The 86,044-nt window shown below is 53.7% G+C and carries 74 protein-coding genes and 2 rRNA genes (1 of these 76 cut by a window edge); 29 read left to right on the top strand and 47 right to left on the bottom strand.

The window, feature by feature from the left end; translation table 11 throughout:
* Positions 1 to 370, bottom strand: partial view of a protease SohB gene (gene sohB / locus D467_RS0103885; protein ID WP_018916200.1) — the 5' portion only. 674 nt of this gene lie to the left of the window's left edge; only the first 370 of its 1,044 coding nucleotides appear in the window; its start codon is at positions 368 to 370; the stop codon falls past the left edge of the window.
* 148 nt (positions 371 to 518) lie between these two features.
* Here sohB and D467_RS0103890 point away from each other — a divergent pair, with 148 nt between their 5' ends.
* Complete coding sequence (locus D467_RS0103890) at positions 519 to 827, top strand: SCP2 sterol-binding domain-containing protein (RefSeq protein ID WP_018916201.1); 309 nt, start codon at positions 519 to 521, stop codon at positions 825 to 827.
* A gap of 18 nt (positions 828 to 845) precedes the next feature.
* Here D467_RS0103890 and nudC read toward each other — a convergent pair whose 3' ends face one another.
* Genes nudC through D467_RS0103910 form a run of 4 tightly spaced genes read right to left on the bottom strand, consistent with a single transcriptional unit; the run spans position 846 to position 3,630 of the window.
* On the bottom strand, positions 846 to 1,625 hold the full coding sequence (gene nudC, locus D467_RS0103895) for an NAD(+) diphosphatase (RefSeq protein ID WP_018916202.1): 780 nt from the start codon (positions 1,623 to 1,625) through the stop codon (positions 846 to 848).
* Positions 1,618 to 2,355, bottom strand: a complete 738-nt coding sequence (gene dnaQ, locus D467_RS0103900; RefSeq protein ID WP_018916203.1) for a DNA polymerase III subunit epsilon — start codon at positions 2,353 to 2,355, stop codon at positions 1,618 to 1,620. Before dnaQ ends, nudC begins: the two co-directional genes overlap by 8 nt.
* On the bottom strand, positions 2,355 to 2,825 hold the full coding sequence (gene rnhA / locus D467_RS0103905) for a ribonuclease HI (protein ID WP_018916204.1): 471 nt from the start codon (positions 2,823 to 2,825) through the stop codon (positions 2,355 to 2,357). The genes dnaQ and rnhA overlap by 1 nt, the downstream gene beginning before the upstream one ends.
* A gap of 1 nt (position 2,826) precedes the next feature.
* The gene (locus tag D467_RS0103910) at positions 2,827 to 3,630 is read right to left on the bottom strand and encodes a class I SAM-dependent methyltransferase (protein WP_018916205.1); all 804 of its coding nucleotides are present in this window, start codon (positions 3,628 to 3,630) and stop codon (positions 2,827 to 2,829) included.
* A gap of 99 nt (positions 3,631 to 3,729) precedes the next feature.
* On the opposite strand from D467_RS0103910, the gene gloB reads away from it, so the two are divergent.
* From gloB to D467_RS0103940, 6 genes are all read left to right on the top strand, one after another.
* Positions 3,730 to 4,497, top strand: coding sequence for a hydroxyacylglutathione hydrolase (gene gloB / locus D467_RS0103915; RefSeq protein WP_018916206.1), 768 nt, complete (start codon positions 3,730 to 3,732; stop codon positions 4,495 to 4,497).
* A 30-nt stretch (positions 4,498 to 4,527) separates the two neighbouring features.
* On the top strand, positions 4,528 to 5,739 hold the full coding sequence (locus tag D467_RS0103920; protein ID WP_018916207.1) for a transglycosylase SLT domain-containing protein: 1,212 nt from the start codon (positions 4,528 to 4,530) through the stop codon (positions 5,737 to 5,739).
* A gap of 142 nt (positions 5,740 to 5,881) precedes the next feature.
* Positions 5,882 to 7,693, top strand: a complete 1,812-nt coding sequence (locus D467_RS0103925) for an extracellular solute-binding protein (protein ID WP_371827758.1) — start codon at positions 5,882 to 5,884, stop codon at positions 7,691 to 7,693.
* A 64-nt stretch (positions 7,694 to 7,757) separates the two neighbouring features.
* Positions 7,758 to 8,831, top strand: a complete 1,074-nt coding sequence (locus D467_RS0103930) for a microcin C ABC transporter permease YejB (protein ID WP_018916209.1) — start codon at positions 7,758 to 7,760, stop codon at positions 8,829 to 8,831.
* 2 nt (positions 8,832 to 8,833) lie between these two features.
* On the top strand, positions 8,834 to 9,904 hold the full coding sequence (locus tag D467_RS0103935) for an ABC transporter permease (protein ID WP_018916210.1): 1,071 nt from the start codon (positions 8,834 to 8,836) through the stop codon (positions 9,902 to 9,904).
* Positions 9,897 to 11,489 (top strand): ABC transporter ATP-binding protein, encoded by a 1,593-nt coding sequence (locus D467_RS0103940; RefSeq protein ID WP_018916211.1) that lies wholly within the window; start codon positions 9,897 to 9,899, stop codon positions 11,487 to 11,489. Before D467_RS0103935 ends, D467_RS0103940 begins: the two co-directional genes overlap by 8 nt.
* A gap of 125 nt (positions 11,490 to 11,614) precedes the next feature.
* Here the strand turns inward: D467_RS0103940 and D467_RS0103945 are convergent, their stop codons facing one another.
* Both D467_RS0103945 and D467_RS0103950 read right to left on the bottom strand, forming a co-directional pair.
* Positions 11,615 to 12,319 (bottom strand): pseudouridine synthase, encoded by a 705-nt coding sequence (locus tag D467_RS0103945; protein WP_018916212.1) that lies wholly within the window; start codon positions 12,317 to 12,319, stop codon positions 11,615 to 11,617.
* Positions 12,319 to 13,134, bottom strand: a complete 816-nt coding sequence (locus D467_RS0103950; RefSeq protein ID WP_018916213.1) for an amidohydrolase — start codon at positions 13,132 to 13,134, stop codon at positions 12,319 to 12,321. Before D467_RS0103950 ends, D467_RS0103945 begins: the two co-directional genes overlap by 1 nt.
* Positions 13,135 to 13,207: 73 nt before the next feature.
* Between D467_RS0103950 and rarD the strand changes: the two genes are divergently transcribed.
* Positions 13,208 to 14,116 carry an EamA family transporter RarD gene (gene rarD / locus D467_RS0103955; protein ID WP_018916214.1) on the top strand — a complete coding sequence of 303 codons (909 nt, stop codon included), beginning with the start codon at positions 13,208 to 13,210 and terminating at the stop codon, positions 14,114 to 14,116.
* Here the strand turns inward: rarD and D467_RS0103960 are convergent.
* Positions 14,087 to 15,745, bottom strand: a complete 1,659-nt coding sequence (locus tag D467_RS0103960) for a methyl-accepting chemotaxis protein (RefSeq protein ID WP_018916215.1) — start codon at positions 15,743 to 15,745, stop codon at positions 14,087 to 14,089. The two genes, rarD and D467_RS0103960, sit on opposite strands and share 30 nt — an antisense overlap.
* Positions 15,746 to 15,979: 234 nt before the next feature.
* Between D467_RS0103960 and D467_RS0103965 the strand changes: the two genes are divergently transcribed.
* From D467_RS0103965 to D467_RS0103995, 7 genes are all read left to right on the top strand, one after another.
* Positions 15,980 to 17,680, top strand: coding sequence for a SulP family inorganic anion transporter (locus D467_RS0103965; RefSeq protein ID WP_018916216.1), 1,701 nt, complete (start codon positions 15,980 to 15,982; stop codon positions 17,678 to 17,680).
* 211 nt (positions 17,681 to 17,891) lie between these two features.
* Positions 17,892 to 19,052, top strand: coding sequence for a TAXI family TRAP transporter solute-binding subunit (locus D467_RS0103970; RefSeq protein ID WP_018916217.1), 1,161 nt, complete (start codon positions 17,892 to 17,894; stop codon positions 19,050 to 19,052).
* 102 nt (positions 19,053 to 19,154) lie between these two features.
* The gene (locus D467_RS0103975) at positions 19,155 to 21,170 is read left to right on the top strand and encodes a TRAP transporter permease (RefSeq protein WP_018916218.1); all 2,016 of its coding nucleotides are present in this window, start codon (positions 19,155 to 19,157) and stop codon (positions 21,168 to 21,170) included.
* 96 nt (positions 21,171 to 21,266) lie between these two features.
* Positions 21,267 to 22,682: an enoyl-CoA hydratase/isomerase family protein gene (locus D467_RS0103980; RefSeq protein ID WP_018916219.1), complete on the top strand. Its 1,416-nt coding sequence runs from the start codon at positions 21,267 to 21,269 to the stop codon at positions 22,680 to 22,682.
* Between the two features lie 2 nt (positions 22,683 to 22,684).
* Positions 22,685 to 23,878, top strand: coding sequence for an acyl-CoA dehydrogenase family protein (locus D467_RS0103985; protein ID WP_018916220.1), 1,194 nt, complete (start codon positions 22,685 to 22,687; stop codon positions 23,876 to 23,878).
* Between the two features lie 10 nt (positions 23,879 to 23,888).
* Positions 23,889 to 25,007 carry an acyl-CoA dehydrogenase family protein gene (locus D467_RS0103990; RefSeq protein ID WP_018916221.1) on the top strand — a complete coding sequence of 373 codons (1,119 nt, stop codon included), beginning with the start codon at positions 23,889 to 23,891 and terminating at the stop codon, positions 25,005 to 25,007.
* A gap of 10 nt (positions 25,008 to 25,017) precedes the next feature.
* On the top strand, positions 25,018 to 25,797 hold the full coding sequence (locus D467_RS0103995; RefSeq protein ID WP_018916222.1) for an enoyl-CoA hydratase/isomerase family protein: 780 nt from the start codon (positions 25,018 to 25,020) through the stop codon (positions 25,795 to 25,797).
* Here the strand turns inward: D467_RS0103995 and D467_RS0104000 are convergent.
* The 7 genes from D467_RS0104000 to D467_RS0104030 all read right to left on the bottom strand — a co-directional run bounded on the left by D467_RS0104000 (position 25,779) and on the right by D467_RS0104030 (position 33,317).
* Positions 25,779 to 26,738 carry an NAD(P)H-dependent flavin oxidoreductase gene (locus tag D467_RS0104000; protein WP_018916223.1) on the bottom strand — a complete coding sequence of 320 codons (960 nt, stop codon included), beginning with the start codon at positions 26,736 to 26,738 and terminating at the stop codon, positions 25,779 to 25,781. The genes D467_RS0103995 and D467_RS0104000 overlap by 19 nt on opposite strands.
* A gap of 74 nt (positions 26,739 to 26,812) precedes the next feature.
* A complete protein-coding gene (locus D467_RS0104005) occupies positions 26,813 to 27,739 on the bottom strand; it encodes an electron transfer flavoprotein subunit alpha/FixB family protein (protein WP_018916224.1) in 927 nt (308 codons plus the stop codon).
* A gap of 14 nt (positions 27,740 to 27,753) precedes the next feature.
* Positions 27,754 to 28,503, bottom strand: a complete 750-nt coding sequence (locus tag D467_RS0104010) for an electron transfer flavoprotein subunit beta/FixA family protein (RefSeq protein WP_018916225.1) — start codon at positions 28,501 to 28,503, stop codon at positions 27,754 to 27,756.
* 164 nt (positions 28,504 to 28,667) lie between these two features.
* Positions 28,668 to 30,056 carry a hypothetical protein gene (locus D467_RS0104015; protein WP_018916226.1) on the bottom strand — a complete coding sequence of 463 codons (1,389 nt, stop codon included), beginning with the start codon at positions 30,054 to 30,056 and terminating at the stop codon, positions 28,668 to 28,670.
* On the bottom strand, positions 30,053 to 30,532 hold the full coding sequence (locus D467_RS0104020) for a PaaI family thioesterase (RefSeq protein ID WP_018916227.1): 480 nt from the start codon (positions 30,530 to 30,532) through the stop codon (positions 30,053 to 30,055). The genes D467_RS0104015 and D467_RS0104020 overlap by 4 nt, the downstream gene beginning before the upstream one ends.
* Complete coding sequence (locus D467_RS0104025; RefSeq protein WP_018916228.1) at positions 30,529 to 32,166, bottom strand: class I adenylate-forming enzyme family protein; 1,638 nt, start codon at positions 32,164 to 32,166, stop codon at positions 30,529 to 30,531. The genes D467_RS0104020 and D467_RS0104025 overlap by 4 nt, the downstream gene beginning before the upstream one ends.
* Positions 32,166 to 33,317, bottom strand: coding sequence for an acyl-CoA dehydrogenase family protein (locus tag D467_RS0104030; RefSeq protein ID WP_018916229.1), 1,152 nt, complete (start codon positions 33,315 to 33,317; stop codon positions 32,166 to 32,168). Before D467_RS0104030 ends, D467_RS0104025 begins: the two co-directional genes overlap by 1 nt.
* A 197-nt stretch (positions 33,318 to 33,514) precedes the next feature.
* Between D467_RS0104030 and D467_RS0104035 the strand changes: the two genes are divergently transcribed.
* The 7 genes from D467_RS0104035 (at position 33,515) to D467_RS0104065 (ending at position 40,916) form a co-directional block, all read left to right on the top strand.
* Positions 33,515 to 35,038, top strand: a complete 1,524-nt coding sequence (locus D467_RS0104035; RefSeq protein ID WP_018916230.1) for a 3-hydroxyacyl-CoA dehydrogenase — start codon at positions 33,515 to 33,517, stop codon at positions 35,036 to 35,038.
* Between the two features lie 76 nt (positions 35,039 to 35,114).
* The gene (locus D467_RS0104040; protein ID WP_018916231.1) at positions 35,115 to 36,323 is read left to right on the top strand and encodes a 3-oxoadipyl-CoA thiolase; all 1,209 of its coding nucleotides are present in this window, start codon (positions 35,115 to 35,117) and stop codon (positions 36,321 to 36,323) included.
* Positions 36,324 to 36,443: 120 nt separating this feature from the next.
* Positions 36,444 to 37,265 carry an IclR family transcriptional regulator gene (locus tag D467_RS0104045; protein ID WP_018916232.1) on the top strand — a complete coding sequence of 274 codons (822 nt, stop codon included), beginning with the start codon at positions 36,444 to 36,446 and terminating at the stop codon, positions 37,263 to 37,265.
* An 82-nt stretch (positions 37,266 to 37,347) separates the two neighbouring features.
* Positions 37,348 to 38,463 (top strand): ABC transporter permease, encoded by a 1,116-nt coding sequence (locus D467_RS0104050; RefSeq protein WP_018916233.1) that lies wholly within the window; start codon positions 37,348 to 37,350, stop codon positions 38,461 to 38,463.
* Positions 38,464 to 38,558: 95 nt separating this feature from the next.
* Positions 38,559 to 39,335 (top strand): ABC transporter ATP-binding protein, encoded by a 777-nt coding sequence (locus D467_RS0104055; protein WP_040460104.1) that lies wholly within the window; start codon positions 38,559 to 38,561, stop codon positions 39,333 to 39,335.
* A gap of 7 nt (positions 39,336 to 39,342) precedes the next feature.
* Complete coding sequence (locus D467_RS0104060; RefSeq protein WP_018916235.1) at positions 39,343 to 40,284, top strand: MlaD family protein; 942 nt, start codon at positions 39,343 to 39,345, stop codon at positions 40,282 to 40,284.
* Positions 40,281 to 40,916 (top strand): ABC-type transport auxiliary lipoprotein family protein, encoded by a 636-nt coding sequence (locus D467_RS0104065; RefSeq protein WP_018916236.1) that lies wholly within the window; start codon positions 40,281 to 40,283, stop codon positions 40,914 to 40,916. Before D467_RS0104060 ends, D467_RS0104065 begins: the two co-directional genes overlap by 4 nt.
* Before the next feature lie 20 nt (positions 40,917 to 40,936).
* On the opposite strand, the gene D467_RS0104070 is transcribed toward D467_RS0104065, so the two are convergent.
* The 10 genes from D467_RS0104070 to D467_RS0104115 form a co-directional block, all read right to left on the bottom strand.
* Positions 40,937 to 42,781 carry a protein kinase domain-containing protein gene (locus D467_RS0104070; protein WP_018916237.1) on the bottom strand — a complete coding sequence of 615 codons (1,845 nt, stop codon included), beginning with the start codon at positions 42,779 to 42,781 and terminating at the stop codon, positions 40,937 to 40,939.
* Between the two features lie 23 nt (positions 42,782 to 42,804).
* Positions 42,805 to 44,112 carry a 2-oxo acid dehydrogenase subunit E2 gene (locus tag D467_RS0104075; protein ID WP_018916238.1) on the bottom strand — a complete coding sequence of 436 codons (1,308 nt, stop codon included), beginning with the start codon at positions 44,110 to 44,112 and terminating at the stop codon, positions 42,805 to 42,807.
* A gap of 38 nt (positions 44,113 to 44,150) precedes the next feature.
* Positions 44,151 to 45,128 (bottom strand): alpha-ketoacid dehydrogenase subunit beta, encoded by a 978-nt coding sequence (locus D467_RS0104080; RefSeq protein ID WP_018916239.1) that lies wholly within the window; start codon positions 45,126 to 45,128, stop codon positions 44,151 to 44,153.
* Position 45,129: 1 nt separating this feature from the next.
* Positions 45,130 to 46,332, bottom strand: coding sequence for a thiamine pyrophosphate-dependent dehydrogenase E1 component subunit alpha (locus tag D467_RS0104085; protein WP_018916240.1), 1,203 nt, complete (start codon positions 46,330 to 46,332; stop codon positions 45,130 to 45,132).
* Positions 46,333 to 46,527: 195 nt separating this feature from the next.
* On the bottom strand, positions 46,528 to 47,343 hold the full coding sequence (locus D467_RS0104090; RefSeq protein ID WP_018916241.1) for an ABC transporter permease: 816 nt from the start codon (positions 47,341 to 47,343) through the stop codon (positions 46,528 to 46,530).
* Complete coding sequence (locus tag D467_RS0104095; RefSeq protein WP_018916242.1) at positions 47,333 to 48,298, bottom strand: ABC transporter ATP-binding protein; 966 nt, start codon at positions 48,296 to 48,298, stop codon at positions 47,333 to 47,335. The genes D467_RS0104090 and D467_RS0104095 overlap by 11 nt, the downstream gene beginning before the upstream one ends.
* Positions 48,295 to 49,491: an ABC transporter permease gene (locus D467_RS0104100; protein WP_018916243.1), complete on the bottom strand. Its 1,197-nt coding sequence runs from the start codon at positions 49,489 to 49,491 to the stop codon at positions 48,295 to 48,297. The genes D467_RS0104095 and D467_RS0104100 overlap by 4 nt, the downstream gene beginning before the upstream one ends.
* Before the next feature lie 3 nt (positions 49,492 to 49,494).
* Complete coding sequence (osmF, locus tag D467_RS0104105) at positions 49,495 to 50,406, bottom strand: glycine betaine ABC transporter substrate-binding protein OsmF (RefSeq protein WP_018916244.1); 912 nt, start codon at positions 50,404 to 50,406, stop codon at positions 49,495 to 49,497.
* A 261-nt stretch (positions 50,407 to 50,667) separates the two neighbouring features.
* The gene (gene cysS / locus D467_RS0104110) at positions 50,668 to 52,071 is read right to left on the bottom strand and encodes a cysteine--tRNA ligase (protein WP_018916245.1); all 1,404 of its coding nucleotides are present in this window, start codon (positions 52,069 to 52,071) and stop codon (positions 50,668 to 50,670) included.
* A gap of 11 nt (positions 52,072 to 52,082) precedes the next feature.
* Positions 52,083 to 53,762, bottom strand: a complete 1,680-nt coding sequence (locus D467_RS0104115; RefSeq protein WP_018916246.1) for a glutamine--tRNA ligase/YqeY domain fusion protein — start codon at positions 53,760 to 53,762, stop codon at positions 52,083 to 52,085.
* Positions 53,763 to 53,918: 156 nt separating this feature from the next.
* Between D467_RS0104115 and D467_RS0104120 the strand changes: the two genes are divergently transcribed.
* Together D467_RS0104120 and D467_RS0104125 are read left to right on the top strand one after the other, a co-directional pair.
* Entirely contained in the window at positions 53,919 to 54,419 is a 501-nt protein-coding gene (locus D467_RS0104120; protein WP_018916247.1) for a peptidylprolyl isomerase, read from the top strand.
* A 15-nt stretch (positions 54,420 to 54,434) separates the two neighbouring features.
* Entirely contained in the window at positions 54,435 to 55,208 is a 774-nt protein-coding gene (locus D467_RS0104125) for a UDP-2,3-diacylglucosamine diphosphatase (RefSeq protein WP_018916248.1), read from the top strand.
* 80 nt (positions 55,209 to 55,288) lie between these two features.
* Here D467_RS0104125 and D467_RS0104130 read toward each other — a convergent pair whose 3' ends face one another.
* From D467_RS0104130 to D467_RS0104215, 18 genes are all read right to left on the bottom strand, one after another.
* A complete protein-coding gene (locus D467_RS0104130; RefSeq protein WP_018916249.1) occupies positions 55,289 to 57,106 on the bottom strand; it encodes a SurA N-terminal domain-containing protein in 1,818 nt (605 codons plus the stop codon).
* 148 nt (positions 57,107 to 57,254) lie between these two features.
* Positions 57,255 to 57,527, bottom strand: coding sequence for a non-specific DNA-binding protein Hbs (gene hbs, locus D467_RS0104135; protein ID WP_018916250.1), 273 nt, complete (start codon positions 57,525 to 57,527; stop codon positions 57,255 to 57,257).
* A gap of 191 nt (positions 57,528 to 57,718) precedes the next feature.
* Positions 57,719 to 60,118, bottom strand: coding sequence for an endopeptidase La (lon, locus tag D467_RS0104140; RefSeq protein ID WP_018916251.1), 2,400 nt, complete (start codon positions 60,116 to 60,118; stop codon positions 57,719 to 57,721).
* Positions 60,119 to 60,306: 188 nt separating this feature from the next.
* Positions 60,307 to 61,587, bottom strand: a complete 1,281-nt coding sequence (clpX, locus tag D467_RS0104145; protein ID WP_018916252.1) for an ATP-dependent Clp protease ATP-binding subunit ClpX — start codon at positions 61,585 to 61,587, stop codon at positions 60,307 to 60,309.
* A 74-nt stretch (positions 61,588 to 61,661) separates the two neighbouring features.
* Complete coding sequence (clpP, locus tag D467_RS0104150) at positions 61,662 to 62,279, bottom strand: ATP-dependent Clp endopeptidase proteolytic subunit ClpP (RefSeq protein WP_018916253.1); 618 nt, start codon at positions 62,277 to 62,279, stop codon at positions 61,662 to 61,664.
* Between the two features lie 71 nt (positions 62,280 to 62,350).
* Entirely contained in the window at positions 62,351 to 63,703 is a 1,353-nt protein-coding gene (tig, locus tag D467_RS0104155) for a trigger factor (protein WP_018916254.1), read from the bottom strand.
* A gap of 313 nt (positions 63,704 to 64,016) precedes the next feature.
* Positions 64,017 to 64,391 carry a hypothetical protein gene (locus tag D467_RS0104160; protein WP_018916255.1) on the bottom strand — a complete coding sequence of 125 codons (375 nt, stop codon included), beginning with the start codon at positions 64,389 to 64,391 and terminating at the stop codon, positions 64,017 to 64,019.
* A gap of 2 nt (positions 64,392 to 64,393) precedes the next feature.
* Positions 64,394 to 64,855, bottom strand: a complete 462-nt coding sequence (locus D467_RS0104165; RefSeq protein WP_018916256.1) for a flavodoxin domain-containing protein — start codon at positions 64,853 to 64,855, stop codon at positions 64,394 to 64,396.
* Between the two features lie 311 nt (positions 64,856 to 65,166).
* Positions 65,167 to 65,466, bottom strand: coding sequence for an integration host factor subunit alpha (locus D467_RS0104170; RefSeq protein ID WP_018916258.1), 300 nt, complete (start codon positions 65,464 to 65,466; stop codon positions 65,167 to 65,169).
* A gap of 60 nt (positions 65,467 to 65,526) precedes the next feature.
* The gene (pheT, locus tag D467_RS0104175) at positions 65,527 to 67,908 is read right to left on the bottom strand and encodes a phenylalanine--tRNA ligase subunit beta (RefSeq protein ID WP_018916259.1); all 2,382 of its coding nucleotides are present in this window, start codon (positions 67,906 to 67,908) and stop codon (positions 65,527 to 65,529) included.
* Between the two features lie 26 nt (positions 67,909 to 67,934).
* Complete coding sequence (gene pheS / locus D467_RS0104180; protein ID WP_018916260.1) at positions 67,935 to 68,954, bottom strand: phenylalanine--tRNA ligase subunit alpha; 1,020 nt, start codon at positions 68,952 to 68,954, stop codon at positions 67,935 to 67,937.
* 153 nt (positions 68,955 to 69,107) lie between these two features.
* Complete coding sequence (gene rplT, locus D467_RS0104185; protein WP_018916261.1) at positions 69,108 to 69,461, bottom strand: 50S ribosomal protein L20; 354 nt, start codon at positions 69,459 to 69,461, stop codon at positions 69,108 to 69,110.
* 56 nt (positions 69,462 to 69,517) lie between these two features.
* Positions 69,518 to 69,712, bottom strand: coding sequence for a 50S ribosomal protein L35 (rpmI, locus tag D467_RS19650; protein WP_009724291.1), 195 nt, complete (start codon positions 69,710 to 69,712; stop codon positions 69,518 to 69,520).
* 81 nt (positions 69,713 to 69,793) lie between these two features.
* Positions 69,794 to 70,285 (bottom strand): translation initiation factor IF-3, encoded by a 492-nt coding sequence (gene infC, locus D467_RS0104195; RefSeq protein WP_018916263.1) that lies wholly within the window; start codon positions 70,283 to 70,285, stop codon positions 69,794 to 69,796.
* Between the two features lie 60 nt (positions 70,286 to 70,345).
* Positions 70,346 to 72,268, bottom strand: coding sequence for a threonine--tRNA ligase (gene thrS / locus D467_RS0104200; protein WP_018916264.1), 1,923 nt, complete (start codon positions 72,266 to 72,268; stop codon positions 70,346 to 70,348).
* 244 nt (positions 72,269 to 72,512) lie between these two features.
* Complete coding sequence (locus D467_RS0104205) at positions 72,513 to 73,391, bottom strand: OmpA family protein (protein WP_018916265.1); 879 nt, start codon at positions 73,389 to 73,391, stop codon at positions 72,513 to 72,515.
* A 294-nt stretch (positions 73,392 to 73,685) separates the two neighbouring features.
* Positions 73,686 to 74,153 carry a DUF2489 domain-containing protein gene (locus D467_RS0104210; protein WP_018916266.1) on the bottom strand — a complete coding sequence of 156 codons (468 nt, stop codon included), beginning with the start codon at positions 74,151 to 74,153 and terminating at the stop codon, positions 73,686 to 73,688.
* A gap of 134 nt (positions 74,154 to 74,287) precedes the next feature.
* Positions 74,288 to 75,340 (bottom strand): COX15/CtaA family protein, encoded by a 1,053-nt coding sequence (locus D467_RS0104215; RefSeq protein ID WP_018916267.1) that lies wholly within the window; start codon positions 75,338 to 75,340, stop codon positions 74,288 to 74,290.
* 440 nt (positions 75,341 to 75,780) lie between these two features.
* On the opposite strand from D467_RS0104215, the gene D467_RS0104220 reads away from it, so the two are divergent.
* Positions 75,781 to 75,996 carry a hypothetical protein gene (locus D467_RS0104220; RefSeq protein WP_018916268.1) on the top strand — a complete coding sequence of 72 codons (216 nt, stop codon included), beginning with the start codon at positions 75,781 to 75,783 and terminating at the stop codon, positions 75,994 to 75,996.
* Between the two features lie 43 nt (positions 75,997 to 76,039).
* Here the strand turns inward: D467_RS0104220 and hrpB are convergent, their stop codons facing one another.
* Positions 76,040 to 78,475 (bottom strand): ATP-dependent helicase HrpB, encoded by a 2,436-nt coding sequence (gene hrpB / locus D467_RS0104225; protein ID WP_018916269.1) that lies wholly within the window; start codon positions 78,473 to 78,475, stop codon positions 76,040 to 76,042.
* Between the two features lie 4 nt (positions 78,476 to 78,479).
* Positions 78,480 to 79,145, bottom strand: a complete 666-nt coding sequence (locus D467_RS0104230) for a TetR family transcriptional regulator C-terminal domain-containing protein (RefSeq protein WP_018916270.1) — start codon at positions 79,143 to 79,145, stop codon at positions 78,480 to 78,482.
* Positions 79,146 to 79,341: 196 nt separating this feature from the next.
* On the opposite strand from D467_RS0104230, the gene xdhA reads away from it, so the two are divergent.
* The 4 genes from xdhA to guaD are packed head-to-tail and all read left to right on the top strand — an operon-like array spanning position 79,342 to position 85,384.
* Positions 79,342 to 80,796 (top strand): xanthine dehydrogenase small subunit, encoded by a 1,455-nt coding sequence (gene xdhA, locus D467_RS0104235; protein ID WP_018916271.1) that lies wholly within the window; start codon positions 79,342 to 79,344, stop codon positions 80,794 to 80,796.
* Positions 80,780 to 83,203 (top strand): xanthine dehydrogenase molybdopterin binding subunit, encoded by a 2,424-nt coding sequence (gene xdhB, locus D467_RS0104240; RefSeq protein ID WP_018916272.1) that lies wholly within the window; start codon positions 80,780 to 80,782, stop codon positions 83,201 to 83,203. Before xdhA ends, xdhB begins: the two co-directional genes overlap by 17 nt.
* Positions 83,200 to 84,063: a xanthine dehydrogenase accessory protein XdhC gene (gene xdhC, locus D467_RS0104245; RefSeq protein ID WP_018916273.1), complete on the top strand. Its 864-nt coding sequence runs from the start codon at positions 83,200 to 83,202 to the stop codon at positions 84,061 to 84,063. The genes xdhB and xdhC overlap by 4 nt, the downstream gene beginning before the upstream one ends.
* Position 84,064: 1 nt before the next feature.
* A complete protein-coding gene (gene guaD / locus D467_RS0104250) occupies positions 84,065 to 85,384 on the top strand; it encodes a guanine deaminase (RefSeq protein ID WP_018916274.1) in 1,320 nt (439 codons plus the stop codon).
* A gap of 207 nt (positions 85,385 to 85,591) precedes the next feature.
* Here the strand turns inward: guaD and rrf are convergent.
* A 5S ribosomal RNA gene (gene rrf / locus D467_RS0104255) occupies positions 85,592 to 85,707 on the bottom strand.
* A gap of 125 nt (positions 85,708 to 85,832) precedes the next feature.
* A 23S ribosomal RNA gene (locus tag D467_RS0104260) occupies positions 85,833 to 86,044 on the bottom strand; the annotation flags it as partial.

Consider the following 86,044-nt stretch of genomic DNA (forward strand, 5'->3'; position numbering starts at 1 on the left):
CAATGATTGCCGACACTTCCTGGGCAAACTGCTCAGTTTGAGAGGCCTTGATATCGCCATGGAAATCCAGCACCCACACTCTGGACCTTGGCTGAGCGGCGTCTTTGCCCTTCGCTACTTTGTGACGGTTTTTATCTTCCTGACGAAACGCCTTGATCAGCTTTTTACGGGCACCCTGCTCCGTTGCCGCAACGCGAAGGCGCCGCTTACGCGACCGGCGCTGGTCATTTAGCAGCTCAATATGTAGCTTGAGGTCACTTTCATGAGAACCTTTGCTGCGCAGGATAAGTAGGGCTCCAAGACCTAGCAGCATCACCACAATCGTGGTTTGCACGACGAAAGTGCCCATTTCTGCCATCCATTCACTCACGTACACTCTCCTATGACGAGGTTAAACTGGCGATTGATATCAACTCACGCAGCTTGATCAACACAGTTGTTTAAAATACTCTCATTCACATTCTTTGGGTCATTACGCATCCGTTTACACGTATTTTTGAAATAATGGAGATATTGTTATGTCAGTTAACACGCTAGAAAAGTTACAAGCCCGCTTTAATCCTGAAGCTGCCGAAGGCATGGATGAAGTATTCCAGTTCCACTTTTCGGATGCTGGCGACCACTATTTAGTCATCAAGGATCGTACTCTGGATGTTCAAGAAGGCGAACACGATGATCCGTCGGTCAGCCTGAGCATGAGCACCGACACCCTTAAAGGCATTATGAGCGGTGACATCAACGGTATGACGGCATTTATGACTGGCAAGCTTAAAGCCACCGGTAACGTTATGTTGGCCACCAAGCTAACCAGCCTATTTCCTAACTAATTCCTCATAGCGTGGCGATTAGCGCCAGCGCGCTAAATGCGTTTCAATTAATTCACGCGAAATTGAATACGGCGGCGGCAGTGACGGTAGCTGCCGCGGTGAAAACCAGGCCGCATCGCTAATCTCAACGCCATCGATCTGAATACGCCGGGTAGTCGCCTCCGCAAAAAAACCAAACATCAGTGAGTGCGGAAACGGCCATGCCTGGCTTTGATAGTAGCGCAGCTGATCAACGTGCACGCCCACCTCTTCAAACACTTCACGATGAACGGCCTCCTCGGCTGATTCACCCGGTTCAATAAACCCCGCCAGTGTCGAATAGCGCCCGGGAGCAAAGCGCGGGCTGCGGGCCAACAGCATCGCTTCACCGCTGGTTACCAGGGTAATAATGCACGGCGAGATGCGCGGATAGTTGCGATGCCCGCAAGCATGGCAGTGCATGGCAAACTCAGCGGCAAGCTTGGTAGCCTGTGCGCCGCAGCGCCCACAGAAGCGATGGTTTTCAAACCAGGCGCCCACCTGCAAAGCCGTAGAAAGCAGACTAAACCAGGAAGCAGGTAGCTCTGCCATCCATTGCCGCCCATCAATCCAGTCAGCGCCGGGCTCTTTTTCAATCAACAGCGCCACCGGCTCATCATCCCAGTAGCACAGTGGTTGCATCTGCTCCGTCCACGGCTGTAAGGGCTGTAGCGGGGTCAGCATCTGATCACCCGCTAATGGAGCGGGCGCCAAATGGCTTCGCGAAACGTAAACGACCCGCCCTTCGCGTGCATCATGTGGAATTTCACGCCTAAGCATTGTGACCACTTTCCTCAAACCAATTGAGATTATGAGCCTGACATTTAGCCTGGTGGGCCGCGTGCTCTTCAGCGGTAGGCCGCACCACGCGCAGCTGCCCTGGGCTAAGGCTCAAGCGTTGAACCGAAAGACCCTCGCTTGACGGGTTAGCCTGCTGTTCATTCGAAGAAGCTTCCGAGTCCAGTGTTAATGCCGTTTGACCACCGGTCATGGCCAGATAAACGTCGGCTAGAATCTCGGAGTCAAGCAAAGCCCCGTGAAGTACGCGGTGGCCGTTATCGATATCGTAGCGCTTACATAGCGCATCCAGGCTATTACGCTGGCCGGGGTGAAGCTCCCGCGCCATGGTGAGCGTATCCAGCACGCGGCAATACTGACGAACGGGCCCTAACGGCGTGCCGCCGCGCTGCTGGTTAAGCCTGCCAAACTCGTGATCCATAAAGCCCACATCGAACGGCGCGTTATGAATTACCAGTTCCGCCCCTTCGATAAAGGCCCAGAACTCGTCGGCAATCTGGGCAAACACCGGCTCGTTGGCGACCTTTGCATCATCGATCCCGTGAATCGCGACGACTTCGGCGTCAATGTGGCGTTCAGGATTAATATATTGATGGTAGGTACGCCCGGTAAAACGCCGGTTGATCATTTCTACGGCGCCAATCTCGACAATGCGATGGCCATCTTTGGGATCGATACCAGTGGTCTCGGTATCCATGATTATTTGGCGCATCACGCTCTCCTCTGATGTTGCTCATCGATTGCTTCATTAGCGAGCTCATCGGCACGCTCATTACCTGGATGGCCACTGTGACCTTTTACCCAGTGCCACTCAATCGTGTGGCGATGGGTCTCTTCATGCAGTTCTTTCCACAGCTCGGCGTTTTTAACGGGCTGCTTGGCAGCCGTTTTCCAACCCCGCTTTACCCAGTTATGTATCCACTGGGTAATTCCCTGACGGACATATTGGGAATCCGTCCATAAGGCTACTTCACACGGTTGGTTAAGGGTACGTAACGCCATGATCGCGGCCATTAATTCCATGCGGTTATTAGTGGTGTCAGCTTCATAGCCCTTTAGGGTTTTCTCATGCTCGCCACTAAAAAGAATGACGCCCCATCCACCCGGACCTGGATTACCTCGGCACGCACCATCGGTATATACCGTGACCTGTGGTAGGCGCTCGGCCGCTTGATTACTCACTCTATCTATCCTTTATTGGCTGGCGTTGGCTCAATATGTCTTGATGAGACTGGCAGTGCGACGGTTTGCCGCTGCGTGTAGCACCCAGCGATGAGGAGGAAACCGGGCTTGGCAGGGTAAATTTTACCCGCTTAACGTGAGCCGATTGCTGACGTCGCTGCGCCTTAATCATATAGCTCTCCCCCCACGGCAGGTTGTGCCGACGCCCCATTGCCTCCCACCCTTCACGACAAGACGACTTCATCAAGCCTCTAAAACAGCAATAGTCTACGCGCTCGACCTCAAAATCGACAAACGCCAACCAGTCGCGTAGTCGGCCAGGCTTATGCCGCTCACCGTTCCAGGGGAATGACGGGCGACGCTTGCGCCATCGGCGCGTCAAGCCGTTGATCCCCATTGGGTTGAAGCCAAACAGCACCAGTATGCCGTTGTCGGCGGTTACCCGCGCCGCCTCCTGTAACGTGTGGTGGGCATCGTCCAGATGCTCTAGCCAATGATGAATGATCACTACATCCATGCAGCGATCAGGCAGCGCTAGATGGTCAGAGGGGCAAACTAGCGTCGACGGGCTGGTTGCCAGTTCATAGGTTGGCGCCCAACGAATGGCATGCGGGATCGCTGACATGGTCATTAGGTCAGGCCCCATACTCATCTCTAAACTATGCCGCCCAGCCCGGCTTTCAACCACCGGTCCCAGGCAGGCCCGCTGCATGTCCCAAAGCGAGCGGCCGGCATCGGTTTGCCAGTAAGGCTGGCTACTTATCAAGCGCTTGGCGATTGTAGTGGCCCTTGTCGAATTTGACATGAACAGCGCTTCCCTCCAAAGTAACGGCTTTTTAACCACATCTCTGCGTCTTTTCAACGTACTTAACAGCAGGTTTGCAACCCTAAAAGGATCTCGCCCATGATGAGCGTGACACCGATTCCCGCCCTTAGCGACAACTATATTTGGCTATTAAGACAAGATACCAGTCAAAGTGTTTGCGTGGTGGATCCAGGTGACGCTGATCCTGTCATTGAACTCTTAGAGCGCGAATCACTGACGCTGGATACCATCCTTATTACCCATCACCACCACGATCATACCGGTGGACTGGCCAAGTTAATCAAGCGTTACTCTCCTCACGTGATTGGTCCCGAGAACCCAACGATCAAGGGCATTAGCCAAACCGTGGGTGAGGGCGACCAAATACGCATTATGGGCCGCCTGTTTGAAGTCATGGCGACGCCAGGCCATACGCTTGACCACATAAGTTTCTATACGCCGGGCATACCGGCGCTGCTGTTTTGCGGCGATACCCTGTTTTGCGCGGGCTGCGGCCGCTTGTTTGAAGGCTCGCCTGAACAAATGCAGACCTCGTTGAACAAATTAGCGGAACTACCTGAAGATACGCTGGTCTTTGCTGCTCATGAATATACGCAGGCAAATCTTGTCTTTGCCCAAGCAGCTGACCCAGAGAATGACAACGTGACATACGCCTTAAAGGAATGCGAAAAGGCCAGGGCGTTAGACCGCCCCACCTTACCCAGCACGATAGGACGCGAGCTGAAAATTAATCCCTACCTGCGTGTAAGCACACCCAGCGTGCGCAATGCGGCAGGTGAACAGGGTGCTAATGATAACGACCTCGCGACGTTCACCACTCTGCGTGAGTGGAAGAACCGATTTTAAGAATGCTATCGAAACCAAACGAATGACACTATGACCTATCGAACGATTCGCCAGCGCTTAATGCTAAGCGCTGGCAGTACGCTAGTTATGGGCCTATTACTGGCCGCTGCAGCAAACTCACAAGCATCAACCCCCGCGTATAATACTTCCTATACGCCCACGGCATCTGACGACGTCGGCACCCCCGTAACAGTGCAGCCCACCTCGTTTCACAGCCATTTTTGGGAAGCCTTAACGCTGGAACCGCAGGATGCCTGGACAAAATTACGCGAAAGCTTTCAATGGCAGGACTTAACCCTGCCCACCGACGCCCAGGCACGGGTTGACGAATGGATCGAGTACTACCGTTCAAGCCCACAAAATATTGCCACCATTACCGAACGCGCCACCCCCTGGCTTGCCTGGATCACTCAGCAGGTAAGTGAACGCGGTCTGCCTGGTGAAATAGCGTTAATTCCTTTCGTGGAAAGCTCTTTTGATCCCAGCGCCAAAAGCCACCGCGGTGCCGCCGGGCTGTGGCAGTTTATGCCGGGTACGGGCGATGCGTTAGGACTAGTGCGTAACGGTAACTACGATGGACGATTAGACGTTATCACGTCCACCGCGGCCGCGCTGGACTACCTGGAAATGCAGGCCGATGAGTGGTATCACGGCGACATTATGCTTTCGTTAGCCGCTTATAACGCCGGTGCTGGCACTGTGAATCGCGCACAACGTAATGCACAAAGCCAGGGGTCGACAGGCGATTACTGGGATCTTTCACTGCCGCATGAAACCATGCAGTACATCCCCAAGCTCAAAGCCATCGCCACTATCATCAACAACCCCGAGCAATTCAACGTGGCCTTGCCAGACATTAATCTGGATCCCGCGTTCGCCAAAGTTCAGCTGGAACAACCGCTAAGCATTGCTCAGGCATCACAGCTTTTAGATGTCAGCCAGACGGCGCTAGCCGAGCTAAACCCTGGTCTGCTAAACGGCAGTATCGACCCACGCAACGTACAAACGCTGCTGGTTCCTGAAGAAGTCGATACTCAGGTATTAGCTCAGCTTTCGCCCACTACGTCTACAGAGCTTGCCTCTACCCAAACGCCGGATATTCACCGCGTTGAAAGTGGGGACAATCTGTCAGCCATTGCCAGCCGCTACAATGTAAATCAGAATGACTTAATACGCTGGAATGCCCTCGACCGCCCCGAGGCCATACGACCAGGCCAGCTCCTGACCCTTTCAGGACGTTGAGTTAAAAAAACGCTGATCACATGGGACGTAACCAATGCCGCGTGGTGTTCTGTTTGTAAAGACGTTTTTAATCGTCAACTGTTTGCTGTTGAGCCTGTCAGCCTCTGCTCTCGATACACAGGCTGACTCCCAATGGGAGGCCATGACAGCAGACGGAGTAACGGCCGCAGATGTATTGCCGTCAAACACCGCGCCCATTGAAACCATGCATGGCTTATCGCTTTATGATAGCCCTGAGCTTCCGGCAGATTTTGCCTACTTTCCCCACGTCAATCCACAGGCGCCTAAAGGCGGCACCATCACCCACACCGCCGTGGGCAGCAGCTTTGACTCTACCAATCCGTTCATTATTCGCGGTACGCCCGCCACCGGCATATCGCAGATCTACGATACCCTGATGGTGAGTAATCCGGGTGAGCCATTCAGCCTTTATGGCTTGCTAGCCGAAGGCGTGCGCCTGGACCCGAACCGTGAATGGATGGAATTTGATCTGCGACCAGAAGCACGCTTTCAGGATGGCGAGCCCGTCACAGCTTATGATGTCGTATTTAGCTTTAACCTGCTGCGTGAGAAAGGCAATCCGTTTTACGCCAGTTATTATGCCGACGTTGAGCAAGTCGTTGCGCTAAACGAGCATCAGGTTCGTTTTGAGTTTTCGAGCACAGAGTCTCGTGAATTACCGTTAATCGTTACCCAACTTCCCATCCTGCCCCGCCACTATTGGGAATCGCACGATTTCACCGCGCCCACGCTTACTGCACATCCAGGCTCCGGCCCCTATCGTATTAGCGAGGTCGACCCTGGGCGGCGCATCGTTTATCAGCGTGATGAAGACTATTGGGGCAAGGATCTGCCGGTTAACGTTGGCCGCTACAATATTGATCGGGTGATTTACGATTACTATCGTGACAGGGATATCGCCTGGGAAGCCTTCAAGGCGGGCCTGACAGATTTTAGAATTGATGCGCGAGCGGCCACCTGGGCGATTGGCTACGATTTTCCGGCGTATCGCGAAGGGCTGGTTAAACGCATTACGGTACCTGATGTAAACCCTTCATTGATGCAGGCGTTTGTTTTCAACCTACGCAAAGAAAAGTTTCAAGACCCGCGAGTTCGCGAAGCGCTTAGCCTGACCTTCGATTTTCCCTGGCTGAATACCAATATTTTTTACCATGCCTACCAGCGCACCGAGAGCTATTTTCAGAACTCAGAAATGGAAGCCGCTGGCCCTCCGTCAGAAGCGGAGCTTGCCCTGCTGGAACCTTTCCGCGAAGAGCTTTTAGCATCTCATCACTCAGACAGGCTATTTACCGACTCACTGCCTATTGATCAACCGGCCGAGATTCGTGAACGGCTGCGCCGGGCACTTGAACTACTTCATGAAGCGGGCTACCAAGTTGAAGACGGCGTATTGGTTAATGAGCAGACAGGAGAGCCTCTACGCCTAGAGGTCATGCTTTACGACGCAAGCCTTGAGCGTGTAGTGCAACCAATGCTTAGAAACATGGCGCGCCTTGGGGTACAAACCTCCATGCGAATTGTGGATATCAACCAATACCTCAATCGTCAGCGTAATTACGATTACGATATCGTGATCAGCCATTTCCCCCAATCCAACAACCCCGGTAACGAACAGCGTGACTTCTGGAGCAGTGCTGCTGCTGAGGCGCCGCAAAGCCGTAACCGAATGGCGCTTGCTCACCCGGCAGTGGATGCATTAGTTGAGGAGATTATTAGCGCGGAGAACCGGGAAGAACTGGATACTGCGACGCGTGCGCTTGACCGCGTGCTGCGCTGGGGATTTTACACGATTCCTCACTATCACTCCGGCGAAACGCGTATTGCGGTATGGGATAAGTTCGGCTACCAAGAGCCTTTCCCAGAGTACGCGATGGATTTAGATGCCTGGTGGGTCGACACCAACCGCGAAGCTGCCTTGCAGCGTCGTCGTTGAGTCTGGCCAGGCCACAAAAAATACTAATCACAATATCCAAGTCACACGACTCACGGAGTGCACTGTGGCACGCTATACACTACGCCGACTGCTGTTAATGATCCCCACGCTGGTGGGGATCATGCTGCTCAACTTTATGATTGTTCAGGCAGCCCCCGGTGGGCCGATTGATCAGATGTTGGCGCGCTTTGAAGGCGCCAATGCCATGGCCAGCACGCGCCTGGACATGGGCGGTGCCGATGTACAGGTAAGCGATGACTCGCGTGGCGCACGCGGTATTGACCCCCGGTTTATCGAACAGCTAGAACAGCAGTTTGGGTTCGACAAGCCTGCCCACGAGCGTTTTATTGGCATGATGGCGGATTATCTTACCTTCGACTTCGGAACGAGTTTTTTTCGTGATCGCCCGGTTATCGACCTGATGATTGAACGCCTGCCGGTATCGGTTTCATTAGGGCTATGGACCACCCTGCTGGTCTACTTGATTTCCATTCCCCTAGGCATCCGCAAGGCGTTACGACACGGCTCACGGTTTGATGTGTGGACCTCAGGGCTAGTGATCGTCGGCTACGCCATACCCGGGTTTCTTTTTGCGATCCTGCTGATTGTGCTTTTCGCAGGCGGCACCTATTTAGACTGGTTCCCGCTGCGCGGATTAACCTCACCGGATTTTGCCGACCTGTCCACCTGGGGCAAGATAAAAGACTACTTCTGGCATATCACGCTGCCGGTGACGGCGGCGGCCATTGGCAGCTTTGCAACGCTAACCATGCTGACTAAAAACAGCTTTTTAGACGAGATTCATAAACAGTACGTACTGACGGCGCGCTCCAAAGGAGCCACCGAGCAGCGCATTCTGTATGGCCATGTGTTTCGCAACGCCATGCTGATCATCATTGCGGGTTTACCGGCTGCCATGATCGGTATTTTCTTTACCGGCGCGCTGCTGATTGAAGTCATTTTCTCACTCGATGGTTTGGGACTGCTGGGGTTTGAGGCCGTTATGCAGCGGGATTATCCGGTAATTTTTGGCACGCTTTTTTTATACACGGTGATTGGATTGCTGCTTAAACTGATTTCCGACCTGACCTATATGTGGGTAGATCCGCGTATCGACTTCGCTTCAAGGGAGTCGTGAAGATGTCTATCAGTTCACGGCTTTCACCAATTACGCTGCGTCGGCTTGCGGCTTTCAAGGCCAATCGCCGGGCGCGCATTTCGCTTTGGTTATTTGGCGTACTGTTTATTTTAAGCTTATTTGCTGAACTCATCGCCAACGACAAGCCGCTCATTCTGCATTACGACGGCCAGTGGTACGCACCGCTGCTGGTTGACTATCCAGAAACCGAGTTCGGCGGTTTTTTACCCACTCGAACAGATTATCTGGACCCCTTTATTCAGCAGCAGATTAACGAGAATGGCTGGGCGCTATGGCCGCTTATCCCGTTCTCCTATCAAACGCTGGATATGCAGATGACAGAGCCTTCCCCCGCGCCGCCCGATACCCGCCACTGGCTGGGTACCGATGATCAAGGCCGTGATGTACTGGCCCGCGTCATTTATGGCTTTCGGCTCTCGGTTGCCTTTGCCCTGGTGTTAACGGCAGGTTCATTGGTAATGGGTGTACTGGCAGGCGGTGTGCAGGGTTATTTTGGTGGCAAGGTGGATCTTATTGGCCAGCGGATAACCGAAATATGGTCGGGTCTTCCCGTCCTGTTTCTGCTGATAATTCTGGCAAGCTTTGTGCAGCCGGGTTTTTGGTGGCTGCTGGGCATTATGCTGCTGTTTTCCTGGCTGGGCCTGGTCGATATTGTCCGCGCGGAATTTTTACGCGCCCGCAATCTGGAATATATCCGCGCTGCAAAAGCCATGGGGCTGCCTTCACGCCTGATAATGTGGCGCCATGTCCTGCCGAATGCCATGGTCGCCACGCTTACGTTTATTCCTTTTCTCTTTACCGGAGCGATCGGTACGCTGACTGCGCTGGATTTCCTAGGCTTTGGTTTGCCACCAGGCTCTCCCTCGCTGGGTGAGCTTGCCGCCCAAGGTAAAAACAACCTTCATGCGCCGTGGCTTGGGATTACGGCGTTCATGACGCTGGCCATTATGCTCTCGCTACTCGTGTTTATTGGCGAGGGCCTGCGCGATGCCTTTGATCCACGCCACGTAAAACCGCGTCTTAAACCCGCGCAGGAAGCTAACCATGCTTAAACCACTGCTTCGCCTCGACAACCTGACCATTGCTTTTGATGGCGCAGTGGTAGTGGATGCCCTAACGCTTACCGTCAATGCCGGTGAAACCCTGGCTATCGTGGGTGAATCCGGGTCTGGCAAGTCAGTCTCAGCATTAGGCGCCATCAATTTATTGCCCAGTAATGCCGAAGTAAGCGGTGGGCGCTGGCTTGAGGAGACAGACCTTAATAAGCTTACCCGCCGAGATTGGAATGCGGTACGCGGCAATCGTGTTGGATTTGTCTTTCAAGAGCCCATGACCTCGCTTAACCCGCTGCATCGTATAGGCAAGCAGATTGGCGAAGCGCTACGCCTGCATCAGGGGCTTCGCGGGCAGGCAGCACGTACCCGGTCGAAAGAACTTCTAGAGCAGGTCAAACTGCCCCGCGCTGATGAGTTGCTTGAGGCATGGCCACACCAGCTTTCCGGCGGCCAGCGCCAGCGGGTGATGATTGCCATGGCCATCGCCAACAACCCGGCGCTGCTGATCGCCGATGAGCCCACGACAGCGCTGGATGTTACCGTTCAGCAAGACATACTCGCCCTTTTAAAAGAGCTTCGTGATCAGCACGGCATGGGTATGCTGTTTATTAGCCACGATCTTAACCTGGTACGCCGTTATGCCGAACGGGTTTGCGTCATGTATCGCGGTAAAATTCAGGAAATAGGGCCGGTTGAAGAGGTGTTTAACAACCCGCAAAGCGACTACACCAAAGCGCTTTTAGCGGCAGAACCTGAAGGCAGGCCTGCGGCACTTGCCGCCACCAAGCCACTACTCACCGCGCGCCAGCTAAAAGTCAGTTTTGAGCGCCCCAAAACGGGATTATTCAAGCGTCAGCCGCCCCCTTTCGAAGCCGTCAAGGCAACGGATTTGACGATTGCCCCAGGTGAAACGCTGGGCATCGTCGGTGAATCAGGCTCGGGCAAAACCACGCTCGCCTCCGCGATCATGCGCCTTGTGCAGAGCCGGGGAGAAATCAACCTGGGCGATGTTCCGTTAAGCCAGTTGACGGGCAATGCATTACGCCGCCAGCGCCATCGTTTGCAGATGGTCTTCCAGGACCCTTATGGCGCGCTTTCGCCGCGTATGCCGGTATTTGATATCGTCAGCGAAGGGCTGCGCTTTCATTACCCTGATTTGCCCCTCAGCGAAGTAACCCAACGCGTGCATCAAACTCTGCATGAAGTGGGCTTACCGGAAAGCTGTGCGGCGCGTTACCCGCACGAATTTTCCGGCGGGCAGCGCCAGCGTATTGCCGTGGCCAGGGCGATTATTCTGGAGCCTGAGCTATTAGTACTGGATGAGCCGACCTCGGCGCTGGACCGCACCGTGCAAAAGCAGCTAGTTACCCTGCTGCGCCAGCTACAGGAACGCCGCCAGCTGAGCTATCTGTTTATTAGCCACGACCTGGCCGTCATACGCGCCATGGCGCACCGTATTATGGTGTTAAAAGATGGTGAAGTGGTTGAACAAGGGTCCTGCCTTGACGTTCTCGCCTCGCCCCAGCACCCGTACACCCAAGCATTAATTGCGGCCGCCCATTTGCGCCAACTACCTGCTTAACGATTTAAGCGTTTGAGGGAGAATGTGTTATTTCAAGGCAACAAACAAAGATAACGGTATAAATTATAGAGGTTTGTTCCGGCGCTATTGCTTGGTGCAATAGCGCCGAGAACGCATGACGTGCTTTAGAAGCTGGCTATTTCTTCTGCGGTTAGCTCACGCCATTCCCCTGGTGCCAAATCATTGGGTAACGTTATATCGCCTATCGATTGGCGGTGCAGCGCATTCACATGATTCCCCAGGGCGACAAACATGCGTTTCACTTGGTGATAGCGCCCTTCGGTAATGGTCAGCTCGGCTTGGGTCGGCGTTAGAAAGCGTAGCAATGCGGGCTGAGTTGGCGTCTCCTCACCTTCAAGCATAATGCCTTCGGCTACCTGGTTAATGGCCCATTTAGCGGCGCTACCTTCTACCGGTTCAGCAAGTTCGGCAATATACACCTTCGCGCAGCGATGGCGTGGCGAGGTAACCCGGTGTGACCACTGGCCGTCGTCGGTGAGCAACAAAAGCCCCGTGGTATCGGCGTCCAACCGCCCTACTGGTTGCAGGCGCTCCACTTTAGGCAGGTCAATCAAGTCGATAACGCGCGGATAAAGACCCCGCCTGGCGGTGCACTCCACATCCGTGGGTTTATGCATCATAAGGTAGCGAAGCCCGACCAGTTCGAGCTTTTCGCCATTAAACGTTACCTCATCTTGCTCGGTATCAATCTGGGTGGCCGCTTGCTTGATAGGTTTGCCATTTAAGGTAACGTCACCATCTTTAAGCGCCCGTTTGGCCAAGCTACGCGTTAGCGGGGTTGTTTCACTCAGAAAGCGGTCAAGGCGCATTATTGACCCACTCCTGGCAGTAGCGAAAAGCGGTCGGCATCTTGCCAGGCAGGAAATTTTTCACGAAAAGCATCTAATTCCATTTTATCTAGCGTTCCCGTTTCAATAAACGGTGTATTTGCAGGGTGGTCAATGAGCGGTTCGCCCTTAAAATCGACCAGCATGGAGTCACCACTGTAAGCCAGCCCTTTGGCATCTTCCCCTACCCGGTTGACCCCGACGACATAGGCAAGGTTTTCAACCGCTCGGGCTTGAAGCAGCGTTCGCCAGGGTTGGCGGCGCGGCGCTGGCCAGTTAGCAACACAAAGTAGCGCATCATACTCGAAGTGCTCATTGTCTGCTGGCTGTTGGCGCGACCAAACGGGGAAACGCAGGTCGTAGCACACACTTAAGAGTAATTTGAACCCTTTAAGCTCGACTATCTGGCGAGTTTTACCCATGCCATAACGTTCGTGCTCACCCGCCATGCGAAACAGATGCCGCTTATCGTAGTAGCTAGCCTCGCCTTCTGGGGTGGCCCATACCATTCGGTTGTAATACTGTCCGTCATCGACAATTGCGACACTGCCGGTCATCACGCAGTTACGTGCCTTCGCCTGGTCCAGCAACCAGTTAACGCTTTGGCTTTCCGCCATAGGCTGGGCCATTTCACGGGAATTCATGGTAAATCCCGTGGCAAACATTTCAGGCAAGACAATAAGGTCGGTGTCGCGGCTGTCCAAATCGCCTAGCAGCTGAGCTAGATGTGCATGGTTTGCCTGCGGATCTTCCCAGCGCAGGTCGCACTGAACAAGGCTCGTTTTAAGCTGACTCATGCCACTTCTCCTTTCGGCCAGTATGTTTTTCAAATTATGTGCTAGATTAGCATTTTTAGTTAATGAGGCTGCTATGCTTTCCACGTCAACTCGCGATCCCCAGGCAGTCAAAGGCGTCACGTTTGGCTTAACTGCCTACATTATGTGGGGATGTTTTCCGCTATTTTTCGCGCTGTTTGACGGCATTCCAGCCTTTGAAATTCTTATTCATCGAATTTTATGGTCGTGCCTTTTCCTGGTCGGCTTGATTACGTTTTTAAAGCGCTGGGCACCCGTGACCCAAGCATTAAGCCAGCCCAAGCGCCTGGGCCGCGTGCTGATCTGTGCATTGCTGATTGCCTTTAACTGGGGCCTTTACATTTATGCCGTCGAAAGCAAGCAGGTGCTCCAGGCAAGCTTAGGCTATTTCTTGACACCTTTGGTCAATGTCGCCCTAGGCATGCTGGTGCTGCGTGAAGTGATGGCCCGCCTACAACTAGTTGCTCTGGGGCTAGCAAGCCTTGCCATCGCCATTCAGTTTGCGATGTTGGGTGAGCTGCCCTGGATCAGCCTAATGCTCGCGCTCAGTTTTGGTAGCTATGGGCTGTTTCGCAAGCAGGTGCCGCTTGATGGCTTGTCGGGCCTATTTGTGGAAACTCTGCTGCTCTTCCCCCTCGCTCTTATAGCGATTAGCTGGCTTAGTTGGCAGGGCGATTCGCACTTTCTTTATGATATGCCCATGAGTGGGCTGCTCATTATCAGTGGCGTATTAACCGCACTGCCGTTAATGGCGTTCGCGGGTGCTGCCCGACGCTTGAGGCTCTCGACGTTGGGCTTTTTGATGTACATCAACCCCAGCATTCAGTTTTTGATCGCGCTAACCATTTTTGGCGAGCCGCTGGGTATGATTCAGCTCGCCACCTTTATCATGATCTGGCTGGGGCTTGCGCTTTACTCATGGTCATCCTGGCAATCACGCCCGCGCCAAGCCGTTGTGAGCTAGCTGATTCTGGCCTGAATGTGATACCGCCAGAGAAACCTCGTCTCTGTCAGAAACACGCTCCGGCTGGTAGCCCACGCGAAAACCGCCCCAATGCTTACCGTTAATAAAAATCGGTACGGAAAGGTCATGCATCACCTCACCCGTATCGCGTTTATAGGTTTGTAGTAGTAAGGGCTGGGTATGTGTGCCGCACCGACTGCCGGTAGGATCATCGAAGATGCGCTTACTCCGGCAGTATTTTAAGTCATGCGCACTATCCCCCGTTGGTGCGCGGCTTACCGCAGCATTATGGGTAGGCACGTAGCCGTTGCGATCACAGGCAATCGCGTAGCTAAGTTCATACCCTGTAAGCAGCGGCTCCTGAAGGTCAGGTAGCACTTGATCGGTAAAATCATCAAACGCCGTACGATACAACGGCGGCTGAGTGCCCGTTATTTTTTGGTAGTCCGGCTGAAATAGCGCTGACTCTGAAAGCGCACCGCTTTTGAGAGCTTTCTCAAATAGCCTGCCAATGTGATCAGCGGCTTGGCGTGCCACACTGAATACCTGCTGATGGCGCCCCTGCAGGCGCTGCTGGGCCAGCTCTCCGTCCACCCCTTCGGCTGCCTCCATCAAAGCCCGCGCCTGCGCCGCCAGGTCATGCATATTGCGATTACCTTCATCTACATCGCTTTCCAACTGACGTAGGCTGTCGGCCACGGTTTGACTATGGGCTTTGGTCGTTTCCATGGCGTCAGCGACGCTGGTGATTTCACGCTGAACATGATCGAACTCGTGGGTAATAGTACCCAGCCCCTCGCCTACTTGGCTCATACCCTGGGAGCGCTCGCGGATACGCATCATTAGTGCCCCCAGCGTAGTGGCAACATCCTGGCCGCTTTCGTGCATATCTTTAACCAGCGTCTCGACACTTTGGGTTGCGGTTGAGGTTTTTAATGCCAAGCTGCGTACTTCGCCTGCAACTACCGCAAAGCCCCGCCCATGCTCCCCGGCTCGGGCGGCTTCGATGGATGCGTTAAGTGACAGCAGATGCGTTTGCTCAGCGATACCCTCAATCATTGAGGTGACTTGACGTACTCGCTCAATTTTATCGTTGAGGAGCGTTAACATCTCAAGCGCCTGGTCCGAGCGTTCAGCTACGTCACTCATATCACTGACGATATCGGCAAGCTCAGCGTGATTATGGTGGCTGGATTGACGGGCTTTTTCGGCAAGTGCTGCCACTTGGCTGGCACTGGTACTCACCTGCAAGATAGCGGCATTGATCGCCGCCATGCTGGAGGACGCCTCCCGGGCCATTGTTTCCTGCTTGCCAAGGCGCTGATCCATCAGATCGGCATAGTGTGAAACCTCAGCCGATGCGATGGCCGTACTGCTAGCTCGCTGCATCAGCCGATACGCCATGGCCCGTAGCGAGCCATAATCCTTAAGCGGTTTGAATCCACGCATAGGCTGGGCCAGGCGCTTTTGACTGGCTAAATACACGCTTAGTTGAGTATTGGCGACCATTCCGGCGCCAGCTAACCCGGCACACACAAGCGCAAGATAGGTTAATAGACTGGCCTGCGCTACTAACCAGACCGATAGTCCCAGCAGCGCCAAAGGCGCCAGCAAACGAAGTAGCCGCATGTGGAGTACTCTTTTTTAATTAACGTTATTGAGTAGCGTTACAGATTTGGCGCTTGTAAGCATTTTTCATGAGCTTAACGGGTTACGCTTATGAAAGAAGTAGCACTTTGGGGGAAGAGATAAGTAATTTATCCAGCAACGCCGCAATGATGGCTTTAACGCGTTAATATAGTCATATAAAGAAAGAACTATCGGTTCTTAAAAAAACACAGCTTCCAAACGGTCCATAAGTTCATGCTGAAGCGTTACTTGCCTATTTTTACGTGGCTGCCTCACTATCATAAGCGCTTGCTGGGCGCTGATATGCTGGCGGGTGTCATTGTTACCGCCATGGTGATTCCACAGTCGCTGGCTTATGCATTGCTGGCGGGATTGCCTGCCGTTGTTGGTTTGTACGCCAGCATCCTGCCCCAACTGTTTTATACCCTGATGGGAACAAGCCGCACGCTTGCCGTAGGGCCAGTGGCCATTATTGCGCTAATGACCGGCGCGGCACTCTCATCTATTGCCCAGCCTGGCACAGAGGCGTATCTGCAGGCCGCGTTAGTCCTTTCGCTACTTTCAGGCCTGATATTGGTGACCATGGGCGCGCTTCGCATGGGCTTTTTTAGCAACTTTTTAAGCCACCCCGTTATTTCAGGCTTTTTAACCGCCTCGGGCATATTAATTGCGGCAAGCCAGCTAGGTAGCTTGCTGGGTGTGTCCAGCAGTGGTTTTACCCTGATTGAACGAGCCATCACGCTAATCCCCAATTTACCCGCGTTTAACCCCTACACACTTGGGATAGGCGCCGGTACGCTGACGTTTTTAATCGCCATGCGCCGTTATGGCAAGCAGACCCTCACCCGGTTTGGTATCCCCCCCGCCCTTGCTGATTTGCTCACCAAGGCAGGTCCGGTGTTTGCGGTAGTTGCTACCTCACTGATCACCTGGCATTGGCAGCTGGCAGCGTCAGGTGTCGCGGTGGTCGGCGCCATCCCCAGCGGCTTGCCCGCCCTCAGCTTTCCCTGGGCAGACGCTTCACTATGGCGAGCGTTATTAATCCCGGCGCTGCTGATCAGCTTGGTAGGTTTTGTTGAGTCGGTTTCCATGGGACAAATGCTCGCTGCCAAACGGCGCCAGCGTATTTCCCCCAATCAGGAGTTGATTGGTTTGGGAGCAGCCAATCTTGCCGCCGGTATCACTAGCGGTATGCCGGTCACTGGCGGCTTATCGCGCACCGTTATCAACTACGATGCTGGGGCACAAACGCCCGCTGCTGGCGCCTTTGCAGCCTTGGGTATTGCGCTGGTCACCATGTCGTTTACCGGTTGGCTTTACTACCTGCCCATTGCCACACTGGCTGCGACTATTTCGGTATCCATACTCACTCTGGTGGATATCCCCATGCTGCGCCAAACGTGGCGCTATTCGCGCAGTGATTTTGCCGCAATGGCAGTGACCATCCTGCTAACCTTGGTAGAAGGTATTGAAGCGGGCATTATCGGCGGCGTCACTCTGTCTATTGCGCTATTTCTTTACCGTACCAGCCGCCCGCATAGCGCTATTGTGGGCCGGGTGCCCGATACCGAACATTTTCGTAATACCGCCCGCCATGATGTGGAAACCGTCAGCAACGTGGCGTTACTGCGTATTGATGAAAGCCTCTATTTCGCTAACGCCCGCTATTTGGAAGATACCGTCTACAACCTGGTTGCAAGCCATCCTGAGCTTGAGCACGTTGTGCTGATTTGCTCCGCGGTTAACCTGATTGATGCTTCCGCCTTGGAAAGCCTGGATGCAATCAATGCCCGGCTGAAAGACTCCAACGTGAAGCTGCATCTATCTGAGGTGAAAGGCCCCGTCATGGACAAGCTGAAAAAGAGTGATTTTTTGGACGCTCTGACAGGCCGGGTTTTTTTGAGTACTTACGCGGCCTGGCGCGAATTCTCATAATTTACTTGCTCATTCAATTTTTTGAAAAGCCAGGTTTTTACCTGGCTTTTTGCATTTCAGATGAGGGTGTTTTTGGTCTGGATTGACAACAGCATTGACATTTCCCCATTGGCTTACCTACTATCACTCGACCACTAAGCAAAACCAAATACCGCATAGCAAAACACTAAGTAACTAAATGTAACGACAAACATAATAATGGAGCCTGCCAATGCGCCCTTTCGCCCATCGCCTTCTCATCGCCGCCTTACCACTTTCGTTGTTAAGTGCCGCTGTTACCTATGCCAACGAGGTTGAATTGCCCTCCACCATGGCATGGACTGCCTACGGCACTAACTCGAGCGGTTACGCTCAAGCCGTGGCCATCGGCAATATGCTGCAAAACAAATACGACTCATCGGTGCGCATTCTGCCGGGAGACAACGATGTCTCTCGCATGACACCGCTAAAGCAAGGGCGTGTTGACCTTTGTGCGTGCGGTATAGCCAGTTACTACGGCGCTGAAGGCGTGATGATGTTTGCCGATCGCGACTGGGGCCCTCAGCCGCTGCGCGTGATTACCACGTCGACTGCCTCTTTTGGCCTTTCTCTGGCGGTGGCGGGCGATCTGGATGTTGAAACACCCGCAGATCTAGCGGGCAAGCGCATTGCCTATATACGCGGCGATGATGCGCTAAATAAAGGCACCGAAGCGTACCTGGCGTTTGGCGGGCTTACCTGGGATGACGTTGAACGGGTCGATTACCCAGGCTACGGCCGTTCGTTTGATGGCATTATCGCCGGTGATGTAGACGCCTCATTTACGACCACTGTCACTCCTCCGGCCCAGCAGCTTGCCAGCAGCCCGCGCGGTATCAGCTGGCCGGTGCTCGACCCTAACGATGAAGCAGGCTGGGAGCGCATGGCCGCGGTGGCGCCTTATTTTCGCCCTCATGAAGCCACATCAGGCGCAGGCGGCATCAGCGCGGACAATCCGGTGCCCAGTGCCAGCTATCCGTATCCTATCGTGGTGGCCAATCAAGACCTGGAAGACAACGTCGCTTACGGCCTGATCAAAGCGATGCAGGAGAATTTTGACGACTACAAGGATAACGCTCCCGGTGCGCTTGGTTACGCCTTGGATCAGCAGGACCTTCAATGGGTAGTGCCGTTCCACGACGCCGTGGTCGAGTACTACAAAGAGATCGATGTATGGACCGATGAAATGCAGGCGCACCAGGATAAACTGGTTGAACGCCAGAACGTGCTGTTAAGCGCCTGGGAAAGCTTTATGCAGGACGCACCCAGTGATGACGAGGCCTTTACTACCGCATGGATGGAAGCCCGCGCCAGCGCATTGAGTGATGCCGGCTTCGAACCGATCTTCGAGTAATACTCAAGTCCTCGGGCAATACGTCAAAGGGCGGCATTCGCCGCCCTCTGCTGATTGACGATCTTTCCATATCATAGTCGCCATAACCAAAGATACCTCGCCATGACTACAGATACTGCTCCTGCCAATAATCAGCAGGTTAAAGAAAAGATCAGCCAGATCCGTGAGCTGCCCCCGGCGCTGCGCTGGGTCCCCGCCACAGTGACCGTCATTTTGATGCTGATGACGCTGGATTTTCTTTTCAACCTGGGGTTGCTTACCTTTGTCACGGGCCTGGAAACACAATTTTATTACGCTGTGGTCGCGCTTCTGCTTCCCTTGGTTTTCTTGCTTTGGCCCATGCGTAGCAGCCAGCAGGAGCAGCCTATCCCGTGGTACGACTATCTGCTAAGTGCTGCAACGCTCATCGTGGGTGGCTACTTTGTTGTTAACGCGGTGCCCATTCTGGAGCGCGGCTGGGCGTTCGACGCTCCGCAGCTTGCGATCTATGCAAGCTACGCCTACTGGTTATTAATCGTTGAGGCGGCCCGGCGAGCTGGCGGCTTGCCCATTGCGATTATTGCAGGTGTGTTCTCGCTTTATCCGCTGGTGGCTGACATTGTCCCTGGGCCAATCCAGGCGTTCCCATCCACCCTTGAACAAACCGCCATGTACCACACCATGAGTACCGAAAGCATCATGGGGGTACCGTTACAGGCATTCGCGGGCCTGGTAATCGGCTTTTTGGTATTTGGCGTTGTGCTGCAAAAAAGCGGTGGCGGCAAGTTTTTCATCAATCTGGCGTTTGCGTTGCTAGGCCATGTGCGCGGCGGCCCGGCCAAAGTTTCGATTTTCTCGAGTGGCCTGATGGGCTCCATGAGCGGTAGCGTCATCAGTAACGTGCTCACTACCGGCGTATTATCAATTCCGGCCATGCGGCGTATCGGCATGAGCCGCTCTTTTGCGGGCGGCGTTGAAGCCTGTGCCTCAACAGGCGGCGTGTTAATGCCCCCGGTAATGGGTGCCACAGCGTTTGTCATGGCGATGTTTCTGGACATTCCCTATTCGGCCGTGGCGCTTGCCGCCGTTATTCCCTCTATCCTGTATTTTTTAGGCCTTTTTATTCAGATAGACGCCTACGCCGCGCGTCACGATATAAAAGGCCTGCCGGCCATTGAGCTGCCTTCGCTGAAGCAGACACTCAAAGAGGGCTGGTACTTTATTTTCGTTTTCGCCTTACTCGTCTGGATGCTGCTGATCATGCAGCGCGAAGCCGTGGCGCCGTTTTACGCCACCGCCCTCCTGCTGGTGCTCAATCAGTTCTCCAAGCACAACCGCTGGGGCTGGAAGGACGTAGCCGATACGCTGTCATCGGCGGCTAAGCTGTTTGCCGAGCTGATTGCCATTCTGGCAGGCGTCGGCATGCTGGTCGGCGCACTTTCGATGACCGGCCTTTCCGGCACCATCGCTAATGATTTCATTAATATCGCCGGAGGCAGCGTGCCCTTGCTGCTGATTATGGGCGCCGTTACCAGCTTCGTGCTTGGCATTGGCATGACCGTCACCGCGGCTTATATCTTCCTGGCAGTGGCTCTGGCACCAGCCTTGATTCAGGGCGGCGGCCTGGACCCCATGGCAGTACACATGTTCATCCTCTACTGGGGCATGCTGAGTTTTATCACACCGCCAGTAGCGCTGGGGGCGTTTGCCGCTGCTACCGTTGCCGGTGCCCGGCCGATGGAAACAGGCCTACAGGCGATGCGCCTGGGTAGCGTCATTTACTTTATTCCTTTTTTGTTCGTACTTAACCCCGCGCTAATTATGCAGGGCACGCCGCTTATGATCGTTGCCGTGTTTATCCAGGCGGTTATCGGCATCATCTTGTTTGCCTCAGCCATGCAGGGCTATCTGATGGGCGTTGGCCGCCTGGGTTATGGCGCCCTGCAGGAGATCATCATTCGCAGCTTGATTCTTATCGCGGGGCTGTTGCTGGCATTACCCGGGGGTGGAATGGTGCCGCTGAGCCAATGGGAGCTAATTGGTCTGGCACTTGCCGCACTAGTGCCCGGCATTTTGTTGGCACGCTTAAGCCAACGCTATCATCAGCGCTCTCATGCCCCGACGGCCATAGAACCTTGATGGCAGCCTAGGACACGTTAACTAATGATTTATATAGTCAACTAACGATTTACATAGATATTACCAATGCCACTAAACACAGCACGGGAGCAGGCCATGTCCGTTCATTATCAGCGCCACGGCGATATAGGCGTTATCCAAATTGCCAACCCACCGGTTAACGCCCTGGGTCAGGCAGTGCGCAGTGGCTTGATCAATGCGCTTGAAGAAGGCATTGCCGACTCTGACGCTAAAGCGCTGGTGCTATTAGCAGAGGGGCGAACCTTTATTGCCGGCGCGGATATTCGTGAGTTTGGCAAGCCGCCCCAAGCGCCGCTTTTACCGGATGTGATTGCTCAACTCGAAGCCTGCCCGAAACCTTTAATTGCGGCGCTACACGGTACGGCGCTCGGCGGCGGCTTGGAGGTAGCGCTGGGCTGCCACTACCGCACCGCACTGGAAGGCACCCGCGTAGGGCTGCCAGAAGTAAAGCTGGGCCTACTGCCCGGCGCGGGAGGCACCCAACGGCTGCCACGCTTAGTCGGCGTTGAGCGTGCGCTCGAAATGATTACTAGCGGGCGCTTCATTGAGGCTACAGAAGCGCTTGAGGCGGGGATCATTGATGACGTTAGCACCGCCAAGACACCGCTTGAAGCGGGCTTATCAGCGGCACACGCGGTGTTATCCGGCCAACAAACCTCGCGTATTACCGGCACCCTGCCTGCGCCTGAAAGCGACTCGCAAGCGATTGCCGATACGCGTAAGCGCCTTACTTGGGAAACGCCGGAACTTTTTTCACCGTTTCGCATTGTTGAAGCAATCGAAGCAAGCGTAACGGCTGACTCGCTTCAAGGCGGGTTGCGCCGCGAGCGGGAGCTTTTTGTCGCCTGTATGGATTCGCCTCAGCGTGCGGGGCTTATTCATCTGTTTTTCGCTGCGCGCAGCCCGCACATTGTCCCTGGGGTCGAGAATGCCAGCGCCTTTAACCAAGTGGCGTTAATCGGCGAGCATCCGCTATTTGAACGCTTACAAAAAGCCGCCCAGCGGGCCGGCATTCAGTTAACTGATACTGCTAACGAAAACACCGAGCTGTGCCTTATTGCATCGACAAGCCATGCGGAGCAACCACTCCATATTACTACCATTACCCTGACCGAAATTGGCAATCAAGGTGACATCAACACCGCGTTAAGCCTGGTCATTCCCCAAAGTGGTGATTTGATTGAGCTGGTCAATCTAGGCGCTGAGCCGCTTACTCAGCAACGCGCTGCGCTTACGCTCAAAGCCCTTAGGGCAAACGTAGTGGTCAGCCAGAAGCGTAGCTTACTCAACACACTGTACGAAGCGACTCAGCAGGCCCCAGCCAGCGAAAAACGCTCAGCCCTTGAACAGGCAAGCATCGGCATTGCACAGCAGGGCTTTTGCTACCGCGAAAGCGATATCGATTTACTCGCGGTAGAGGCGCTGGGCTACCCGCGCCACTTAGGTGGGCCGCACCGCCAGGCAGCGCTCTCAACGGCTAAGGACGTATAACGATGAATCTTACCTTTAGCCCCGAAGAGCAGGCATTTCGCGCCCAGGTTCGTCGTTTTCTAGCCGATGCGTTGCCCGGTGATATCCGTGAGCGCGTGCGCCTGGGGCGTCATCTGCGAGCCGATGATCATCTACGCTGGCAGAACATTCTTAGCGCGCAGGGCTGGCTAGCCGCTAATTGGCCAACGGAGCACGGCGGCCCCGGCTGGGGGCCTGTCGAGCGGCATATATTCGATGAGGAGTGTGCCGCAGCTCACGCGCCGACGGTCGTGCCCTTCGGGGTTAACATGGTGGCCCCGGTTATCATGAAATTCGGCAGTCCTGAGCAGCAACAGCACTATCTGCCGCGCATTTTGAGCAACCAGGATTGGTGGTGCCAGGGCTACTCAGAGCCAGGCGCAGGCTCTGACCTGGCGGGGTTGAATACACGCGCCGTACGCGAAGGCGATCACTACATCGTTAACGGCCAGAAGACCTGGACCACGCTGGGCCAGCACGCCAACATGCTGTTTTGTCTGGTGCGCACCAACCCGGATGCCAAGAAACAGGCGGGCATCAGTTTTTTACTGATTGATATGCAGAGCCCAGGCATTACGGTGCGCCCGATCATTACCCTCGATGGTGCCCACGAGGTAAATGAAGTGTTTTTAGACAACGTCCGGGTGCCGGTTGAAAATCGCGTGGGTGAAGAGGGCCAGGGATGGACCTGCGCCAAGTTTCTACTTACCCATGAACGTACCGGTATTGCCGGTCTGGGCCACGCCAAGCAAGCACTGCGTCATTTGAAATCGCTGGCCAGCCGTATTGAGCATCGTGGCAAGCCTTTGCTGGCGCTACCTAGCTTTCGTTTACGGGTGGTAAAGGCGGAGCTTGAGCTCATGGCCCTTGAAGTCACCAACCTACGCGTGATTGCGGCCACCCGGGATGGCGGCGCCCCCGGCGCGGAAAGCTCGCTACTCAAGGTACGCGGGTCTGAGCTTCGCCAGGAGCTAAGCGAGCTGACTCGGCGTGCGCTTGGCCCGGCGGCGCTGCCCTTCTTTCCTGATTTTCTGCACGGCGATGCACCGTTGGATGACGCCAACGCGCAAAGCGCGTCCGCCAGCGCGCAGTATTTTAATCGCCGCAAGCTATCGATTTATGGCGGCGCCAATGAAATACAAAAAAGTATCGTCGCCAAAACCATTCTAGAAATGTAAGGACGCCACCATGGATTTTGCTTTGACCGACGAGCAGCGCATGCTCGAAGAGACGCTCACCCGCTTGGTGGCTGATCAGGTTTCCCCCACCCAGCGTCGCGCCATGCTGGATGCACCCCGCCAAGCGCCCTCTACGCTTTGGCGTACCTTTGCCGAGCTTGGCTTGCTGCATATGCCCTTTAGCGAAGCGGTGGGCGGTTTAGGCGGTGATGGTACGGATCTTATGATTATCATGCAGGCGCTGGGCCGTGGGCTGGTACCCGAAGCCTATGTGGCAGGCCTGGTGCTGCCGGGCCAGCTCCTCGCCTTGACCGCCAACAGCGTGCAGCAAACCCGCTGGCTGGCCCCGCTCCTTGAGGGTGAGCATCAATTGGCGCTCGCCTGGCAAGAGCATGGTGCCCGCTACGATGCCTTTGCCGTATCTACCCAAGCTATAAAGCACAACGTTCAATGGCGGTTAACCGGCAGAAAAGATGTCGTGCTGAACCTGGAAGCCGCTGCCGCCTACTTGGTCACCGCTCGGCTGGAAAGCGGTAAGCTAGGCCTATTTATCTTGCCTGCGGGCACTCCCGGCCTATCGCTGCACCTCTACCGCACCATGGATGACCAGGCCGCCGGCGACCTAACCCTTGATGACGTTACGCTGCCAGATGAAAACTGCCTGAGTGAAGATGTCAGTGAGGCGCTGATCGACGTGCTTGCCTTGGGCCGCGCGGCGCTATGTGCCGACGCCATTGGGGCGATGGAAGAGGCCTGCGATCAAACCCTGGCCTATTTAAAGGATCGCAAGCAATTTGGGCTGCCGCTCGCGACGTTCCAAGCGCTTCAGCACCGCATGGTCGATATGCACCTACACCTTGAGCAATCGCGTTCCATGGCGATTTTAGCTTGCACCAGCCTGTCACTGCCCGCTGATGAGCGGGACTATAAAATAGCCGCGGCCAAGGCGTATTGTGGTGAGTCAGCACGCTTTATTGCCGAGCAGGCGATTCAGCTCCACGGCGGTATGGGCATGACAGAAGAGTGCCATGTGGCTCACTATGCCAAGCATCTGGTCATGTTTGATCACTATCTTGGCGATAGCGACTATCACCTTGAGACGGTCAGTGACCAGCTAAGCGTTGCTTAAGGAGCTTTGTATGCCGGATAACCCTAGTGAGTTGATTAGTCTCAGTGCGATTGAAAACGGTATCGTCGAAGTTGCCATCAACCGGCCAGATGTTCGCAATGCGCTAAATGAGCCTACCGCTCTGGCGCTTAACGAAGCACTCGCAAACGTGGCACAGGATGACCGGGTGCGCTGCGTGATTATTTACGGTTCAGGTAGTGCATTCTGCGCTGGCGCAGACCTTGCCGAGTTTGAAAAGGCGGCCTCCCAGCCGGCCAGCGAGCGGCTTGAGACACTCTTTTTACCCGCTTTGCGCACCTTGATGACGATGGAAAAACCGGTGATTGCGGCGGTCAGTGGTGCGGCAGCAGGCATTGGTGTTTCCTATGTGCTCGCCAGCGATATGGTGGTCATGGGACGTTCGGCTTACCTCAAGCTCGCCTTTATCAATATTGGCTTGATTCCCGATGGCGGCGCCTGTTGGCACTTGGTGCGCCAGCTTGGTCATGCCCAGGCTTTTGAAATGGCCGCGCTGGCAACCCCGATTACGGCTGAACGCTGCATGGCACTTGGCCTGGCCAACCGCGTTGTGGAAGATGACCAGGTGCTGGTGCAAGCCCGCGCGCTGGCGCAGGCATTGGTTGGTCAATCACCCCAAGCGTTGAGCGCAACCAAGCGTGCATTGCGGGAAGCGGCACAGCATTCGCTTGGCGATACCATGAAATTAGAGGGGGAACTGCAGGATCAGTGCAAAGCATCCGATGATTTTCAGACGCGAGTGGCGGCCTTTCGTCAAAGCCGCCGCAAATGAGTCAGCGCCTGCTGATAATCGCTGCGTAGCGTGGCCACTTCTTCGGCGACGCTATTAAGCGTAGTAATACTGCCCACGCCTTGCCCGGCACCCCAAATATCACGCCACGCTTTGGATTTACTGCTGCCGCCTGAACCATAGCGCATCGAGGCTTTGTCACCTTGCGGCAACGCCTCGGGGTCTAGCCCCGCTTGCTCAATACTGGCGCGCAGATAGTTACCGTGAACGCCTGTAAACAAGTTGGTATACACAATATCCACCGCCGCCGAATCCAGCACCATCTGCTTGTAAGCCGATGAAGCATTTGCCTCCTGGGTGGCGATAAAGCGCGTGCCCATGTATACCAAGTCCACGCCTAGCGCCTGGGCAGCGGCAATCTGCTTACCTTGAGTAATGGCGCCTGCCAGTACCAACGGGCCGTCGTAAAAGCGGCGCACCTCGTCCACAAAGGCAAACGGATTGAGCCCACCGGCATGCCCACCTGCACCATGGCAAACCAAAATAAGACCATCGACGCCGGCATCAATCGCTTTTTTGGCGTGTCGCAGCGTGGTCACATCATGAAATACCAGTCCGCCATAGGCATGCACCTGCTCCACCACCCGATTAGGAGCATGCAGGCTGGTAATCACCAGCGGCACCTTGAACTCGGCGCACAGCGCCACGTCGTGCTCCAGTCGATCATTCGTGGGGTGTACGATCTGATTAACCGCAAAAGGTGCAGAGGGGCATTCCGGATGGCGTTTATCATAGTCAGCCAGGGCTTGAGTGATCTGTTCGAGCCATTCCCTGAGCGTTTCAGCGGGCCGGGCATTTAGGGCCGGAAAAGCCCCGATAATGCCAGCCTGACACTGGGCAATGACCAGCTCTGGCCCAGAGACAATAAACATTGGAGAGCCGATCATCGGCAGAGTTAACGAAGCGGTTAAGCGCGTTAGCATGGGCATCTCACTGGTTATTTTTATAAGGCTTAGCGCAAAAAAGGCCCCTGGGGGGCCTTTTTGCGCCTCATGGCTTACAACTTGCTTTCAAGCTCGGGCAGGATCTCGAACAGATCGCCTACCAGGCCGTAGTCGGCCACCTGGAAGATCGGCGCTTCGTCGTCCTTGTTGATCGCGACGATCACCTTGGAGTCCTTCATGCCCGCCAGGTGCTGAATGGCGCCGGAGATCCCTACCGCGATGTACAGATCCGGGGCGACGATTTTACCGGTTTGACCAACCTGCATATCGTTGGGCACAAAGCCTGCGTCCACCGCGGCGCGCGAGGCACCTACCGCCGCACCCAGCTTGTCGGCAATCCCGTTGAGCAGCTTGAAGTTGTCGCCGTTGCCCATGCCGCGGCCACCGGAGATCACCACCTTGGCACCGCCGAGTTCGGGGCGGTCGGACTGCGCCAGTTCCTGTTTCACAAAGCTAGATTGGGTGTTCTCGACAACCACGTCTACCGCTTCCACCGTGGCGCTACCGCTGTCGCCGACCGCGTCAAACGCGGTGGTGCGTACGGTCATCACCTTAAGCACATCGTCGCTTTTCACCGTGGCGATGGCGTTGCCCGCGTAGATCGAGCGCTTGAAGGTATCCGCGCTTTCCACCCCAATCACGTCAGACAGCTGGCTGACATCTTTAAGGGCGGCCAAGCGTGGCAGCACGTTTTTGCCCGTGGTGGAGGCACTGGCTAATACGTGGGTGTAGTCGCCGGCCAGCTCGACCAGCAAGGCGCCCATGGGCTCGGCGAGCTGGTGGGCATAGACGGCGTTATCCGCCACGCGCACTTTGCTGACGCCGTCCAGCTTGGCGGCCGCGTCAGCGGCGGCTTGAACGCCCTCCCCAGCGATCAGCACATCAATATCGCCACCGATCGCTTTGGCGGCCGCCACCACATGGGCGGTTGCGCCCGCCAACTGGCCTTCATGAAGGTCGGCAAGTACCAGAATGCTCATGCGTTCGACTCCTCTTAAAGCACCTTGGCTTCGTTTTTAAGTTTATCGATCAATTCGTCCACCGAGGCGACCTTGATGCCGCCTTTGCGCTCGGCCGGGGATTCCACCTTGAGCAGGCTGACCTTGGACGCCACCTCAACGCCATAATCGGCAGGGGTCTTGACGTCCATGGGCTTTTTCTTGGCCTTCATGATGTCCGGAAGCTTGGCGTAGCGCGGCTCGTTCAGGCGCAGGTCGGTGGTCACAATCGCCGGGAGCGTCAGCGCAATCGTCTGCAGACCGCCGTCGATTTCACGGGTGACGTTGACCTTGTCCCCGTCGACAGCCACTTCCGAGGCAAACGTGCCTTGCGGCAGGTTGGTCAGCGCAGCGAGCATCTGGCCGGTTTGGTTGTTATCGGTATCGATCGCCTGTTTACCCAGAATCACCAAACCGGGCTGCTCTGCATCGACAACTTTGGCCAACAGTTTGGCGACCGCCAGCGACTCGGCCCGTTCGTCGGTTTCGATATGCAGCGCACGGTCGGCGCCCAGCGCCAGTGCGGTACGCAGCTGTTCCTGAGCGGCCTTGGGGCCAATGCTGACGGCAACGACCTCCGTGGCCACACCCTTCTCTTTGAGGCGCACGGCTTCTTCCACGGCGATTTCGCAGAAGGGGTTCATGGCCATTTTGACGTTGGTAAGATCCACGTCGGAATGATCCGCTTTAACGCGGATCTTGACGTTGTAATCGATGACGCGTTTAACCGCGACGAGAATTTTCATATGACATGCTCTCTTTGATCAGCCCTGATACGTTGAGCTAGCGGCTTGTTCAACGTTTAAAGCGCGGATGATTTATTTTGCACAGCAAAACATTATTTCACTTTATTAAAACACCTTAAAAAAACGCTCGCGATAAATCAAGCGTTCCTGCCTTTAGTGTCTGATTAAAACGGCGACCATAAAAACCAGGCCGCCAATAGAGGGATACACGCTGCCAGAAACCTTCCATTCCAACGATAGCCGATGAGCGTGGCGGGCACGCCGGTAAATCTTGATAAAATCAGCATGGAAGCGGTCATTGGTGAGGACATCAGTGCCAGTGCCCAGCCCACCATTAATGAGGCGCCGATCAGGATAGGCGAAAGACCTTCAATCATTAACGGCGGCAGCAGTCCCAGCAATAATGTAACCGTTACGATGGGATTGACACCGATCTGGGCTAACCCTACGACCATGAGCATGGCTAAGACGGCGTTAAATGCTCCCCACTGGTCGAGTACGCCCAATAGAGGGGTAAGTTGCTGAACATCGACCAGACCGACGCACAAATGCCCTAAGTAGCCTGCCGCACCCAATACCACAATTTCATTAGCACTAGGCGAAAGTAACCAGGGCAGCTGTCGATGCAGCGTACTCAACGCACCAGGTACTCCCGCATAACCAAGACGACGACGCTGCCATGCAAGCCAGATAATCGCCGCTAGCGGCGCGCCTAGTAGCGCCGCAATGGGTAAACGCAATTCACCCAGCCAGGCAATCGAGAAGACCAGCGTTACAATGGCCATCAATAGCCAACTGAACTGGACCATTGGCCGCAACGATGGTGATACAGGCTTAGCGTTATTGCCAGGTGGATGGGGGCCGGTCAAAAAATCGATGGCCCAGCCGACAAAAAATATCAGCGCGGCGGCCCCCAAAATATACGGCGCAAGCTCAAGCCAGGTAATTTGCGGCAGACTTGAGAGCACAACGGCAACGCCAATGCCCATTGGCGAAATCAGCGGCGCCAAAGCAAATCCACGCAACAACCCAAGCATCATGCGCCGCTGGCGTGCCTGCTGAACCCATACGCGCCCTTGCGCCGCTTCCAGGGTGTTACTCTTTTCAATCATCGATGCAAACAGATTCAGCACGCCAATATTCAGAATAATGCCGAAGAGTGCCGAACCTAGCGATAGGATGGGGTAACGCCGACTGGGTGGCTGCAGCAGCATACTCTGCCCACAACGGCGCACTAACCGTGAACGGTAAGCAGGTAGCCTGAGCATACTAAGCGCCACCACAAAGGTCGCAAAAAACGCAAAGCGTCCTCCAGCGTCAAAAAGCAGCTGAGCGGGTGCAGGCGAGCGCCAAAGCGCCAGTAGGCTTACCCCACCGGCTACCCCGAGCAACCCTTTGGCCATCGTTGTAAGCTGACCGCCAAGGGTCAGTAGATATAGCAGTAGCGCGCCAATTCCCAATGCTTCGAACAGACGACTACCAAGTACCAGATGGATAAGCGTTGCCGAGGTTACGACTAGCAGAAAAGATACCCGCAGGCGGGCTGGGCTCACTCGTGGCCCTCCCCAGCCAGCGGGTCTGGCATCCCCTCAGGCGACTCGCTTCCGCTGCGCCGACGAAATGCGCCCTCCCCGATGGCCACCAGGTTTCCCTGGGAATCCTTGATTTCACCGCTCGACATATACGTCTTTTGCCCACCGCCGCGTACCGTGCCTATCGCTTGGATCACTCCTTCACGGGCAGGCCCTACAAAGCTGGTGGTTAGCGAGAGCGTCATGCCGCGGCGAATATTGCCGGGTACGCTGCAGTGCAGGCCCGCAAGGCTCAAGGCGCTATCCAACATCGAGGCCAATACGCCACCGTGAACATTGCCGCTGCGATTAAGGTGCTGGGGCTTGATGGCAAGTTCGACCACGGCGCGCCCTTCCTGCCACTCCACTACCTGCATTCCCAGCAGTTCGTGATACCCCATAAGCGCCTGCTGCGGCGCGTTATCGGTTGACGACTCAGCGCTGGATGAATGACTCATGAGCGGCTCTCCTGCTGGGCTAAATCACGTTGTTGGTCTAAATCGCGTTGTTGGGCTAAATCACGCAGCCGCCCTTTAAGAATTTTGCCGCTCGCCGTAGAAGGCAGCGCATCCATTAGTACAATTTGAGTCGGTCGCTTGTAGGGCGCCAGCCGCTCGGCAATAAATGCCTTGAGTTCTGCCATATCAACCTCAATGCCCGCCTCGCACTGCACAAAAGCAACGACTTCTTCATTACCCGCGATTTGGCGTCCTACTACGGCGGTTAGCGTGACTGCCGGATGCTCGTTGATGACTGCTTCGACATCGGGGGGATAAATATTAAACCCAGAGCGAATGATCAGCTCTTTACTGCGCCCCACAATATACAGCTGGTTCTCGGCGCCAAGCCGGGCAATGTCTCCCGTATTAAGCCAGCCGTCTTCATTTAACGTCGCGCGGGTAGCTTCCGGCTGACGAAAATAGCCTTTCATGATATTGGGGCCCCGCACCCAAAGCTCGCCGACCTCATCGCCAGACGGCTCGTCGTTGCCGCTATCACTTAAAGGCTCCAGACGATATTCCAGAAGCGGCAATACCCGGCCGACCGTACTGCTGGTATAGCGGTCATCGATGCGCGTTTGGCTAATGGTGGGGCTGGCTTCGGTCAAGCCGTAACCGTTATGCAGTGTCAGACCAAAAGCTGCTTCTACACGCACTTTGGTGTCGCTATCCAGCGGCGATCCGCCGGCGGAGATATAGATTAGCTCAGGGGCTTCCAGGGAGCGCTGTTCGCGCTTTAAAAACTCCAGCGCACGGGCGTACATGGCGGGTACGCCCTGCAGAACGGTAATCCGCTCCTGCTTCAACGCAGCCAGGAGTTGGGCGGCGTCAAACCGAGGCACGGTATAAAGACAGGCCCCGTTATAAAGAGAGCCCATGCATACCGATGAAAGCCCAAATACATGCGACATGGGCAGCACGCCATACACACGCTGGCCTTGACTTAAATGGCGCATGCCGCCTGAAATCGAAGCGATATACAGGATGCCCCGGTGGGTCAGCATGACGCCCTTGGGCGTGCCCGTTGTTCCGGAGGTATAGATCATCGCCGCGACTTGGTCAGCCCCACTGGCGCTTACCGGCTCGGGGTCGCTCTCATACAAGGGCGAGATAGCCAATTCGCCCCATTGCGGATGCTGATAGCGCTCAGCCATGTGGCGCTCTGCATGCTGAGCGGCCTCAGGAGAAGCTTCACAGGTATAAAACACTCGCCGAGGTAGGCAGTTAGCCTGAATCAGGTCAACCTCTTGAGCAGAAAGGCGTGAATTGACGATGGCTAACCACACATCCATTTCGCTGGCCGCGAGAAGCAATACCACCAGGGCACGACAGTTCTCACTCACCGTCATGATACGGTCGCCAGGGCGAATGCTCAGCGTTTTTAGCCAGTGGCAGGCGGCATGTATTTCCTGACCCAGCTCGGCATAACTCCAGCGCACCTGGCCATCTACAATGGCAGGCTGGTCACCAAGACGCTGCGCGTTTTCAAGCACGCGCGTACTGAGCCGTTCAGGAAGCTCAGCCACCAGCTCGCTTGCCCAGCGTCCAAAAATCTCCTCATCCTGGGCCTGGTAGGCAACCGACAAAGTCATTAGGACGCCTCCCGCACCATATTGCGCGCAATGACGATTTGCTGAATTTGCGTGGTGCCTTCGTAGATACGAAACAGCCGCACGTCACGATAAAAGCGCTCTACCGCATACTCCGACATGTAGCCTGCACCGCCATGAACCTGCACCGCGCGATCAGCTACCCGGCCAACCATTTCAGCGCAGAACAGCTTGCAGCATGAGGCAAGCGTGGAGACGTTTTCACCATCGTCCTTGCGGCGCGCAGCGTCCATCACCATGGTTCTTCCCGCGTAGGCTTCGGTTTTACTATCGGCTAGCATCGCCTGGATCAGCTGGTGCTCGGCAAGCGCGGCGCCAAACTGCTTGCGCTCCATCGTATAACGTAACGACTCTTCCACTAGGCGCTCTGCCACGCCAACACATACCGCTGAAATATGTAGCCGCCCTCTATCCAGCACTTTCATGGCGGTTTTAAACCCTTGGCCCTCTTTGCCGCCGATAATGTTCTCGGCGGGCACTCGGCAATTATCAAAAATGATATCGCAGGTATGCGCGCCCTTTTGGCCCATCTTGTTATCAGCCGGGCCGCGGATTAAACCAGGCGTGTCACCTTCAACGATGAACGCAGAAATACCCCCGGCTCCTTTATTAGCGGGGTCTGTACGCGCCATCACGGTAAACAGGTCGGCTTCAGGGCCATTGGTGATATAGCGCTTGGTGCCATTTAAAATGTAGTGATCGCCATCGCGTACCGCCGTGGTGCGCAGGCTGGCCGCATCGGAGCCGGAATCGGGTTCGGTAAGACAAAACGAACTCAAGATTTCACCGGTAGCCAAGCGCGGTACATATTTGGCTTTTTGCTCCTCAGTGCCATCTATCAAAATGCCCTGGGCACCAATGCCGTTATTGGTCCCGAATACCGAGCGGAAGGCAGGCGAGGTTTTACCAATTTCCATGGCCACCAACGCCTCTTCTTCCATGGTAAGCCCCAGGCCGCCGTACTCTTCAGGAATGGATAAACCAAACAATCCCATTTCCTTCATTTCCGCCAGAAGCTCAGCAGGTACCGCATCCTCTTCGGCTAAGCGCGTTTCATTAGGAATTAACCGTTCGCGAACAAAGCGAGAGATGGTATCAACGAGTTGATTGAGCAATTCAGTATCACGAATCATGATGGCTCCTGGCGTGAATAATCGGTTTTAATCTTTTTAGAGTGAGATAAAGTGAATCAACCCATTAGATTCTGCCTGGCGGAATTAACGTTCACTTTTCTTGTCAGGCACTTTTGCATAGCCTAGGATGGCAGTCAATAAACGAAACGCCATTCTGCAATGCAGAACAAAATAAATTCAAAGCAAGGATTTAATACATGGCTAACGACTCAACATCGCTCCCCTTCACCACGCTTGGCATTGTTGGCACTGGCGCCATGGGGCGCGGCATTGCCCAATTAGCCGCTCAGGCAGGCCTTGACGTCATGCTTTTTGACGTCAAAGAAGGTGCCGTACAAGAAGCGCAAACCTTCATTAATGGCCTGTGGCAGAGAAGCGCTGACAAGCAGCGCATTACTGCCGAACAAGCACAGCAATATAGCCAGCGCCTGCGCGAGGCAACCGAGCTGGCCGCCCTCGCCCCCTGCGATATTGTGGTCGAAGCGATCGTTGAGAAGCTGGAGGCCAAGCAGGGGCTGTTCAGCGATCTAGAAGAAATTGTTAGCCAGCAGGCGGTGCTGGCAACAAATACCTCTTCGCTATCAGTAACGGCTATTGCAGCGGCGTGTCAGTACCCAGAACGGGTCATCGGCTTTCACTTCTTTAACCCCGTTCCGCTGATGAAAATCGTCGAGGTTATTCCTGGTCTGCGCACGGCCAGCGATGTTACCCAGCGAGTAAACGCGCTGGGCGACGCCATGGGCCACTTTACTGCCCAGGCAACCGACACGCCTGGCTTTCTGGTCAATCATGCTGGACGCGCCTTCGGCACTGAAGCGCTTAAAATTCTGGGTGAAAGCGTCACCGAGGCGGCGACGATCGACCGGATTATGGTCGACCAGGGCGGTTTTCGGATGGGGCCTTTCACACTGCTTGATTTAACGGGTCTGGATGTTTCTCATGCGGTAATGGAATCGATCTATCACCAATATTATGAAGAGGCGCGTTTTCGCCCTTCACCGTTAACGCGTCAACGCCTGAGCGCGGGTCTATTGGGCCGTAAAACCGGCGAAGGCTTTTACCGCTATGTTGAAGGCCAGCAGCAGATGTCGGATGAGCCGGCCATAGCCTCAATATCCCCTTGCCCGGTATGGATTAGCCAAGACGACCCCGATCATGCTGCTGCGCTTAGGGAACTGGTAGAAGCGGCTGGCTGGGCTTTAGAAACCGCTACACAGCCCACCGAAAAAGCGCTCTGCCTGCTGACCCCACTGGGCGAAGATGCCACCAGCTGCGCGCTTCGCCAAGGTCTAGATGCCAAACAGTGCGTTGCGATAGATATGCTGGCAGGCCTTGAAAAACGCCGCAGCTTGATGACGACACCGCTGACCGATACTAATTTCGCTCAAGCAGCGGCCAGCTTACTCAGCCATGACGGCACCCCGGTGAGCACGCTGCAGGACAGCAATGGCTTTGTGCTTCAGCGCATTATTGCCTGTATCGTCAATGTAGGTGCCGACATTGCCCAGCAGGGCGTTGCCGACCCTGCCACTATCGACCGGTCGGTAGAACTTGGCTTGGGCTACCCCTTCGGCCCGCTACGCATGGGCGACCATTACGGGCCAGTACGCATTATGACGATACTCACCAACCTGCTGGATGCGACCGGCGACCCCCGTTACCGCCCTAGCCCGTGGTTGCGCCGCCGCGCCGCCCTGCAGATGTCGCTTACTAAAGCCTAATGCGTACCAGCACCCTCGTTCAGAACAACCGTTTTCATGACAGCTATCGGCCATAAGAATAATCGGGAGAATCATTATGCAAGACGCCTATATTTATGATGGTTTACGTACACCTTTTGGGCGCCATGGCGGTAGCCTAGCGGCTATTCGCCCGGATGAACTGCTGGGGTTGACGCTGAAAGCCCTGGTCGCCCGCAATCCTTTCGCCCTTGAAAGCTATGAAGAGGTGCTCGCAGGCTGCACTAACCAGGCAGGCGAGGATTCCCGTAATGTCGCTCGTCATGGTGCGCTGCTGGCGGGCCTGCCTATCGAAGTGGCGGGGCAAACGGTCAATCGCCTTTGCGGCAGTGGTTTGGCGGCGATGATGGATGCCGCTCGTGCAGCCCGGCTAAACGAGGGCGAGCTATTTCTGGCCGGTGGCGTGGAATCCATGTCCCGTGCGCCCTATGTGCTCGGCAAGGCAGACGCCGCGTTTGCCCGTAACCAGCCAATGTACGATACGGTGATTGGCTCACGCTTTCCCAACCCGTGGATCGCCAACGAGTACGGCAGCCACAGCATGCCTGAAACGGCGGACAATATTGCCCATGATCTGAATATTAGCCGTGACGCAAGCGATGCCTTTGCGGCCCGCTCCCAGGCGCGCTACGCCCAAGCGCTGGCCGCCGGTTTTTACGATGCTGAGATGTTTGGCGTTGAGGTCCCTCAAGGGCGTAAACAGCCGCCGCTAATAGTTGATAAAGATGAACACCCGCGTCCGCAAAGCACTGAAGACAAGCTTGCCAAACTAAATGCCCTGTTTGAAGGCGGCGTGGTGACGGCCGGGAATGCATCCGGGCTTAACGATGGCGCTGCGGCGTTAATTGTTGGCACATTGGGGGCCGGCGAACGGGTTGGGTTGCGCCCGCGCGCGCGTATTTTGGCGAGTGCCGTCGCTGGCGTTGCGCCACGCGTAATGGGCTTGGGTCCGGTGCCTGCTTCACAAAAAGCCTTAAGCCGAGCAGGGCTTACCCTTGAGCAAATGGATGTTATTGAAATTAATGAGGCGTTCGCCGTTCAAGTGCTGGGCTGCGTACAGCAGTTAGGGCTATCCGCCGACGATCCGCGCCTAAACGCTAACGGAGGCGCCATCGCGATCGGCCACCCGTTAGGTGCCTCGGGCGCGCGCCTGGCTCTGACGGCATTGCGCCAGCTGGAGGCAACGGGGGGACGTTACGCCCTGGTGACCATGTGTATTGGAGTTGGCCAGGGTATTGCGACGATTATCGAGCGGCTCAATCCCTAATCCAACTTGGCGAATCCAATATCGCTAGCGCCTGGGTCGTTTCGTTGATAGCGCTTTGTATGGTTATTAAGCACTTATGCGATACTTGCTGCTATAAGACATTCTCTGCTGGAATTATTAATGACCGCTATCGACAATACTGCTGATGATCCGCAGCTGCCGGAAAAAGATCGCAATTTCGTTACTGCACTGGCACGCGGATTAGAGCTGATGCGTGCCTTCGGCAATGGCGAGGAATACCTGGGTAACGCGGAGCTTTCCAATCGAACCGGGATTCCACGTCCCACGGTTTCGCGCTTGACCTATACCTTAACCCAGCTAGGTTATTTACAGCACAACACTCATTTGGAGAAATACCGCTTAGGCCCCGGCGTACTGGCGCTGGGGTATCGGTTTCTGGCCAATATGGGCATTCGTGAAGTCGCGCGTCCGCATTTGCAAAAATTTGCCGATGCCACGGATTGTAACGTGAGCCTGGGCGGCGCTGACCGTAGCGATATGGTTTATCTGGAGACGTGTCACGGTAGCGGCCCCCTGATCATTCGCTTGGACGTTGGTTCACGCTTGCCAATAGCCACCTCGGCAATAGGCCGAGCCTGGCTATGCGGCTTGCCTGAAACACGTCGCCAACAAATTCTTAAAGAGCTGGCGGCATTCCATGGAAAAGAGTGGCCTGCTCTGGAAGCTTCCATTAAGCAAAGCATGGAAGATTATGCCTATTACGGCTTTTGCTTATCCGAGCAGGACTGGCAACGCGATATTAGCGCCGTTGCCATGCCGCTGATTCTAGAGGATGGCGCTGAAGTGCTGGCGATCAACTGTGGGGGATCCAGCTTGCGTTTGGATCATGATCGTCTGGTCAATAATCTTGGCCCGAGGCTTAAAGAAGTGGCAGCTCAAATTAAGCAGGAACTCGCTCCAAAGCATAAACTGATGCGCTGAGTTTATGCTTCTTGGCCTTTCCCTAACGCTCGTTTGAATGCATCATAGAAACTTAACGATAGGCGGGTGTAGAGGAGCAGGGATGCCAAGTGAGTGGATAACGCGCCAGGATGGGAAGTTAGTTTTACAAGGGGAATGGACACTTAACCATTACCAAGAGCTTAAGAAAGCCTCCACGTCTTACGCGAAGAATCACGCAGACGAGACGGTATCGCTGACCGATATACAGCGTCTGGATACCGCTGGAGCCGTACTGGTTATCGGCATTATCGGGGTTGAGAAAGCCAAGCAGGTGCCCGACTGGGCGAAAGATCTGCCCAAGGAACAGCAGGCGCTGCTGGTTCGCATCGCCGAGGCCATGGATGCACCGCTCGATGTATCTCGTCACAATACCCATCGTATTACCGATGCGCTAGCCAGCGTCGGCGAGCAAATGATGGGGTTGTGGTCCCAGCAGCGCCAGCTGCTGGCGTTTATAGGTTTGGTACTGGCCACCTTTGCCCAAACGCTATTGCGGCCACGCCACTGGCGCTTTACCGCGACCGTCGCGCATATTCAGCAAACCGGCCTGAATGCCGTCCCCATTGTTGCCCTGCTCACCTTCATGGTGGGCGCGGTGGTCGCTTTTCTGGGGGCTACCGTTCTTGCCGATTTTGGCGCCACCGTTTATACCATCGACCTGGTCGCCTTCTCGTTTCTTCGCGAGTTCGGTGTTCTTTTGGCTGCCATCCTATTGGCTGGCCGAACAGCGAGCGCCTTTACGGCCCAGCTGGGGGCAATGAAATCCAATGAAGAGATTGATGCCTTGCAGGCTCAAGGGCTTGATCCGATAGAGCTTCTGGTCCTACCCCGCGTCATGGCACTACTGGTAAGCCTTCCCCTACTCGCTTTTATAGGCATGCTTAGCGGCTTGTTAGGCGGGGCGCTGGTTGCAGTTCTTTCGCTGGATATTTCATTTCACCAGTTTATGACCACTCTACAAAAAGATGTCTCGGTGGTGCACTTTCTGGTCGGGCTGAGCAAGGCGCCGGTCTTTGCCTTTGTTATTGCCGTGATTGGCTGCCTGGAAGGTTTTAAAGTCAGCGGCAGTGCCCAGTCGGTTGGCGCCCACACTACGTCCAGCGTGGTGCAATCCATTTTTATGGTGATCCTGATTGACGCCTTAGCGGCACTCTTTTTTATGGAGATGGGCTGGTGAGCAAGCAATCTTCATCCAAGGATGTATCCGCGGAGGCATCATCCAGCAATACATCAAGCCATGCATCAAATCCTGCATCCAGCCAAGAGCCGGTTATCAAAGTCCGCGACCTGGAAAACCGCTTTGGTGATCATGTCGTGCATGAGTCTCTGGATCTTGACCTTCTAGACGGTGAGATACTCGGCGTGGTGGGTGGTTCGGGTACCGGCAAATCCGTTTTGTTACGCAGCATCGTAGGTTTAAAACGCCCTAATGCTGGAACCATTGACGTATTAGGCACTAACCTTAATGAGCTTAGTGAAAAAGAGCGTAGCCAGATAGAGCGACGTTTCGGGGTTCTGTTTCAGCAAGGCGCACTGTTTAGCTCGCTTAATTTGCAGGAAAACGTAGCGCTTCCACTGATTGAGCATGCCAAGCTGGCCAGAGAAGATGCGGAGCACTTGGCCCGGGTAAAGCTTTCTCTAGTAGGGCTTGAGCCTGAAGCCGCTTTGCAATATCCCGAATCGCTCTCCGGCGGGATGATAAAACGCGCCGCATTGGCCCGCGCATTGGCACTGGACCCGGATATTTTGTTTCTTGATGAGCCAACGGCAGGACTCGACCCCATTGGCGCTGCCGCTTTTGATCAACTACTGGTCACGTTGCGCGATGCGCTGGGTTTTAGCGTTTTTCTGGTCACCCACGACCTGGATACGCTTTACGCCGCCTGCGACAGAGTCGCGGTTTTATCTCAAAAACGGGTTTTGGTGGTGGACACGCTGCAAAACGTTGCCGAAACCGATGATGAATGGATTCAAAACTATTTCCACGGACCTCGCGGCCGGGCTGCAGAGCAGTCATCATCCTCTTCAACGGCTCAGCCTAAGGAGTGAGTAGCACATGGAAACGCGCGCTCATCACGTTTTAATTGGATTATTTACCTTACTCACCGCCGCTGCCGCCCTGCTATTTGCGCTATGGATGAGCCAAGTAGCCGGCCAGCAAGACTATCAGCCTTATCGCATCCTATTTGAGCGAAGCGTTAGTGGCTTATCCGTGGGTAGCACTGTGCAATATAACGGCATCGAAGTGGGGGATGTGACCGAGCTGACGCTAGACCCCACTGACCCTCGCCAGGTGGTTGCCCGCATTCGCGTTGAGGAAGATACGCCAATCAAAACCGACACCCGGGCCAAACTCGCGTTTGCCAGCATTACCGGCAGCATGTCGGTACAGCTTCATGGCGGCACGCCGGAAAGCCCACGCCTTATTGACCAGACCGACGATGATGCACCATTTATTCGTTCAGATCCTTCTCCCATCGCCACACTGTTTGAAGAAGGCGAGGAAATGATCGATAACATCAATGCGATTTTACAGAATGTTAATGAGCTGTTTGATGATAATAACCGGGAACAGGCAGGCAATATTTTAACCAACGTTGCCCAAATCACCCAGATGATAGCCTCTCAGCAAGACGCGCTGGATGAGAACATGGCGCTTTTCGCGGACGTTTCACGCGAGGCGACTACCACGCTTGAAAGTATCAATACGCTTAGCCAAGAGGCCACTCAGCTCCTCAGACAAGACGGGCAACAGGTCATGCAAAGCGCTGCCGATGCGAGTAACGATGTGGCCCGCGCGGCGCAGCGCCTGGAGCAGCTTATCGATCAAAACGCCGGTGCCGTAGAGAGCACCCTTCAAGGCACGCGCGATATAGCGCCCGCCCTTTCCGCGCTGCGCTCCACGCTCAATACGTTAGACCGCATTACCCGCCAGCTAGAAGAGAGCCCGAGAGACTTTTTACTGGGCCGCGATCAGGTAGAGGAGTTTCGACCATGAGCTTACGCCCTTGGGCTATTGCCGTAACCGCGACGGTGCTTTTATTGAGCGCAGGTTGCTCTATATTGCCGGAAAGCGATCCTGCAACGCTTTACCGCCTGCCGTCTTCAGACCCAGCGCGCAGCAGCGTAGCGCCAACGGCCATAAGTGGTCAGAAACGCTTGGGCATTGCAGCACCCGAGGCGGGATATCTGTTAAGCAGTAACCGCATCGTGGTGTACCCCGAGCACAACGTCGTGAATGTTTATGAAGGCGCCCGCTGGCACGAAGATATGCCGGAGCTTGTCCAGGCCAGGTTAATAGACGCCTTACAGCAAAGCCGCCTGTTTGCCAGTGTAGGCAGCGATCATATGCCGTCTGATTTACTACTGCTCAGTGAGCTGCGCCATTTTCAAAGCGAATATGACAATGGCCGCCCCAAGGCGGTTATTCAGCTGGATGTACAGCTTGTAGAAGCCAGCGCGCGGACGCCTATTGCCTCGCAAAGCTTTAGTGCCACAAGCCAAGCCGCAGACGTTGAAATTCCCTCGGTCGTGGATGCCTTTGGACGCGCCAGCGATACGCTTACCGAACAGCTCACCACATGGCTTTCAGAGAATGCCCAAACGGTCGCTGAATCTTCCAGCCCGTAAGTGCGGTGTTCATGTTTAGCTCACTGTGCTAGCTGCTTTATATATCCCCGCGGATCGCGGGGATAATAGTGCTCTGGCTGGCGTTCCAGGTGGGTAAAAAAGCGCGTATCTTTATAAGGCATCTTCATAAATCCCGAAACACCCAAGCCTTCAATCTGGTCGACACAGGCGAGAATACTCGCCAATAGCACGCGAAACTCATCTTCCTTGGCCGGGTCCAGCAAACGGTAGTAGCTGTGAATTTTCAGATGCTGGGGTAGCGCTTCAAAGATGATCATGCCGGTATGGTGGATATCGTTAAGTCTTTGCAGGATATCCATGATCGATTGGGGAAGCGCTAACAGCTCCTCCGGGTCAGGCCCATCCTCAAAATAACTGTGCTGGCGCGTTCGATCCTCAAGCTCGGGTACCGCGCTTAACTCGTAGTTAATCGCCATCTTCACTTCAGGATAAAAGGGCTCATCGAGCGCCGTACGCTCCAAGTGTAGCGTTTGGCGGGCGTTAAACAGGCAGCTTTTAAACACCCCCTGGCGATGAATCGCCCGAGCCAGGTGCACCATGTTATTGACGGCCTCGATGAACGCAGGCTTCAGAGCTGGGTCGTGAAGGTTTAACGACGAATCGATATACACGCCATCGCGTTCCCAGCGCACAGCCAAGCCACCCACCACCGGGTATTTGCCCAAGCGACTTACGGCGGCCAGGAAGGCTTTTTCAGTCTCCCCCATCCCCTGCATAAACTGCTTATAGTAGCGGTCAAGCTGTACGTCATTGACGTCGTTTAAGGTTTCCTGAACGTTGGCTTCGCGCAGAAACGCCTTGCGAGAGCTATAAACCACGGTGTCGATTTCTTGTTTGGAGGAGCGCGCCCAGACCGGCACCAGTGGCGTTTTTAGACTAACCGGCAGGTCAATCATGACCATCTTGGAAAGCCTGGGCATCGCGCTTAAAAAATAGTCACCGGCTTTACGACGCACCTGCGGGTTGGGGTCCAGCATGCCGTCTAGAGTTTTTGCAAACTCCATGGGCAGACCTAACGAGCTTGCCGGTATTGCCCGATGACCAAATCGACATGACTGGGCTGACGCCAGAGCATAAAGCGTTCCGGCGGCGCCCTGCTCATCAAAGCGTGGCGAAGACAGCGCGCCGTTGAGCTGCTCTTCGCCAATAAAGTAGACATCTCCCAGACGGGCATTGGTCTGCTGCAGGTTATCGGACATCAGCTCCATCACGTTAGCGCCAACGAACTGCAGCTCGCTATCCAGCTGAGCAAATACTGAAGAGCCCCAATCGATAAGCCCAATCGACTCATCCAGCGGATCAAACACAATGTTGGAGGGCTTAATATCACCATGCACCACGGGCCGACACTGTGGCCCTACTTCGCGGCGCAGCGCTTTTAAAATATCCGCCAGCTGCTGCGCGATACGCATAATCAGACGCGGAGACAAACGCCCTTCTCTCAGGGATATTTGCTCTAGATTCCATCCTGGGGCGCGCTCCATCACCAGGATCGACTGGCCTCTGGCGCGCTGGTAGGTAATCAGTTTAGGAATGCGGGGGTGAGAGACTTGCTCCAGCATGAACGCCTCTTCTTCCAGACGTTCTTGCAGGTGAGTGGGTAGCGTAATACGGGAAAACTTGAACACATAGTGAACTGAGTCGTTTCCCTGGGGCACGCTTCCCGCAAAGACAAAGCCATAGGCGCCCTTACCGATCAGCTCGATATCCCGATAACCCAACTGGGTAAGCTGTGCCTGGCACAGCGCTACCCAGTCTTTAAGCTTTTGGGCATCGTGATGGTTCAGCAGATAAACCGACTGCTCTTCGGGTATATAGAACTGCTGTAACGGCGCCTGCGGCATTCGTTAGCCCCTGCGATGACGTTTTAGCCCAAATAAAGCAGCATCGTTTCAGGCGCTTCCAGAAAACCTTTCCACGTATTACAGAAGCGGGCAATGGTCCCGCCATCAATAAACCGGTGATCGCCCGCCCAGGTAATCGTCATGATGGCACGGCGCTGAACGACGCCCTGATCATCAAAGCGCGGTAGCCACTGGGTTTTGCCTATCGCCACAATCGCCGCTTCCGGAGCGTTGATGATGGGGGCGGCATACGTGCCTCCCAAGGCACCAATATTGGAAATACTAATCGTGCCTCCTTTAAGGTCGGCCTGATCAACACGCCCTTCACGCGCAGAGGCGGTCAAACGGCCTACTTCACGGGCAATCTCGAATAGCGTTAAGCGCTCAACGCCTTTGACGTTGGGTACTAGCAAACCTGCCTTGCTGTCTACCGCCATGCCGATATTGCACTGGGGATAGTAGTGCAGCGCGTCGCCAGCCTCGTTTAGCTGAGCATTGAGTATCGGAGTTTCGGCAACGGCCAATGCCATTGCTTTCATAAAGAAAGGCATTAAGGTGAGGCGTTGCCCCTGAGCGTCGACCTGGGGTTTTAACCGTTCGCGCAGGGCCAATAGCTCGGTGACATCGATCTCTTCGCCATAATGAAAATGTGGAATCGTGGTGGCCGAAACCACCATGCGCTTGGCCATTACAGCACGCACGCCCCGCAAGGGCTCAATTCTGGGTGGCTCCTGGCCCAGGGCGCGGGCTTCAGACTGATCGGATACCGGCTTATCGGGCGCTTCTACTGTCTTGCCTTGATCAAGATACGCTAGCACATCTTCTTTAAGCACCCGGCCATCTTTACCGCTACCTACCATATCGGTCAGCTTGACGCCGTGTTCGCGCACCAGCCGCCTCACGGCGGGGCTGGCAGGCACCTTGCCCTTATCGCTATAGACACCTTCGCCAGACGCTTTGGGCGGTGCAGCACCGGGCAGCTCCGCGGCGTCCTCTACTGCGTTATTAAAGGCTTGAGACGGCGCCTGGGAAGGGTGAGTCGCCGAACGATCATCCTCGTGGGCCTCTTGAAGCTGGGTGGTGGACTCTCCCTCGCTCTCGCCCTGATAGGCATATAACGGAGCATGCACTTTGGCAATCTGCCCCTGGGCCACGTAAAGCTTGGTCACTACGCCAGCTTCCGGCGCAGTGATTTCTACCAGCGCTTTGTCGGTCATTACTTCGACAATGGGCTGGTCTTCCTCGATCTGGTCGCCTTCCGCGACCCGCCACTCCACCACTTCACACTCGACGATGCCTTCACCGATATCGGGCAGCTTAAAATCGCTCATTGTGTTTCTCTCCATGCGTTCTTAGGCGCTTTAAACCGCTAAAAATTAACGCTTTCGCGAATCGCTTCAAAAATTTTCAGGTGGTCCGGGAAATACTCTTTTTCCAGTACTAGTGGAAAAGGCGTATCAAGCCCGGTTACCCGTCTAATCGGCGATTCCAGGTAGAGAAAACAACGCTCTTGTATGGTCGCCGCTATTTCACCGGCAAACCCGCCGGTTAACGGCGCTTCATGACTGACCACTAACCGGCCCGTTTTCAGCACTGACTCGGCCACGGTATCGGCATCCCAGGGAAGCAACGATCGAAGATCTATGACTTCGCAGGTAATGCCCTGCTCTTCAGCAAGCTCTACCGCTTTACCAATCACTTCCATCTGCGCGCCCCATCCCACTAGGGTAATATCACTGCCCTCCTTGATGACTTCCGCCTCGCCGATGGGCAGCTGATAATCTTCTTCAGGTACTTCACCAACCGAGGCGCGATAAAGACGTTTGGGCTCCATAAACAGCACTGGGTCTGGGTCGCGTATCGCCGCCAGCAGTAATCCTTTGGCTTGGTAGGGGTTGCGCGGCACGACTACTTTCAGACCGGGCGTATGCGTAAAGTAGGCTTCGGGGGACTGAGAGTGATAAAGGCCCCCGGCAATACCGCCGCCATAAGGCGTACGAATTGTAAGCCCACCTACGTTAAACAAATCGCCGGAACGATAGCGGTATTTGGCGGTTTCATTAACGATCTGATCAAAGGCGGGAAAGATATAATCAGCAAACTGAATTTCTGCTACGGGAACGGAGCCTTGCGCGGCTAAACCGTTGGCAAAGCCAATAATGCCCTGCTCGACCAAGGGCGTATTGAAACAGCGTGCCTTGCCGTATTTTTCCTGAAGATGGCTGGTAGCGCGAAACACACCACCGAAAATGCCCACGTCCTCACCAAAGCAGATGACTTTTTCATCCTCCGCCATGGCAATATCCAGCGCATTATTAATCGCCTGTAGCATATTCATCGTGGGCATATTACGCGTCCTCCTGCGGGCTGGTGGCGGCATCCACGTCTAAATCCAACGATTGCATTCCGCGCGGGTATGCCTCGGGATAACGGCGAATATGGCTTTTCAGGTGATCGAACTGGCGCTGCAGCGCTGGGGTAACGTCGGCATAGACATCGCTAACCAGGCTATCCAGAGGCGGAGACGGGCGTTTCTCAGCGCGCTTCATGGTTTCGAGCACTTCACGACGCAGGGTTTCCTGCAGGTGGGTCTCTTCCTCCTCACTCCACCAGCCCTTTTTAAGCATCCACTTCTGCATACGCAGCACAGGGTCTTTGAGCCGCCACGTCTCTTCTTCACTTTTCAGCCGGTAACCCGACGGGTCATCAGACGATGAATGCGCCGCAAGGCGATACGTCATGGCCTCAATTAACACGGGCTGATTTTGCTCAACGGCGATTTTTCGCGCCCGTTGCGTGGCCTCAAAAACCGCCAGCACATCGTTACCATCCACGCGAATAACGTGCATATGGTAGCCAAACGCACGCGGTGCGATGCCGTCGGCGGCAAACTGCTCAACCGCCGGGGTGGAAATGGCGTAGCCATTATTACGGCAGAAAAAAATGACCGGCACTTTATGCACCGAGGCCATATTCAGCGCCGCATGAAAATCGCCTTCCGAGGCGGCGCCTTCGCCAAAAAAGGTCAGCGTGCAGTTACCGTCTCCGGCAAGCTTCTGGCCATATGCGTAGCCTGTCGCCTGAGGAATTTGCGTCGCCAGCGGTGAGGAAATTGTCATGTAGTGGAGCTTGCGCGAGCCGTAGTGAACCGGCATCTGGCGGCCTTTGCCATAATCCAGCTCATTACCAAATAGCTGGTTCATAAATTCATCAATGGAAAAGCCGCGATACATCAGAGCACCCTGTTCACGGTACTGGGCCATGATCATATCGGTGTCGCTCAGGGCAGCGGTAGAGCCGATAACGGCGGCTTCTTCACCGACACACTGCATATAGAAGCTAAGCCGCCCCTGGCGTTGCGCAGCCATCATGCGCTCGTCAAGAATCCGGGTGGAAAGCATGGCGTGATAAAGCCTGCGAGCATGGTCACGTTCAAGCGCCGGCTCTTCGGCGCCGCTATACAGCTCGCCTTCAGGATCAAGCACGCTGAAGGTGTCAATGGACAGCTCATCACCGGTCATGAATGTTGGCTGGTGTACGTAGTGCGTCATCATTATTGTCCTTGTTTTGCCCCTTTTGAAGGCAGTGTTGTTGGTGATGACCTTTTATGCCAGTGGATTTATCTGGTTTAAGTCAACGCAACTACTGCGACAGTAACGCAGCACAAGACAATAAGGGATTCAACTTAAGACGAAGAGACACGCGACAGCGCGCTTTGAGATGAGGCGACTTAGGCAAGGCGCCGCTTAACGTGTCGAATGACGGGCCAAATCCCCTGGGGAGGACGACAAATGCAGGCGTATCTTGCTTTGTAAGGCATCAAACAGGCTATCGATCGTCAGTGCCAGCAGTGCAATCAGTAGCGCTCCCTGAATAACATACGCCATATTGCCATTGATGATGCCGGCAATAATCGGGTCGCCCAAATTGCTGGCCCCAACTGTTGCCCCCAAGGCAGCGGTGGCAATATTGATCGTCACCGATGTACGAATCCCGGCCAGAATAACCGGCGCGGCAAGCGGAAGTTCTACCTGATAAAGCGTTTGTAACGGCGTCATGCCCATGGCATGGGCAGCCGTTTTCATATCGGCGTCTACATCCTGAAGACCTGTGAGCGTATTGCGGACAATCGGCAGCAGGCCATACAGCATTAACGCCATGATAATGGGCAGCGTACCAAAACCCAGCACCGGCACCGCCAGCGCCAGTACCGCCACCGGTGGAAACGTTTGCCCAAGCGATGCAAGCTGCGACACTAAGGGTAAAAAGTCTTGGCCTTTTTTGCGCGTCACCGCAATACCCGCGCCAACGCCAAGGCTAATAGTGACAATCGCCGCCACTCCCACCACCAGCAGATGACGGCCAAGCAGATCGTAGAAATGCGCGCGCTGATAAATCACCTGCCGGGCATTAGGTTCAAACCACCGAAAGAGCCCTTCTGCATACGGGATACCCAGCACACAGATCGCCAGCAATAAGCCCCAAAGTAGCGGCTGCCCCCATAAGCGATTACTGGGGGATTGCGCTGACAGGCGAGCAGGCTGTTTTACGTTAGGCTTCACGCATACTTCCTTTTTCCAGCTGGGCCTCTTTAACGATTTTGCGCAGCGACAGTTCGCCAATGGGCACATCGTGCTGGTCGACAACAGCAAGGCGGTCGGTATGATCGCGCAGCATCATCGATAGCGCCTGGCGCAGAGAGAAGTCCGCGGGAATACGATACTGTGAAGGCAAGGTGGGTCCCATAGACGACATATGATCTTTGACGCGCGTCAATGCCGCCTGTTTCAAACCGCGCTCCAGTCCACCCAAAAGCGATTCGACAAAGGGGTCCTTCGGGTGCTGCAAAAGCGCCAGCGGTGTGCCCTGCTGCACAATCAAACCGTCACGCATCACCACTAGATGATCGGCAAGTTTTAATGCTTCATCCATATCGTGGGTAACAAATACCACTGTTTTATGCAGGCGAGCTTGAAGACTTGCCAGCTCATCCTGGAGCTTGATGCGGGTAATCGGGTCCAGCGCACCGAAGGGCTCATCCATCAATAGAATATCCGGATCCGCCGCCAGAGCCCGGGCTACTCCTACGCGCTGCGCCTGGCCGCCGGAAAGCTGATGCGGATACTTGTGGGCAAACTCCTCAACGGGCAGGCCAAGCAACTCCATCAGCTCTTTCACACGCGCCTGAATATCCTCAGCCGACCATTTGAGTAGCCGAGGCACCAGGCCGATATTGCGTGCGACCGTCCAATGCGGAAATAAGCCGGTGCTTTGTATCACATAGCCAATCCGGCGGCGCAGCTTGACCGGGTCGTAAGCCTCGATAGCTTGACCATCCAGAATAATATCGCCATCGCTACGCTCGATCAGGCGGTTGATCATACGCAGCGTGGTTGATTTACCGCAGCCCGACGTGCCTACCAGCGCACAAAACTTGCCTTTGGCGATCTTCAAATCAATCGCATTGACCGCCGTTTCATCGCCAAAGCGTTTGGTGACTTGTGATAGCTCAATCATCGAACACCTCCGGGGCGCAGCACTTCAGCCAAGGCACCCAGCCCCGCATCCACCACTAGAGCCAGTATCAAAATAGGCAGTGCGCCAAGCAGCACCATATCCATAGCAGCTTGACCGAGCCCTTGAAATATAAACGTTCCTAGCCCGCCAGCGCCGATTAACGCGGCAACCGCTGTCAATCCTATGGCTTGTACGGTGGTAATACGCACCCCCTCAAGCATAATCGGAAGCGCCAGGGGTAAGCGCACCTGCCAGAACCGCTGGCTGGCGCGCATGCCCATGGCGCTGGCGGCTTCCAGCGTATCAGGGCTGACTTCTTCAAGCGCAATGTAGGTATTGCGCACCATGGGCAGCAGGCTGTAGGCCACCAGTGCAATTAATGCCGGCGTATTACCAATCCCGCTGACCCCTAACTGGGCAAGGATAGGTACGTTAGCGGCCAGCCAGGCAAGCGGCGCCAGCAAAAGGCCAAACAGGGCCAGGCTCGGAATGGTTTGTAAAAAGTTGAGTAGCGCAAAAGCGCTTTTCTGCAGTTTTACAAAGCGTCGCATCAACAACGCCAGTAACGTGCCTACAACGATGCTAATACTGACCGCCACACTTACTAGTAAAATGTGCTCTAACGCTGCCTGGATAAACTGTCGATCACGTGCTTTAAATTCTTGAATCAGCGCCAAATCGCTCAACCATAGCGATGCGCATAGCCACCAGACCAGCCCTATACTCGAGAGTATCACCACCGGCCAAAAGCGCCTCAAGGCGAGTTTTAAGCGCAGCTCAATCAGGCATAGCATCAGGATAAACAACAAAACCCAGTAGCCTGCCCCTATACCTAACCGTGCTTGAGGAAGCTCTGGGTCTATTAAAAAGTGGCCAGCAACCATTAATCCAAACGGCATTAGCGCTAGAATTAACACCACCACCCCAAGGGCTGCCCAGTAATTAGTGCGGCTGGGTTGATAGGCAAGCCCGCCCACCGCGATAATTAATAGCGATGCCAGCAGCACCCCAGGCCAGCCAATGGCATCCATTGCGCTAACACCTGTCGCCTGGACAATTCGATTCGCCGCAACGCTTACTGCGTCCAACCCCCAAACCGCCGCCAGCATCGTCACGCTTAAACTGACTAAAACAACATTAGGGTGCTTGCCACGCCCTAGCCTGGGCGTGGGTAGCGCATCCAAAAGCGACATTAATTAGTTATCCAGACTGTCGAGATAGTCGTTGGCGACTTGATCCGCCGATAGGCCATTAACGGCTACGTTGGCATTGAGTTCCTGCAGGGTTACTTCATCAAGAGTTGAAAAAACCTTTTCAAGAAGCGGCTTGATATCCGGATAGGCGTCTAAAACGCTTTCACGCACAACAGGCGCCGGCTGATACACCGGCTGAACGCCTCGGGTATCCTCTAACACCACCAGACCCAGCGCATTTAATCCACCGTCGGTCCCATAAGTCATGGCACCATTAACTCCGCTGGTCTGTTGGGCGGCGGCGCGCATTGTCGCGGCGGTATTGCCCCCTGAAAGTACCAGCAGCTGATCTGCCGTCAGTTCAAACCCGTAAGCCTCCTGAAACGCAGGGAGCGCTTGGGCGGACTCAACGAACTCAGCGCTGGCTGCGAATTTGAAATCCCCACCATCAGCGATATAGGCGGCTAAATCATCCAGCGTTTTTAAATTATGCTCACTCGCCACATCTTCACGAATACTCATGGCCCAAGTGTTATTGGCACTCGCCGGCGTTAACCACACCAACCCGTTTTGAGCATCCTGTTCGCGTACGGTCTGGTAGGCCTGTTCGGGGTCTTTCCACACATCACTGTCAGCCATGTCAAAGAAGAACGCGCCGTTACCGGTATATTCAGGGTACAGATCTATTTCACCGGTCGTCAGCGCAGTACGCACAACATTGGTCGCCCCCAGCTGTAGACGGTTTTCAGTGGCGATACCGTTGCGCTCCAGCGTCTGAATGATCAGCTCGCCCAGCACGGCACCTTCCGTATCGATCTTGGAAGACACCACGACGGGGTCGTTCGCGCTCGCTTGAGAGAGTGTTACCAGCGAGAGGCTGGTCACCAATAGCAAAGGTTTCATTGTAAAGCGCATCTTGGCAATCCTTTAGTAGACGTCTTTATTGAAGGGGTCGTTGCTGAGCGTTGTAGGCAAACTGACGCTCACGCCAGCTTGCCTACACATCCTGGCATTTACAGGTTCTACATTTATAAATGCTGTGTTTATAAACCCCGTATCTATAAACCCTGTCCTTACGAAGCGTGAATTTATAAATACTGAGGTTATAAACTCCAGTATAAGAGGCATTTGCGCGGATGCCAGACGCTGCTACTGCGGCGCCTGGCCTACATATGCCTATTGCGGAGCTTCAACCACCCAGGTGGTTCCTTCCCGGGAGTCTTTCAGAATAATGCCTAACGCAGCCAATTCGTCACGAATGGCATCCGCCTGGGCAAAATCCTTGTCCGCTTTCGCCGCTTGCCGCTGAGCAATCTTTTCTTCAATTGCCGTTTCGCTTAACGCAGCGGTTTGCGATTGCGTACCCTTTAAAAACGCCTGGGGTGCTTGCTGAAGAAGGCCCAATAGGCCGGCGAGCTGTTTAAGCTCAGCGGCCAGCGGACGGGCTTTTTCAGGCGCTTCGCTCTTGGCGCGATTCAAGTCCCGGGCCAAGTCAAAGAGCACGGCAAGCGCTTCAGGCGTATTGAAGTCATCATCCATCACGGCCGTGAAGCGCTCTCGATAGTTGCCGACAGCGTCTGCCTGAGCATCCTGGCTATCGCTCTCCACGCCTTCCAGCGCGGTGTAAAAGCGCGTTAGCGACTTTCTGGCTTCATGCAGTGAATCGATCGAGTAGTTGATCGCGCTCCGGTAGTGGCTGGCCACTAACAAATAGCGCACTACCTCCGGGTCGTGATCAACCAGCACATCGCGAATAGTGAAAAAGTTGCCCAGGGATTTCGACATCTTTTCCTGATTAACCCGCACAGCACCCGCATGCATCCAGGTATTGACGTAAGTTTTACCCGTCGCGGCTTCCGACTGGGCAATTTCGTTTTCATGGTGGGGGAAAGTCAAATCAGGCCCACCGCCATGAATATCGAAAGTATCGCCCAGGCAGCAGGTCGACATGGCGGAGCACTCAATATGCCAGCCAGGACGGCCGTTGCCCCAAGGAGACGGCCAGTGTGCTTCACCCGGTTTTGCGGCCTTCCAGAGCACAAAATCGAGCGGATCTTCTTTATGAATATCCACATCAACCCGTGCGCCTGAGCGCATGTCATCGAGCTGGCGGTTATTGAGCTTGCCGTAATCGGTAAATTTACGCACCCGGTAGTACACATCGCCGTTGTCAGCGGGGTAGGCGAAACCTTTAGCAATTAGCGTTTCGATCATCGCGACGATATCGCCAATATGCCCCGTTGCCCGGGGCTCATGGCTGGGAGGCAGCACATTCAGCCGCGCTTCATCTTCATGCATGGCGTCAATCATGCGTTCCGTAAGCGCGGTAATGCTTTCTCCATTTTCCTCGGCACGCTTGAGGATCTTATCGTCGATATCGGTGATGTTACGTACGTAGGTAACATCGTAGTCCCGGTGGCGTAGATAGCGGGTAATGACATCAAACGCGACCATGACGCGCGCATGGCCAAGGTGACAATAGTCATACACCGTCATGCCGCAGACATACATGCTCACTTTACCCGCGACCAGCGGAGTAAATGGTTCTTTGCGACGCGTCAGCGTATTGTAAATTTGCATATGACTATTCCTTAGCCTTTCTGTTTGATTTTCGCCCAGCTATCTTTTAATCCTACGGTACGGTTAAACACCAGCTGACCCGGTTTGGACAGGTGGCGGTCAGCACAGAAGTAGCCTACCCGCTCAAACTGAAAACGTGCTTCAGACGCTGCATCGGCAAGGCTCGGTTCACCAATCGCCTGGCATACGCTGAGTGATTCTGGATTCAGGTGTTCCAGGAAATCGACGTCTTTATCACGGTCAGGCTGCTCTACCATAAACAGGTTGTCATACAGGCGTACTTCCATGGGAACGCCGTGAGCCGCACTCACCCAGTGAATGACACCTTTGACCTTACGCCCTTCCGGGTTTTTACCTAACGTATCAAAATCAACTGAACAGTGAAGCTCAGTGATCTCGCCCGCCGCGTCTTTAATCACATCATCACAACGGATGACGTAGCTATTGCGTAGGCGGACTTCTTTACCTGGTGCCAAGCGGAAGAACTTCTTGGGCGCATCTTCCATAAAGTCGTCCTGGTCGATGTAAAGCTCTCGACTAAACGGCACTTTGCGCATCGGCATATCGTCACGCGCGGGGTGGCCCGGCACTTCGTACACCTCTTCATGACCTTCAGCCACGTTGGTTAGGACCACTTTAAGCGGCTTCAATACGCACATGGCACGCGGCGCGTTATCTTCAAGATCCGAGCGAATGGCGTGCGTCAGCATGGCAATATCCACCAGCCCACCATCAGCGCGGGTTACCCCGATCATTTCGCAGAATTTACGAATAGAGGCAGCGGTATAACCACGGCGGCGCATACCGGAAATCGTCGGCATCCGCGGATCATCCCAGCCGTCCACAATCTGCTCGTCAACCAACAGCTTCAATTTGCGCTTGGAGGTCAGCGTGTAATCAAGATTCAGGCGTGCAAACTCGATCTGGCGCGGTTTTGCAGGCACCGGCAGATTGTTAAGGAACCACTCATACAGGGGACGGTGGTCTTCAAACTCGAGAGTACAAATCGAGTGGGTAATCCCTTCGATCGCATCCGACTGGCCATGGGTAAAATCATAGGAAGGATAGATCTTCCATTTATCGCCCGTCTGGTGGTGGCTTGCATGACGAATGCGATACAGGATCGGATCGCGCAGGTTGATGTTGGGCGATGCCATATCGATTTTAGCGCGCAAGACTTTCTCGCTTTCGCCAAATTCACCGGCGCGCATACGCTCCAGCAGATCCAGGTTTTCCTCAACGCTGCGTTCGCGGTAAGGGCTTGGCTTACCGGGTGCCGTTAACGTGCCGCGATACTCACGAATCTCATCGGGTGAAAGGTCATCGACATAGGCCTTATCTTCGCGAATCAGGTGCTGCGCCCAGGCGTAAAGCTGATCAAAGTAGTCTGAGGCAAAGCGAACCGGACCCGCCCAGTTAAAGCCTAACCAGCTGACGTCCTCTTTGATGGCATCGATATACGCCTGCTCTTCTTTTGCGGGGTTGGTGTCGTCAAAACGCAGATGACAGTCACCACCCATTTGCTCCGCCAACCCGAAGTTCAAGCAGATCGATTTTGCATGACCGATGTGCAGAAAGCCGTTGGGCTCAGGGGGGAAACGTGTCACGATTTTTGTGACCTGGCCGCCCTCGATTTCGTCGCGTACTTGGTTGCGAATGAAGTTCGGCGCTGGGGTGGTCTCGTTGGTCATGGTGGTGTTGAAAACCTCGTGGTGGATGGCGTGCCAGGCAACCAGTACCTACGCTAATCGGGTTAGCGCTTCGCGGTGCAGGGCAAAACCGCTATTATAGCGTGACGCCGATGCACAGCGCCAAGGCGAACGCCTTTATTGAACAGGAATTTATCTATGATCGTATTACAGACGAACCACGGTGACATCACTATCGCGCTTAATCATGAAAAAGCGCCGGTAACAGCGGCTAACTTTGAGCAGTATGTTCGTGACGGCTTCTACGATGGCACACTGTTTCACCGGGTCATCGACGGATTCATGGTCCAAGGCGGTGGCTTTGACCAGGACTTTAATCAGAAGCCTACGCGTGACCCGATCGAAAATGAAGCGGATAACGGCTTGAAAAATACCGTTGGCACGCTGGCCATGGCCCGCACCCAGGATCCGAACTCGGCTACCGCTCAGTTTTTTATCAATGTGGGCGACAACAGCTTTTTAGACCATAGCGGCAAAAGCCTGCAAGGCTGGGGTTACGCGGTTTTCGGTGAAGTAGTTGAAGGTATGGATGTGGTTAACGCTATCAAGGGCGTGAGCACTACTCGCCGTGGCATGCACGCCGATGTGCCAGCGGAAGATGTGATCATTGAGCGTGCCTATGTAAAAGAAGCGGAATAACCCTTCGGGAGTTTTATGCGCACACTGCTTGTAGCTGATATGCACCTAAGCAGCGATACCCCTGAGATCAATCAGGGGTTTTATCGCTATTTGGAACACACTGCTCAAGGAGCCAATGCCCTTTATATACTGGGCGATCTTTTTGATGCATGGATTGGCGATGACCTGCTTGATACTCAGCACCCGCTGAGTGCAGTGGCTCATGAGGTTATCCAACGCTTACGCCAGCTAAGCGATAACGGTACAGCCATTTACATAATGCATGGCAACCGGGATTTCTTATTAGGTGATCGCTTTATCAATGCCTGCCAGGCATCGCTTCTCTCGGATGTACAGGAAGTGGAGCTGGAAGGCCTGCCGGTTGCCCTGCTGCATGGCGACAGCTTATGCACCAAGGATGAGGCCTACATGGCCTTTCGCCAGCAGTCGCGCAATCCTGCATGGCAGGCTCAAATACTGGCCCTGCCGTTTGAGCAGCGCCTGGAGCTGGCTAAGAGCTTGCGGTTACAGTCGGGTGATGCCAATGCCAACAAGGCTGAGGCGATCATGGATGTGACCCAGGAAGAAGTCGTGGCACTGATGGAGCGCTTCGGCCTTACTACCATGATTCATGGCCATACCCATCGGCCGAAGGTGCACGACCTTACGGTGGAAGATGTGCCTGCCAAGCGCTTTGTGCTGGGTGATTGGAATAATCAGCACGGCTGGGATGTGATCATTGAACGATCAGACCACAATACCATGCCAAACTTGCGCCAGTTTGACCTGACAACGCCTCCAGCGGCTTAGTCTGTTCATAATCTAGCGATAAAAAAAGCCGATCAATTTGATCGGCTTTTTATCTTAGGCGCTCGTCTTACGTGAGTAGACTAGCGCTTGATATCGGCATCCTGATGCAGGTTGTCAATCAACCCCTGAATCACTGCCTGAGCCCTTAACTGCTCTGACATTTGCGCGACAAAACCTGACATCTGTTCGTCAACCTCACCGTCAGAGACCTCATCCAAGGCCACCACGGCAACGCCCTGCGGCAACACGACTGCCCGGTAAAGGCTCTCGCCATCTTCCGGATGCGGCATGCGGAAGGCTTCCTGCACCAATGCCTGAGGCAATGCGCTCTCCGACTGGCGGCTCACATTGGCGGCCTCCAGCCAATCGACATCGACCGACTCACCGGCATTAAGCTCAGCGGTCATGGCTCGTGCCTGCTCCAGCACGGCCTGCTGGCGCTGTTCAGCCGCGACGGATTGCTCTACTTCATCGCGCACTTCATCCAGACCAATCAACGTTGCATCGCGATGCTCTGCTACACGAAGCACCAGGCGACGGTCATCATCCAATTCGATGACTTCGCTGTTATAGCCATCTTCCAAGACTTCGTCGCTAAAGGCTTCATCCAGCACGCCTGGCTCAGAAAGGACGCCTTCCCCTTCACCACGGGCAAGCCAGTCGGTCTGATTGAGGGTTAGGTCCAGCTGGTCGGCAACGCTTTGCAAATCTTCAGCGGCGAAACTTTCATCAATCAGCTGCTGCACTTTGGTATTAAACGTGTCATTGACTTCAGTCAGGGCAACGTTCTGGCGCAGCATCTCACGCTGCTCTTCAAATGAAGGCGCATCGATTTCGGTCACTTGAAGGATATGGAATGCACCGTCAATCTCCACCACCGAAGAAGTGTCTCCTTCTTCGAGGGCAAAGGCGGCATTATCAAACTCCTCGCCAAAAATGCCGCGCGAAATCGTGCCTAAATCTCCGCCCTCTTCGGCACTCACGGTATCATCAGAGTAACGCAGAGCGGTGTCAGCAAAGGTTTCACCGCTTTCCAGATCGCTTTTTGCGGTTTCAGCAATCTCGCGCGCTTCATCGCGAGTGCGCTCATCGCCAAATGCCACCATGATATGCGAGATACGCCGATCGGCATTTTGATTCTGTTCACGCCACGCATTGCGCAGAGTTTGTTCATCGACATCGCTTTCAGAAGCCATCGCCTGGCGATCAATCAGCACATACTCGACGCGCACTTGCTCAGGACGCTCAAAGCGCTCCTGGTTGGCATCGTAGTAGGCTTGCACCTGCTCGTCAGTGACATTGGTCTCGATATTGGCGTTATCGTTATCCAACAAAACATAACGGAAACTGCGCTGCTGACGCTGCAGCTCCGCTAAACGATTCTGTTCGCTTGGCAGGCTAAAATCACTGAACGCCAGACCTTGCTGCAAGTGCTGACGTTTGATGTCAACCCGCAGGTCTTGCCGAAATGAAACGGGCGTGTAGCCTGCGCCTGCCAGACGGTTGCGGAAAATCTCAGCTGAGAAACGGCCTTCCTGGTCATGAAACTCGGGCAGGCCAACAATGATCTGATCTAGCTGTGCATCGGAAACAAAAAAACCGCCGTCATCGGCGTACTGCGTTAGCAGTTGCTGTGTAATCAGCTGATCAAGCATGTCATTGCGTAACGCGCGTTCCTGCTCTGGCGGCACTTGGCCAGAGCGCAGCGCCCGCTGCACTTCAAGCTCCACCTGCTGACGCATGATGGGCTCGCCGTTAACGCTTGCGACCTCATTGGGATCACTACCAAAGACACTAAACAGGGATTCCACCCCAAACAGCGCCATGGCAGCTACCATGAGACCGATAATAATTTTGGCGCCCCAGCTTCTGGAGCCATTTCGAATACTTTGCAGCATGCTAGCCTCAGATAAACACAGCCATACAAATAAACCTTAATGTTGCCCGAAAGTTGTTTTCGGATAACCCCTTAAATACCAGGCCAAAAAATAACATGGGCGCATCGCGGATGCGATGCGCCCATTAGATTACTTAAACACAGATCAATTAATTGACGGCGTCTTTCAGCGCCTTGCCTGCTTTGAAGCTGGGTACTTTAGCAGCTTTGATCTCAATAGGCTGACCAGTCTGCGGGTTACGACCAGTACGTGCAGCACGTTCTTTAATTGCGAAGGTACCAAAACCTACCAGTGAAACGCCTTCACCTTTTTTGAGGCTCTCGGTGACAGACTCCACCATGGCATCCAATGCGCGGGTTGCCGCTGCTTTAGGAATATCGGCAGACGCGGCAATGGCTTCAATCAGCTCGGACTTATTCACACTTCACCCCTTAACTGTTTCAAAAAAATGGCTCTGAACGGCATGGCCACCAGAAGGTACAACCTCAAAGCATAGCTGCGTTTTATAGCAATGCCTTGAAACACCTGTCAAGCAACCACACCGTGAAATGCCCGCCGCACAAGGCATTGGGCAAATTCATTAAGTAAAATTAAAGACCAATGGCTTTAAAATTAATGGGTATTGGCGACGGCGGCGTCAAACGATGGCTCGGAGCTCTTTAACGGCGCACCTTCATCGTTTTCATTACTTACTAACGCCACTGCCAATACATCATCTATCCAGCGTACCGGGCGAATATCAAGTACCCCTTTGATATTTTCCGGTACTTCCTTGAGATCACGACGGTTTTCTTCAGGAATCAAGACAGTCTTTATACCACCGCGGCGGGCTGCCAGCAATTTCTCCTTCAAGCCGCCAATCGGCAGAACCTCACCACGCAGGTTCACTTCACCTGTCATGGCGACATCGCAACGTACCGCACGCTGTGTATAGGCCGACACCATTGCCGTAACCATCGCCACGCCCGCGCTGGGGCCGTCTTTAGGCGTCGCGCCTTCAGGCACGTGGATATGCAGGTCCTCAACCTCAAACCGCGCAGGGTCGATACCAAAGCCTTTAGCGCGCGCTTTGACAACCGTTTGCGCCGCGCTAACCGACTCTTTCATGACATCGCCCAGCGAGCCGGTTTTATGGATGCGCCCTTTACCCGGCGTAACCACCGACTCGATGCTTAAAAGCTCACCGCCCACCGATGTCCAGGCAAGCCCTGTCACCCGGCCGATCTGATCATCCTGCTCTGCCAACCCGTAGCTGTAGCGCCTAACGCCCGCGTAAGTCTCAATTTGCTCGGCAGATAGAACCTGCTGCTCTTCAAGCGCCTTGCTCTCAAGACGCTCACGAAGCACCTTACGGCTCACCTTCGCGATCTGACGCTCTAGCTCACGTACACCGGCTTCACGCGTGTAATAACGAATAAGCTCTAACAGCGCATCATCTTGAAGCGCCAGCTCGTCGGTTTTCAGGCCATTAGCCGCAAGCTGCTTAGGCAGCAGGTATCGCCGTGCGATCGCAAGCTTCTCATCTTCGGTGTAGCCAGGCAGACGAATAATTTCCATACGATCCAAAAGCGGACCAGGAATATTCATGGAGTTGGCAGTACAGATGAACAGCGTTTCCGAGAGATCGTAATCGAGCTCAAGGTAGTGATCGCTGAAACTGTTGTTCTGCTCTGGATCCAACACTTCAAGCAGCGCCGAGGCGGGGTCACCGCGGTGATCCATACCTAACTTATCAACTTCATCCAGCAAAAATAGCGGGTTCTTGACGCCCGCACGGCTCATGCGCTGCATCAACTTGCCGGGCAGCGAGCCGATATAAGTGCGCCGGTGACCACGAATTTCCGATTCATCGCGCACGCCGCCAAGCGCCAAGCGCACGTACTTGCGATTCGTCGCCCGCGCAATGGACTGACCCAAAGAGGTCTTACCCACCCCTGGCGGGCCTACCAGACACAGCACCGGGCCTTTCATCTTGCGAACGCGCTTTTGCACGGCCAGGTACTCAAGAATGCGCGCCTTGACTTCTTCCAGGCCGTAATGATCCTCATCAAGCACCTCTTGCGCTTTGACTAGATCATGCTTCACACGCGTACGTTTTTTCCAAGGTACTGCTATCAACCAGTCAAGATAGGAGCGTACAACGGTCGACTCGGCAGAGTTCGTGGCCATCATTTTGAGCTTGTTGAGCTCTTGAGTCGCTTTGGCGGCGGCCTCTTGGGGCATGCCTGACTCTTTGATCGCCTTCTCGTACTTTTCCGCCTCGTTAGGCACGTTGTCGAGCTCACCCATTTCTTTCTGGATGGCCTTCATCTGCTCGTTGAGGTAGTACTCGCGCTGTGTTTTCTCCATCTGCTCTTTAACCCGCGAGCGGATGCGCTTTTCTACCTGAAGCAGATCAATTTCGGACTCGATCAACGCCATGAGGTGTTCGATGCGATCACGCACCCGATCCATCTCTAAAAGCTCTTGCTTATCGCCAATTTTCAGCGATAAGTGGGCACAGATGGTATCCACCAAACGGCTTGGGTCCTCAATACCTGATAGCGAGTTAAGCACCTCGTTAGGCACTTTTTTGGACAGCTTGACGTATTGCTCGAACTGATTAAGCAGCACACGTACAAGCGCTTCCTGCTCGCGACTACTTAGTGGCTCGCTCTCACGCGGAGAAAGGTGCGCCTGAGTGTAGCCCGCTTCGTTCTCTTCGATCTCAAGTACATCTGCGCGAAAACTGCCCTCTATCAGCACTTTTACCGTGCCATCAGGAAGTTTCAGCAGCTGCATAATATCCGCCACGGTTCCCATGGCGTAAAGATCAGCGTTATCCGGCTCGTCCTGGGAAGCTTCGCGTTGAGCCACCAGCAATACACGCTTATCAGCTTCCATCGCCGCTTCAAGCGCTTGGATCGACTTTTCACGACCCACAAATAGTGGAATAACCATCTGCGGGTAAACCACGACATCCCGCAATGGTAATAGGGGTAGACATTGAGTCTGTTCGGCGTTCTGCTGCATCGCAGACGTTCCTCAACAAATCGGATGAGTACTCGATAAAACGTAGCCAAGTACATCACTGTATGAAAAGTACTACGCAGTGTAGAGCATGCTACGCAGTGACACCTTATGAACAACAAGGGGCCGCCTAGGCGACCCCTCGAATTGGCGCAAGCGGTTAAAGCTAGGCCGCGGCTATTGATTCATTACTAGCCATCAGTGCCATCAACCTTCGCTTCTTCCTGCTTTGAGTACACTAAAAGCGGCTCGCTTTCACCAGCAATTACCGAACCATCGATAACCACCTTGCTGACGTTTTCCAATGAAGGAATTTCATACATGGTGTCAAGCAATACTGATTCAAGGATCGAGCGTAGGCCACGTGCACCTGTTTTACGCTCCATTGCCTTGGCAGCAACCGCCCGCAACGCCTCATCTCGGAACTCAAGCGTTACGCCTTCCATTTCGAAGAGCTTCGCATACTGCTTGATGAGAGAGTTTTTAGGCTCTGTCAAAATCTGCACCAGCGCATCTTCGGTAAGCTCGGTTAGCGTCGCGATCACCGGAAGACGACCAACGAACTCTGGAATCAAACCAAATTTTACCAGATCCTCAGGTTCGACATCCGCCAACAGCTCGCCCACACCGCGCGATGACTCTTTGCTTTTTACGCTGGCGTTGAAGCCGATGCCGCCTTTTTCAGCACGGTCACGGATAACCTTATCCAGCCCAGCAAAAGCACCGCCCACAATGAACAGAATATTGCCGGTATTAACCTGAACAAATTCCTGCTGTGGATGCTTACGCCCGCCTTGAGGCGGTACAGAAGCCGTGGTGCCCTCAATCAGTTTGAGTAGCGCCTGCTGCACGCCCTCGCCCGATACATCGCGTGTAATGGACGGGTTATCGGACTTGCGTGAAATCTTGTCGATTTCATCAATGTAAACAATACCGCGTTCGGCCTTCTCTACATCGTAGTCGCATTTTTGCAGCAGTTTTTGGATGATGTTTTCAACATCTTCACCCACATAACCTGCTTCGGTCAGCGTTGTTGCATCCGCAATGGTGAAAGGTACGTTCAATAAACGCGCCATGGTTTCCGCGAGCAGCGTTTTACCGCTACCGGTCGGGCCGATGAGCAGAATATTGGATTTACCTAGTTCTACATCGCCATCACGTACATCCGTTTTAAGACGCTTGTAGTGGTTATAAACCGCTACAGACAGCACCATCTTGGCGCGGTCTTGTCCGATGACGTAGTCGTCCAGGGTATGACGTATTTCGCGAGGCGTAGGTAAACGCTCCTCATCGCTCTCGGCATCGGCTTCGAGAACTTCCTCGCGAATGATGTCATTACATAAGTCGACACACTCATCGCAGATATATACGGACGGGCCAGCAATTAGCTTACGTACTTCGTTTTGGTTTTTTCCGCAAAACGAGCAGTAAAGCAGTTTGCCACCTTCGTCCTTGCCTTTGCCGTCGGCCATTCGCGTACCTCTGTCACTGCGGCGGCTTACACCGCCATAAAAGCTCGTTAGAAAAGCAAAACCTCATCACGCTATCAGGATGTAGGCCGCTTATCCAGCACTGCGTCAATCAAGCCATACTCTTGAGCTCTATTGGCGCTCATAAAGTTATCACGGTCAGTATCACGGGAAACCGTTTCTAAATCCTGGCCAGTATGGTGCGCCAAAATCTGGTTTAGCTTCTCGCGGATACCTAAAATCTCACGGGTATGGATTTCGATATCGGAAGCCTGACCCTGATAGCCACCCAGCGGCTGATGAATCATAACGCGTGAGTTGGGAAGGCAATAACGTTTGCCTGCCGCACCTGCTGTTAACAGCAGCGCGCCCATACTGGCCGCTTGACCAATACACACAGTCGATACATCGGGTTTAACAAACTGCATGGTGTCGTAGATCGACATACCTGCAGTTACCGAACCGCCCGGTGAATTGATATAAAGGTGAATATCCTTGTCGGGATTTTCCGACTCAAGGAATAACATCTGAGCGACCACCAGGTTAGCCATGTAGTCTTCAACCGGGCCAACCAAGAAAATGACACGCTCTTTCAGCAGACGCGAGTAAATATCATAGGCTCTTTCCCCTTTGGCGCTCTGCTCAACCACCATGGGCACTAAACCGCCGGCGTTTTGAATATCAAATTCACTCATTAAGGTGATTCCTTGCGTCCGATAAGGGAAAGGCGCACCACCGCAAGCGGTGCGCCGCGCTGATGGGTAACTTAGGCGTCCGCTTTCTCGCCTTCTTCAGCACCCTCGTCTTGCTCAGCCTGTTGCTGAGCGGCAGCTAGTGCTTGCTGATAAGACATTTCAACGTCTTTAACGTTCGTTTGCTCAAGCAGCTTGTCTACCGCTTTCTCTTCGAGAATGGCAGATTTTACCTGAGTTTTCAGCTGATCGTTGCTCATGTAGTACTCAACAACCTCGGAAGGATCCTGGTACTGCTCGGCCAGCTCTTCTACTTTCGCTTTGATAGCAGCATCGTCAGCGTCAAGCTCATTAGCTTTGATTACTTCAGCCAGCAGAAGGCCTACCTGAACGCGACCTTTAGCCTGCTCTTCAAAAAGCTCATTGGGCAGCTGGCTAACATCGAAGTCTTCGCCCAGGCCAAACTGCTGTGCCGCTTGACGCTTCATGGCATCGGTTTCTTGCTGAACCAGTGCGCTCGGCACCATGATGTCATTGGCTTTTTTCAGCGCGTCCAGCACTTGCTGCTTAACACGATTATCGACGGCTTGCGTCGCTTCACGAGTCATGTTTTTCTTAATTTCAGCGCGGAATTTTTCCTGGTCGCCATCTTCAACGCCAAAGCGCTCAATGAAGGCAGCATCAATTTCAGGCAGTTTCTGCGTGCTGACTTTATGAACCGTAACGTTAAAGCTTGCTTCTTTACCAGCCAAGTGCTCGGCCTGGTAGTCGTCCGGGAAGGTCACCTTGATAGTTTTCTCTTCACCGGCTTTAGAACCGATCAACTGCTCTTCAAAGCCCGGGATAAAGCTGTTGGAGCCAATGACCAAGGCGTGGCCTTCAGCACTGCCACCTTCAAACGGCTCATCGCCCAGGAAACCCTGGAAATCGATAGTCACCTGATCGCCATCAGCTGCCGGCGCATCAGTTTCCTGCCAATCGGCATTCTGCTTACGCAGCGTTTCGATCATTTCATCAACGTCAGCATCGCTTACGCTAACTACCGGACGCTCAACATCGGTACCTTCAATAGATGCCAGCTCAACCTGCGGGTAGATTTCCATGATCGCTACGAACTCGAGATCTTTGCCAGCCTGATTCACCTGCGGCTCAATCTGCGGGTAGCCAGCCGGGTTAAGACCTTCTTCGGTGATGGCACGTACATAGCGCTCGCGCATCACTTCACCCACCACTTCACTGCGGACGCTGTCGCTGTAGCGCTGACGAACAACGGACATCGGCACGTGGCCCTGACGGAAACCGTTCAGGCGCACGTTTTTCGCGGTGTCTATCAGGCGAGCACTGACAGCCTCGTCGATTTCGGCAGCCGGTACTTGAATAGTAATACGGCGTTCGATCTGGGAGGTCGTCTCGACGGAAACTTGCATGAATTGTCCTCTAGCGGCTGGGCGTTATGTTAGCTGTGTTTAAATAAATTCTAAGGGGCAATTTTAAGAACCCTGACGCAAGGTGGCAAGCGCCATGCTCGCAAGATGGGGGCACAGCGATTAATTACAAGGGAATAAGTGACTAATTTATTACTTTTAGACCTTGGCCAATGAATTAATTGCTCAATAAGATACGCCACCTGCCTCCTAGCACCTCGTTATCAGCCATCGTAACGATACTGATAACCCTTCATCAAGATTTACCCTTCTTAGAGTATTACCTTTCATCAAAACGACTGCACAATGTGAAGCATTATATGCGGGCTTTAGGCTTCCACCACAAGCTTACCGCATGGACCAATAAACCACAGGTAGCGGCATGGGAGATAAACACCTGCCAGCTAATCCAGGCCGTATACAGGGCGTGCCAGACACCCATGATCGCAGCACCAACTATCATCATTAGCGCAAGTCTTAGACACAGCCTGGGCAGCTTCCTTCGACCCTCACTGGTTAACATACGCCACTGCGCTATTGCGGCACTGGCGACCAATACTACCGCCATTATAATCAGCGTTTGGCGCGTACCATATCCACCCGCCATGAAGCGTGGCAAAGACGCCAGCATCACAACACATAGCCCCAGCGCAACGCTGACACGCTCAGCTGAATAAGGCATTGTCTGCATGGTTAGACTACCTTTAGCTGCTGCTCTTCGATCCATTCTTCAACCCATGGCACAGCGGCGTCATCCGCCATAAACGTTTCCATGGCGTCCACTTCCAAGCGCTCACCCAAGCGTCGCGCGCCGTGATCCTCAAGCAGGCTATCAAGTTTTTTACCAGCACCGCAGAAGGTATCGCCATAGGAGCTATCGCCCAAGGCAATCAAACCATAACGAAGCTCCGTAAGTGCAGGGCTTTTATCGCTTAGGCTGCGCACAAAGGGAACGAAGTTACCGGGATAGTCACCACTACCGGTGGTCGAAATTACAAACAGTGAAATATCCTCGCCATCTGTCAGATCATCAAGCGTCGGCTGCTCGACAATATCCACACCAAATCCGGCCTGCTCAAAGAGTGGCTTTACCTGCTCAGCCACATCCAGCGCGCCACCATACATCGTACCCACCAATATTTTCAGTTGAGGCATTGTTTATCCTCCTTTTAATGTTCACGGCAGCAACTTGCTGGCTAGCAAATAGCCATTTGAATTTATACGAATATTAACATAACTCACTTATACGACCCATTTTGCCGACATGGGATTAACTGCTGACAGCACGGCTGATTCCGCTGGATATCAAAAAAGTCCGCTGACTTGCGGCTTTCAAGGCTTCCGCATAACCGCGCTTAATCGCCATCTCTTACGCTTTTACTGCCTTATAAAAAAACGGAGTGCTTGAAAGCACTCCGTTTGTATAGCAGAAGATAGCCGTATACCGATACCACCCCTATCAAGCCCTACTTATTTTGCACGTAATGCTCGACTTGCTGCTTTAGCTTTTGGCCTGGACGAAACGTTACAACCCGACGTGCAGAGATAGGTATTTCTTCACCGGTTTTAGGGTTGCGGCCTGGCCGTTCACGCTTATCACGCAGGTCAAAGTTGCCAAACCCTGACAGCTTGACCTGTTCATTTTCTCGTAAGCAGGCTCGAATCTCTTCAAAAAAAGCTTCGACCATGGCTTTTGCTTCTCGCTTAGATAGTGCCAGCTCAGTATGTAAATGCTCTGCCAACTCTGCTTTGGTCAACGCACCCATAGGGACCTCCTTATAGCAAACGCATTGCCAAGAACGTGATAAGCGTCGTGCATATTATTGTCAGCCGCGTAGCTCAGCCTCCAATTGGACACGCACTTGTGTCACGATGGAATCTACCAACTGATTGATTTCTTCATCGTTTAGCGTGCGTGAAGGATGCTGCCAGGTCAAGCCTAAAGCAATACTCTTATGGTCGTCCGCCACGCCTTTACCAGCATAGACATCAAATAGCTTAATGTCTTTTAAGTAATCACCGGCTTTTTCTTTGGCGCAATCCAGCAAGGCCTGCACGGGCACTGCGCTTTTAACGATGAAAGCTAAATCGCGACGCACTTCAGGATAACGCGATAAGGCTTCAAAGGCGGGAATCTGGCCTTGGCTTAGGGTATCCAGCCGGACCTCAAACAGTACAGCGTCCACTTTCAGACCAAGTTTTGCACGCACCTGCGGGTGTAGCGTGCCAATCCAGCCAGCGTGCTCGCCATTACACAGTATCTCGGCACTTTGCCCGGGATGCAGCGCCGAATGCTCAGCTGGCTCAAAACGCCATGCATCGGGGTTGCCCCCCAGGGCTAAAAGACTTTCCAGATCCCCTTTTAGATCGTAGAAGTCGATACGCTCTTTCGAGCCAGTCCAGCCTTCGGTTTCCCGAGTGCCACAGACTAACGCACCCATCATGGGCACCTGAGAAAGCTGGTCTAATTCGCCATTAAATACCAGGCCCGTCTCAAATAGCCGTACGCGGTTTTGCTGACGATTCAAATTATGTTCCATGGCCCGCACAAGACCTGGGAACAAGCTTGCCCGCATCACCGACAGGTCGGCGGAGATAGGATTGGCAAGCACTGGAGAGACAGCATCAGGCAACAGAGCGGCCTGCAGCTCAGGAGCAACAAAGCTGTAGGTAATAGCTTCCTGGAAACCACGCGCCACCATCTGATGACGCAGCTGCGCCTGGGTCAGTGTCGCTTCATCAGCAGAACGCAGCGCTAATCGCGCAGCAGGCCGGCGAACGGGCAGATTGTTGTAGCCATGAATCCGCGCGATCTCTTCGATTAGATCTTCTTCAATCGCCACATCGAACCGCCAGCTGGGTGCAACAGCGGACCAACCTTCTGCCTGAAGACTTACCTCAAGCCCCAACCGTGTCAGAATATCAGTGACGTCATCAGTGGCTAGCTTCTTGGAAAGCGCACTTTCCAGACGCGCCTCACGCAGCAAAATAGTGCGTGAAGCAGGGACATCCGCCTCACTGACGCATTCAGTGACAGGTCCTGGTTGACCGCCGCAGATTTCGATCAACAAGCGGGTTGCCCGCTCAACGGCTGCTTTAGCAAGCTCAGGATCCACGCCACGCTCAAAGCGGTGTGACGCATCCGTATGCAGGCCGTAGGAGCGCGCCTGACCGGCAATAGCCAGCGGGGTAAAAAAGGCCGACTCCAAGAAAATCGTCTGGGTGGTTTCGTTGACCCCTGAATTTTCTCCGCCCATGACACCCGCCATGGCAAGCGGCCCCGTATCGTCCGCAATCATCAGCGTTTCAGGGCGCAGGGCAACGTCTTGGCCATCCAACAGCGTTAACCGATCACCCTCTTTCGCCATGCGTACAATGATGCGGCCGTTCAGGTTATCGCGATCAAATGCATGCATCGGCTGCCCGAGCTCAAGCATGACGTAGTTGGTAACATCAACCACAGGGTCGATGGAGCGAATACCGCTACGACGCAGGCGCTCTACCATCCAGAGCGGTGTTTCTACTTTTACATTGATACCCCTGATAACACGGCCAATATAGCGAGGGCACTGCTCAGGCGCTTCAACGCTAATAGCAAATGTGTCGTCAATTACCGGGGCAACGGGCTCAATAACCGGCGGCGTTACGGCAAGACGGTTAAGCACACCCACTTCACGGGCCAGGCCCTTAACGCTTAAACAGTCACCACGGTTCGGCGTTAGATCCACCTCAATGGTCATATCATTGAGGTGCATATACTCACGGAAATCGACGCCAACAGGTGCAGAATCCGCCAGTACCAAAATACCCGGCGAGGTATCTTCCTCAAGCCCAAGCTCTGATGCTGAACAAATCATGCCGCGTGATTCAACGCCACGCAGTTTCGCCTTTTTAATTTTAAAATCGCCGGGCAAGACACCGCCCACCTGAGCAAACGGTATTTTCTGACCGATATCGACATTGGCCGCACCGCAGACCACTTGCACTGGCTCGCCGGTACCATCGTTTACGGTACAAACGTTTAACTTATCGGCATCTGGGTGCTTTTCTTTGGTAAGCACTTCAGCCACGACAACGCCACTAAACGCAGCGGCTACCGCCTCAACGGCATCGACCTCTAAGCCGGCCATGGTGATCTGATCTGCAATCGCCTGCGTGTCCAGCTGCGGCGATACCCATTCGCGCAGCCACTGTTCTGAAAATTTCATGATCGTTCCTGTGTTCGGCAGCGGTCTTAAGCGAATTGGCGCAAGAAGCGCAGGTCATTTTCAAAGAACAAACGCAGGTCGTTCACACCGTAACGCAGCATCGCCAAGCGCTCAGCCCCCATACCAAAGGCAAAGCCGGTATAGCGTTCAGTATCGATACCTGAGTGACGGAATACCTCTGGATGCACCATGCCGCAGCCCATCACTTCAAGCCAACCGCTGTGCGAACAGACACGGCATCCTGAGCCACTGCACATGACGCATTGAATATCGACTTCGGCAGAAGGCTCAGTAAACGGGAAGTATGAAGGCCGGAAGCGTACGGAAAGATCATCACGCTCAAAAAACGCCTGCAGGAAATCTTCGATTGTACCTTTCAGGTCGGCAAAGCTGACCCCTTCATCCACCAGCAATCCTTCAACCTGATGAAACATCGGCGTATGGGTGAGATCCGAATCGCTACGGTACACGCGGCCAGGACATACAATACGAATCGGTGGCTCACTCTCTTTCATGGTACGTACCTGTACCGGCGACGTATGTGTTCTCAGCAGACGCGTTGCATCGAAATAAAACGTATCGGCCATGCCGCGCGCAGGGTGGTGCGCTGGAATATTGAGCGCCTCGAAATTGTGATAATCATCTTCAATTTCAGGCCCTACCGCGACGTCATAGCCAATGCGTGTAAATAGGCTTTCAATACGCTCAAGCGTGCGTGTCACAGGATGCAGACCGCCACTCGCCTGATTACGGCCGGGTAACGTAACGTCGATCCGCTCAGCTGCCAAACGCGCGTTTAGTGCAGCGCTTTCAAGCTGCTGACGCTTGGCATCAATTTCACTTGCCAAGGTTTGCTTGGCCTGGTTGATGCGCTCACCGGCAGCCGGACGCTCTTCAGCCGATAGTTTACCCAAGCCTTTCAGCAAAGCAGTTACTTCGCCTTTTTTGCCCAGGTAGCGAACTCGCAATTCCTCTAGCGTAGCGACATCTTGCGAGGCCTGGATGGCATCACGAGCCTCAGATACCAGAGTAGGAAGGTGGTCCATCCGTTTCACTCCGAATTAAGCGGTTCCCTCGTAATGAGGGTGTAGCACGTTGAAGGTGACAAAAAAACAGGGGAAGAGCGGCTGCTCTTCCCCTGCGGGTCACACTGAAATGACCTTCGTCAATTCACGCTGGCAGTCGCGCAGCGTATGACGTTATTGGGCAGCCTTGGCTTTTTCCACGATAGCAGCAAAAGCAGCTTTTTCGTGTACAGCCAGATCAGCCAATACTTTACGGTCAATTTCGATACCGGCTTTCTTCAAACCGCCAACAAAGCGGCTGTAAGACATACCGTTGATGCGCGCAGCAGCGTTAATACGCTGAATCCACAGCGCACGGAACTGACGCTTACGGTTACGGCGGTCACGATAAGCATACTGGCCCGCTTTAATTACGGCCTGCTTAGCTACACGGAAAACACGCGAACGGGCACCGTAGTAACCTTTAGCCTGCTTCAATACTTTTTTATGGCGACGACGGGCCACTACACCACGCTTAACACGGGTCATAACACACTCCTGACTTTATAGCTGAGGCTTAAAGCACTCAGACAAGAAAATTCGACTTATAGGTTCGGCAGCATGCGTTGGATCAACGCTTTGTCAGAAGCATGAATCTGCTTCATACCACGCAGCTGACGCTTACGCTTAGTCGATTTCTTGGTCAAGATGTGGCTACGGAAAGACTGCTTGTGCTTGAAGCCATTAGCGGTCTTTTTGAAGCGCTTTGCAGCGCCGCTGTTGCTTTTGATTTTCGGCATGAGAAAACTCCGCTCGATATTTTTTAGAAAACCCAGGGCCGACCATCGCCTACGCGATGGCCCGTTGGCTTCGCCGTTGGATCACTTCTTTTTCGGGGCAAGAATCATGATCATCTGGCGGCCTTCCATTTTCGGGAAAGACTCAACCGCTCCGATCTCTTCCAGGTCTGCCGCGATCCGTTCCATCAGCTTGCGGCCGATGTCCTGGTGCGCCATTTCACGACCACGGAAGCGCAATGTGACCTTACCCTTGTCACCACCTTCCAAAAAGCGAATCAGGTTTTTCAATTTCACCTGATAATCGCCTTCATCGGTGCCAGGACGGAATTTAACTTCCTTGACCTGGATTTGCTTTTGCTTTTTCTTTTGAGCCGCTTTTTGCTTCTTCGTCTCAAAAACGAATTTACCGTAATCCATAATCTTACAGACGATGGGATCGGCATTCGAAATTTGCACAAGGTCTAAACCGGCAGCCTCCGCACGCTCAATAGCTTCGGTGGTGGGCACAACACCCAACTGCTCACCTTCAGCATCGATTAGACGCACTTCTTCTTCGGTAATTCGCTCGTTCATTGGTGGGCGTTTGTCTGCTGGACGCCCGCGCTGGTTGCTTCGCTTGATCGTTCCGTCTCCTTAGGCAATTGACGATGTCGCCAGGGCTGCTCGCTCTGCATTAAGACGCTCAATGAGTGCATCGATTGTCATAGTGCCGAGGTTTTCGCCGCTGCGAGTTCGCACGGCCACTGAGTCAGCTTCGACTTCCTTATCTCCCACCACAAGAAGATAGGGAATTTTCTGTAACGTATGCTCACGGATTTTAAAGCCGATCTTCTCGTTCCTCAAGTCCGCTTTGACCCGTAAGCCACTTTTTTGCAGGCGCTGCTCTAATTCAAGCGCATAATCACGCTGAGCATCGGTGATTATCATCACCACCGCCTGCTGAGGTGCTAACCATAATGGCATAGCGCCAGCATAATGTTCAATCAAGATACCAATGAAACGCTCCATAGAGCCTACAATAGCACGATGCAGCATAACTGGCGGCTTGCGTTCGCCCTCTTCGGTCACATATTGAGCGCCCAGGCGCTCAGGCATCATGAAATCGACCTGCATGGTACCAACCTGCCACTCGCGCCCCAAGCAATCTTTCATGTGGTATTCAATCTTGGGACCATAGAACGCGCCTTCGCCAGGAAGTTCCTGCCATTCTACGCCACAGGCTGTTAACGCACCACGCAGGGCATCTTCAGCCTGATCCCAAACATCGTCACTGCCAATACGCTTTTCTGGACGCAAGGCGATTTTAATGGCGATGTCTTCAAAGCCAAAATCGGTATACACCTTCAGCGCCTGGCGATGGAAGTTAGTAACTTCAGGCTCGACCTGGGCTTCAGTACAGAAAATATGTCCGTCGTCCTGAGTGAAGGCACGGACACGCATGATACCGTGCAAGGCACCGGAAGGCTCGTTACGGTGGCATCCGCCGAACTCGCCAAAACGTACGGGCAGTTCACGATAGCTGCGCAGCCCCGAATTGAATACCTGCACGTGGCCAGGGCAGTTCATTGGCTTAAGAGCATACTCACGCTTTTCAGATTCGGTAAAGAACATACCGTCAGCGTAATTATCCCAGTGCCCGGACTTTTTCCAAAGCGATACATCCATTACTTGGGGGCAACGGATTTCCTGATAGCCGCCCTCTTTATAAACGCCCCGCATGTACTGCTCGACTTGCTGCCATAGCGCCCAGCCATTCGGGTGCCAGAATACCATGCCCGGCGCCTCTTCCTGCATATGGAAGAGATCAAGACGACGGGCAAGCTTGCGGTGATCCCGTTTTTCCGCCTCTTCAAGGCGTTTCAAATACGCTTTTAGCTGCTTTTTATCGCCCCAGGCAGTGCCGTAAATACGAGTTAGCATGGGGTTAGAAGCATCTGCCCGCCAGTAAGCACCGGCAAGCTTGGTCAATTTAAACGCTTTTAGATGGCGAGTATTAGGCACATGAGGGCCACGGCACATGTCCGTGTATTCTTCATGGTGATAAAGCCGGATGTCTGCACCATCAGGAATATCCCGAATAATTTCCTGCTTATAGGTTTCATCCCGCTGCGAAAACGTTGACATCGCTGTATCGCGGTCGACATATTCACGCACGACATCGTATTCGCGCTCAATCAGGTCCTGCATGCGTTTTTCGATAGCGTCTAAATCTTCTGGCGTGATTGAACGGCCAAAATCGATATCGTAATAAAAGCCGTTATCGATCACCGGCCCAATCGCCATTTTGGCATCAGGATAAAGCTGCTTCACCGCATGCCCAATCAAATGCGCGCAGGAGTGGCGAATAATCTCCACGCCTTCAGGATCACGCGCAGTAATAATGGCAACCTGCGCATCGTGATCAATTAGGTCGGCGGCATCTACCAAAACGCCATCAATCCGCCCTGCTATGCACGCCTTGGCCAAACCAGGGCCAATGGACTCTGCAAGCTGCATGATGGAAAGCGGCGCTTCAAATGTTCTTTCGCTACCGTCAGGTAGTGTCACAATAGGCATTCAGATATTTCCTTGAGCGCAGTGGTGATCCATACCAAGGATCACATTTCGCTATCAATGATCGTAGGCGTAAAAAGTAATACAAACAATATACGCGCGTAGCCTAACAGACTTAAGCGCGGCGGAAAATAAAAACGGGAGGCTTACGCCTCCCGTCGTTACTTACTTGATTACTTACTATCTTTATTACCTACTACGCGACTGCTTTTGGCGTTATAGCATTAACGCCTTAGCGAGTTGCGTATTATTTCCACTCATCAAGTTCAACGCGACGGTTTTGCGCGCGACCTTGATCGGTTTCGTTAGAAGCAACCGGACGCTCTTCACCGAAGCCAACTGCACGCATGCGATTTGCGCTTACGCCACGTTGAGCAAGGTAGGTAGTAACGGATTCAGCACGACGCTGAGACAAGTTTTTGTTGTACTCAGCAGAACCACGTGAATCAGTGTGACCTTCGATGCTAACGCGTACGTCAGGGTTGTTAACCAGACGCTCTGCAACACCGTTTAGGATGTTACGGGCATTAGAAGTCAGCTCAGCTGAATCGAACTCGAAGTTAACGTCATTCAGCACAACGCTGTCTGGGCAACCCAGTGCGTTCACTTCGGTGCCAGCTGGCGTATTGGGGCACTGGTCACGATAATCCGGCACGCCGTCGTTATCGGAGTCAAGCGGGCAGCCAACAGCATCTACCTCAACGCCAGCAGGAGTACCTGGGCACTGATCGCGGTAGTCAGGCACACCGTCGTTGTCTGAATCCAACGGGCAGCCTTGAGCGTCAACTGCAACGCCAGCAGGCACTTCACCGTAGCTCGGGCACTGAGGCGCTACCGGCTCAGGTGTACGGTCTGCACACAACAGACCACCAATTGCTGCACCGGCTACAGCGCCAGTTGCCGCGCCGCTCTCTTCGTCAGAAGAACCGCTAGTAGCATAACCAATGCTGCCACCGATAACGCTGCCTGCCAGACCACAGACAAACGGGTGCTGGTACCAGCTGCGCTCGCCGCTGTTGCTGCTAGCACTAGCTTGACCAGATGATTGGTTAGCCGAGGTGGCACAGCCTGAAAGGCCCACTACTAAAGCGGAACCGATTAACAAGCCAGTCGTTGATTTTTTCATGCAAGACTCCTTCTTGATCCAATGCTGACATGGCCATATGACCAAATCTATCCAATGCTTCTTATTTGCGAGAGCATCCATTTTTCGCCTGTTCAATAGTACCACGCGGGCGTTCCCCTGCTTGGCATTGAACGGTGCGCCTATCATTAACGTTTCAACGCTAGAAGGCAACAATGCCGAGATATCAACTTCTTGCCAATATCGACATCTCAAGCATAGCAAAGCTGCCACAATCGGCACCAAAAAAACACATTACGCTATTAATTTAAATAAAAGCGCCTTATTAATTCTAATCTAGTGTAACGCAGAAGGCCCTTGTGCACGCCATTTTATAACGGCTTTAGCTGCTGCCAAGACAGCGGGACGCATCTCATCTTCAACCGCTAGGCGTTGCTTATCTTCAGCCATGCGCTCACGTGGTGTTAATTTTGCACGCGCGGAGTGCGTTTTAAGATGCCGGGTACGATTATAAACGTCGGCAAACGCTTGAAAGTCAGGCCGCTCGGTAAGGCTGGGGTCAACAATTTCGAGCAGCACCTTACAGCGCCATGCGCCTTCCGTAATATCAACCTGCTCCTGAATCAACGCACTCGTAACGTAATCCAGGTTTTCCAGGCTGTTTTGCTGGGCTCTAAGGTCTTCATCTATGCGAAAGGCCTCGCGGCGCTTTACCTCTTTACGCAACTTAAGGGCATAGATTGATAAGCCGACAATGACTGCAAGCGCTAACGCGAGCGCTACAAGTGCGCTGATCGAATTCATAATACTCCCAGTTGCGCTTTCAAAAATAGCTTAACAGAAATTGTACATCAATTTAGCACTGAACCGTTAATTTCCCTAATTCAGCGACACGCCCTCACCAAACTTAGTAATAAACCTGCTCTTTCTTACTTTTTTTATGAGGGCACAGGAGGACGCGGAGAATATAAATCAGGTTGAGCAGTGTAGTTTTCCTCCTCACTCAATCGCCAACGCCACCATGCCCATACCATGCTAACCGTCAGTAAAACTGCACCGGCCGTATGCAGCAAAGCTAGCCATAACGGCAGCCACATCAATACGTTGGCCACTCCCAGTAGCGCTTGAAAAACATAAATTGCTACCACTAAGCCTAGCGGACCTGCAACATGACAAGCGCGTCGATGTCGATACCAAAGCATAAGCAACGCAATGCCTAACAGTAGCGCTCCCATACGGTGCATAAAGTGGATGGCAACTCTAGCTTCGGCATGTAATTGCCCGTGTAAGTAATTAGGCCCTACTGTTTGGGTCAAATGAAACCCTTCGCTAATATCCATTGCGGGCCACCATTGACCATTGCAGGTGGGAATATCCTGGCAGGCAATACCCGCGTAATTACTGGTAACCCATCCGCCCAAGGCGAGCTGTACAATTAATAGCCCTGCTGCCATCCCCCACCAAATATTTAGCCGTTGGGCACTAAGCGGCTTTTGCTCGACGACACCTCTTATCCTTAGATGCAGCCAAAGAAATAGCAGCAGCACGCTTAAGCCACCGAGCAGATGCAACGTCACTACTTGCGGCCAAAGTTTTAGCGTGACGGTAAAGGCACCAAAGGCACCTTGCACTAAAATAGTGGCAAGTAGCGCTATGCTGATAAACCAAGGGTATTGGGGCTGTTTCCTGAATGGCCAACCTAGCGCTAAAACGCTAACCACCAAAAGGCCGAGTAGAGTTGCAATATAGCGATGGATCATTTCAACCCATGCTTTCGAGGCATCCAGAGGGACATCAGGATGGTGTAACGCAGCGTGATCACTATCAGGTACCAGCAGGCGACCATAGCAGCCCGGCCAATCAGGGCAACCCAGCCCCGCATCGACTAATCGCGTCCATGCACCCACTAAAATGACCAATACTGTCAGTAACGTTCCTAAAAGTGATAAGTGCAAAAGCCACTTTAAGCGCCTCTCTAACGATGCTTGCATGATGTATCCTTACACTCATTAGCAATGGCAATACCCTTGGTTTTTATCCAGAAAACCGAGCCTAGATCGCCAAACATATCCTTGAAAAATTATATTAGCACTAATCGAAATGATCGACCTGCGGCCTTAAACGTGTTCATTGTCTTGCTACAAACATTTGCCCTCCTTATAGCGGTCCACTTTATGATTTCAGCGTTGTATTTTCCATGAGAACTGATCATGAAAACTGGCGAGCCCGATGCGCCTCTCGCACAGGCTGGGTGAAAATAAAATAAGTATAGATATTATTGGTTATTCGCTACGCTTTCGTGATTAATAGGTAGCTTTTTAACAAAGCGTTAACCTTATTAGCGATCTACAATTCGCTGGCTATCGTCCTATAATTCTTATCAATGATCCTGGCCATTCCTAATACGGCCGCGCGACAATGGGAGTAATATATGCAGAAGCACCGCCTCACCACAGGGATAGTGGCCCTTATGGCGCTCATGACCTTGGCTTCTCTTGCTGGCTGCACCACTTACACTTGGCCGGATGGATCAAAGGAAACGGTGCTGGGTGTCGCTCCTGAAGATGAAAACAAGCGCTTTGAAGAGCAGCAAGCTGATGGCGTTCGTTACCGCACCCCCGGTGAAATCCCCGAACAACAGCTGTAGCACTTAGAAAGCACTACCCCCTAAGCACCTAATCGCTCTACGCTTATTTACGTTTTATAGTGGTGGCCGTTGCCTTTGCAGCGAGTGGATCGTCAGGCCACGGATGCTTTGGATAGCGGCCACGCATCTCTTTACGTACCTCTGGGTACCCATTAAGCCAGAAGCTTAGCAAATCCTGGGTCACTTGAAGTGGCCGGCGCGCGGGCGAGAGTAGATGAACCGTTAAAGCAATGCGCCCTTCAACCACAGTGGGCGTATCACGCCAACCAAAGGCTTCCTGAAGCTTTAACGCCAGCACCGGGGATTGATGCGCCAAACAGGGCGAATAGTCGATAACCGTAGATTTACCGCTAGGCACTATCAAGGCTTGAGGTGCCAGCCGCTCCATTTCATTTTGCTGATCCCATGTCAGGGTATTCAGCAGATAGTGATGAAGCGGTAGTTTTTCAACTTGGGAAAGCCGCGTTATATCGGTTAAGTAGGGGGCAAGCCAATGGCTTAGCGAATCTACTAGCGCCGCGGTAGACCAGTCTGGCCACGGCTTACCCAATGTCTCGCGCAGCAGCGCTATCCGCCCCTGCAGCTGCTCCAACGCTTGGGAATGTAACAACGCTGGCCGCTGGCTTACGGCATTTAGCAAGGCCTCTACTACAGCGTCTTTAGGCAGCGTAGCTAAAGGGTGCCTGGCTATCGTCAAAGCACCATAAGCCTGGACCTTCTCACCGATCAGCCGTCCCTGTTCTTCAGACCATGTGACGCGTGTCTGCCACTTCACTCGCTCAGGATAAAGCTCTATTAATGCCTCAAGTGTTAGTGGTTCAGCCGCGTATATTTTGGCTTCGCTTGAGGCACTCTCCAGACTTGCCACAATAAGATACGGCTGATGCGCCAGCGGGTCGTTTAACGAAACTACCGCCGTTTTTCCTGAGGCGAGCTGAAATCGCCCCGGCGTAATTTGCTGACCTACCCGGTCCGGATAAGCCAATGTCAACAGCCTACCCAATGGGGCCAAGTCGATCCGATTCAATGCAGCATGCGCCTGTTTGGCGAGCCGCCTGGCTTCCTGCGCCCATACAGGGAACTGCTTGGGTTGATCAAAGCGCTGACTAAGTGCTTTTTGAAAAGAGCGATCATTGCTTTCACGGCTTTCAAGCAATGCGGCCAAGCCACACGCCAGGGGCGTGGCCTCTAGCGCTTCAGAGCGCTCCATCATGACGGCAAGGCGTGGCGATAGAGGCCAGCGCCCGCAGCGCCGACCTAACAATGTGAGCTTATGTTGCTCATCCAACAACCCCAGCTGGACAAGCAGCGCCTGACCACTCTGCCACGCCCCTTTAGGCGGAGCTGAAACCCAGCAAAGCTTATCGGGTGAATCCACGCCCCAGCGTGCCAGTTCAAGCACAGTGCTCGACAAATCCGCCTGGAGAATTTCAGGTTCGCCGTGAGCGACCAACGGCTGCTCTTGAGACCATAAACGAAAACAGACACCCGGACACTGGCGCCCCGCCCGCCCACGGCGCTGGTCTGCACTAGCACGATTAACGCGCCGGGTGGTTAAGCGCGTTAATCCTGTACGAGGTTGAAATAAAGGCACACGCTCAAGCCCCGCATCAATAACCACATTTACACCATCCACCGTTATGCTTGACTCCGTAATAGCGGTAGACACAATAACGCGGCGCTGCGAATTCTCTGCTACTAGCGCAGCCCGCTGCTCAGCAATGGTCATTCGGCCATGTAGTGCCCTTACCGCTATGTCCGGCAGAGATTGGCGAAGGGCTTGAATCAGGCGCTCTATCTCGGACACGCCGGGGAGAATGACCAGTAGATCGCGCGTTTGTGGAGCGCCTAGCGCCTCCTTCACAGCTCTAAGCGCCGCCTGCTCGATTTTTTCGTTTGCCTGAGCGGGTCGATAATAGGTAGTGACCGGGTATTGACGCCCTTCACTAACAATTAGCGGCGCATGCTCGCCTATTACCTGCCGTAATGCATTCACATCAAGCGTTGCTGACATTACCAGCAGGCGTAAGTCGTCACGTACACTAGCTTGAACATCCAGCGCGAACGCCAGCCCCACATCCGCTTCTAAGCTGCGCTCATGAAACTCATCAAAAATGATGCCCGCCACGCCCTCCAGCAGCGGATCTTCTTGCAGCATTCGCAGCAAAACACCCTGTGTAATGACTTCTAGCCGAGTATTTGAGCCAGTACAGCTCTCCCCGCGCATCCGGTAACCAACCGTTTGGCCTACCGTTTCGCCTAGCGCTTGCGCCATAAAACTTGCCGCTAACCGAGCGGCTACGCGACGCGGTTCAAGCAATAATATTTTTTGACCAGCCGCCCACTCACTGGTCAAAAGCATCAGAGGAACACGCGTAGTCTTTCCCGCGCCCGGCTGCGCCATGAGAATTAGTCGGTTATGATTTTCAAGACCCGCTTGTACGGCCTCCAGGTGCTGCTCAATGGGCAATGCATTCATAACATCAATTCGCTGCAGAAGATGCTTGGGAAGAAGCTAGCGGGGAGATACCACATCCTTTCAAAATAACGTGTTCCAGAAACTGGGTAATTGAGGCGAGGTCTTCCTCATTCAGGGCATCGCGCCCTAGCACCCGGGTTATCTGAGCACTATATTCAGTGTAATGCTGGGTCGCCGACCAGATTAAAAAAATCAGCCAGCGTGGGTCTACATCATCCATTTTCCCTTGCAGGGACCACTGCCGAATAATCGCCGCACGAGATGTCACCCAATCACGCAGTTCACCGGCGAGATACTCATCCAGGAAAGGCGCCCCGGCTAATATTTCTGCCGCAAACAATTTTGAGCCATCGGGGTAGCGCTGCCCCAGCACTATTTTAGTGCGAATAAAATCGCTTAGCACTTCACCAGGATCGCTCTCGGGCGTTATGTTCTCAAGCACAGCATTCCAGCGCCGCATCATACGGTTGAGCAATCGGACATAGAGCGCCTGCTTGCTGCCCATATAATACAGAATGTTAGCTTTGGGCAGTTCCGCCTTATCAGCAATGGCTTGCAAGCTTGCTCCACGATAGCCATGCAATGAGAATATCTGTTCGGCAGCATTTAGAATTCGCTGCTCTATTCGCTCACGATTTGCACTTTCGTTTGGTGCGGTTTCGACTGTCATTAATAGGCTTCCTGAAAAACTTTTTAGCAAACACCATGGGTAGTGTATAAGCATCGCTTAATGCACAAAAAGCCTGCATTTTTAATTACTTTGCCCCATATAAGTGCGTCCAATAAATACTTGCAAGACACGCTCTTTTGTCTCAAGCTCAAACCATATTGACCGATCGGTCAGAACAATCACAATGGAGTTTGGTATGGCTATTATTGAGTTTCTTCTCAATGGCGTTCCCAAACAGTGCACCGTATCGCCAGATACCAGTATTTTAACGCTATTGCGTGAGCATTTGGGGGCCACCGGCACCAAAGAAGGCTGTGCCTCAGGTGATTGCGGGGCATGTACCGTTGCCATTAGCGACTTAGCTGATACTCCCCGCACTTACACAAGCGCCAATGCATGCATCACGCCTGCCCACCAGCTACAGGGCAAAGCGCTTGTCACTATTGAAGGACTGGCTGCTGAAGGTCAATTACACCCAGCGCAAGCGGCCATGATCGAATGCCACGGAAGCCAATGCGGCTTTTGCACACCAGGTGTTGTCATGTCCTTGTTTACGCTTTACGAATCGCCCGATAAAGACACTTTATCGTTAACACCAGAGCAGCTTGAGGAAAGCCTGGGTGGAAATTTATGCCGCTGTACAGGGTATCGCCCGATTCGTGATGCAGCGCTTCAAATGCACACTCATTCTTACGAGCGGCCAAGCTGGTATAACGCCTTCCTACCCCAAGCTTCGTCTTCTAATACAAACATTCAAAATTCCAACGAATGCTTTTTCATTCAGCCTACATCGCTTGCAGATTTAACGGCGGCTCGCCTGCGCTTTACAGATGCTCGCCTTGTAGCTGGCGGAACGGACCTATGGTTGGAAAGCACGCAGCGCTTAACACCTCTTGATCAGCTAATCGACGTTACACACGTTAAAGAACTGCTGACCCTTGAAGCGGATGAATTTAATAACCAATCTGGCTGGTGGGTGGGCGCAGGGGTCACCTATACCCAGCTTGAGCCATTATTAAACAGCCACTTTCCGGCCTTTAGCCAATTGCTACAGCGCCTGGGCTCCCAGCAGATTCGTAATCGTGGCACGCTGGGCGGAAATATCGCAAACGCCTCTCCTATCGGAGACACCCCGCCCGTTTTGCTAGCCCTAGGCGCATGGGTTGAGCTGGCCAATACGACAGGCACTCGCTGTCTACCGTTGGAACATTTTTTTAAGGGATACAAACAGACCGCCCTGGCGGCGGATGAAATTCTGTCACGCATATTTATTCCCAAACCTTCCAATACCCATGCATTACGCGTCTGGAAATTGTCTAAGCGGCGAGAGGACGATATTTCAGCCGTGCTAGGTGCTTTCAGCTACCGCCTGGAAAAAGATACCCTGCACGATGTACGTATAGCCTTCGGCGGTATGGATGCCATACCCAAGCGCGCGCTGACAATGGAAAAAGAGTTGGAAAGTCACAAGATTACGGTAGATATCTTTCGTGCAGCACAGGCGGCTATCGTCCAGGACTTTACACCGATGAGCGACGTTCGAGGCAGCGACGTTTATCGCCAACAGGCAGCAGCCAACTTGGTTGAACGGCTTTACTTAACGCTTTCAGCGCCGGATCAGGAGGTGATGCTGCATGCGTACGCTCACTAGACTCGATAAAGACAGCCAACGCGCTCGCCAAGAGCTTAAAGATCAAATCCAAGGCGATGGCCCACTCGCTTGCCATACGGTAAAAAGCAGCGGAGCACGCCAAGCTGGCCAATCCAGTATTCATGAAAGTGCTGAGAAACACGTTACCGGCAAAGCGGCTTATATTGATGATCTAAAAACACCTTCTGATGCACTGCATGTAGCGCTAGGCCTGTCACCGGTAGCACACGGTATATTAACTGCTTTAAAGCTTGAAGCCGTGAAGCAAGCTCCCGGTGTTGTCGATGTCATTACGTTTCATGATGTGCCGGGTGATACTGATATTGGCCCGGTTTTCCCTGGCGACCCTATCTTCGTTGATCAGGAAATTAGCTATGCCGGTCAGTGCCTGTTTGCCGTAGCGGCTACCTCTCTACACGCAGCCCGCCGCGCGGTAAAACTTGCAAGCATTGAAATTGACGAACAGCCTGCAAGCCTTGACCCCGTGACTGCCACTCAGCGTGAAGAATTCGTGCGCCCTTCTCATGTGCAGGAACGTGGCGATTGGCAGCAAGCCTTACGTCAAGCCCCTCATGTTATCGAAAGCGAGCTGTTCGTCGGCGGGCAGGAGCACTTTTATCTAGAGGGGCAGGCGTGTGTAGTGCTGCCGACCGAAGATGAAGGCGTGATTGTTCATACCTCCAATCAGCACCCCAGTGAAACACAGAAACTTGTTGCTGAAGTACTCGGTATTCCGCTTCATGCCGTCACGGTAGAAGTCCGTCGTATGGGCGGCGGATTCGGTGGTAAAGAGACTCAGGCATCCCCCTGGGCCTGTATTGCTGCCATTATTGCTCGCCGTACAGGTAAAGCAATACGTCTTCGCCTGCCGCGCAGTGAAGATATGCGCGTTACCGGCAAACGCCACCCCTTTCATAACCGTTATAAGCTGGCCATTGATCAACAGGGCATTATTCAGGGCGGTGAAATAAGCGTGATAGGTGACTGCGGCTATTCACCTGATCTTTCTGATGCAATTGTTGATCGCGCCATGTTCCATACGGATAACGCTTATTCGTTAGGCGATGCCAGAGTGGTTGGCCATCGCGCTAAAACGCATACCGCGTCCAATACGGCGTTTCGTGGCTTTGGCGGCCCTCAAGGTATGATGATTATTGAGGCGGCCATGGACGATATTGCCCGCCAGGTGGGTGAGGATCCGCTGACCATACGTAAGCGAAACTTTTATCGTGATGGGCGGGACACTACTCACTACGGTCAGCATGTCGATCAACGCCAGCTACTTCATACGCTTGTTGAAACACTGGAAACCGACAGTGATTACTGGGAGCGTCGTAAAGCCATTAAAACGTTTAATGGCGTAAGCCCCATCATTAAGAAAGGTCTTGCGCTTACTCCCGTCAAGTTTGGCATTTCGTTTACCGCACAACATCTTAATCAGGCCGGTGCACTGTTACATATCTATACTGACGGAAGCGTCATGATCAATCATGGCGGTACCGAAATGGGCCAGGGGCTACATACCAAGATCTGTCAGGTTGTTGCTCGCGAATTGGGTCTGAGCCTTGAGCAGGTGCGTATTACGGCAACCCGCACGGATAAAGTCCCCAATACCTCTCCCACTGCCGCTTCTAGCGGCGCCGACCTAAACGGCATGGCTGCTCGGGACGCGGCCAGTAAGTTACGTGAGCGGCTATTCGATTTTGCAGCCTCACACTTTACAGCGGGCCTGGATCGAGAAGGAATGCGCCTTGAAGAAGGCATGCTGGTTTCAGGCAGTAACGAAAGCGAGCAGCGAATTCCCTGGGGCGAGTTGATTCAAACCGCCTATCTCAATCGTATTTCGCTTTCAGAAAAAGGCTTTTATGCCACGCCCCTGATCCACTACAACCGCGCGACCGGACAAGGGCGACCCTTTTATTACTACGCGTTTGGCGCAGCGGTATCCGAGGTCAGTGTTGATATGCTGACCGGGGAATACCAGGTTGATCGGGTTGATATACTTCATGATGTAGGTACGTCGTTAAATCCCGCCATCGATATTGGCCAAGTGGAAGGCGGCTTTATTCAGGGGATGGGCTGGCTTACCAGTGAAGAGCTTAAATGGAACGCTAAAGGGGTACTGGTAAGTGATGGCCCAGCCACTTACAAAATTCCGACCTTTGGCGACTTACCGCCTATCTTTAACGTAGCGCTCATGGAAGGCCATCCGAACTCCATGGCAAGCCTTTATCGCTCTAAAGCGGTGGGCGAGCCTCCGCTTATGCTGGGCATTAGCGTATGGTCGGCATTACGGGATGCCCTTTCAAGCTTGACCAACTACGCTACTTCACCGCGCTTAGATACGCCGGCAACGCCCGAACGGGTTATGCTGGCAGCCAACGCCATCAGGGAGAAAACCCTGTGACAGCCCCCATGGCATGGCATGCCGCGATTGACTGCTTACAGCGCGCAGGCACGCCTCATGTATTGGCAACCCAAGTCACTAGCGCTGGCTCTACTCCGAGGGAACCGGGCGCGCACATGGTTATTACCCTGGATGCTATTTTCGATACGCTAGGAGGCGGCAACTTTGAGTGGCAAACTATTCAGGCTGCTCGTGACTACTTAAAGCAGCAGCGCTATGGATTTCATCTGGAAGCTTTTTCGCTAGGCGGGCGAAGCGGGCAATGCTGCGGAGGATTCGTCAATATATTGCTTGAGGTCTTTCCTGGTGCCGAAGCTAACATCGCGATATTTGGAGCAGGTCACGTTGGGCAGGAAATTGTAAAGTTAAGTGCGCCATTACCCTGGCGGCTGACCTTACATGACAGCCGCACCGAGATATTGAGCGAGTTACATCAACAGCCGCGCTTAACCTGCCATGCCCTGCGGGATGTCAGTCGCAATGTAGCTCAACTGCCACCTCACACTCACGTGCTAATACTTACCCATAGTCATGATGAAGATTATGCTCTGATTGCTGAGCTTATCCAACGTGACGATTTAGCCTCCATTGGACTCATTGGCTCTGATAGCAAATGGGCAAGCTTTTCAGGGCGGCTGATACGTGCAGGCTATACTGCGGAGAAAATTCAACGGGTTCGTTGCCCCATCGGCCGCCACCTTGGCCATAAGCCAAGTAATAAAACCCCTTATGCAATCGCCTTAAGCGTTGTGTCTGAGCTTCTTTGTTTAACTGATACCCCTTCTGCTCAAGAAACACGGGGCCTATCCAGCCAGGCACTGCGCACCCTTTTCACTACTCCCTCTACTACCATGAGTTAATATGACCTCCTCTACCAATACGCTTATTCGTGCCGAACTGGTAAGCTTTGCCCGCAACCCCGGTGAGGGTGACAAGCCAAGCCCAGGCAGTTTGGAGCACTACGGCGATGGCCTACTCTGGTTAAAAGGCCAGCATATTCATGCCGTAGGTCATTTTAGTGAACTAGCGCCCTCACTTCCCGACGGCAGTGAAGTGCTGGATTATCGCGGCAAGCTGATCATGCCAGGCTTTATCGATACTCACGTGCATTATGTGCAGCTAGACGTTATGGCATCGTATGGTCGGCAACTACTTGATTGGTTAAACGACTATACCTTTCCCGAAGAGTGCCGCTTTGCCAATCATGCTCATGCCGAAGCACTCTCCGACGCTTTTTTAGACGAAATGCTGCGGGCAGGCACCACCACGGCACAGGTATTTGGCTCAAGCCACCCTGGATCGATGGATGCTTTCTTTACCGCCTGCAATAAGCGTCAGCTGCGCATGCTGGCCGGTAAAGTATTGATGGACCGTAACGCGCCTGAAGGTTTGTTGGACGGTGCGTCGGGTATTGCCGATACCGAGCGACTGATTGAGGATTGGCATAACTCTCAGCGCCTTGGCTATAGCGTAACGCCTCGTTTTGCGCCGACCTCCACGAAAATCCAAATGGATGCAGCTGGCGCACTGCTTCGTAATGACCCGACTCTTTGGCTACAAACCCACTTAGCGGAAAATAGCGGTGAACTTGACTGGGTTGCCGAACTTTTCCCTGATAACCAGGATTATCTATCTGTTTACGAAAAAGCTGGGTTAGTAGGACCACGCAGTACGTTCGCCCATGGAATACATTTGGATAATGGCATGCGCACGCGTTTAGCAGAACGTGGCGCAAATATTGCTTTCTGCCCAAGCTCCAATCTGTTTTTAGGCAGCGGACTGTTTGACCGTTATGCCGCACAAGAAACCGGCATGGCGTTTAGCTACGCCAGCGATATCGGCGCGGGGACTGATCTTTCAGGGTTTGATACGCTTAAAAGTGCTTACCAGGTTGGCCAGCTAAGCGGCCAACCTCTCACTGCTTGGCAGGGCTTTTATGGCCTTACCCATGGCAATGCTAAAACACTCGCATTGGACAGTCACATTGGTCAGTTAGCGCCGACTTTTGAGGCTGACTTCGTGGTCATTGACCCTAATGCCACACCGCTTCTCACACGAAGAATTCAGCGCTGCTCTACTTTGGGTGAACGTTTATTTGCCCTGATGATATTGGCGGACGACCGAGCCATTTATGAAACCTGGGTTGCCGGCAAATGCCAACATCAACGCGATCAAAATTGATTAGTTGTGAAGAGTGAGGAGTGAGGAGTGAGGAGTGAGGAGTGAGGAGTGAGGCAGGTTACGATCTACGCACTCACTCTTTATTGCTAATCATACTTAATAAATAATCCCCAGCTTTATAAGAGGCTGGGGATTTTTAAATAAGTATGACTTTCTTCCACGCAAACAAAAAACCCAGCCGGTGGCTGGGTTTTCTGCGGGATAAGTGCCTGACGATGACCTACTCTCGCATGGGGAGACCCCACACTACCATCGGCGCTAAGCGGTTTCACTACTGAGTTCGGCAAGGGATCAGGTGGTTCACGCTCGCTATGGTCGTCAGGCGTAACTGTCAATGTCTATCATGCTGACGTGTTCTGTGAGCGTCTCTCGTGCCAAGCGTCTTCTCGCTCAGCGCGCGTATCCGGTACTCATCGTTATCACTGCGACCAGACCCCTTGGGTGTTATAGGGTCAAGCCTCACGGGCCATTAGTACACGTTAGCTCAACACCTTGCAGTGCGTCCACACCGTGCCTATCAACCAGCTGGTCTCGCTGGGCCCTTCAGGAGGCTCTAGGCCTCAGGGATGTCTCATCTTGAAGGGGGCTTCCCGCTTAGATGCTTTCAGCGGTTATCCCGTCCGACCATAGCTACCCGGCAATGCCACTGGCGTGACAACC

It is taken from the genome of Vreelandella zhanjiangensis DSM 21076, assembly GCF_000377665.1.
GTDB classification, from domain to species: Bacteria; Pseudomonadota; Gammaproteobacteria; order Pseudomonadales; family Halomonadaceae; genus Vreelandella; species Vreelandella zhanjiangensis.

Coding starts and splice junctions, on each gene's coding strand:
- D467_RS0103890 (WP_018916201.1), top strand. CDS start 519: ATGTCAGTTAACACGCTAGAAAAGTTACAAGCCCGCTTTAATCCTGAA.
- nudC (WP_018916202.1), bottom strand. CDS start 1,625: ATGCTTAGGCGTGAAATTCCACATGATGCACGCGAAGGGCGGGTCGTT.
- dnaQ (WP_018916203.1), bottom strand. CDS start 2,355: ATGCGCCAAATAATCATGGATACCGAGACCACTGGTATCGATCCCAAA.
- D467_RS0103910 (WP_018916205.1), bottom strand. CDS start 3,630: ATGTCAAATTCGACAAGGGCCACTACAATCGCCAAGCGCTTGATAAGT.
- gloB (WP_018916206.1), top strand. CDS start 3,730: ATGATGAGCGTGACACCGATTCCCGCCCTTAGCGACAACTATATTTGG.
- D467_RS0103920 (WP_018916207.1), top strand. CDS start 4,528: ATGACCTATCGAACGATTCGCCAGCGCTTAATGCTAAGCGCTGGCAGT.
- D467_RS0103925 (WP_371827758.1), top strand. CDS start 5,882: ATGACAGCAGACGGAGTAACGGCCGCAGATGTATTGCCGTCAAACACC.
- D467_RS0103935 (WP_018916210.1), top strand. CDS start 8,834: ATGTCTATCAGTTCACGGCTTTCACCAATTACGCTGCGTCGGCTTGCG.
- D467_RS0103940 (WP_018916211.1), top strand. CDS start 9,897: ATGCTTAAACCACTGCTTCGCCTCGACAACCTGACCATTGCTTTTGAT.
- D467_RS0103945 (WP_018916212.1), bottom strand. CDS start 12,319: ATGCGCCTTGACCGCTTTCTGAGTGAAACAACCCCGCTAACGCGTAGC.
- D467_RS0103950 (WP_018916213.1), bottom strand. CDS start 13,134: ATGAGTCAGCTTAAAACGAGCCTTGTTCAGTGCGACCTGCGCTGGGAA.
- rarD (WP_018916214.1), top strand. CDS start 13,208: ATGCTTTCCACGTCAACTCGCGATCCCCAGGCAGTCAAAGGCGTCACG.
- D467_RS0103960 (WP_018916215.1), bottom strand. CDS start 15,745: ATGCGGCTACTTCGTTTGCTGGCGCCTTTGGCGCTGCTGGGACTATCG.
- D467_RS0103965 (WP_018916216.1), top strand. CDS start 15,980: ATGCTGAAGCGTTACTTGCCTATTTTTACGTGGCTGCCTCACTATCAT.
- D467_RS0103970 (WP_018916217.1), top strand. CDS start 17,892: ATGCGCCCTTTCGCCCATCGCCTTCTCATCGCCGCCTTACCACTTTCG.
- D467_RS0103975 (WP_018916218.1), top strand. CDS start 19,155: ATGACTACAGATACTGCTCCTGCCAATAATCAGCAGGTTAAAGAAAAG.
- D467_RS0103980 (WP_018916219.1), top strand. CDS start 21,267: ATGTCCGTTCATTATCAGCGCCACGGCGATATAGGCGTTATCCAAATT.
- D467_RS0103985 (WP_018916220.1), top strand. CDS start 22,685: ATGAATCTTACCTTTAGCCCCGAAGAGCAGGCATTTCGCGCCCAGGTT.
- D467_RS0103990 (WP_018916221.1), top strand. CDS start 23,889: ATGGATTTTGCTTTGACCGACGAGCAGCGCATGCTCGAAGAGACGCTC.
- D467_RS0103995 (WP_018916222.1), top strand. CDS start 25,018: ATGCCGGATAACCCTAGTGAGTTGATTAGTCTCAGTGCGATTGAAAAC.
- D467_RS0104000 (WP_018916223.1), bottom strand. CDS start 26,738: ATGCTAACGCGCTTAACCGCTTCGTTAACTCTGCCGATGATCGGCTCT.
- D467_RS0104005 (WP_018916224.1), bottom strand. CDS start 27,739: ATGAGCATTCTGGTACTTGCCGACCTTCATGAAGGCCAGTTGGCGGGC.
- D467_RS0104010 (WP_018916225.1), bottom strand. CDS start 28,503: ATGAAAATTCTCGTCGCGGTTAAACGCGTCATCGATTACAACGTCAAG.
- D467_RS0104020 (WP_018916227.1), bottom strand. CDS start 30,532: ATGAGTCATTCATCCAGCGCTGAGTCGTCAACCGATAACGCGCCGCAG.
- D467_RS0104025 (WP_018916228.1), bottom strand. CDS start 32,166: ATGACTTTGTCGGTTGCCTACCAGGCCCAGGATGAGGAGATTTTTGGA.
- D467_RS0104030 (WP_018916229.1), bottom strand. CDS start 33,317: ATGATTCGTGATACTGAATTGCTCAATCAACTCGTTGATACCATCTCT.
- D467_RS0104035 (WP_018916230.1), top strand. CDS start 33,515: ATGGCTAACGACTCAACATCGCTCCCCTTCACCACGCTTGGCATTGTT.
- D467_RS0104040 (WP_018916231.1), top strand. CDS start 35,115: ATGCAAGACGCCTATATTTATGATGGTTTACGTACACCTTTTGGGCGC.
- D467_RS0104045 (WP_018916232.1), top strand. CDS start 36,444: ATGACCGCTATCGACAATACTGCTGATGATCCGCAGCTGCCGGAAAAA.
- D467_RS0104050 (WP_018916233.1), top strand. CDS start 37,348: ATGCCAAGTGAGTGGATAACGCGCCAGGATGGGAAGTTAGTTTTACAA.
- D467_RS0104060 (WP_018916235.1), top strand. CDS start 39,343: ATGGAAACGCGCGCTCATCACGTTTTAATTGGATTATTTACCTTACTC.
- D467_RS0104065 (WP_018916236.1), top strand. CDS start 40,281: ATGAGCTTACGCCCTTGGGCTATTGCCGTAACCGCGACGGTGCTTTTA.
- D467_RS0104070 (WP_018916237.1), bottom strand. CDS start 42,781: ATGCCGCAGGCGCCGTTACAGCAGTTCTATATACCCGAAGAGCAGTCG.
- D467_RS0104075 (WP_018916238.1), bottom strand. CDS start 44,112: ATGAGCGATTTTAAGCTGCCCGATATCGGTGAAGGCATCGTCGAGTGT.
- D467_RS0104080 (WP_018916239.1), bottom strand. CDS start 45,128: ATGCCCACGATGAATATGCTACAGGCGATTAATAATGCGCTGGATATT.
- D467_RS0104085 (WP_018916240.1), bottom strand. CDS start 46,332: ATGACGCACTACGTACACCAGCCAACATTCATGACCGGTGATGAGCTG.
- D467_RS0104095 (WP_018916242.1), bottom strand. CDS start 48,298: ATGATTGAGCTATCACAAGTCACCAAACGCTTTGGCGATGAAACGGCG.
- D467_RS0104100 (WP_018916243.1), bottom strand. CDS start 49,491: ATGTCGCTTTTGGATGCGCTACCCACGCCCAGGCTAGGGCGTGGCAAG.
- osmF (WP_018916244.1), bottom strand. CDS start 50,406: ATGCGCTTTACAATGAAACCTTTGCTATTGGTGACCAGCCTCTCGCTG.
- cysS (WP_018916245.1), bottom strand. CDS start 52,071: ATGCAAATTTACAATACGCTGACGCGTCGCAAAGAACCATTTACTCCG.
- D467_RS0104115 (WP_018916246.1), bottom strand. CDS start 53,762: ATGACCAACGAGACCACCCCAGCGCCGAACTTCATTCGCAACCAAGTA.
- D467_RS0104120 (WP_018916247.1), top strand. CDS start 53,919: ATGATCGTATTACAGACGAACCACGGTGACATCACTATCGCGCTTAAT.
- D467_RS0104125 (WP_018916248.1), top strand. CDS start 54,435: ATGCGCACACTGCTTGTAGCTGATATGCACCTAAGCAGCGATACCCCT.
- D467_RS0104130 (WP_018916249.1), bottom strand. CDS start 57,106: ATGCTGCAAAGTATTCGAAATGGCTCCAGAAGCTGGGGCGCCAAAATT.
- lon (WP_018916251.1), bottom strand. CDS start 60,118: ATGCAGCAGAACGCCGAACAGACTCAATGTCTACCCCTATTACCATTG.
- clpX (WP_018916252.1), bottom strand. CDS start 61,587: ATGGCCGACGGCAAAGGCAAGGACGAAGGTGGCAAACTGCTTTACTGC.
- clpP (WP_018916253.1), bottom strand. CDS start 62,279: ATGAGTGAATTTGATATTCAAAACGCCGGCGGTTTAGTGCCCATGGTG.
- tig (WP_018916254.1), bottom strand. CDS start 63,703: ATGCAAGTTTCCGTCGAGACGACCTCCCAGATCGAACGCCGTATTACT.
- D467_RS0104160 (WP_018916255.1), bottom strand. CDS start 64,391: ATGCAGACAATGCCTTATTCAGCTGAGCGTGTCAGCGTTGCGCTGGGG.
- D467_RS0104165 (WP_018916256.1), bottom strand. CDS start 64,855: ATGCCTCAACTGAAAATATTGGTGGGTACGATGTATGGTGGCGCGCTG.
- D467_RS0104170 (WP_018916258.1), bottom strand. CDS start 65,466: ATGGGTGCGTTGACCAAAGCAGAGTTGGCAGAGCATTTACATACTGAG.
- pheT (WP_018916259.1), bottom strand. CDS start 67,908: ATGAAATTTTCAGAACAGTGGCTGCGCGAATGGGTATCGCCGCAGCTG.
- pheS (WP_018916260.1), bottom strand. CDS start 68,954: ATGGACCACCTTCCTACTCTGGTATCTGAGGCTCGTGATGCCATCCAG.
- rplT (WP_018916261.1), bottom strand. CDS start 69,461: ATGACCCGTGTTAAGCGTGGTGTAGTGGCCCGTCGTCGCCATAAAAAA.
- rpmI (WP_009724291.1), bottom strand. CDS start 69,712: ATGCCGAAAATCAAAAGCAACAGCGGCGCTGCAAAGCGCTTCAAAAAG.
- infC (WP_018916263.1), bottom strand. CDS start 70,285: ATGAACGAGCGAATTACCGAAGAAGAAGTGCGTCTAATCGATGCTGAA.
- thrS (WP_018916264.1), bottom strand. CDS start 72,268: ATGCCTATTGTGACACTACCTGACGGTAGCGAAAGAACATTTGAAGCG.
- D467_RS0104205 (WP_018916265.1), bottom strand. CDS start 73,391: ATGAAAAAATCAACGACTGGCTTGTTAATCGGTTCCGCTTTAGTAGTG.
- D467_RS0104210 (WP_018916266.1), bottom strand. CDS start 74,153: ATGAATTCGATCAGCGCACTTGTAGCGCTCGCGTTAGCGCTTGCAGTC.
- D467_RS0104215 (WP_018916267.1), bottom strand. CDS start 75,340: ATGCAAGCATCGTTAGAGAGGCGCTTAAAGTGGCTTTTGCACTTATCA.
- D467_RS0104220 (WP_018916268.1), top strand. CDS start 75,781: ATGCAGAAGCACCGCCTCACCACAGGGATAGTGGCCCTTATGGCGCTC.
- hrpB (WP_018916269.1), bottom strand. CDS start 78,475: ATGAATGCATTGCCCATTGAGCAGCACCTGGAGGCCGTACAAGCGGGT.
- D467_RS0104230 (WP_018916270.1), bottom strand. CDS start 79,145: ATGACAGTCGAAACCGCACCAAACGAAAGTGCAAATCGTGAGCGAATA.
- xdhA (WP_018916271.1), top strand. CDS start 79,342: ATGGCTATTATTGAGTTTCTTCTCAATGGCGTTCCCAAACAGTGCACC.
- xdhB (WP_018916272.1), top strand. CDS start 80,780: ATGCGTACGCTCACTAGACTCGATAAAGACAGCCAACGCGCTCGCCAA.
- guaD (WP_018916274.1), top strand. CDS start 84,065: ATGACCTCCTCTACCAATACGCTTATTCGTGCCGAACTGGTAAGCTTT.